Below are 89,091 nucleotides of genomic sequence, written 5' to 3'. Positions count from 1 at the left end.
ACACACCGGTTTTTCGGGGGGATTACCCTCTTATTGACTGACATCCTGTGACTTGTTACTTAAATAGTCCGAAAAAAGAATTCTTAAGAAAACCTTAAGAACATCGCATTCATTGCTAATAGGCAACCATTCACAGGGGTTATGATCGGTACACAGTAACATTACAGAACATCTTGCTTATGAAATTGAACACCCAGCTTACATTACCCACACTCATTCTTGGATTGGTCATCGTCGCGATCCCGTTCACTGCAAACTGGAATCTTCCTCTGTTAAACGGCACCGTTGTCAGATGGATTGAAAATGGGCAGGCGCTGTGGCTACTGTTTGGTGCGATATTTACTCTCAGCTATATTCGGCCTTTATCTCGTCCTGAAGGTGAGAAGCAATTTTGGCTGTGGGCGGCAGTGTGGTGGCTGGTTTTACTGGGCAGAAGCACCAGTTGGGGGCGTGATTATTTCCCTGAGCATCCTAAACTTCTGTTCAGAACCATTTCAGTCGTGTTAATTGCCATGATTATTCTGCCAGTGTTATTGTCGAAGCGCTTACGGCAGGATATTGCACGTCGTGTACGCAATGAACCGCTGCCGATTTGGCTGCTGGCAATCACCACCTGTGCATTTTTGATATCTGACACCGTAGAACATCATCGCCTGCTGTCGCCATTGTTTCTGCATAATGCCCATTACGGCGATCTTATTGAAGAGCTGTATGAACTGCCGTTTATGGTGGGATTATTTCTGATGAACCTTGGTTTTATGCGGCGAGATAAGAAGGAAGAATACGCATCTGTTCGTGTAGGCAAGCAACTGCTGGCTAAGTGATCGAAATAACAGCCTGAGCCTTGAACAAAAGACTCAGGCTGTGTGTACTGTTATTTACGCAATAGCCTCACATAAACGTGACTTCATCTCGCTATATGATTGCGCAGCATACTTCTCTGCCCAATGTTGATCGATGATGTGTTCGATATTCACCGCGCAATACTTGGTTTCCGGCGTTTTCGAGATAGGATCAAGATTATCCTGGGTTAACTCGTTACATGCGCCAATCCACCACTGATACGTCATATACACCGTTCCGCTATTGATGCGCTCGGAGACATCGGCACGGCTAATGACTTTCCCACGACGGGAACTCACCCACACCAGGTCACGATGACGGATCCCCTGTTTGGCGGCATCCTGAGTATTGATTTGCACATAGCCCGGTTCATCTGCCAGCGCCTGCAGTGCCGCGCAATTGCCGGTCATGGAACGACAGGAGTAATGCCCCACTTCGCGCACGGTACAGAGCACCATCGGGTATTTTTCATCCGGTACTTCGGCAGGGGCTCGCCACTGAGCGGCAAACAGCTTGCCCTTACCGTTGGCGGTATCAAACCGACTATTCTGATAGAGATACGGGGTGCCAGGGTGATCGAGATCCGGGCAAGGCCACTGAATATGGCCCATATCGCCCATTTTCTCATACGTTACCCCATAGAATAGCGGACAGAGTTCGCGCATCTCATCCCAGATTTGCTGGTTGTTTTGATACTGCATTGGGTAACCCATTTCGGTCGCCAACAGACTGATAATTTCCCAGTCGCGCTTCACATCCCCGGTGGGTTCGATCGCCTTCTCAAAACGCTGAAAACCACGATCGGCGCAGGTAAAGACGCCACCGTGTTCGCCCCATGAGGTTGCGGGCAGGATAACGTCGGCCATTTCCGCCGTCTTGGTCATGAAGATATCCTGCACCACGATAAAATCAAGCGCGTTGAAGCCTTCTCGAACCAGGCCCAAATCGGCTTCGGTTTGCAGCGGATCTTCCCCCATGATGTAGTAGGCTTTAACTTTGCCTTCCATCGCCAGATGCGGGACTTCGGTGATCCGTGTGCCCACCTTGTCATCCATCAGGTTGACGTCAATCCCCCAGGCTTGAGCAAATTTCGCTCTCACTGCGGGATCGGTAACGTCCTGATAGCCAGGAAATTGATTGGGAAGCACGCCCATGTCGCATGCGCCCTGAACGTTATTCTGCCCGCGTACCGGGCCGACGCCGACGTTAGGTCGACCCAGATTGCCGGTCAGCAAGGCCAGACTCGACAACCCACGCACGACGTCGACAGCCTGGCCGAACTGCGTCACGCCCATTCCCCACATCACCGTCGCTGACGGTGCGGCGGCAAAGGTGCGCATCGCCTGGCGTACCTGTTGAGCTGGCACCCCGGTGAGGTGTTCAACGGTTTCAGGCGCATAGTCCTTTACGGTTTCCCAATAGCTTTCCAGGCCTTCGGCATGCTTTTGTACGTATTCACGATCGTAGAGCTGCTCTTCAATCAGCACGTGTCCAAAGGCGTTGACCAGCGCCATGTTACAGCCATTTTTCAACTGCAGGTGCTGGTCTGCAATACGCGCGGTTTCAATGCGGCGAGGATCGCAGACAATGATTTTCGCCCCGTTCTGACGGGCTTTGATGACCCGGCGGGCGACAATCGGATGAGAGTCTGCGCAGTTATAGCCAAAGATGAGCAGGCATTTGGAATTTTCAATGTCGCTGATGGAATTGCTCATCGCGCCATTGCCTAAGGTTTCCTGTAATCCGGCAACGGAAGGGCCATGACATACGCGAGCACAGCAGTCGACATTGTTGGTGTTGAGCACGCCGCGCGCGAACTTTTGCATCACATAGTTGGTCTCATTTCCTGTTCCACGGGAAGAGCCAGTAGTCATGATGGCGCGGGGACCATGAGCATTTTTGATGTCGGATAAGCGTTTTGCGGTGTAGCGAATGGCTTCATCCCAGCTGACGGGCGTGAACTTTCCCCCTTTTTCATAACGGATCAGCGGGCGAGTTAGACGGGGAGTCAGAAGGCGCGTGTCGTTAAGAAAATCCCAACCGTAGTAGCCTTTCAGACATAGCTGGTTTTGGTTGGTCACCCCTTCAGCGGCTTCGGCGCGGATGATTTTGTTATTTTCAACAACAAGCTTGAGCTTGCACCCGGCCCCGCAGTATGGGCATACACTGGTGATTTTTTTCATCAATAACAGACCTGTTAAATGCTGAAATAGCGCGAATTGTAGACGCAGCCACGTGAATAGGTCACGGGCTACGATGTATCGTAGTGACGGGCTGTTAAAGCATTAAGTGTGCCAGAATTGAAAACGTAGTCACGGTAGGGTTGGGCTGCGAAATTAAACGTAAAGTCACTGACGAAACGACATTAATGACGATAAACGTCAGAAAAGATCGCCATTTGCGGTGATCTAAGATCATGAAACATCGGAATAAGATGAAAATCCATGGTGATGGTGATCACAAATTTTAATTTTTCGGCGCTATGCTATGCTTTTAAATAACGAGTCAATCGTTCACGTAAAAACATAAGCGAGGAAAAAAATGGGTATACTTTCATGGATTATTTTCGGTCTTATCGCTGGGATATTGGCAAAATGGATTATGCCAGGCAAGGACGGCGGCGGATTCTTTATGACTATTATTTTAGGGGTTATCGGTGCAGTCGTTGGCGGTTGGATCAGTACATTGCTTGGCTTTGGCAAAGTGGATGGTTTCAACTTTGGCAGCTTTGCCGTGGCGATTATCGGCGCGCTCGTTGTTCTGTTTATCTACAGAAAAGTCAAAAGCTAAATCAAAACAGATATTGAAATAGAGGCCACTTCGTGTGGCCTTTATTTTTTTACCACCAGCCCAATTCGGTGCCGAGTACCACAATAATGGCGACACCAATCATGATGAGCGTTGTTTTTTTCATGGTTATGCTCCCGGTGCGGCGTAGCCGCCAATAAAGAACCAGGATAAAAAAACAACGGCGGAAATGAAGATAATGACAGGAAAAATAATACCAATCCGCATGGTTTCACCAGCCAACGTTATGTGAAGATGAGCCAGAATAACAGGGCTTAATGCGTGACAAAAGCAGTTTTGCCCTCGCGTTTTTTATCCAGGTACATCGCGCTATCAGCGTTATGAAGCGCACAGTTTAAGTCGGTTTCTCGCGGATCGACTTCAATCACGCCTAGGCTGGCGCCAGGATAAAACAGGCTGATAGCGCCAAGCTGATAGTCGCCGCAGAGTTGTTGTTGCAACTGGTCTTTAACCCTTTGCATGCGCGTGTGTTGATCTTCTTCACTTTTTTGTGACAGACCCGCGACGAGAAATTCGTCGCCGCCCAGTCGGCCAAGAATATCGTTTTCACTACACACATGGCGTAAACGTTGCCCAACCTGGATCAAAAATTGGTCACCAACTTCATGGCCAAAACGGTCATTGATCAGCTTGAAATCATCTAAATCAATATAGGCGACGATAATTTTTTGCTGCAAATGGCGAGCCAGCGAAAAGAGGGTTTCCATATTTTCGAAAATGGCCCGACGATTAGGTAATCCGGTGAGCGCGTCGGTGTAGGAGTGTGCAATGAGTGCCGCATTCGCTTCACGTAATTGCGCCACCAGTGACTCTTTTTGAATCGACTGGGCAATCAGACTCGCAAACAGATGCAGGACCTGCTCTCCGCGTTGGCTCAACGTTTGTTGCTGCCGGCTGGTGGCGCAAAGTGTGCCGTAAAATGTCCCATCCGGAAGGTGGACAGGCGTGCTCAAAAAGGTGGTAATTTCCAGCGCGCGTGCGGCGGCACAGTCTGGCCAGCGAGCGGGGACGTTATCACTGTACAGGCAATTTTCTTCGATTGCGCGCTTGCACAACGTTTCATCCCACGGCACCGACAAACCCTCGGGTATATGCATCTGTCGGCTGTTACGTGCATACAGAATATGCTGCAGGCGTGCATCTAAATCGACTTTGGTTAAATAGGTCGACTCCATGTCAGTCACCATTTCCAGCATCTCCAGAAGTTGCCGAACCAGACCCTCAACAGACTGCTCGGTGGCTAATGATTGTGAGACTCTGGCAAGGATCATGTCAGACATGAGAGGTAAATACTCCTGAGTAGTAACAACGACGGTGATGCCTGCATGATAAAACAACACTGTGAAAGATGAAACAAGCCGAACTGTATGAAATGTAAGCGGAGAATGAAAACGCATCAGTAAAACATGGAGGTAGGCGGGCAGTCAGGGTAATCTGCCGCAATAACATTATTTGCAGGAGCGGTCATGAAATCTTTGTTTATTGTGTTGCCAGGTATGCTGATGTTAGCGGGATGTTCGACGCAACCCGATGCACCAATGCCACCGAAAGTGGGTATGGCGAATCCGGCATCCGTCTATTGCCAGCAAAAAGGAGGTTCGCTGACTGCGGTACAAACGCCGCAAGGGGTACGTTCTGACTGCAAGCTCCCCGGTGGAGAAGTGATCGACGAATGGGCGCTTTGGCGCAGAGATCACCCGGCTAAAACGCAGTGAGAGCCTGCTACCATTGACGTAGCCACTCGGCCAGCACGAGAGCGTGGTTTTGATGCGTATTTTTTGCCGCATACAGTAGCGTGACGGTCTGTTGACGCGCGATGTCAGCAAGCCGTTTCCCTTCCTGCTGCTGTTGAGCAAGCTCGGCGCGGTATTGTTCTGCGAAATGTTTAAAATCAATAAGTTCAGCATGAAATGCTTTGCGTAATTCAGTCGAGGGCGTGAGCGCTTTATTCCACTCATCGCAGGCCAGGTCGGTTTTTTTTAACCCCCGTGGCCACAGTCTGTCGACCAGAACGCGATAACCATCATTTTGTTCAGCCGGGTCATACACGCGTTTACATTGAATATTCATTTCTCAATCCGCTCCGTTATGTCACCGAATGGAGACGTTTTATTATCGTCTTTACGGTACATTAAGATCGTAAAACGTGACCATTATAGCATTTTGTCGCGACTGACTCCCAATTTAAGGGATTGTGAAAACAACAAAATATCGGTAGGGTGAGGCTCCTTATGTTGTCCCTTATTGTCTGGACACAAGGAAACTCTCATGGACATTTCCCCTGTAAAAAATACACTTCGCATTGCGCTGGTCGGTGACTACAACCCTGACATTGTCGCGCATCAGGCGATTCCCCTTGCTATTGATGACGCTGCCGCGGTGCTGGAATTAATGGCGGATTACGACTGGCTAACCACATCGGATATTAATAGCGGTGAGGACCTGGTCGGCTATGACGCTATTTGGGTGGTGCCCGGTAGCCCGTATCAGCATCCAGAAGGTGCGCTGACGGCTATTCGTTACGCCCGTGAAAACAGTATTCCCTTTCTCGGCACCTGCGGTGGTTTTCAGCATGCCATCCTCGAATATGCCCGCAACGTGCTGGGTTGGCACGATGCCGCACACGCAGAAACGGATACCGAAGGTCGCATGGTAATTGCCCCGTTGAGCTGCTCGCTGGTCGAAAAAACGGATGATATCGAACTGCGGGCGAATACGCTGATCGCCAGAGCCTACAATCAGGAGGTGATCTCCGAAGGTTATCACTGCAACTACGGCGTATCGCAAGCCTTTGCCGACGAACTGGAGCGTGGGGATTTACGCGTAACGGGCTGGGATGAGGCGGGAGATATTCGGGCCATTGAACTGGTGACGCATCCTTTTTATGTTGGCACGCTCTTTCAACATGAACGGGGTGCCTTGGCGGGGAAACCCGTGCCGCTGGTTCAGGCGATGTTACGCGCGGCGCGCGGATAAAAAGTCGGGCAGGTCTGCAATGAGCCTGCCCCATGCGTTATGGCGAGGTTATCTCACGGCTGCGTCCAGCATACAGGCCAAACACAGCCATCAGCGTCGCTAGCAGGGCGACGCCAATCAACGGTATCTGCCAGTTACCGTTGAGGTCGTGAATTTTGCCCATTAACGGCGGTCCACACGCCGCCAGCAAGTACCCCACAGACTGCGCCATACCGGATAGCGCAGCCGCCTGGTGCGCAGAACTGGCACGAAGTCCGATGAACGTCAGTCCGAGGATCATCGTCGCGCCCGAGCCAAAGCCAAATAAAATCGTCCACAACACGGCCTGGTTGGGTAGCAGCCAGAATCCTGCGGCTGCAATCGCACACATTAATGAGACCAAAGCGGCAATGGCGCGTTGATCCTTCAATTTAAACAAGATTAAAGGGATCAGTAAGCCGGGTGCGGCAGTAGCGAGTTGCAGCAAACCGTGCAGCGAACCCGCCTGCGCCTCGCTGTAGCCATGGCTAATCAAAATAGCGGGCAACCAGCCGATAATCACGTAATAGACGAGTGAGTTGATCCCCAAAAACAGCGTCACCTGCCAGGCGAGGCTGGAGCGCCAGATCCCTCGGGAATGCAACGCGCGCGAGTTACTCATCTTGGCATGGCTCGTCTGGCGATACTGCGGTAGCCAGATAAACAGCGCCAGCAGCGGAAAGACCATCAACATCATCAGCGCACCGCGCCAGCCGAATCCGTTAAGCGCCAGCGGCACCACGATGGCTGAGCCAATGGCGGCCGCAGCTCCCATCGTCAACGAGTACGCCCCGGTAAGTTTTGCGACATGTTGTGAAAAATCACGCTTAATCAGCCCCGGAAGCAGCACGTTGCCTAATGCTATCCCACAGCCAATGAGGGTGGTTCCACCAAATAAGAATGGCGGTGAGGGCAATGAACGTATGGCAATACCGGCGCAAATCAGCAGCATGGCGGCAAACAGACTGCGCTCAATACCCCATCGACGGGCAACGCCCGCCGCCAGGGGGGAAACTAACGCAAAGGCCAGCAGCGGCAGAGTAGTCAGAAGCCCCGTCTGGGCGGTCGTCAGCGCGTAATCTGCGCGAATGGCATCCAGCAGTGGCGCAGCACCGGTAAAGGTAACGCGAAGCGTGGTGGCGATCATCAGGATACCCGCAATCAGCAACGCACCTTGTTTGCCGCGGGGGGAAGGGGAATAGGTCATCTTTTTCTCTTATCGTCAGGCGAGGCGATACCTTACCGTTTTTACACCATGGATGAATCAAGCTAAAATGACAGATTATCGCTAAAATCGGACAACGTTATGCTGGGACTGAGGCTGGACGGGTATGAACCGGATCGCTATCACGATGCCGCTGTGGCTTTTTGTATTCAGGCTCAGGAAGATGAACTCTTCAGCCCGCTGCATCAGCACCGTAAAGGCCAGTTGATCCTGGCATTGCATGGCGCGATTACCTGTGAAGTTGAACACGCCATGTGGATGGTGCCACCCCAGTACGCGGTGTGGATCCCAGGTGAGATCCCTCACAGTAATCACGTCACCGTTGGCGCTGAGCTGTGTTTTTTGTTTATTGAACCGCAGGCGGTGGTGATGCCTGAACGTTGCTGCACGCTGAAAATATCACCACTCTGCCGGGAACTGATTCTTTCGCTGGCGACCAGAACCGATGCCCAGCGGCTGGAGCCGTCAACGCAGCGGCTGACGCAGGTCTTGTTTGATGAACTTCCGCAGCAACCGCAGGAGCAAATGCAGCTGCCGGTTTCCGATCATCCGAAAATTCGCAGGATGGTCGCAACGATGGCGCAGGAGCCCGCGCAATGGCAGACCTTGGGCCAGTGGGCTAGCGTGTTTGCGATGAGCGAACGCAATCTTGCCCGGCTGGTGGTGAAAGAAACCGGGCTGAGTTTTCGCCGCTGGCGTCAGCAACTACAGTTGATTCTGGCATTACAGGCGCTGGTTGATGGTCGTAACGTCCAGCAGGTCGCCCACATGCTGGGTTACGATTCAACAACCGCCTTTATCACCATGTTCAAAAAAGGCCTGGGTCAAACTCCAGGCCGTTATCTGACGGGGCTGGCTACTGTTTCCCCACAATCAGCGAAACCAGACCCGCGGCGATGAGCGGCCCCACAGGGACGCCGCGAAAAAGCGCAACGCCCAGTACCGTACCGACCAGCAACCCGGCGACTAACTGCGGCTGACTGCCCATCAGCGTGACGCCACGTCCACCCAGCCAGGAGACGAATACGCCGATAGCAATGGCGACCAGTGACTTCCAGTTTACGAAGGAGTGAATGAGCGTGGAGGGCGGTAGCGTTCCGCTGGCGATCGGTGCCATCACGCCAATCGTCAGGATAATAATCCCGACAGTCAGGCCCTGTTTTTCAATCCACGGGAAAAAGGTGTTCAGCGGGGTGACACGGACAATAATCAGCACCAGGATTGAAACGGCGACAGTGGTGTTGTGGCTGACAAAGCCCAGAGCTGCCAGTCCGAGTAGGATCAGCAGAGTGACATCAAACATCGTAGTTTCCTTGCCAAAAAAGATAAGCCTGCTTACTGTACGCGCAAATGCGTGGTGGAACAGGCTTTTTTAGTGATGTATACGCTATTTGGGCGAACGCATAACCGTGCGTTTCTGTGCCAGTAACGGGGCGTTATAGCATGTTATTGCGTGCGGCGAAACGTGACTAACTCCGGTTGCGCAATGCGCAGGTAATCTTGGGTGTCCATAATGACCGATTTTTCCAGCACCCCGGCGTTAAAGGCAATCTCATCAAAACGCTCGAACAAGAGTGGATCGGCGACCAGCTTGAGCTGAGGATGGAAGCTGAAGGGAGGAATGGCGCCAAAGACGCATCCCGTCAGTTCATCCACTTCAGCAGGGCTTGCCAGGGAGGCCCTCAAGCCGCCAAGATGGCTGGCGAGCTGGCTCAGATCAGCCTGTTGATCGGCAGAAAGAATAGCAAGCACATGCTGATTGACGCCATTGCCTTTCACTTTACACACCAGGGCTTTTGCACCCTGACCCAAGGCTGTGCCACGAATCTCTGATACCGCCTCGCATTTGCCGACGGCGTCGTGGCTGACCACGCGGTACGTTGCGCCGTGTTCCGACAATAACGCGACCAAACGTTGATGGGTTACATTACCTGTATTTACTTCCGTCATGTCTTACTCCTGATACCACAATAAAAATCCTGCGCAGAAAAAGTATCACGAACGAGGGTGCTTTTTCTGTTTGTTGAGATACAGCTGGGCGTCAGAGGCTTTGTAAGCATCGTTAATGGTGTCACCCGGCTGCATATTATAAATGCCGGCGGAAAAGCTAACGGAGGTCCCCGGCGCAATAATGTGTAAGTTCTCGTCGATCCGTTCCAGCAACTGAGGAGTGAGCTCGGCAGGATAATCGATCAGAATCATGCAGAACTCATCGCCCCCGAGGCGAATAGCATAATCACTTTTGCGGATCGCGTTTTGAATCGCTTTGGCCAGAATAGTGATAATACGATCGCCTTCCTGGTGTCCCAGCGTGTCATTAATGGTTTTTAGCTTGTCACAATCAATAGCGATAAATGTCACCCGCGTTCCGGCGTTGACCAGTTGCTGCAAACGTTGCTCAAGCGTTGGCGTTAAGATTTTACGGTTGTACAACCCGGTCATCGCATCGCTGATATTTTCGCGCCGGACGTTATGATACAAACGAAAGTGGGTTCTGACCAAATTCAGCAGTAGCGCGGTTGCCAGCAGGTAAAAAGCGAAAATTTTCCAGGAAGAGACAATAAAGTACATTAAATCAAGGGAGAGTGTGATCCGTATTCCGCCGGGAATATCATTAACATATTGCACATACTGGAACAGGTTTGATTCACTCTGGTTGATGACGATCTCTTTTCCTGAACTGACGTCAGACAACGTGACGTTCAGATAACGCCAGACGAGGGGACGATCGCTGGTATAAAAAATATGCCGCAGATTGTCCTTGTTCACATCGACCATCACGACGCCTTTGAGTTTACCGGCGTAATAGACCGGGGTGATAAAGCTCATGACTTTTTCTTGCGTCAGATCATCCTCATAAATACTGGAAATGACGGTGCGGCCGGTAAAAACATCATCGATATCGTTCTGGTGAATTCCCAGCGTGCCTTTTTGCAAAAAAGACCAATGATTCATCGTGAACTGATTAGAGTTAATCAGGTTGTAGAAATAGATATAGTTATTATTTAAATCAATGTAATAACGAAATTTATACTCCAGTGTGGCTAATCCGTGGCCGTAATCGACCAGTTCACGATTGACGTTGACCGCCTGGTCGAAAGCGGGCAACAAGAATATGTCATCAAGTTGTTCAATACAGTTTGCTGAGTGGGTCTGTAAAGTACCGCGTAACGGCAGGTAGCTATGTGAGGTGAGATTCAGCCCGTACGTGCCGTTAACGTGCTCAAATGCCTGGCACAGTGCTTTTCGTTGTTCAGCAGAAACAGGGGCTTTGGGCGATGAAAAACGGCGCATTAAATGGGCGGCAATACTCTGATTAGTGTATTTATCATACAGGAAAGAAGAGTCGGCTTTCTCAATGACATAACGCATATAGGCGTTCATTGCCCGATCGCTGGCAATCAGTTCGTACACCAGAAAAGAAGAGGTCAAAACAATAACGCTTACGGAGATAAAGTGCCGGAGCGCTTTATGATGAAATTTCATAATGTTTTTCAGCCCTGTAAGTCCGATACTTCAGTTTATCACACGCTAAACGTCCACTCTAACGGTATGGGAATGACCCATTGTTGGCTATTTTTGTAATAAAAATCATTCGTACTCTTCACCTTTAATCTTTAATGTTGTATTTATAATGCAACTTATAGAAAAGGAGACAGGCCGATGAGTACGATGGAAAAAGCAGGCCATACATTTCTGGCCAGCCTGGGGAAAACCCGCCTGCGCCCGGGGGGGATAGAAGCCACAGAATGGCTGTTCAGCCAGTCGCAATTGACGTCAGACAGTCAGGTGCTTGAAGTGGCGTGTAACATGGCGACCACGGCGATTGAACTGGTGCAACGCTTTGGCTGCACTGTATACGCCATTGATATGGATAAAAATGCGCTGGTTAAGGCGAGAAATAACGTCGCTGTCCATGGGCTGGAAAATCACATTCATGTCATGGCCGCTAATGCGAATACTATTCCTTTCGCCGACAACAGTTTTGAGGTGGTGATTAATGAAGCCATGCTCACGATGTACGGTGATAAGGCTAAGACGAAGTTGATCGCGGAATACCATCGGGTACTGAAACCTGGTGGACGCTTGTTAACCCATGACATTATGTTTACGGCGCAAAAACTGGGAGAGGGCGATCAAAACCAGCTTCAGCAGGTTGTGAAGTCAAATGTGAGTCCACTGACGCAGCAAGGCTGGCGCGATCTATTTCTGGGCGCGGGATTTGAACAGGTGCTACAGCAAAATGGTGAAATGTCGCTAATGTCGCCGCAGGGGTTAATTCGTGATGAGGGATTTAACGGTGCCCTTAAAATTGCTTATAACGGACTACGCACGCATGAGAATCGCCAGCGTTTTCTTAAGATGTTCCGTTTTTTCCGCGCACAGCGTCACCAACTCAACTATATCGCCTGCTGTTCCGTAAAGGGTAAATAAAAAGGATAAAGGGATGAATCTGGATAAAATGAAACATCAGCACGTTGATATTCTCGAAAAAATATCTTTTCTACGTACGTTAAGCCAGTCCGGGGTATCATCCAATGCGATGAAAGTATGCGGGATACTTACAACAGCAGGCTGGCAACTATCTTGACACTTACCGCAGGTGCAAAAGGTCATTCCTGAGTTGACTAATTATCACTGGTTCAGCGGTTATGGTGAAGTGATCAATAACCTGGTCACTAAATGCTGGCAGGAAGAGGCGTTCGCAGATCTACAGTTACGGAAAGTGAAACGATAGTCACATTTTTTATGATTTTCGCAGTGTGATGCTTGCGGTATTCAAAAAAATGGTTAATGTTTTCGTAAAAATGAGCTTTGTATATCCAACGTTAATGATCATAAAAATTCTTGTCATAAAGCGGTTTTTTTTATGTAGGATTTAAATAGAGGCTAACGAATAAGTAAGAAATACAGGGAGGAATACGATGGAAGCAAGTACATTTTTAGAACATCAGGAAAACGATACGCTGAATGTACGACGAGTAAAAGCCTTTTACCAGGCTGCAAGGGAAAAGAATAAAGAGGATTTATCGCAGTTACTGACTGATGAAGCGGTTTGGAATGTTTCACCTGGATTTCCCTTTGGGGGAGTTTACTGCGGCATGGCTGAAATTTATGGCATTTTTTATCCAAATTTGTCCGGTAGCCTCAATTCTTTTGGAGCCATCCCGGATGTTTTCATCGATGGTGGGGATGTCGTTACTGTACTAGGATTTTACAAATTTACCAAAAATGAAGAGGACTCTCCAACACTAGCCCGTTTTTCACATACGTGGAGAATAGCTCCCGATGGTCGCATCAACGGGGTATGGCAGGTTGCCGATTCTGCACAGTTTCACCCAGCAGGTTAAGCTACGCAATTCACTATTTCCGACAATGCAAGAGATGGTAGTCCCCCCGAAAAGCAGTGTGATTATAGAACGATTGCCAGTCGTGGCGGATTGCACTTCTCTAGGAGAGCGGCTCAAAGTGTTTAATCTAAATCCAGCCACATGTCTGCTTCTTCAAACATTTCCTGAAAAGTGCGGCTTATTATGTTGAAAAAACATCTCTCTCGATCAGCAGCTTATCCGCAAGCCATCAGCAGCTTATGTCATGTGTGCATCGTGTTCACATTTCAGGGAGGGGGTACTGCTTGTTGTCGAGTCTTCACTATCACCTTGTGATGGTTCGCTGCTGATATGTGCAATGGATGGTGAATTCCGGATCAAGCGCTATCGACTTCACCCGGAACCGCATCTGATCATTCGGGAGAACGGGAGAAGGGAGGATTTGCCAGCAGACGATGATGGCGACAATTCTTCACACCCTGTATTCGGGGTGATCACCTACATTATCAATAATGCCAGGACCGCAGAGTTTGATGATTGCCCGGTGATGTAAGTGCCGAAATTTTGCAATGTAGTTGATGCACTGCGTCGGGTTTTTTCCCCTATAACTCCCCGTGCAGAAAACAGACATAAAAAAACCAGCCGTAAAGGCTGGTTCTTAAACGAGTTTTTGGTAGGCACGAGAGGATTTTAACCTCCGCCCCTCGACACCCTATGATAGAGAATCAAGAAAATAAATTCCCCCCAAAACCAAACTTAACATGTTGATCTCACAAACAAATTTTAATCATATTAAATTGAGAGAATCAGCCAGTAAATGTTGTGTAACTGACGGATTTATATGGTTTAACTGTTAGTGCTTGAAGTCTGCTTATGAAACAGTTCCCGGAACACCGGATAGATATCATCCTGGTCACGGATATGCTGCATGGCAAAGTTATCAAAGGTCGATTGCAGATGCTCGTACTCACGCCATAAGGTCTGGTGCGCGCGGCGGGTGATTTCGATATAGCTATAATATCGCACCACCGGCAGCAGTTTTTTCGCTAGAATCTCATGGCACAACGGTGAGTCATCCGCCCAGTTATCGCCATCTGATGCCTGCGCCGCATAGATATTCCACTGGGCAGGATCGTAACGATCTTTCACCACTTCATCCATCAACTTCAGCGCGCTGGAGACGATGGTGCCCCCGGTTTCCTGAGAGTAGAAGAACTCATGCTCGTCCACCTCTTTTGCCTGGGTATGGTGGCGAATGTAAACCACTTCCACGTTCTTGTAGGTACGGCTTAAGAACAGATACAGCAGAATGTAAAACCGCTTGGCCATATCTTTCGTTGACTGATCCATCGAGCCGGAAACGTCCATCAGACAGAACATCACCGCCTGGCTGGAAGGATCGGGTCGTTTCTCATAATTTTTATAGCGTAAATCAAAGGTATCGATAAACGGGACGCGTTCAATTTTTGCCCGCAGTTCAGCAATCTCTTTGCGTAGGCGTTCTTCCTCCAGCAACTGCGCCGGTTCTGTATTGGCGATGGTCTCCAGGTCAGCTTCAAGCGCGTGCAGCTCCCGACGTTTACCTGCCGTCATCGCCGTGCGGCGCGCCAGTGAGTTTTGTAGGGAACGCACCACGCTGATATTGGCTGGCACCCCGTTGGAGGTGAAGCCCGCACGGTGGGTTTTGTATTCCGTTAACTGACGTTGCTGATTTTGCTTCAGATTCGGCAGTGCCAAATCTTCAAACAGCAGATCCAGATACTCATCTTTAGAAATTTGAAACACGAACTCATCCTGGCCTTCTCCATCCTGGCTGGCCTGGCCTTGCCCGCTTCCCGAACCCCCGCCGCCGCCCTGAGGGCGTTCTATACGGTCGTTCTGCACAAAATGGTCGTTACCCGGATGTACGCGATGGCGCAGGCCTCCACGCCCCTGATGGAACATCGGTTCGCTAATATCATCGGTTGGGATAGAGACAGACTCGCCACTATCGACATCAGTCACCGAACGCTTATTAATGGCTTCGGAGATCGACTGTTTAATTTGTGATTTATAACGGCGCAAGAAGCGCTGGCGGTTAACCGTGCTCTTGTTTTTACCGTTAAGACGTCGGTCTATGAACCAGGTCATATGCCCCCCGTACTGCCAACTGTTCGCCATGTCTGTAAGTGCCGGATGGCGCTGGCGCTTATCCGGCCTACGGAACATTGTTTTGCATGCCCGGTAAGCGCATGCGCCACCGGGCACTTATGTTAAGACGATTTACGTACGCGCAAATACCATTCGCACAGTAAACGCACCTGTTTACGCGTGTAGCCTTTTTCCATCATGCGGTCGACAAAATCGTCGTGCTTTTTCTGCTCGTCAGTTGAGGTTTTAGCGTTAAACGAAATGACCGGCAGCAACTCCTCGGTGTTGGAGAACATTTTCTTCTCAATAACCGTGCGCAGTTTTTCGTAACTGGTCCAGTTTGGATTACGACCGCTGTTATTCGCTCTGGCGCGCAGAACAAAGTTGACGATCTCGTTACGGAAATCTTTCGGGTTGCTGATACCCGCCGGTTTTTCAATTTTTTCCAGTTCTGAATTCAGCGACTCGCGGTCAAACAGCTGACCGGTATCCGGGTCACGGTATTCCTGATCCTGGATCCAAAAATCCGCATAGGTGACATAACGGTCAAAAATGTTCTGTCCATACTCGGAGTAGGATTCCAGATAGGCGGTCTGGATCTCTTTGCCAATAAATTCAGCGTATTTCGGGATCAGATAACCTTTCAGGAACTCGAGATAACGTTCGGACTGCTCCTGCGGGAACTGCTCGCGCTCAATTTGCTGCTCCAGAACATAGAACAGGTGCACCGGGTTGGCCGCCACTTCTACATGGTCAAAGTTAAACACGCGGGAGAGGATCTTAAACGCGAAGCGCGTTGACAGACCGTTCATCCCCTCATCGACTCCGGCGTAATCCCGGTACTCCTGGTAGGATTTCGCTTTCGGATCGGTGTCTTTCAGGCTCTCGCCATCGTAAACGCGCATCTTCGAGTAGATGCTCGAGTTTTCTGGCTCTTTCAGGCGAGAAAGAATGGTAAAGCGAGACAGCGTTTCCAGCGTACCCGGTGCGCACGGCGCGTGGGTCAATTCACTGTGATTAAGCAATTTCTCGTAGATCTTGATCTCTTCGGAAATGCGTAAGCAATACGGAACCTTCACGATGTATACGCGGTCAAGGAAGGCTTCGTTATTTTTGTTGTTACGGAACGTCACCCATTCAGATTCGTTTGAGTGGGCAAGAATGATGCCGTTAAACGGCAGGGCAGAAATACCTTCTGTCCCGTTGTAGTTACCTTCCTGCGTTGCGGTCAGCAGAGGATGTAGCACTTTAATCGGTGCTTTAAACATCTCCACGAACTCCATAATCCCCTGGTTAGCCCGGCACAGTGCGCCGGAATAGCCGTAGGCATCCGGATCGTTCTGGGCGTGGTGTTCGAGTTTACGAATATCCACTTTGCCGACCAGCGCGGAAATGTCCTGGTTGTTCTCATCGCCCGGTTCCGTTTTGGCGATAGCGATTTGTTCCAGAATAGACGGCCACACTTTAACCACGCGGAATTTGGTGATGTCTCCACCAAAATCATGCAGACGCTTCGCGGCCCATGGCGACATAATGGTGCCAAGATAGCGACGTGGGATCCCGTACTCTTTCTCCAGGATTTGTGCATCTTCCTGCGGATTAAACAGGCATAACGGGTGATCGTTAACCGGGCTGCGTTCACCGTTGGCGCTCAGGACATAAATCGGTACCCTCTGCATCAGCGACTTCAGTCGCTCAGCAAGAGAGGATTTTCCTCCCCCTACAGGCCCCAGCAGATACAGGATCTGCTTCTTCTCTTCCAGCCCCTGCGCCGCGTGCTTCAGATAGGAGACAATCTGTTCAATCGCGTCTTCCATGCCGTAAAACTCTTCAAACGCGGGATAACGTGCAATAACCCGGTTAGAGAAGAGTCGAGAAAGTCGAGGTTCATGGGCAGTATCGACCATGACAGGCTCACCAATAGCCATTAATAGCCGCTCTGCCGCGTTGGCATAAGCACTGCGATCTTGCCGACAAGTGGTAAGAAACTCCTGCAGCGTGAACTCTTCGTCCTTGGCAGCTTCATAACGCTGGCGATAGTGATCGAATATATTCATGGTATGCCGTCCTTTCGTTTTTTAGCACATGTTAAGAGCCGTTCATATGAATAGTAGAGGCCCCTGAAGAGGTAAACTGAACGACGTCGCTGCTGGAAAAATAAGCAACTCTCATGCCATTTTGATGGTCAGAAGATCAACGTATTCGGTGATACACCTTCTAAAATTAAGCGTAGATGGCATTTGCAAAACTTGCCTGCGCGCGCAAACGAATTTCAATGGCATATCAATAACTCATCGGCAAAAAATAGACATCTTATGTAAAGAAATAGGGCGGAATTCATGCCTTGTTCATCGGACTGCAAGTAAAATGTCATCACTCGCTGAGAAATTAGAGGGTTACATAACGAGATGAATACGTAAAATAGTTGGGCTGTCACGCAATGACGGTTACACTTTGGGTGCTTTACATTTGAATAAGGAATTATGGACTGTGACCAAACTCAAACTTCTGGCACTTGGCGTGCTTATTGCCACTTCTTCCAGCGTAGCACAAGCAGAAAGCGACCTGTCGCTGGGCGCGGGCGTTGGTGTGGTTGAGAACGCTTATAAACAATACGATAACGACGTTTACCCGGTACCTGTAGTGACCTATGACAGTGAGAACTTCTGGTTCCGTGGGCTGGGGGGCGGTTACTACCTGTGGAATGACAATACCGATAAGTTGTCTGTCATGGCTTACTGGTCACCGATGTACTTTAAACCGGGCGACAGCGATAACAGTCAATTGCGTCGACTGGATAAACGTAAGAGTACCATGATGGCCGGTCTGTCTTACGTCCACAATACGCAATACGGCTTCCTGCGCACCAGCCTTGCGGGAGACGCGCTGGACAACAGTAATGGTATCGTCTGGGATCTGGCGTGGTTATATCGTTACACTAACGGTGGCCTGACGCTGACGCCGGGGATCGGTGTCGAGTGGAACAGCGAAAACCAAAACGAATACTATTATGGTGTATCGCATCATGAATCCTCTCGCAGCGGCCTGCGTAGCTACGATCCAAATAGCAGCTGGAGCCCGTACCTGGAGCTGAGCGCAAATTATAACTTCATCGGCAACTGGAGTGCATACGCGACGGCGCGTTATACCCACCTGTCTGATGAAGTGACCGACAGTCCGATGGTAGACAAATCTTGGACGGGTCTGATCTCTACGGGTATTACCTACAAGTTCTGATAACTGACCATTCTGAACAGAAGCCCGCATTACAGCGGGCTTTTTTTGTCTGCTGGCAGGCCGGGCAACAAATAGCCCAAACGATGATGGTGCAATTTGTGCACCATTACAGGACACATGCGCACTGTTTTGCTTTACTGTGGTGCAAAATACAGGAGAGTGCGATGACAGATAAACAGGTGATGTTTACCGGGCAGGCCACGCTTCCTGCTATCGGGCAGGGGACGTGGTATATGGGTGAAAACGCCCATTGCCGGGGAGCTGAAGTAGCGGCGCTGCGTGCTGGACTGGATCTGGGTTTGCGCCTTATTGATACTGCAGAAATGTACGCTGATGGTGCAGCGGAAGAGATTGTCGGCGAGGCGTTATTGGGGCGACGCGATGACGCTTTTCTGGTATCAAAAGTTTATCCCTGGAATGCTGGGGGCCAGAAAGCCATCGCGGCCTGCGAAGCGAGCCTGCGGCGACTGAAGACCGATTATCTGGATCTCTACTTACTGCATTGGACGGGTAATTTTTCATTTGCAGAGACGGTTGAGGCGATGGAAAAGTTGATCGCGCAAGGGAAAATCCGCCGCTGGGGCGTTTCTAACCTCGACTATGAAGACATGCAGGCGCTATGGCAGGTTACTGGTGGACAGCAGTGTGCCACGAATCAGGTGCTGTATCATCTGGCGTCACGCGGCATTGAGTTTGATTTGCTGCCATGGTGTCAGCAACGGCAGATACCGGTCATGGCCTACAGCCCGTTGGCCCAGGCAGGGCGTTTACGCAGTGATTTGCTCACTAATCCGGTGGTGAGTGAGATTGCGCTCGCGCACAAGGCCAGCGCCGCGCAGATTTTATTGGCGTGGGTTATTCGACAACCGGGAGTGATAGCCATTCCGAAGGCGGCAAATGTCGCACACGTTGAGCAGAATGCCGCAGCGCTAAATATGACGCTTTCTGACGAGGAGTTGATGTTGTTAGACTCGGCTTTTCCTGCCCCAGCAGCTAAAACACCGCTAGATATGGCCTGATAAAACGCCAGTTGCCATCAGGCAACTGGCAAAATCTTAGCGCTTAGCAACACGAATTGTTTGTGCCAGGCGAGAAGGTTTCTCAGCGGTGGTTTTCTGCGGCACGGTCGCGTAAGCGGTTTCTACGCAGACAAATGTTTTGTACCCGTCGTCCGGCATGTCACCCATGCTGACAGACAGGGCCGGCCCTGGGTTCCAGCCGACAACGTTCAGATGGTGATGGTGTACGACGTCGATGTTGCGGTTCAGTGAATCGTCATGGATGACGCTGCACGCTTCCGGGTTCAGATACACGCGGTCGGTGCGGTCCGGGAACGTCTGGATACCGTCAGCCAGGACATCTTCTTTCGCATCGTTAACTTTATCGATCAGACAGTCACCAAGGCCACTCACTTTCACCGCTGCAATGTCACCGACGTTAAAATAGGTGTGCAGCGCGGAGGTGGTTTCAAATTCACCGTGGGCTTCCAGTTCTATTTCACAGGTAGCACCCACTTTGAAACGCGCTAACAGCGTAAACTCATGCGGCCAAAGCTGACGCGTTTCAGCACTGCTTTGCAGTTCAAACGTCAGAACCACACCGCTATCATCTTCGTTGTGCGCTTTCAGCGTCCACGGCAGATTACGGGCAAAACCGTGCGAGGGAAGCCCTGGCTGTGCCGCCGGGCCAAACCATGGCCAGCAAATAGGGACGCCACCACGCAGCGCTACGCCCGTTTTAAACGGCGTATTGTTGCTTAACCACAGGACCTCATCTTCGCCGGTCGGTTTCCATGACAGAAGATGCGCGCCCTGTAGGGCGAAAGAGGCTTTCACCTGCGGGTGATCGACCACCACGACCTCCAGTTCATCCAACTGACGACGGGAGAGGACAGGGGAAATTTGTTCGATTATCGGAAGTGCAAAAATTTTATTAATCATTACGCAATCCTGTTTACCCTAAATAATTCGAGTTGCAGGACAAAACGGTTAACCGTTTTGAACAGCGCTTGCTGCAGCCAACACACCTGTAACTTGAAGTATGACGGGTATATCTTTGAGCAAAAAAAAGAGCGACCTGAGTCGCTCTTACAGATTACCGTTTCATCTCAACTTATTTGGAGATGTGAGCAATCAGATCCAGAACTTTGTTTGAGTAGCCGGTTTCGTTGTCGTACCAGGATACCAGTTTCACGAAGTTGTCGTTCAGTGCGATACCTGCTTTAGCATCGAACACGGAAGTGCAAACTTCACCGTTGAAATCGGTAGATACAACGTCGTCTTCGGTGTAACCCAGAACGCCTTTCATCGGGCCTTCGGAAGCAGCTTTGATTGCTTTCTTAATTTCTTCGTAAGAAGCAGCTTTTTCCAGACGAACGGTCAGGTCAACAACGGATACGTTCGGAGTAGGAACGCGGAACGCCATACCAGTCAGTTTGCCATTCAGTTCTGGCAGTACTTTACCTACTGCTTTAGCAGCACCGGTAGAGGACGGGATGATGTTCTGTGCTGCGCCACGACCGCCGCGCCAGTCTTTGTGAGACGGGCCATCAACGGTTTTCTGAGTCGCGGTGGTCGCGTGAACGGTAGTCATCAGACCTTCGATAATACCGAAGTTGTCGTTGATAACTTTAGCCAGCGGAGCCAGGCAGTTAGTGGTGCAGGAAGCGTTAGAAACGATGTCCTGACCTTCGTATTTGTCAAAGTTAGCGCCTTTAACAAACATCGGAGTGTTGTCTTTGGACGGGCCAGTCAGAACCACTTTTTTCGCGCCAGCAGTGATGTGCTTACGAGCGGTTTCGTCTGTCAGGAACAGGCCAGTAGCTTCAGCAACTACGTCAACACCAACTTCGTCCCATTTCAGGTTAGCCGGATCACGTTCAGCGGTAACACGGATTTTTTTACCGTTTACGATCAGATGACCGTCTTTCACTTCAACGGTACCGTTGAAACGGCCGTGAGTGGAGTCATATTTCAGCATGTAAGCCATGTAGTCAGCGTCTAACAGGTCGTTGATTGCAACGATCTCGATGTCAGAACGTTCTTGAGCAGCACGGAAAACAATGCGACCGATACGGCCAAAACCGTTGATACCTACTTTGATAGTCATATATTCCACCAGCTATTTGTTAGTGAATAAAAGGTTGCCTGTAAAATTACAAAAACCTTACGCAGCGTCAAGCGGAATCGTGTCAATCATTGCGACAAATCAATCTGCTGCCTAAGCTTTGCGCAACTGACTCGCCTCACTCTTCCTTTGGGCTTGAAACCACATGGGGGCGGCGGCCCGAATTTTAAAGGGCAATCAAGATAAAAACGTGATTGCTATCACGATTTATAGGCTGCCATTTCGCAATGATCAAGTTTAGAACAAAAGTTCGCCCTGCGGTGTTAATGTTTTGTTAGAATCTGTCTCGCAATGTGAGTTTAGATAAAGCGAGATGTGAGCAAATGGCTAATCAACCTTCTCCAGAAGACCTAAAGAAAAATTTATCCGAAATGCAGTTCTATGTGACACAAAATCATGGGACAGAACCGCCATTTACCGGGCGTTTGCTGCATAACAAGCGGGACGGTGTTTACCACTGCCTGATCTGTGACAAACCGCTGTTTCGTTCTGATACAAAATACGATTCTGGCTGCGGCTGGCCTAGCTTTTACGAGCCTGTCAGTGAAGAGGCGATTCGTTACATTAAGGATACGTCACACGGCATGCAGCGCATTGAAATTCGTTGCGGCAACTGTGATGCGCATCTGGGACATGTCTTCCCGGACGGTCCAAAACCTACCGGTGAACGCTACTGCGTCAACTCAGCGTCTTTGAACTTTACCGACGATGAAAACGGTGAGCAGACTAAAGGCTGAAGAAACGATTCAGCAAATTATTCTACGGGAGTGGGTTTAAGATGAATCTTGATGAGATGATTAACAGCATGACGCCGGAAGTTTATCAGCGCTTATCGACGGCCGTTGAGCTGGGAAAATGGCCGGATGGCGTCGCGCTGACGGCAGAACAAAAAGAGAACAGCATGCAACTGGTGATGTTATGGCAGGCGCGTAACAATATCGATGCGCAGCATATGACTATCGACACCAACGGTGAGATGGTCATGAAGAGTAAGCAGCAGCTGAAAGTTGAATTTGGGATAACGCCTGAGCCGATTGCGACGTTCAAATCCTGATTGTGGAAACAACATGAATTCGCAGGTCCGGCACGGCTTACCGTAACGGACCTGCAAAGTCTTACTTCTTGTTCATCATCGCCTTAAGGTCGGCAAACGGGTTGTATTTCGCCTCGCCGACGTCTTTCTGCGCATCTTCGCCTGCCACCACGGTAGAACCATACTGATCCACTTCGGTGTATTTCGAGTGCTCATGATCGTGGCAATACAGGCATAACATCTCCCAGTTACTGCCATCTTCCGGGTTATTGGAATGGTCATGATCGATATGGTGTACCGTCAGTTCGCGCAGGTTGGAATACACGAACTCGCGCGAACAGCGCCCGCAGACCCAGGGGAACAGTTTAAGCGCCTTTTCCCGGTATCCGACTTCCAGACGGGCGTAATTTTTAGGGATAAAAGCCATAAAACCTCGTGCTCCTGTAGAACATGAAAAGCTGCGCCAACGTCAGGCGCAGCAGATGGCGATAATCATAACCTATTGTGCATGACGTGGGGATCAGTGTTTATTAGTGACCATGTGTAGGCCGGATAAGCTATTTTCACCGCCATCCGGCAATAAACTTAACGCTGAGTTTCTTCCCAGTCTGCCAGCGTATACAGCGTTGCACCCGCAGCGGCCATTTCCATAAACGCCTGCGTGCTGTCCTGAGGCTGAATATTCACCCCTCGACAACCGTCGATAATGACATTCACCGTATAGCCCAGTTCCAGCGCATCGAAGACGGTAAACTTCACGCAGTAGTCGGTTGCCAGCCCCATGATGATGAGGTCGGTAATACGCTGTTGCACAAGCCACGCATTCAGTTCCGTTGCCTGACGGCGACCGTTATCAAAAAATGCGCTGTAGCTGTCAACCTGCGGGTTTTCGCCCTTATAGAACGTCTTATCAATGCCGTACTGATTCAGCAGAGGGTGCAGGGCCGCTCCCTGCGAGTTCTGTACACAGTGATCCGGCCAGAACGTCTGCGCCAGGCCGTCCAGTTGTCCCTGCGTGTAAGGGGCGACCTGATGCTGGCTGGCAAAGCTGCCGTGATTAGCCGGATGCCAGTCCAGACTGGAAACAACCTTCTCACCGCGCAGCGAACACCAGTCAATCAGGCGATTGGCGACATCCACGGTGCTATCACCTTCTGGAACGGCAAGTGCGCCTCCGGCACAAAAATCGTTTTGTAAATCAACCAGCAGTAATGCTCGTGCCATCGTCACTCCTCCTTCAATCATCCGGCGTCAGTTCACCGCGCAGGTTTTGCGTCATCGCGTCACGGATGGCCTGCGTGTCCAGACCCTGGCTCAGCAAATAATGCAGCTTGGTCAGTGTTGCTTCAACGGTCATATCCGCACCGCCAATCACGCCCGCATGTGCCAGCGCATTCCCCGTCGCATAACCGCCCATGTTGACCTTGCCGGACATGCACTGCGTGAGGTTAATGACCACAATACCGCGTGAGCTGGCATCCTCAAGCTCCTTCAGGAACTCTTTATTCTGCGGGGCATTGCCCACGCCGTAAGAACGCAGAATTAACGCTTTGACTGGCTGGCGCAGGAAGTTACGCACCACGTCTGCGGAAATTCCAGGATAAATCGTGACCACGCCAATCGGCTGCGGGGTGATAGGGTGCACAATCAGCTCGCCCGCACCGTGCGGCGCGGGCGGGGTGCCCAAACGACGGATGTGGATCCCGGCTTCCAGTAAAGGTGCAAGGTTAGGTGAAGCGAAGGCGTCAAAACCGTCGGCGTGCGCTTTGGTAGTGCGATTACCACGATACAGTCGGTTATTGAAGAACAGAGTGACTTCATTGATCGGATAATTGGCCGCAACGTACAACGCATTCAGCAAATTGATTTGTCCGTCTGAACGTAGCTCAGCCAGTGGGATTTGTGACCCTGTCACAATAACCGGCTTGCCCAGATTCTCCAGCATAAACGACAGCGCCGAGGCGGTGAACGCCATGGTGTCGGTGCCGTGCAGGATCACAAAACCGTCGTATTCGTCGTAGTGAGCTTTAATATCTTCCGCAATATGCTGCCAGTCTTCTGGCGTCATATCGGAGGAATCCATCAGCGGGACATATTCGTGAATGGTGAAGTCTGGCATCTCAGGGCGGTGGAATTCAGGCATCAATGCCAGTTGACGCTGAAGATGGCCGGAAACCGGAATGTAACCTTGTTCTGAGCGCTGCATACCGATGGTACCGCCGGTATAGGCAACGTAAATCGATTTCTTCTGCATGACTTTTCTTCTGTCTCAAAGAAAAACCCCTCTTCATCCCGAAGAGGGGTCAAGAGTTAGCGGACGTTGGCGCAGGTCAGGCAGAACGCATAACGGTTCTGCGGGTCGTTAAACGCGGCCAGCTTATCACTTTCGGTTTTTACCACGCTTGCCGCAGAGGCCAGTGGTGCCGGGAGCATGGCCTGAATGGCTTCTGGTAGCATAGCGCGAACGGAACCAGACATGCTGTCCATGACCATATCAACGAACGTGGGCTCGTCCTGATAATACTCAATGTGCCACTGTTTCAGTTTCGCCAGTTCTGCCGCTTTTGCTACAGCGTCGTCGAAATCGCCGAGACTGTCGACCAGACCATTCGCTTTTGCATCCTGACCGGTCCAGACGTGGCCCTGGGCGATTTTATCAATCTGCTCTGGCGTTGTCTTACGTGCATCCGCGACCAGCGTGATGAAGCGCTTATAGCCGTTCTCGATGCTCAGTTGCATCATCTGCTGCACTTCCGGCGGTAACGCTTTGGTGACGGAAATATCGGCCAGCGGCGAGGTCGCCACACCGTCGGTATGTACACCAATGGAATCGAGGCTGTTTTCAACGGTGTTGATCACGCCAAAGATGCCGATGGAGCCGGTCAGGGTGCTGGGGTTCGCCACAATGTAGTTTGCCGGGGTTGAGATCCAGTAACCGCCGGAGGCCGCCATGCCGCCCATGGAAACCACCACCGGTTTACCTGCCGCTTTTGCTGCAGCCAGCTCAGCGCGGATCACTTCCGAGGCGCTGACGCTGCCGCCTGGGCTGTTAACGCGCAGGACAATGGCTTTTACCTTCGGATCGAGACGCGCTTCACGGATTTGTGCCGCAGTGGTGTCGCCGCCGACGTTGCCCGGTGTTTCTTCTCCGTCCATGATCGCGCCATTGGCGAAGATTACGCCAATGCTGTCACCGGTATCCGCCGGGGTTTTTAGCGTGTAATCGTAATAGCTGACGGCACTGTAGTTCTTCTCTGTTTTGCTCCAGCCAAACTGTTTAGTCAGCAGTTTTTCCACTTCAGCGCTGGAGGCGAGAGCATCGACCAGTTTATTGTCGAGGGCGTACTTCGCGGTGTCGCCACCCACTTTCGTCAGGCCGTCAAGCATCGCCTGTGCGCCCGGGAACACTTGCTGCGCCGGGATCTGGCGGTTAGCGGCAACGGTATCGAGATAGTTCTGCCACAGCTCGCCAATCCAGCGACTGTCGGCTTCACGTGCGGCCGGGGACATATCGTCGCGAATAAACGGCTCGACGGCGGACTTATAGGTACCGACGCGGAAAACGTGGGTGGAGACTTTTAGTTTATCCAGCAGAGACTTGTAATACAGACCGTTGGTCGCAAAGCCGTGCAGGTCAACCGAACCCTGCGGGGAGAGCCAAATTTTATTGGCAAAGCTTGCGAGGTAATACTGTCCCTGGCTGAAGTTATCGCCCACGGCAAATACCGGTTTTCCACTGTCGCGGAATTCGCGCAGTGCTTTGCCGATATACTGCATGGACGGCTGATCGGCCCCGGCAAAGTTTTTTAAATCCATCACGATGCCGGTGATGTTGCGATCGTCTTTTGCCTGGCGAATGGTGTTAACGATATCGAACAGTGAGTTTTCTTGCAGGCGATCGGAACTGGCGCCAAACAGCTGACGTCCGATGACACTTAAGCGGCTGGTGCTCGAGGGCTTATCGACAATAACGCCGGAGATATCGAGCAGCAGTGCGCCACGCTCCGCGTGTTCGCTGGAGGTGCTACTGCTGACCTGCATCCAGATCCCCACGCCCACCAGGACCAAAAAGATAAAGAACAGGTTCAGTACACATTCGCGGACGAAATTCAGTATTCGCCACGTCCATTTAAAAATTCCGGCAATAAAACGCCACAGGGTTCGCATGTATTCTCCCTACCGATGAACAACACGCCCCCCGTTTTACCGGAGAAGGCGTTAAGATGTGGCTATCGTAATGACCCGGCAGGCAATTGTCAGCAGGAATCACCGCTGGCGCTGTAACAAAATCCGCTCACGTGTTAATTTTGTGAACAAATTTCATTGTTGGAGTTAAGCAAATGGATGCACTCGAATTACTTCTTACCCGCCGTAGCGCCTCTCGTCTTGTTGAACCCGCTCCCGTGGGTGAGCAACTGCAAAATATCCTGCGGGCGGGGATGCGCGCCCCGGATCACAAATCGCTGCAGCCGTGGCGTTTCTTTGTGATTGAAGGTGCAGGGCGTGAGCGTTTTAGCGCCGTGCTCGAAAAAGGGGCTATTGCCGCAGAGGGCGACGAAAAGGCTGTCGAAAAAGCGCGTACTGCGCCGTTTCGTGCCCCGCTGATTATTGCGGTGGTGGCGAAATGTGAAGAAAGTGACAAGGTTCCACTGTGGGAACAGGAAATGTCAGCGGGTTGTGCGGTAATGGCCATGCAAATGGCGGCGATTGCGCAAGGCTTTGGCGGGATCTGGCGCAGCGGTGCATTAACCGAAAGTGCAGTGGTGCGCGAGGCATTTGACTGTCGTGCGCAGGATAAAATTGTCGGCTTCCTCTATCTGGGCACGCCACAGCTTAAAGCATCCACCACGATTAACCCTGCCGATCCGAGCGCATTCGTCCAGTATTTCTGATTTCAGCGGCTAAACTGTCTGGATTATGAGCAAAGACACCCGAATTCAGACAGTCACTCTTACCACATCATGGAATGAGCGCTACCATAGCCCGATTGCAATGACAGGAGATGTCCATGAGCGAGCACGCTATTCGTTTAACGCAATACAGCCACGGAGCCGGTTGCGGTTGTAAAATTTCCCCCAAAGTGCTGGAAACCATCCTGCACAGCGAGCAGGCGAAATTTGTTGATCCGAATTTACTCGTGGGGAATGAAACCCGCGACGACGCGGCCGTGTACGATCTGGGTAATGGCACCAGCGTTATCAGCACCACCGATTTCTTTATGCCGATAGTCGATAATCCGTTTGATTTTGGCCGCATCGCCGCGACCAACGCCATCAGCGATATCTTCGCGATGGGTGGCAAACCGATTATGGCTATCGCGATTCTGGGCTGGCCGCTCGATAAGCTGGCACCGGAAGTCGCCCGTGAAGTGACAGAAGGCGGGCGTTTCGCTTGTCGCCAGGCCGGCATTGCGCTGGCGGGCGGTCACTCTATTGATGCCCCGGAGCCGATTTTTGGTCTTGCCGTGACGGGCGTGGTCCCGACCGAGCGCGTGAAGAAAAACAGCACCGCAGAAGCGGGATGCAAGCTGTTCCTCACCAAGCCGCTAGGCATTGGCGTGTTGACCACCGCCGAGAAAAAATCGCTGCTTAAGCCTGAGCATGTTGGGCTGGCGACGGAAGTGATGTGCCGCATGAATATTGCGGGCGCAGCGTTTGCGGACATTGAAGGCGTGAAAGCCATGACCGACGTGACCGGTTTTGGCCTGCTGGGACACCTGAGCGAAATGTGTCAGGGCGCGGGCGTTCAGGCGCAAATCGTTTACCAGGATATTCCAAAACTACCTGGTGTTGAAGAGTACATCGCGCAGGGCGCAGTGCCGGGCGGCACGCAGCGTAACTTTGCCAGCTACGGGCATCTGATGGGTGAGATGCCGCAGGCGGTACGAGACCTGCTGTGCGATCCGCAAACCTCCGGCGGCCTGCTGTTGGCGGTAACGCCGGAATCTGAGGCTGAAGTGAAAGCGGTTGCCGCGCAGTTTGGCATTGATCTCACCGCGATTGGTGAGCTGGTTGAAGCACGTGGCGGTCGCGCCATGGTTGAGATTCGTTAATTCGATGCGGTTGTTTATTGCCGAAAAACCGAGTCTGGCGCGCGCGATTGCCGATGTGCTCCCTAAGCCACATCGCAAAGGTGATGGCTTTATTGAATGCGGAAATGGGCAAGTGGTGACCTGGTGTATCGGTCACCTGCTTGAACAGGCGCAGCCAGACGCCTACGACAGTCGCTATGCACGCTGGAGTCTGGTCGACTTGCCGATTGTACCGGAAAAGTGGCAACTGCAGCCGCGTCCCTCCGTCACCAAACAGCTCAACGTCATCAAGCGCTTTCTGCATGAGGCCAGTGAAGTCATTCACGCGGGAGACCCCGATCGTGAAGGACAGCTGCTGGTCGATGAAGTGCTGGATTACCTGCAACTGGCGCCGGAAAAGCGTCATCAGGTACAACGGTGTCTGATTAACGACCTTAACCCACAGGCGGTGGAGCGGGCAATTTCTCGTCTGCGCGCCAACAGCGAGTTCATCCCGCTGTGCGTTTCGGCGCTGGCGCGAGCGCGTGCCGACTGGCTGTACGGCATTAATATGACGCGCGCCTATACCATTCTTGGGCGTAACGCGGGTTATCAGGGCGTGCTGTCCGTGGGGCGTGTGCAGACGCCGGTGCTTGGTCTGGTGGTGCGCCGTGATGAAGAGATTGAAAACTTCGTCGCCAAAGATTTCTTTGAGGTCAAAGCGCATATCGTCACACCTGCCGACGAGCGGTTTACCGCAATCTGGCAGCCGAGCGAGGCGTGTGAACCTTATCAGGATGAAGAAGGGCGCTTACTGAACCGTACGCTGGCGGAGCATGTAGTGAAACGCATCAACGGTCAGCCAGCGATAGTCACCAGCTATAACGATAAACGGGAATCAGAATCCGCACCGTTGCCGTTCTCACTGTCGGCGTTGCAGATTGAAGCCGCTAAACGCTTCGGACTGAGCGCGCAAAACGTGCTCGATATCTGCCAGAAGCTGTATGAAACCCACAAATTGATTACCTATCCGCGTTCTGATAGCCGCTATCTGCCGGAAGAACATTTTGCCGGTCGCCATGCGGTGATGAATGCGATTAGCGTGCACGCTCCGGATTTATCTCCGCAGCCTGCGGTTAATCCCGATACGCGTAATCGCTGCTGGGACGATAAAAAGGTTGATGCGCACCACGCGATTATTCCCACTGCGCGTAGTTCATCCATCAATCTGAATGACAATGAAGCCAAGGTGTACAACCTGATTGCGCGTCAGTATCTGATGCAGTTCTGCCCGGACGCGGTATTCCGCAAGTGCGTCATTGAGCTGGATATTGCGAAAGGCAAATTTGTTGCTAAAGCCCGTTTCCTGGCGGAAGCCGGGTGGCGTACGCTGCTGGGTAACAAAGAGCGCGACGAAGAAAACGACGGCACACCGTTGCCGGTGGTGGCTCGTGATGACGAACTACTGTGTGAAAAGGGCGAAGTGGTGGAACGCCAGACCCAGCCGCCACGCCATTTTACCGACGCGACGCTGTTGTCGGCGATGACCGGGATCGCACGGTTTGTGCAGGATAAAGATCTGAAAAAAATCCTGCGTGCCACCGACGGACTGGGAACGGAGGCTACGCGTGCGGGGATTATTGAACTGCTGTTTAAGCGCGGGTTCCTGGTGAAAAAGGGTCGCTATATACACTCGACGGATCCCGGAAAGGCGCTGTTCCATTCGTTGCCAGAAATGGCAACGCGTCCGGATATGACCGCGCACTGGGAGTCGATCCTGACGCAAATCAGTGAAAAGCAGTGCCGCTATCAGGACTTTATGCAGCCGTTGGTGGACACGCTGTATCAGCTGATTGACCAGGCTAAACGTACGCCAGTACGCCGATTCCGCGGGATAACCGCGCCGGCTGGCGTGGAGAAGAAAAAGAGCGCGCCGCGAAAACGTCCGGCGAAAAAAAGCCCGCCTTCAGAGGAGGCAGGCCTGTAATGCGGTCATGACTGATGATTAAATCACACCCTGGCCCAGCATCGCGTCGGCAACTTTCACGAAGCCAGCAATGTTGGCGCCTTGCACGTAGTTGGTTTGTTTGCTTTCACCACCGTACTCGACGCAGGCGTGGTGAATATCCAGCATGATGTGGTGCAGGCGCGCATCCACTTTCTCCGCTTTCCAACCCAGACGCGCGGCGTTCTGCGCCATTTCCAGGCCTGATGTCGCCACGCCACCGGCGTTGGCGGCTTTACCCGGCGCAAACAGTACGCCCGCTTCGAGGAACAGATCGGTGGCTTCGATGGTGGTCGGCATGTTTGCGCCTTCCGCCACGGCCTTGACGCCGTTGGCAATCAGCATCTGCGCAGCGTCCACATCCAGTTCGTTCTGCGTAGCGCACGGCAGGGCGATATCCACCGGCACTGACCACGGTTGCTTACCTTCCAGATAGGTCAGGCCAAACTCACGGGCGTAATCCGCCACGCGGCCATCGCGGCTGTCTTTAATGGCACACAGACGCGCCAGTTTCTCTTTCGTGAAGCCACTCTCGTCAACCACGGTACCGCTGGAGTCGGAAGCGGTCACCACACGGGCACCAAACTCCATGGCTTTCTCAATGGCGAATTGCGCCACGTTACCGGAGCCGGAAACGGCGACACGCATGCCTTCAAAGCCCAGACCATGGCGCTTAAGCATTGCTTCGGTGAAGTACACCAGGCCGTAGCCGGTCGCTTCCGGGCGGATCAGACTGCCGCCGAACGACAGACCTTTACCGGTAAAGACGCAGGCGCTGTTGTTGGAGAGTTTTTTCATCATCCCGGCCATAAAGCCGACTTCACGACCGCCCACGCCGATATCACCCGCCGGAACGTCAGTGTCTGGTCCTAAATGACGGAACAGTTCGGTCATCAGGGACTGGCAAAAACGCATCACTTCGCCTTCGCTTTTGCCTTTTGGATCGAAATCGCTCCCGCCTTTACCTCCGCCCATCGGCAGCGTGGTGAGGGCGTTTTTAAAAGTCTGCTCGAAGCCAAGGAATTTCAGGATCGACAGGTTTACCGACGGATGGAAACGCATGCCGCCTTTGTAAGGACCAATCGCCGAGCTAAACTGTACACGCCATGCGCGGTTAACCTGTACCTGATTACGATCGTCCAGCCAGACCACGCGGAACTGGATCACGCGCTCAGGTTCAACCAGACGTTCCAGCAATGACATTTGACGATAGCGCGGGTTTTGTTCGAGGAACGGCCACAGCGTCGTCATGACCTCACGAACGGCTTGCGCGAACTCGGTTTGATTCGGGTCGCGCTTTTGCACATGGTTGAGAAATGACGCCAAAGAACATGTCTGATCCATAGATATAAGAACCTCTTATGTATTGATATGGTTATATTTTTGATGTTTATGTTATGTGTTGTGCAGTTTTTGACTATAACATCAGCAGTGTGACGGGACGCAAGAAAAAATTAACCCCGCTAAGGAAATTAATATTGCGGCGTAGGTCATAACCAAAAACGATGCGGGAAGGGACTAAAGTTTCTGCCGGTTTATACCGTTATACTGAGCATAGAGGTCAGTTTAAAAGGAAAGAGTATGCGCCGTTTTATCATGGCAGGTGCGCTGGTTTTGCTCTCCAGCACGGCACTGGCAAATCAACTTTATCGCCCGGATGTGCAGGTTAATGTGCCGCCAGAAGTGTTCAGTTCCAGCGGTCAGCGGGCGCAGCCCTGTAATCAGTGCTGCGTTTATCAGGATCAAAACTATTCGGAAGGCGCGGTAATCAAGGCTGATGGTGTGTTGTTGCAATGCCAGCGCGATGAGAAAACGATCGGCACTAATCCGCTGGTCTGGCGTCGCGTAAAAGAATAAACGCCTGTAAGAGCGGGATGTCGGCAGGCGCCAGCGGATACGTCAGCGCCTCTTCAGGTAGGCACCACACCAGTTGCTGATGCTCATGCGCGTGCAGTTCGCCCTGATAATCTGGCACATGCCATGCATGCAGATGGATAATCCGGCCTGATACTTCGCGTTGATGGCTGGCAACGTACTGCCCAACAACCGCCTCAATGCCGAGTTCTTCGTGCAGTTCACGCCTCAGCGCCTGCGGCTGGCTCTCGCCGGGCTCTACCTTACCGCCGGCAAACTCCCACATACCCGGCTGATCCGCATGCGCCGGGCGCTGAGCGAGTAATATTTTGCCATCACGTTCAAGGATAGCGGCGACCACGTCGAGGGTTTTCATCATATTCATCAAGATCTAACAGCTGAAAGTGACATACTATCGCTATCTTTGTTTTATCTAAAGTATTCAGGAGTCACCGTTGAACGATCCTCAGGCGTGGGTAAAACCGTTGACGCGTATCCCTTCCAGTTTGAAACCGCTTGTCGCGACGCAGAAAAAACATTACGGCGACGTGCTGCATCCCACGCGCTGGTGGGGGCGTATGCCGTTTCTGTTTTGGCTGGTCGCGCTGTTTGTCGGATTTCTGGAGCGTAAACGGGCGCGATTAACCCCGGTGATGCGCGCGCTGTTGATGACGCGGGTGTCGCAGGTGTGTCATTGCGCGTTCTGCGTGGATGCCAACAGCTTACGGCTGGCCGAACGCAGCGGGGCGCTGGATAAAGTGTTACAGGTGGCGAACTGGCAATCGTCTGCACTGTTTAGCGCAGAAGAGCGCGTGGCGCTGGCCTATGCGGATGCGATGACTGCCACGCCGCCGCGCCTTGATGATGCGCTGAAGACGCAAATGCAGCAGCATTTTACCGATGACACGATTACCGAAATGACCGCGCTGATTGCCTTTCAAAATCTCTCGGCACGCTTTAACGCCGCGCTGGATATTCCTTCGCAGGGATTGTGCGACAGTTTCAAAGGACGGCCACATGCTTGACCGCCATCTTCATCCGCGGTTAAAACCGCTGTTACATCAGTGCGCTCGCATGATTGATAAGCCCGGTATTTCGCCGGACGGTCTGACGCTCTTCGGTTTCGCTATTGGCGTGCTGGCCTTGCCGTTTCTGGCATTAGGCTGGTATTCGGCGGCGCTGGTCGCCATTGTGCTTAATCGTCTGTTTGATGGGTTGGACGGCGCGCTGGCGCGGCGCAGGGGACTGACCGATGCCGGCGGATTCCTCGATATTTCACTCGATTTTCTGTTTTACGCGCTGGTGCCGTTTGGCTTTATTCTGGCGGCACCCGAGCAGAATGCGCTGGCGGGCAGCTGGCTATTGTTTGCGTTTATCGGCACCGGCAGTAGTTTCTTGGCCTTTGCCGCGCTGGCGGCGAAGCATCAGATTGATAACCCCGGTTATGCGCATAAATCGTTTTATTATTTAGGTGGGTTGACCGAAGGCACCGAGACGATATTGCTGTTCGTGCTGGGCTGTCTGTTCCCTGATTATTTTGCCGTGCTGGCGTGGATATTTGGTGCGCTGTGCTGGCTGACAACGTTAACGCGGATCTGGAGCGGATACCTGACGCTGAAATCGGTCCAGCGTCAGGAATAATCAGCGATTACTTGCTGGCGTCCGGGCCGCGCTCGCCGCTGGCTACCGGGTTCTTCGGATTGCTGCTCCACTCGAACCAGCCACCGTCGTACACCGAGACGTTTTTCCAGCCCATCGCACGGGCGTACATAAACGTCTCCGAGGCACGCCAGCCGGTACCGCAGTAGAAGGAAACCTGCTGATCTGGCAAGATGTTCCACTGTTTCCACATTGCGGCGATATCGTCTGCGCTGCGCATGGTGCCGTCCGGGTTATGGAAATCTTCCATATGCGTGGAGTCGCTGCCCGCATGACCCCAACGCGCCCCCGCAATTTCACCTTTTGGTTTAATGTAGCTGTAACCGCTGGTGGTGCCGACAAATTCCGGCCACGAACGAATGCTGACCAGCGACGCATCCTGACGATGCAGCAGGCCACGCGCCTGTTCCATATCCAGCATCAGCTGCGGCTGGGCAGGGATCGTCGCGCCAAAATCAGGCTCCGGTTTAACCGTCGGTGCCGTGCCGCGTTCGACCGGTAATCCTGCGTCAGACCACGTCTGCCAGCCGCCGTCGAGCAGGCGAACATCTTTCACGCCCGCGTACAGCATGATCTGTGCGACACGCGCCGCCGCATAGACATCACGGCCATACAAAATCACCGTCGTGTCATGACGAATACCGTGTTTAGCCAGCATCGCTTTGAGCTGCGCGTCGGAGACTTTGTTCCACAGCGGTTCGCTTTCGACTTCGTTGGTATCAATGTATCCGGCACCCGGAATATGACTGAGCAGATAGAGCTTCGGTGCCCCCCAGGCTGCTTCAATGACTTTCCAGTCACCGGCCGGTTTGGCGGTGACGGCTTTGCCTTGTTGCAGGTCGTGTAGCCACTGCGGATAGACCAGCTGTTCGAAGTGCGGTAGGCGCTGCAATCGCGCGGGATCCTGCAGTGCATCGCTGAGCGTGGAAAGCTGGCTAAAGCCCACTTTCTGCAGACGCGCTTTAACGGCCTGCATGTCGCTTTCGCTGCCATACAGCGCTACCGGTGCATCGGTTTTTAACTGATGTTGCTTAACCCAGGCGGTGAGTTGCTCGTCGTTCATGTTGTCGAGCCAGCCGGCAGACAGGTTCAGGGCGGCAGGTTCATGGCCGGAAGGGCCATTAAGCGATTGCGGCCAGCCGTTATAAAACGCACTTTGACGGGTATCGATTGCCGCGCCTTGTTGCTGCTGTAACTGGTGGAGGGTGAGCGTCTGTGCTGTTTCAGCAGCCCAGGAAGAAGCGCAAGCGAGCCCTAAAGCCAGTGCCAGCGCGGTCATTTGAGAAACACGTTTCATCGAATAGCCCGACGTTGAAAAAAAGAAGACGACATTCTGTGCCGCCAGCCCGATAAAATCATTGCGTTAACGCAGCATATCGCCACATTCACGCCCAGTTTGCCATCTGCAAAACGCGGCCCGCGGGCGGAACGTCCTGCGCGTCATGGGTAACCTGCACCACGGGAATACCCAGCTTGCGCACTTCGGCAAAGACCCACTGGCGAAACGCGTCGCGAAGCGAGGTGTCCAGTCGGCTGAAGGGTTCATCCAGCAGCAGCGCCTGTGGCTGTGCCAATAGCGCGCGCAGCAGGGCGATACGCGATCGTTGCCCGCCGGAGAGTGACGCCGGATCGCGATGATAAAACCCCGCCAGCTCGGCACGCTCAAGGGCGCGCTCGACCTTATCTCGTCTGGCCGATCCTTTCAGACTTGCGGGGAGTGCCAGCAGCAAATTTTGCCCCACGCTGAAATGGTCGAACAGCAGGGCATCCTGGAACAAAATGCCAATCTGGCGCTGCGCCGTGGGCAACGAGTCGATGCGCCGGTCGTTAAGCCACAGCTCGCCACTCGCCTGAAACGTTGGAGAAAGTGCGCCAATCATCCACGAGAACAGCGATGATTTGCCGCTGCCGGAGGGACCCATAATAGTGACAATGTCACCTTTGTTGACCTCGAAATTGGCCTCGTTGAGCAGAACGCAAGGCCCCAGATGTAGCGAAACATTTTTCACAATTAGCATTAGCGGAGTCCTTGTCGACAGCGGCCAACCCATGCGGAGAGTAACGCTGACAGTGTGAAAACCAACAGCGGCAGCAGCAGTTGCCAGAGCGCCTGTGACGCAAGCCGTGCCGCGTTGCCGCCGCTGCTCAATGCAACGGCCTCGGTGGTCAGCGTGGGAAAGCGTCCGGCCCCTAACCACAGGGTCGGCATATACTGGGCGATACTGACGGAAAATCCCACCGCGAAAGCAATCAGCGTCGGGCGCAGCAGCAGCGGACATTTCACCTGCCAGAAGATGCGCTCCCGCGACCAGCCCAGCGTCTGCGCAATCAACATTAACCGTGGATCAATTCGCTGCCACGCCGGTTTGAGGATAAACAGCATCCACGGTGTGACCCACAGCAAATGTCCCCAGACAACCGTCAACAACTGACCATCCAGCTGTGCGTGTAGCGCCAGCGTATATTGTCCGGTGACCAGCGGGAGTGCAGGCAGGATAATCGGCAGCCAGACCCAACGATGTCCGCGCTGTGGTCCCCATTCCAGCCATAGCAACAGCGTGATTAATGCCAGTGCGCTGGCAATCATTCCCACTTGCAGGCTGGTGAATAACGTCTGGCTATCGATGAATGAATACTGTGCAACCAGGGCCAGAACCAGCAGGCAGAGTACGCCACTTACGGGCACCAGTTGCGCCAGTGAGCGCCCCAGTGGATAGGATGAAGAACGCTGGCGCTTCCCGCTAATCCCCGGCAGGGTACGCCGCCAGCTGCGCCAGAGCAGATAACCAACCAGCGCATACACACACAGCAGCAGTACCAGCAGCAGGCTGGCGAGCGAGCCTTTTATCTGTTGGTCGGCATCGCCCTGAGTGAGCCATTGCCAGCTCAACACCGCAAGCGTTGGCGGATTGCCCGGACCCAGCACGATCGCCACATCCACCGCCGACAATGACCATGCAGTGGCCGCCAGCATCACTTTTCCCAGTGCCGGTGCGATGGCGGGTAAGACCAACCAGTTGAGGCATTGCAGGCGGCTATATCCCAGCGAGTCCAGCACGGTCACCTGCCGGGCAAGCTGCTTTTCACTGAGCAGGGCCGAGAGTACCCATAACAAAAAAGCGCTCTCTTTGACGGCTAGCGTCAAGCCCAGACCGATCCCGTAGCGGTCAGCCTGTGGGGTAAGAAAAGGCAACACGCGGTACAGCAGACCGCCTTCGGCAAACAGCAACAGGACGCCGGTGGCAAACGCGACGTGCGGAATCGCCAACAGCCACGGCAGCCGGGTGCACAGCCGCGCCCAGCCCGCGCCGGGCCACATGGCGAGGATCGCCAACAGGGCAATGACCAACGCACCGAGGGTCGCCAGCGTCACGGAAACCAGCGTCGCCATCAGCGCCTGCGGCAGCTGGGGATCGGCAAACAGCGCCAGCCAATAAGTGATGGAGAGCGCAGGTGTGAAAAGTGCGATGGCGGCAGGTACCAGCGGCAAATAAATCACCGCCATGACGCCCCATATCAGCAGGATTAATGCGTACCGTAACGGCGTAGCCATTCTTGTTCCAGTACGTTTACCCAGGCCGCATGGGGTTCAGGAAGCACGGTGGGTAATCCTTTAGGGATCCGTGCCTGCAGAGCTTCACGTTGTGCCGCAGGTAATTTTTGCGGGTCGAGAACCGAAGGGTCGCCCCAGTAGGCGGGATCGGCTTTACGCAGTTGCGCCTCCGGAGAGAGCAGGAAGTTGGCGACGACTTTCGCCCCTGCGCTGGCGCTGGCGTTAGCCGGGATCGTGACAAAATGCACGTTGCCAATCATGCCTTGCGTAAAACCAAAGCTGTAGCTGTTTTTGGGCAATTCACCGCTGACCACTTTTTGTTGTGCATGCGCGGGGTTAAAGGTCAGCGACAAGCGCAGTACGCCGTTGTTCAGCAGCGTATCCATTCGTGCGGGCGTAGGCGGGAAGTCTTTACCTTCACGCCATAAAAACGGATGCAGCGTGTCAAGATACTGCCACAGCGGAGCCGTAACATCAGCGAACGTCGCGGTATCGGGCGCCATTTTCAACGCTTGTGGTTGGGTAGTAAGCGCCATCAGCAACTGCTCAAGAAATGCAGTCCCGGTAAAATCCGGGGGGCGCGGGTAGGTCACCGTACCAGGATGCGCTTTGGCAAATGCCAGCAGCGCCTGCGGGGTTTGTGGTGGCTGTTCGGTCACATCACGGTTAGCGATAAAAGTAAGCTGCGCGCCTCCCCACGGTGACTCGGCTCCCTCTGTAGGGATGGAGAAGTCTTCGCTGACAGGCTGCAGGGTATCAACGTAGCGCCAGTTGGGTAGCGTCTGCGCCCACTGCGTTTGCAGCAGGTTTGCCTCTTTCAGCGTACGGAAGTTTTCACCGTTCACCCACAGTAAATCGACAGAGCCGCCGGTTTTACGCCCGGAAGCGGCCTCTGTTTGAATACGCTTAACCGCGTCGGCAGCATCGGCCAGACGCACGATTTTCAGGTTAATGGCGTAATGTGTTTTCATCTCGCCGCTTACCCAGTCGAGATATTGGTTCACTGCGTTATCGCCTCCCCAGGCGTTGAACCACACCGTCTGGCCACGGGCGTCGTTTTTGATCTGCTGCCAGCTGTGATCTTGCGCGAAGGTCGCCAGCGGTGAAAACAGCAAACTCAGGCACAATAAGCAATAACGCATACACTCTCCAGTTGTTAAGGGGGGCCTCAGACGTGTTTTCTGTGCCGTTCAAGATAAATGCTTCTCGCCACGGAGATAACCACAGTCAGCGCAAATAATACAAATAGCCCGGTCACGAACCAGAATGCTCCTCCGGTTAACAGGCTGCCGGCCCAGGAATAGACGAGTGTCGCGGGTAGCTGACCGACGCCGGTGGCGAGGAAAAAATGACGAAAGCGGATCGATGTCAGACCGGCGGCGTAACTGACCGGATCAAAGGGAACGAAAGGTAACAGGCGACAGACCAGAATAGTGTGTTTGCCGTAGCGTGCAAAAAAGGCGTCCATGCTATTCAACACCGTTTTTCCGGTCAGCTTTTCCACCGTGCTACGACCAAAAACACGGGCGATGAAAAAGCATAGCGCCGCGCCAGCCATTGCGCTGGTCCAGGAGAGTACGCCTCCCCAGAATGCGCCGAACAATGACGCATTGGCAAAGGTGATCACAAACGCCGGAAGCGGGGCGATAATGGCTTGTAAGATCATTAAGCAAAACGATACCACCGCAGCCTGAGCACCGTATGACCGAATGAGATTTTCAATGGCGTGCTGGTCAACCGTGGCGAATGCCGCCAGGCTGTGACTGACAAAATCACTGACGCCGGGCACCCATACCCAGGCGATCGGCGCCAGCAATAACAGGAGAATCAGCCCGGTCCGGCAATAGCGTATGACGTGCGGTTTGTTCAGCTTCATGATTTATCGGCTAACTCACGTTGGACAGAGGGATCAATACGCTTCACGCGGGCCCAGGCTTTGGCTGCCTGTACCAGGGTAAATAAAATAATGCCAGCAATACTGAGTTTAACCATAAACGCCAGGGTGATGCCGTCGCTGACGAGTTCATGCGACATGAGCGTATAGATGAACAGGCCGGGGAAGGTGGTGAGTGTAGAAATGACGGTGAATGACCAGAATGGGATGGCGGTCAGCCCGTAGGCATAATTTTGAATGTTGTACGGGAATAACGGCACCAGGCGGGTGAGGATCAGAAAATCGCTACCACTTTGGGCAATGCCTTTTTCTATCGCCTGGAAGGTGGCCGTATGCCCGACATATTTCAGCAGCAGATCGCGACCCAGCCAGCGGGCAAGTAAGAACGACAGCGCCGAGGCCACGGTGGCTGCAAACAGCGATACAATCGTCCCCACCAGCGGGCCAAACAGGATACCGCCGACGATCACCAGCATGCTGCCGGGTATCAGACACAGCGCAGCGACGATAAACAGCAGAATGTACAGCACGTAGCCGTATATGCCGCTCTGGCGGATGAGATCTTGTAAAAGGTGGAAATGGGTTATCAGGCCACTGAGGCCAGAATAATGGAGAACGCCCACCAGGACACAGAGGAGTAGCGCAACGATCAGCAGTCTGTATTCTGCTTTATGCGAACTTCTTTTTCATGGGGGTCTCCTGTAATACCGAGGGTAATAACGCGTTTCGCCAGCGAAAGTGCGCGCGAAGATATAATAAATCCCCGTTGGCAACAATGTATTACCGTGGTTTTTTTGATTTTGCTCAGGCTACACCGACTCTCCAGGCAAGGCCCGGAGAGTGACAACGCTCAGGCGATCAGACGCGGAATTTGGCCCATACCGGCGCATGGTCGGACGGTTTTTCCATACTGCGGATCTCATAGTCGATGCCGGTTTCTTCGCAGCGCTCCGCCAGCGGGTTGCTCGCCAGCAGCAGATCGATACGCAGACCACGGTTATCGTCAAAGCCTTTTGAACGGTAATCAAACCACGAGTACTGGTCGGCGGTGTCCGGATGTGCGTGACGGAACGTGTCCACCAGACCCCATCCCATCAGTCGTTCCATCCACTCACGCTCTTCCGGCAGGAAGGAGCACTTGCCGGTACGCAGCCAGCGTTTGCGATTCTCTTCACCAATACCGATGTCCAGATCGGTTGGGCTGATATTCATATCTCCCATGATCAGCACCGGATTGTCGCGCTTCAGTTCAGTCTCCAGATAGTTTTGCAGGTTCTGATAAAACGCGGCTTTGGCTGGGAACTTCAGCGGGTGGTCACGGCTTTCGCCTTGCGGAAAATAGCCGTTAATCACGGTGATATTCCCCAGTGGAGACGGGATTTCGGCCATGATAATACGGCGCTGAGCTTCTTCGTCATCGTTCGGGAAGCCACGACGCACCGAAATGGGCGTTTCTTTCGTCAGCAGCGCGACGCCGTAATGGCCTTTTTGACCGTGATAGAAAACGTTGTAACCCAGCTTTGCGACCTCTTCGAGAGGGAACATGTCATCGTGGACTTTTGTCTCCTGCAAGCCGATCACATCCGGTTGGTGTTTTTCGACAATGGCTGCCAGTTGATGAGGACGGGCACGCAGGCCGTTGATATTAAAAGAGACAAATTTCATAGTCGCTGCCACTTTGCAAGATGAATAGTGCAAGGATGGTAGCAGAATTTCCGCAGGCTGACTGCTTCTTGTCACCTGATTCCAACAATGATTGCTAATGGCGTTAACGATGGGGCAAAAACTGCACTGTTTTGGCGCGATACGCGTCAGAATGGGGCAGTAATTTCCGAAAAATTTCGTATACGATCACAATTCCAGAATTATATTTGGCGACTGAATAGAATTGCGTTTTTTCCTCTAATTATTCACCCCGCTGGCGAACGTATTCACTTTATATGCACATATGATGAATATTGATGGTTCGTAACTTATTGATATTTCGTTGTCTCATCGTGTTTATGCATATTTTTTGCTGGCTGGCACGAACCCTGCACTCTACATTTACACCGCAAACACTATATTTATTAACATATAAATAACTTTTTATTTACCGTAGGGGTCGCTATGTCTCTGTCAGTTACGCGTGAAAATTTTGATGAATGGATGATGCCCGTATACGCGCCGGCTCCTTTTGTGCCGGTTCGCGGTGAAGGCTCGCGACTGTGGGATCAGCAGGGCAAAGAGTATATCGATTTCGCGGGAGGCATTGCGGTTAACGCGCTGGGTCACGCACACCCGGCTTTGCGCGAAGCATTAAACGATCAGGCCGGTAAATTCTGGCATACCGGAAATGGCTACACTAACGAGCCGGTACTGCGGCTGGCAAAAAAACTGATTGATGCCACCTTTGCCGAGCGTGTCTTCTTCTGTAACTCCGGCGCAGAAGCCAACGAAGCGGCATTAAAACTGGCGCGTAAATATGCTCACGACCGTTTCGGCACGCAGAAAAGCGGCATCGTCGCGTTTAAAAACGCCTTCCACGGCCGCACGCTGTTTACCGTGAGCGCCGGGGGACAGCCGGCCTATTCGCAGGATTTTGCGCCATTGCCGCCGGATATCCGCCATGCGGTGTATAACGATCTTGACTCTGCCAGCCAACTGATTGATGACACCACCTGTGCGGTTATTGTTGAGCCGATTCAGGGGGAAGGTGGCGTGGTGCCTGCGACAAAGGCCTTTTTGCAGGGACTGCGCGAACTCTGCGATCGCCACAATGCGTTGCTGATTTTTGATGAAGTGCAGACTGGCGTGGGACGTACCGGCGAACTGTATGCCTATATGCACTACGGCGTGACGCCGGATCTGCTGACCACGGCCAAAGCGCTGGGCGGTGGGTTCCCTATTGGGGCGCTGCTGGCTACCGAACCATGCGCAAGCGTTATGACGGTGGGTACGCATGGCACCACTTACGGCGGAAACCCGCTGGCTTCTGCGGTGGCCGGAAAACTGCTGGAGATCGTTAACACGCCAGAAATCCTCACTGGCGTAAAACAGCGTCACGACTGGTTTGTGGAGCGTATTAACGCCATTAACGAACGTTTTGGATTGTTTAGTGAGGTTCGTGGACTGGGGCTGCTGATCGGCTGTGTGCTGAATGCGGAGTTTGCCGGTAAAGCGAAGCTTATCTCGCAAGAGGCGGCCAATGTCGGCGTGATGGTGCTGATTGCTGGCGGTAACGTGGTGCGTTTTGCACCTGCGCTGAACGTTAGCGAAGAAGAGGTTGCCAGCGGACTGGATCGCTTTGCGCTGGCCTGCGAACGTATTAAAGCAGGAGGTGCATCATGATGGTGATCCGTCCCATTGAACGCGCCGATATTACGGCGTTGATGCAGTTGGCCAGTAAGACCGGCGGTGGGCTGACCTCGCTTCCGGCTAACGAAGCCACGCTGATGGCGCGTATTGAGCGTTCACTGCAAACCTGGCAGGGCGAACTGCCAAAAAGTGAGCAGGGCTACGTTTTTGTACTCGAGGACAGTGCCACCGGTACCGTGGCCGGGATCTGCGCGATTGAAGTGGCGGTCGGGCTAAACGACCCCTGGTACAACTATCGTGTCGGGACGCTGGTCCATGCCTCGAAGGAGTTGAACGTCTATAACGCGCTGCCGACGCTGTTTCTCAGTAACGATCACACCGGCAGCAGCGAACTTTGCACCCTGTTTCTTGATCCGGACTGGCGTAAAGAGGGCAACGGCTATTTGCTGTCGAAATCGCGCTTTATGTTTATGGCGGCATTCCGCGACCGGTTTAATGAAAAAGTGGTGGCCGAGATGCGTGGCGTGATTGATGAACATGGTTACTCCCCGTTCTGGCAGAGCCTCGGCAAACGCTTCTTTTCGATGGAGTTTAGCCGTGCCGATTTTCTTTGCGGCACCGGGCAAAAAGCCTTTATTGCCGAATTGATGCCCAAGCATCCTATCTATACCCACTTCCTGTCGGATGAAGCGCAAAGCGTGATTGGCGAAGTGCATCCGCAAACGGCACCGGCGCGTGCGGTACTGGAGAAAGAAGGCTTCCGCTATCGCAACTATGTCGACATTTTCGACGGCGGACCGACGCTGGAATGCGATATCGACCGGGTGCGGGCGATTCGGAAAAGCCGGCTGGTGGAGGTGGCTGAAGGCCAGCCCGCGCCGGGCGAGTATCCGGCTTGTCTGGTGGCGAATGAAAACTACCATAACTTCCGCGTCATGCTGGTGCGCGCCGATCCGCATACCCAGCGGCTGGTGCTGACGGCAGCGCAGCTGGATGCCCTGAAGTGCCATGCGGGTGACCACGTCCGTTTCGTTCGTCTATGTGCAGAGGAGAAAACAGCATGACTTTATGGATAAACGGCGACTGGGTAACGGGCCAGGGCGAGCGTCGGGTTAAAACTAATCCGGTGGGCGGCGATGTATTGTGGCAAGGCCATGATGCAGATGCTACGCAGGTGGCGCAGGCATGCCGCGCCGCACGTGCGGCGTTTGCGGGCTGGGCCAGGCAACCCTTTTCCGCGCGCCAGGCGGTGGTGGAAAAATTCGCCACATTGCTGGAGAGCAACAAAGCCGAGCTGACGACCATTATCGCCAGAGAAACCGGAAAACCACGCTGGGAAGCAGCCACCGAACTGACGGCGATGATCAATAAAATCGCCATTTCCGTAAAGGCGTACCACACGCGTACCGGAGAGCAACACAACGAATTACCCGACGGCGCGGCGACGTTACGCCATCGTCCGCACGGTGTGCTGGCGGTGTTTGGTCCGTATAACTTCCCCGGCCATCTCCCCAACGGTCATATCGTTCCGGCGCTGCTGGCGGGCAATACGCTGATTTTTAAACCCAGTGAACTGACGCCGTGGACCGGTGAAGCGGTGACTAAACTGTGGGCGCAGGTGGGACTCCCTGCGGGCGTGCTAAACCTGGTGCAGGGTGGGCGCGAAACCGGGCAGGCGCTAAGCGCGCTGGAAGATCTCGACGGTTTGCTGTTTACCGGTAGCGCCAATACGGGTTATCAACTGCACCGACAGCTCTCCGGTCAGCCGGAAAAAATCCTCGCGCTGGAGATGGGGGGCAACAACCCGTTAATTATTGAGAACCCGGAAGATATTGATGCCGCCGTGCATCTGACTATTCAGTCGGCGTTTGTCACCGCCGGGCAGCGTTGCACCTGCGCCCGCCGTCTGCTGGTAAAAAAAGGCGCGCAGGGCGATGCGTTTCTGGCGCGCCTGGTTGAGGTCAGCCAGCGTTTACTGCCCGGCAAGTGGGATGACGAGCCGCAACCGTTTATCGGCGGACTGATATCTGAGCAGGCGGCGCAACATGTCTGTGATGCCTGGCAGCGTCTTGAGGCGTTAGGTGGCCGTACGCTGCTGGCGCCGCGACGGGTAAAAGCGGGCACGTCACTGCTGGCACCGGGCATTATCGAACTTACCGGTGTGGCCAACGTGCCGGATGAAGAGGTATTTGGTCCGCTGCTCGGCGTCTGGCGTTATGACAGTTTCGACGAGGCAATAAGCCTTGCGAACCACACCCGATTTGGCCTGTCATGCGGATTGGTCTCACCGGATCGCAATCAGTTTGACCAGCTGTTGCTGGAAGCGCGGGCGGGCATCGTTAACTGGAATAAACCGTTGACTGGGGCGGCGAGTACGGCACCGTTTGGCGGAGTGGGGGCTTCAGGAAACCATCGTGCCAGCGCGTGGTATGCCGCAGATTACTGCGCCTGGCCAATGGCGAGTCTGGAGTCACCGGCATTAACGTTGCCGACGACGCTGAGCCCAGGTCTGGATTTTTCTCGTGGAGAAAAGCGATGAAAGCGCGTGAGGTCAATTTCGACGGGCTGGTGGGACTGACCCACCATTATGCGGGGCTGTCGTTTGGCAATGAGGCCTCGACCCGGCACCGTTTTCAGGTGTCGAATCCCCGTCTGGCGGCGAAGCAGGGCTTATTAAAGATGAAAGCGCTGGCAGATGCCGGGTTTCCTCAGGCGGTGATCCCGCCGCATGAACGTCCGTATATTCCGGTTCTGCGTCAGCTCGGCTTCAGCGGTAGCGATGAGCAGATCCTGGAAAAGGTGGCGCGTCAGGCGCCACACTGGCTTTCCAGCGCCAGCTCGGCCTCGCCGATGTGGGTGGCGAATGCGGCCACGGTCTGTCCTTCGGCCGATTCACTGGATGGGAAAGTGCATCTGACGGTGGCGAACCTGAACAACAAATTCCACCGTTCACTGGAAGCGCCGACTACCGAAGCGTTATTACGGGCGATATTCCGTGATGAGCATGCTTTTGCGGTCCACAGCGCGCTACCTCAGGTGGCTCTGCTGGGCGATGAAGGGGCGGCCAACCACAATCGCCTTGGCGGAGATTACGGTGCACCTGGTGTGCAGCTGTTTGTTTACGGTCGCGAGGAGGGGAATGTGTCACAGCCGAGGCGCTACCCGGCCAGACAATCGCGTGAGGCCAGCGAAGCGGTGGCGCGGCTGAACCAGGTTAATCCGCATCAACTTATCTTTGCCCAGCAAAACCCGGACGTTATCGATAGTGGCGTGTTCCATAACGACGTGATCGCGGTATCGAATCGCCAGGTGCTGTTTTGCCATGAACAGGCATTTGTCCGACAGCAGGCGCTGTTGAGCCAGCTACGCGCTCAGGTTGATGGGTTTACGGCGCTGGAAGTGCCTGCTGCGGAGGTGTCGGTGGCGGATGCGGTGGCAACGTATCTGTTTAACAGCCAGTTGTTGAGCCGTGATGATGGCTCAATGATGCTGGTTTTACCACAGGAGTGTCGGGAACACGCGGGCGTGTGGCGCTATCTGAACGGTCTACTGGACGCGGATAATCCGCTCGACGACCTGCGGGTATTCGATCTGCGTGAAAGTATGTCGAACGGCGGCGGTCCGGCATGCCTGCGACTGAGAGTGGTGTTAACACCACAGGAACTGCAGGCGGTGAATCCGGCGGTAATGATGAACGACACGTTGTTCAATACGCTCAATAACTGGGTTGATCGTTACTACCGGGACCGGCTTACCGCTGCAGATCTTGCTGACCCCCAGCTGTTACGTGAAGGGCGCGAAGCGCTGGATTCGCTGACGCAACTGCTCAATCTCGGCTCGGTGTATCCTTTCCAGCAGGAGCGGGCGATCTATGGATAACTTTCTGGCCCTGACCCTCGCGGGAACCTCGCCGGATATCACCCACGGTGAGGCTCATAGTTTTAGCTGGCGGTGGACAGGGCACGGGATGCTGGAGCTGACGCCGGTCGCCGAGGTTGATCGTTCGCTGGTGATCTCTGCAGGTATTCATGGCAATGAAACGGCACCGGTTGAGATGCTGGATGCGCTGCTGTCCGCGCTTTTTCGTGGCGAGTTGACGCTGACATGGCGGTTGCTGGTGATTCTGGGCAATCCGCAGGCGCTGGCGGAGGGGAAGCGCTATTGCCATAGCGACATGAACCGTATGTTTGGCGGGCGCTGGCAGATATTTGTCGAGAGCGGTGAAACGCGGCGCGCCCGCGAACTTGAGCTGTGCCTGGAAGCGTTTTATTCGCGCACCAGGGAGTCCGTGCGCTGGCATCTGGATCTGCACACCGCCATTCGCGGTTCGCATCATCTGCGCTTTGGCGTACTGCCGCAGCGCAACGTGCCCTGGGACGAAGGATTTCTATCGTGGCTGGGGGATGCGGGACTGGAGGCGCTGGTTTTCCATCAGACACCGGGCGGGACATTTACCCATTTCAGTGGCGAGCATTTCGGTGCGCTGGCCTGTACGCTGGAGCTGGGTAAGGCTCTGGCGTTCGGGCAAAACGATTTGACGCAATTTGCTCACACGGCGGAGGCGTTGGCGGCTTTGTTGCAGGGTGAGCGTGCATCATCAACGCAAACCGCGCCGCTGCGCTATCGCGTGGTGTCGCAAATCACGCGACACAGCGACGATTTTATTCTTCATATGGACAATCAGACGCTGAATTTTACCCCTTTTAACGAGGGCACATTGCTGGCGCAGGACGGCGATGCGCGTTTTGTTGTTACTCATGATGTTGAATATGTGCTGTTTCCCAACCCAAACGTGGCCTGTGGTTTACGCGCGGGGCTGATGCTGGAAAGGTTATAATCAATATCTTTCCCTCGGGTTTATCTCCGGGGGGTATTTTTTTGTGTGCGCTTTCGTTATTACGGATTATTCCTGGTGAGTTGCTTTATTAATAATCAGGCTTCATGTATAGTTCTCCACAATCCTTTCAAAATCATCCTGTTGTAATATTTAATTTCAATTCTGCGCAATTAATTCTTTTTTTCTCCATAATTGATGAGAATTTGTTTTTTATACTTTCATTGTTTTACCGTTGCTCTGATTAATTGACGCTTCTACCGGTAAAGTTAATCTCGTCAACACGACATCCGATGAGATAAGCATCGTAAGAATGTCGTCAGAATAACTGAAAGGAAGGATAGAAATTATGCGTAAACTGACTGCTCTGTTTGTTGCCTCTACTCTGGCGCTGGGCGCTGCAAATCTGGCACACGCCGCTGATACCACAACTACCGCTCCGGCTGATGCCAAACCGATGATGCACCATAACGGCAAGTTTGGCCCGCACCACGACATGATGTTTAAAGATCTGAATCTGACTGATGCGCAGAAACAGCAGATCCGCGACATTATGAAAGGCCAGCGCGATCAGATGAAACGTCCGCCGCTGGAAGAACGCCGTGCAATGCACGATATCATCGCCAGCGACAGCTTCGACAAAGCGAAAGCTGAAGCGCAGATTGCGAAGATGGAAGAACAGCGCAAAGCTAATATGCTGGCGCATATGGAAACCCAGAACAAGATTTACAACATCCTGACGCCGGAACAGAAAAAACAGTTTAATGCCAATTTTGAGAAGCGTCTGACAGAACGCGCGGCGCAGAAAGGTAAAATGCCAGAGGCTGCTGAGTAACCGATTAGCGTCTACACTACATTATTCGCGTTGTGTCTGGGCATTGCTCAGGACGGCGCGAATCAAAACTCAAGACCGCCGGTCTTGTCCACAACACGTTTAACGAGGTGGGCAGGATCGGCGGTTTTTTCTTTCCAGCCTATTGCACCCTGCAACCGACACGCTATTCTCCTGAAGCCTGCGAAAATTCTACCTGGATCAGCGCGTTAATCTTTTTTCTTAAAACGTCCTCATCCTCGCTAAGGCAAATCAACTCTGCTGCCGATAACAATAAATGTGCAGAGTGAACTTATGGCGGCCAGGGAGCGTCATGCTGACGTACCGCGCCTTTCTGGAGGGATGATGGAATACTTTGATATCCGCAAAATGCCGGTTAATCTTTGGCGCAATGGTGCGGGTGAAACGCGAGAGATTTGTTGTTTTCCGCCAGCGACCCGCGATTTTCACTGGCGGGCAAGTATCGCGTCCATTGCCGCGAACGGTGAGTTTTCTCTTTTCCCGGGCGTAGAGCGAGTGATTACCCTGCTGGAAGGAGGCGAAGTGACTCTGGAAGGCGCCAATCCCTTCAGCCATACCCTGAAACAGCATCAACCGTTTACCTTTGCGGGCGATCAGGTAGTCAAAGCCAAACTGACAGAAGGTCAGATGTCGATGGATTTCAATATTATGACCCGTCGTGATGTCTGCCAGGCCAAAGTCAGGGTTGCGGATCGAACGTTTACCACCTTTGGTTCGCGCGGCGGTGTGGTGTTTGTGTTAAGCGGAGCCTGGCAGTTGGGCGATAAGTTACTGACGGCGGACCAGGGCGCATGCTGGCACGACGGCAAGCATACGCTGCGGTTGTTAAAAGCGGAAGGGAAGCTGCTGTTTAGTGAGATTAACTGGATGCCGGGGCATTCGCCGGATCCAGTTCAATAATGTCATAGTGACCGGACATTACCGGCCGGCAGAGAATTTTGTAACCATCATGATCGAAGCCGGCGGGCATTCGTGCCAGCGAAGCGGCTTCATCCAGCGATGAAACCGCGCCCAGCCATAGCCAGTTATTGATAATGTGATATTGGGTCATTTCTGCGCAGCTTTCTTTTAGCGCAATCGCATTGCTCCATGGCCAGCAGAGCACACGCAATCTTTCCAGTGCCGTCATCAGACGCAGATGATGCGCCTCGGGACTTTCTTTCCCACAGCAGGCTCCGGCGCAACGTTTAAGCGCTGAGCGAAAGCAGGCGCGACCGCGACTTAGCGGCTCCAGTCCCAGCAAACCGTAGCAAAGCTGGTGCTCGTCGGCGACCGTCTGTAATGCCTGCAGCGCCGCGCGCCGGTGTGCAAACAGGCCAAACAGATTCGGGGTCTGTGAAAAATCCACATCGCGCGCGTAGATAACCTGGAGGCGTTGATCGGTTAATTGCAGAGCACAGAGTTGGCGAGTGCGGCGCAGGCGCTTATTGAATAAAGGTTGTTGCTCTTTAATTAGTCGTGCCTCCAGCAACAGGGCACCCATTTCACCCGCCGTGCAAATCCAGGTAATACGTCGGGATTGATGTAGCATGGCCGCTTCGTCTGCGTTGCGTAGATGCGCCATCACCCGGCTGCGAACATTGATGCTTTTACCGATATAAAGCGGCATGGTGTCACTTTCGCCGTGAAACAGATAAACACCGGGCGTGGCCGGAAGCGCTTGTAAAAAGGGGCGCAGGTGCTCGGGGTACTCATAAATTGCAGCTGCTTCAAAGGTAATACGAGGGGCTGATTGGCGGCGTACCACTGTTTACTCCGGATGCTGGTTATTCATCCAGTATAGCAGGCGATTGTTGATTAAAAAAGCAACATGTGTGAAGTTGTTGACGCCGGACATACGAAGCTTTGTTGCTGTCCGGCGTTATGCAAGAAGGTGGATTACGCTTTTTTCCAGAAATCGTCAAACACCGTAATGGGCGTGCGACGTTTGTGTTCCGTCTTTAAATACCAGCCTTCAATTTTCTTCGCGATAGTATCATCCAGAATTTTGCCTTCCAGATAATCATCAATGTTGTCGTACGTTACGCCTAAGGCGGCTTCATCGGGCAGAGAAGGGCGATCGTCTTCGAGGTCGGCGGTAGGCGCTTTCTTATATAAGTGCTCCGGACAGCCTAGCGCGGCCAGCAGCTGTTTCCCCTGACGCTTGTTGAGGCGGAATAGTGGGTTAATGTCGGTGCCGCCATCGCCATATTTGGTGAAAAAGCCGGTAATCGCTTCCGCAGCGTGATCGGTGCCAACCACTACGCCGCTGGTCATTCCGGCGATGCTGTACTGTGCCTTCATACGTTCACGGGCTTTTTCATTACCGCGCACAAAATCGCTCAGCTCAATACCGGCTTCACGTAATGCCTGTTCGCTAGCCAGCACCGCAGCTTTGATATTGACGGTTAACACGCGATCCGGCTGAATGAAGGTGATGGCGTCCTGGCAGTCCTGTTCATCGGCCTGCACACCGTAAGGGAGGCGCACGGCAATAAACTGCAGCGCGTCGTTCCCGGTCTCGTCGCGCAGCTCTGAAATGGCCATTTGGCATAACTTTCCGGCGAGCGTTGAATCCTGACCGCCGCTAATCCCTAATACCAGTGATTTCAGGAAAGGATAGGTTTTCAGATAGGATTTCAGAAAATCTACGCTACGGCGAATTTCTTCTTCTGCATTAATGTGCGGCTGTGCGCCAAGTGCCTGGATTATCTCTTGCTGCAGAGTCATCTAACCCCTCCGAAAAAAATAATGACAAAAAATATGATCGGTTAAAGCTAACGCGTTGACGTCCAAACGACAAGGGATGCAGCCTGATATCGCAGTATTTTGTTTTAATATACCCGTCATACTTCAAGTTGCATGTGCGTCGGCTGCACTCGTTCTCCCCAGTCACTTACTTTAGTAAGCTCCTGGGGATTCGCTCCCTTGCCACCTTCCTGCAACTCGAATTATTTAGGGTATAGATTTTTCCGAAATGGTCTGAGACTCATCTGTAAGCTTGAAAAATGTGTTGTTGTGCTCCAGGCTTATATAACACGCTGAAAAACAAGAGGACGAGAAAATGAACAAGAATCTAACAGGAATTCTGGGTGCAGCGGCGGTATTGACTATGCTGGCGGGGTGTACGGCCTACGATCGTACAAAAGACCAATTTGTTCAGCCCGTGGTGAAAGATGTGAAGAAAGGGATGAGCCGGGCGCAGGTTGCGCAGATTGCCGGCAAGCCGTCTTCTGAAGTGACAATGGTGCATGCTCGCGGGACGTGTCAGACCTACATCCTGGGTCAACGAGATGGTAAAGCAGAGACCTATTTTGTAGCTTTGGATGATACAGGACACGTGGTTAATTCTGGTTATCAGACCTGTGCGGAGTACGACACCGATCCGCAGGCGGCGAAGCAGTAACGACTGCTTAATGCCTGAGCACTCAACGGAACCGGCCATTGCGCCGGTTTTTTTGTGCCGTACGATCTTATTTAATGTCGCGAATTATTTGCCTGAAATGTGAGGGGTGTCATAACGCCAGGTCAATGAGAGACAATTTAGTTGGTCAAGGAAATACCATCCTCTGGTGCAATCCCGTATACTCATTTCAGCCACCTAAAAAAGTAATTTAGCTGACGCAAGTTACCCAGAGCATGGATGCAGGTTATGGCTTGCGGAGTGTCTGGATGACAGATAATCGCATATGAGGATCGTTTTTATGGAAAAGAAACACATTTATCTGTTTTGTTCTGCGGGCATGTCGACTTCCTTGTTAGTTTCAAAGATGCGTGCGCAGGCTGAAAAATACGAAGTACCGGTTATTATTGAAGCATTCCCTGAAACGCTGGCTGGGGAAAAAGGTCCTGTTGCTGACGTCGTGTTATTAGGCCCGCAAATTGCTTATATGTTACCCGAAATTCAGCGTTTGTTACCTAACAAGCCTGTAGAAGTGATTGACTCGCTGTTATATGGCAAAGTCGATGGTTTAGGCGTGCTTAAGGCTGCAGTTGCAGCAATTAAAAAAGCCGCAGCAAATTAATTATATTTTTTAAATTTCCCGTCAAAGAGTTATTTCATTAACATTCACCGCAATATTATATTGCGGTATTTAAGGGTATTTTTCTATGAGTAACGCTATTGCTTCACTTGAAAAGGTACTCCTTCCTTTTGCTGTAAAAATTGGAAAGCAGCCACACGTTAATGCAATCAAAAACGGTTTTATTCGTTTAATGCCGTTAACCCTCGCAGGGGCCATGTTTGTATTAATCAATAACGTTTTCCTGAGCTTTGGGGAGGGGTCGTTTTTTTATTCAATGGGTATCCGACTTGATGCTTCGACTATTGAGAATCTCAATAGCTTAAAAGGTATCGGTGGGAACGTTTATAACGGTACGCTGGGTATCATGTCATTGATGGCGCCTTTCTTTATCGGCATGGCGATGGCCGATGAACGCAAAGTTGACTCTCTGGCCGCAGGTTTGCTCTCCGTCGCAGCCTTTATGACCGTCACGCCTTATAGTGTGGGTGAAGCCTATGCCGTTGGTGCTAACTGGTTGGGTGGTGCGAACATTATTTCCGGTATTATTATCGGTCTTGTGGTCGCAGAAATGTTCACCTTTGTGGTCCGTCGTAATTGGGTTATCAGATTACCCGATAGTGTTCCTGCCTCGGTCTCGCGCTCCTTCTCAGCACTGATTCCTGGATTTATCATTCTCTCCATTATGGGGATCATTGGCTGGGCACTGGCAATCTGGGGCACCAACTTCCACCAGATCATCATGGATTCTATTTCGACTCCGCTGGCGTCGCTGGGCAGCGTAGTGGGCTGGGCTTACGTGATTTTTGTTCCGCTGCTGTGGTTCTTTGGTATTCACGGTTCACTGGCGCTGACCGCGCTGGACAGCGGTATCATGACGCCTTGGGCACTGGAAAACATCGCTATCTATCAACAGTTTGGTTCTGTAGACGCAGCATTGGAAGCCGGTAAGACGTTCCACGTCTGGGCAAAACCGATGCTGGACTCCTATATCTTCCTCGGCGGTAGCGGTGCAACCCTGGGGCTGATTATTGCTATCTTCCTGGCATCTCGTCGTCCGGATTATCGTCAAGTGGCGAAACTGGCCCTGCCGTCAGGTATCTTCCAGATTAACGAACCGATTCTGTTCGGTCTGCCAATTATCATGAACCCGGTTATGTTCATCCCGTTCATTCTGGTTCAACCGATTCTGGCCGCGATTATGCTGGCAGCCTACTACACTGGCATTATTCCACCGATTACCAATATTGCGCCGTGGACGATGCCAACCGGGTTAGGCGCGTTCTTTAACACCAACGGTAGTGTTGCGGCTCTGCTGGTGGCACTGTTCAACCTTGGGGTCGCCACGCTGGTGTATCTGCCATTCGTCGTCGTCGCCAACAAAGCGCAGAACGTTATTGATAAAGAAGAAAGCGAAGAAGATATCGCTAACGCATTGAAATTCTAAATTTAATCCGGCATGGCCTTTCGGTCATGCCGGACTGAACCAGAGGAAAAGAGTATGTTGGATATCGAAAATATCGTGGATACATCGTCAGAAGCTGAAGAGCTTGAAGAAGTGGTGATGGGGCTTATCATCAATTCGGGGCAGGCGCGTAGCCTGGCCTATGGCGCACTCAAGATGGCCAAACAGGGCGATTTTGAGGCGGCGAAGGCCATGATGGAACAGTCTCGTATGGCGCTGAACGAAGCGCACCTCGTACAAACGAAACTGATTGAAGGCGATCAGGGCGAAGGTAAAATGAAAGTGAGCCTGGTTCTGGTTCACGCACAGGATCACCTGATGACGTCGATGCTGGCACGCGAGCTGGTGACGGAACTGATTGAGCTTCACGAGAAGCCGAAATAGCGAGGAGTGCATGATGCAATTACAGATTAACGCACCGGAAATCAAAACCGTTTACGAGCAGCAGTTGTTTAATGGCAAAAATTTCCATGTGTTTATCTATAACAAAACTGAAAGTATCAGTGGACTGCATCAGCACGATTACTATGAATTTACGCTGGTATTAACCGGTCGCTATTATCAGGAAATCAACGGTAAACGTGTGCTGCTGGAACGTGGTGACTTTGTTTTTATCCCCCTGGGATCGCATCACCAAAGTTTCTATGATTTCGGCGCCACGCGGATCCTTAACGTCGGTATCAGTAAGCGTTTTTTTGAACAGCACTATCATCCTTTATTGCCGTTTTGTTTTGTTGCATCGCAGGTGTATCGGGCGAATAACTCCTTTCTCACCTATATCGAAACGGTCATTGCATCACTGAACTTTCGCGAGAGCGGGCTGGATGAATTTGTCGAAGTGGTCACCTTCTACATTATTAATCGACTCCGGCATCACCGTGAAGAACAAGTGTTGGATGACATTCCACAATGGCTGAGAGCGACCGTGGAAACGATGCACGACAAACGTCAGTTTAGCGAAAATGCGCTGGAAAACATGGTCCAGCTGTCGGCAAAATCTCAGGAATATCTGACTCGTGCCACCCAGCGTTATTACAGTAAAACACCGATGCAGATTATTAATGAAATCCGCATTAACTTTGCTAAAAAACAGCTGGAAATGACCAACTATTCGGTCACGGATATTGCTTATGAGTCTGGTTACAGCAGCCCAAGCCTGTTTATTAAAACGTTTAAAAAACTGACGTCGTTTACGCCCAATAGCTACCGGAAGAAGTTAACTGAGTTTAATCAGTAGCTATTATTTGCCAATAACCCATTTTTATAGCTTGCCCAAAATAGCGTCGGGACAGCCACGCTATATCTGACAAACGGGTTGAGCATAATACACGTCAGTGTTTTGACACTGAAGGGAGAAAGTATGAGCCAGAAATTAAAAGTCGTCACTATCGGTGGCGGGAGCAGCTACACCCCTGAATTACTTGAAGGCTTTATTAAGCGTTATCATGAGTTACCGGTGTCTGAATTGTGGTTGGTTGATGTCGACGGCGGTAAAGAGAAGCTGGATATTATTTTCGACCTGTGCCAACGCATGATCGACAATGCCGGCGTGCCGATGAAGCTGTATAAAACACTGGATCGTCGCGAAGCGCTGAAAGACGCTGACTTTGTGACCACGCAGCTGCGCGTTGGACAACTTAAAGCCCGTGAGCAGGACGAGCGAATCCCGCTGAGCCACGGTTATCTGGGCCAGGAGACAAACGGCGCGGGCGGCCTGTTTAAAGGTTTGCGGACTATTCCGGTTATTTTTGACATCGTGAAAGATGTCGAAGAACTGTGCCCGAATGCGTGGGTGATTAACTTTACTAACCCGGCCGGAATGGTCACTGAAGCCGTCTATCGCCATACAAATTTTAAGAAATTCATCGGGGTATGCAATATTCCGATCGGCATGAAAATGTTTATTACCGACGTGTTGGCGTTAAAAGAGAGCGATGATTTATCTATCGATCTGTTTGGCCTGAACCATATGGTGTTTATTAAAGATGTGCTGGTCAACGGCGAGTCACGTTTTGACGAACTGCTCGACGGCGTGGCCTCGGGGCAGTTAAAAGCGTCTACCGTGAAGAACATTTTCGACCTGCCGTTTAGCGAAGGATTGATTCGCTCGCTGAAACTGCTGCCATGTTCGTATTTGCTTTACTATTTCAAGCCAAAAGAGATGCTGGCGATTGAAATGGGTGAATACTATAAGGGCGGTGCACGCGCGCAGGTTGTGCAAAAAGTGGAGAAACAACTTTTTGAGCTGTATAAAAATCCTGAACTGAATGTGAAACCGAAGGAGCTTGAGCAGCGTGGTGGGGCGTATTACTCCGATGCGGCGTGTGAGGTGATCAACGCCATCTACAATGACAAGCAGACCGAGCACTATGTCAACATTCCTCACCATGGCCATGTAGACAACATTCCTGCGGACTGGGCGGTTGAGATGACCTGTACGCTGGGGCGCAATGGCGCGACCCCGCATCCACGGATCACGCATTTTGATGAGAAAGTGCTTGGCCTTATCTATACCATTAAAGGGTTTGAGGTGGCGGCGAGTAATGCGGCGCTGAGCGGTGAATTTAATGATGTGCTGCTGGCGTTAAATCTGAGCCCACTGGTGCATTCTGACCGTGATGCCGAAATTCTGGCGCGGGAACTGATCCTTGCCCATGAAAAATGGCTGCCAAACTTTGCCGGGTGCATCGAGACGCTCAAAAGCGAACAACACTGATAGAGGTCGGCTATGGAACGCGTACTGATTGTGAATGCGGATGATTTTGGCCTGAGCAAAGGGCAAAACTACGGCATTATTGACGCTTGTCGCCATGGTGTTGTCACCTCGACAACGGCGCTGGTCAACGGCGAGGCCATTGAGCATGCGGTGCAGTTGAGTCGTGAACTTCCTGAACTGTCTGTTGGCATGCACTTTGTGCTGACGCTGGGGAAACCGCTGACGGCAATGCCAGGGCTGACCCGCGACGGACTGCTGGGGAAATGGATCTGGCAGATGGCCGAGGAGGACACCTTGCCGCTGGATGAAATTTCGCACGAGCTGGCCGCACAGTATCAGCGTTTCATCGACCTGTTCGGCCGGGAGCCGACGCATCTGGATAGCCATCACCATGTGCATATGTTCCCGCAGATTTTCCCTGTAGTGGCCAATTTTGCGGCCCAGCACGGTATTGCGCTACGCATCGATCGTCAGACGGTGTTTGAGGCTGCTGACTTACCTGTTGCGTTGCGCACGTCGCAGGGATTTAGCAGCGAGTTTTACGGCGAGGCGATTTCCGAAGAGCTGTTTTTGCAGGTGCTAGACGCCTCAGCAGACAGGGGCGAGTCCTCGCTGGAAGTGATGTGCCACCCGGCCTTTGTCGATAATATCATTCGACAAAGCGCCTACTGTTACCCCCGCTTAACTGAACTTGATGTGCTGACGTCTCCGGTATTGAAATATGCTATTGCGGAGCGCGGTTATCGTCTCGGCAGTTTTCTGAACGTGTAATTCCTGAGTTTGCGGCGCGTCAATGCGCCGCTTTTTTTAGGCCGGAATGGCGTCGACTTTTCCGCTGCGAGACCAGACACGGTGCGCAGTCATGAGCGCCAGCAAGGTATCCATAAACTGCGCATCTGCGCTGTCCGCTTCAACAATCCCTTCTTCACCCTGATTGCTAACCTTCAGCACGGCTTTCAACTGACGCGCATCGCCTGCCAGCGCAATGGGTTTCAAATGTTTGTATGCTTCCAGTAAGTAGTAACGGGTATCGCCGCGCATGTCGATATCCGCAATATTGCCGCAAGGCACAATGACCGCATCCACGGTCAGTGATGGCGAACCGGCAAAGGTACCGGCGATGTTCAGCACCGAGCCATCGTCGGCAACCACGTTCCCCATACGCGAATAGAGCAATTTTGCATGCACACCGCGGGACTGGAGAGCTTGCATGATGGTGAGCATATCGGCCGATTTGACCTCGTCATTCAGCAAAATGGCCACTATCCGGCCTTTGATATCGCCTTGTGCCCCTGCGTACAAACTGAGTGATGGGGCTTCAGTTAACCCGTTGACGTCCGCAGGTGGGGCGATTTGCTGCTGTTCGTCGGTTAGTTCAAAACCGAGGTTGTCGGCAACAGATTGTGCAAGGGTGGTATCAATGTGCGCCAGTTGTTCAACCACTCTCTCGCGGATATACGGGCGGGTGACTTTGCTCAGTTCAAAACTGAATCCGCCAACAATATGCTGCTGCTCAATAGGCGTCTGACTTAGCCAGAACAGGCGAGGGTGCGCATAGTATTCGCCGAAAGAGGGGCTTCTTTCACGTATCTTACTGCCTTCAATACGTTCCTGATATGATTCAAAACCCCCGCGTTTAGGGCCAGGTGGCGTTTCGCGCGGCCAGTTATCATTGATCGAGTTTGGTTCATAGTTGGCCGGGTTGGTATCAATATCCATGCGATGCATGCCGTCGCGCTGGAAATTGTGATACGGGCAGGTCGGGCGGTTAATCGGAATTTCATGAAAGTTAGGTCCGCCCAGACGGCTGATCTGCGTGTCGGTATATGAAAACAGTCGGCCCTGTAGCAGCGGATCGTTGGTGAAATCAATACCGGGGACGATGTGTCCTGGATGAAATGCTACCTGCTCGTTTTCGGCAAAGAAATTATCCGGGTTACGGTTAAGCACCATTTTTCCGACGCGCTGAACCGGAACCAATTCCTCGGGGATCAACTTTGTTGGGTCGAGCAGATCAAAATCGAATTTAAACTCGTCCTCTTCCGCAATTAGTTGCAGTCCCAGCTCATATTCCGGGTAATCACCGGCTTCGATGGCCTCCCACAGATCGCGACGGTGGAAGTCAGGGTCTCGACCGGTAAGTTTTTGCGCTTCATCCCAAACCAGAGAGGCTTTGCCTGCCAGGGGTTTCCAGTGGAAGCGCACAAAGGTGGCTTTGCCTTGCGCGTTAATCAGTCGAAACGTGTGGATGCCAAAGCCTTCCATCGTGCGATAGCTGCGAGGGATCCCACGGTCTGACATGGCCCACATCACGTTATGCAGTGTTTCTGGCTGTAAAGAGACGTAATCCCAGAAGGTATCATGCGCGCTTTGTCCCTGTGGAATAGCCCAGTGCGGCTCTGGTTTAACCGCGTGGACGAAGTCCGGGAATTTATGGGCGTCCTGGATAAAAAACACCGGTGTATTATTTCCTACCAGGTCAAATATCCCCTCTTCGGTATAAAACTTTGTGGCAAATCCGCGAATATCCCGGACCGTGTCTGCTGAACCGGCGCCGCCCTGGACGGTGGAGAAACGCACAAAAACCGGGGTTATCTTATTTGCCTCGCACAGGAAGTCGGCTTTGGTGACGGCACTTAAATCGGCATAGGACTGAAAGTAACCATGCGCGGCGGAGCCACGGGCATGAACGATTCGTTCCGGAATGCGTTCATGATCAAAATGGGTAATCTTCTCACGCAGGATAAAATCCTCGAGCAGCGTCGGCCCACGGTTTCCGGCGCGTAATGAGTTTTGATCGTCTGCAATGCGGACACCCTGATTGGTGGTCAGGGCAAAATCTTCACTGCCTTTACGAAAAGGCTCCAGGGAGTTGAGTTTGTCATTAACGGTGTCGGGGGCCTTTGCACTTCCAGGGGCAGTGGGCTGCATGCCCGGCGGTGTGGGTTTGGCGTCGGGTTTGTGCGAGCCGTCTGCGGGGGCCAGGGAATCGAGCCCTGGTCTGGATTCGCTGGCATCATGAACCGGTGCCGGGTGATTGAGTGGATGCTTGTCATTCTGCGACATGAACTCGTCTCCTGTTTTCATTGCTGAAAGGGTCGTTGTTGCTGTCAAAAACATTAACTATAGACCACGCATCCAGGTGAGCCGGGATCCGTTGAAGGGGAATACTGTAATGAACAAGGCAAACAGCGCACGCAAGGCAGGACGTCAGGGCGCAAAATCGGCTAAGATAGCGTTTTTCTGATTTTTAGAATTTGTCTTTAGTGAAGCAACTGATTATGAAACCTCTTCGCCAACAAAATCGCAAGGTTATCAGCTACGTTCCGCGTGTGGAGCCCGCGCCACCAGAGCATGCGATAAAAATGGATGCGTTTCGTGACGTATGGATACTGCGCGGAAAATATGTCGCTTTTGTCTTAATAGGAGAGGCGTTTCAACGTTCGCCTGCGTTTACGGTTCCGGAGTCGGCGCAACGCTGGGCAAACCAGGTCCGTCAGGAAAACGAACTNAGCATGATACTCCGGCGGTTTTTTACGCTTCAGGAAACCGGTTTAACGGTGTGCCAGTTCGGCGTTATCGTCACTGTCCAGAATCGTTTTGTCGGTTTGCTTCAGCCACTGACTGGTGAGCGTACCGGCAGTCATGGAGCCACTGACGTTCAACGCAGTACGACCCATATCGATCAGCGGTTCTACGGAGATCAGTAGAGCGACCAGCGTAACCGGCAGGCCCATCGCCGGCAGCACGATCAGTGCGGCAAACGTTGCACCCCCACCCACACCCGCGACTCCGGCGGAGCTAACGGTCACAATACCGACCAGCGTTGCAATCCACATTGGGTCGAGCGGGTTAATCCCCACAGTCGGCGCAACCATCACTGCCAGCATTGCCGGGTACAGCCCCGCACAACCGTTTTGACCAATCGTGGCACCAAAAGAGGCGGCAAAGCTGGCAATCGACTCAGGCACACCCAGACGGCGGGTTTGCGCTTCCACATTCAGCGGAATAGACGCAGCACTGGAGCGGCTGGTGAAGGCAAACGTCAGTACCGGCCAGACTTTACGGAAGTACTTCAGCGGGCTCACGCCGTTAATACCCAGCAGAATACCGTGTACCACGAACATGATGCCCAGACCGAGGTACGAAGCCACCACGAAGCTGCCCAGCTTAATAATGTCCTGCAGGTTGGAGCCGGCAACCACTTTGGTCATCAACGCCAGAACACCGTACGGCGTCAGCTGCATCACCAGACGAACCAGCTTCATCACCCAGCTCTGCAGGGTATCAATAGCGGTTAATACGCGTTCGCCTTTCGGGGCATCATCTTTCAGCAGTTTCAGGGCCGCGACACCAAGGAATGCGGCGAAGATAACAACGCTGATAATGGAGGTTGGGTTAGCGCCAGTGAGATCGGCAAACGGGTTTTTCGGGATAAACGACAGCACCAGCTGCGGCACGCTCAGGTCGGCAACTTTACCCACGTAGTTGGTTTCGATGGCGTTCAAACGGGCGGTTTCAGCACCACCCTGTACCAGTCCATCCGCCGTCAGGCCGAACAGGTTAGTGACCAGTACCCCAACTAACGCGGCGATAAGTGTTGTAAACAGCAATGTCCCGATGGTCAGGAAGCTGATTTTCCCCAGCTGAGAGGCGTTGTGCAGACGCGCAACGGCGCTGAGGATAGAGGCAAATACCAGCGGCATGACGATCATTTGCAGAAGTTGAACATAGCCGTTGCCGACAATGTTGAACCACTGTACAGAATCTTTCAGTACCTGGCTGTCTGAGCCGTAAATCGTATGCAGGGCAAGGCCAAATACCACGCCCATAACCAGACCAACCAGTACTTTTTTGGCCAGACTCCACTGTTTGTGACGGGCTTGCGCCAGCACGAACAGCAGTACAACGAACACGATAATGTTCGCGATTAATGGAAAGTTCATCCCCGTTCTCCTGATCTTTTTTTATGTATCACCGAACTACAGTGATTCTGTTGGCGCAAGATTAGCAGAACTGTGACTTGCCTCTTATATTCAAATGGAATTGTTTATGCCAAAAATGACATTTTGGCCGATTTCTTAATCAGCCTGGTGTTTTATAAAACGATTAAACTGCATTTGTAGCGTATTAATCATCTGCGATGACCAGCGTACTGCACTGTTTTCAGGCAAAGTTTGTGGCATCCAGATAGCCCAGGCAAACAGCGCCATGCATAAAAAACGCTCCAGCTGGTTGCCTTTTTGCGGTACGAGGATCGGCAGGCGAAAGCGCCAGCGGCAGGGCCACAGCAGAGGAACGCCGGCTGGGGTCAGCATATCGGCCAGAATATGACTAAGGTAGCCGAGCACCATCCCCTGTAACGCATCCGCCGGGATTATCCAGGTCTCGGGTACTTTCAAATAGAACGTCGCCAGCAGGGCAAACACCGCCAGCAGGCTATGCGTAAACCCGCGATGACCAAATGCCCGGGCTATGGGCTTTGAGACCCACTTCAGACGCTGCCCCAGCAACGATTTGGGATGATCGATATCGGGCAGCAGGCAGGTCAAGATAGCTGAAGGAACAATATGCCACCAGTCACCCTGCGCGAGAACGGGCGTCAGTTCGGCATTCTTGGCAAATACCGCACAGGCAATAGAAAAAAGAAGGTGGCCTTCCGCCGTCATGATAAAACCCAATGAACTGTCAATTCATACAGTATAGGGGTTTTATACAGTAGGCGAAAGAGGTGACGTTGTAACCCTTTGTCACAAATAGGCGATTAACGTGCCAGCCAGCCACCGTCGACGGCCAATGTATAGCCATTAATGTAGTCAGAGGCGCGGCTGGCAAGGAATACCGCCGGGCCTTTCAGGTCGTCAGGCGTTCCCCAGCGTCCGGCCGGAATACGGTCGACAATCTCCTGATTACGGTCGGCATCGTCCCGCAGTTGCTGCGTATTGTTGGTCGCCATGTAGCCCGGCGCAATGGCATTGACGTTAATACCCTGTGCGGCCCATTCATTGGCCAGCAGGCGGGTTATGCCCAGCACGCCGCTTTTTGAAGCGGTGTAGGAAGGTACGCGGATACCGCCCTGGAAGGAGAGCATTGACGCAATGTTGATGATTTTTCCGCCCTGACCCTGGGTCAGGAATTGTCTGGCGACGGCCTGTGACAAAAAGAAAACGGATTTGAGATTCAGGTTCATCACATCATCCCAGTCTTGCTCACTAAAGCTCAGGGCGTCCTCACGGCGAATGGTCCCCGCGTTATTGACCAGAATATCGATCCGACCAAAGGTGGAGACCGTTTGCGTCACGATATCGTTCAGCGAGTCCTGCTGGCTGAGGTCGGCCTGGATAGTCAGAAAGCGTCGCCCGAGTGCATGGATTTTCTCAGCGGTTTGCACAGGAATTTTACGATTGACGCCGACCACATCGCAGCCGGCCTCCGCCAGCGCGACCGCCATACCTTGCCCAAGCCCGGTATCACATCCGGTGACGATTGCTACTTTACCTTCAAGACGAAAAGCATCCAAAATCATATTCACCCCGGCTATCAAATGGTTTTAACGCATGCTGTGAGTGAAAGAATAGGAGATGCTGGCAGGAAATACAATGAAAAATGAAACAACGTTTCAAAAATATGACTGACCTGGCAAAACGGGCAATGCAACCATTGCCCATCAGGGAATTATCCGCGTAGATGCGTGACGGTGAGATCGGCCAGCGAGGTCAATTTAACGTCAGCAAGAACAAAGCGGGCATCGTCCTGGTTCTCATGTGCAGGTACGACGATCGCGCGCATGCGTGCTGCTTTTGATGCAATCATGCCGTTGACAGAATCTTCCAGCGCTACGCAAGATAAGGGCTCCACACCCAATTTTGCCGCGCAGTCGAGGTAGACCTGAGGATGCGGTTTGCTGTAGGGCAATTTTTCTGCCGAGGCCAGCGCGTCGAAGCTGTCGCGAAGATCAAACATCGTCAGCACTTTTTCCAGCATATGCAGCGGGGAGGCCGATGCCAGACCCACTCGTAAGCCCTGGGATTTGCACAGCGCGACGGCTTCACGTACGCCAGGCAGCAGTGGTTTTGTCTCTTCAACCAGGGCGATAGCCCGGGTGATAATGCGATCGGTGACCTCCTGGCGAGATGGGCCGCTCCACGGTTGCTGGGCGAACCATAGATCTACAACCATATCGATACGCAACCCCAGCGTATCGGGCAGTTCATGGCGGCGAGTGATATCTACGCCTAAACTTGCGATCACATCCAGTTCAGCCTGATCCCAAAGGGGTTCAGAGTCGACCAGTAATCCATCCATATCGAAAATTGCAGCAAGAATTTGACGCGGGGTTGACATCACAACCTCTCCTTTGAACATGAAACAGCAGGGATTAAGAGCCTGGGTGAACCGGCTCTCAGCGTTCATTATGGCTAATCCTCGATTATACCGCCTTTAAAGATCAGGCGAAAATGGTTATCAACGGGTAAACTTAGGCCAAAATGACACGTCTTAATCAAGGGGAACTCATGACGTATCAACAAGCTGGACGCATTGCTGTCTTGAAAAGGCTGGTGGGATGGGTGATTTTCATCCCGGCGCTGATTTCAACGCTGGTTTCAGTACTGAAGTTTATGTATGCGCACAGTGAAAAGCAGGAGGGGATTAACGCGGTGATGCTCGACTTTGCCCACGTGATGATTGACATGATGCGGGTAAACACTCCCTTTCTTAACCTGTTTTGGTATAACTCACCGACACCTGATTTTCAAAGCGGACTGAATCTGGTTTTCTGGCTGATTTTTATTCTTATTTTTATCGGGCTGGCGATGCAGGATTCGGGTGCTCGCATGAGCCGTCAGGCTCGTTTTTTACGTGAAGGCGTTGAAGATCAGCTGATTCTGGAGCAGGCGAAGGGCAGTGAAGGGTTATCGCGAGAGCAGATTGAGTCGCGTATTGTCGTGCCGCATCATACGATTTTCTTACAAATATTCCCGCTCTATATTTTGCCGGTTATCGTCATCGTGATTGGCTATTTCTTCTTTTCGCTACTAGGTTTTTTGTAAGCGCGTCACTATCAGGCCCACGCGAAAGCTGCGGGCCTGATTAGCAAAGAACTTCCGCTATATATCTGTTAAGCCGCCAGTATCCTGTCCATCGCTTTCTGCGCCACCACCATATGTTGCCCGCCGAACAGAATCGCTCGATTCAGCAGCGTATAAAGCTGATAGACAGGCTGCCTGTCGAGAAAATCCAGCGGCAGGGGGGAAACCGACTGATAGCCGTCATAAATTTGCGGTGGCTGATCGCTATGTAATGGCAGCATTGCCAGGTCGCACTCTCTGTCGCCCCAATAGCAGGCGGGGTCAAAGATGTAGGGACCATGAGGGCCAAGGGCGCAGTTCCCCGACCACAAATCGCCATGCAGTAGTGAAGGCTGTGGCTGGTGTGATGACAAACGCTGCTGAACATGGTCAACAATGGCGTCAATATTGCCAAATGCGATCCCTTTTTCGGCGGCAAGCTCCAGTTGCCAGCCAATCCGCTGTTCTGCAAAAAAGGTAGACCAGCGACGCTGCCACGTATTGGGTTGTGGCGTGGTAGAGAGTGCATTATCAAAGTCGAGGCCAAACTGCGGCTGATCGCTCCATTCATGAAGATGCGCGAGCTGTTGTCCGAGAATAAAGGCGCTGTGGGCATCCAGTGGACGGGGAGGGAGGAAATCCATCACCAAAAAACTGTAGTCTCTGTCTGCACCGACCGCCCAGACCTTGGGGACTGAAACGGTATTGCTGCGGGAAAGCAGTTCCAGTTGGTCGGCTTCTGCCGTAAAGCCGGTTAATAGCTCCCTTTCATCGCATTTGACGAAAAAATCGCGCCCCGCATAGCGTAAATGCCATGCGGCGTGGATCTCACCGCCGGGCAGTTCATTACGCAGCTCGATTTCGCCTTCACCGAGTTGCTCGCTTAAAAGACGACTGATAGCCTGCCACATGATGTCTCTCCCCATGTTGTCTGCCAGATCATAAGGTTAGCGCAATAATGCGGTAAAAAAACACGAACCAACGCACACCGTGGACGCGTTATCGCTGAAAAAGCACGTAATGTTTGTTGCTATTTCACTCCTTGTCAGAGCGCTGCAGTTATGGGTTCACGTGATCCACTGCTTTGTTATCACGTGATTTTTCAGCATAGACGCATAACACGTATGTCGAAAGTTTTGTCGGTAAATCCCCCTGATGATGAGGGGAAGAGCATTACCGCGAAAGGTATGTGTATATTTTCTGCGTATCGTCCTGCGAGCATAAACGGGTACCCTGATTGAGGGTTGCCGCGCTACCTGCCGCTACGCCAAAACGAACAATATCGTCAAACGAAGCGTTCTGTGCCAGTTTCAGCGTCATCGCGCCGACCATGCTGTCACCCGCGCCGACGGTACTTTGGCTCTTAACCGGCGGGGGTACCACTTGTACGCAGGTTTCACCGTCAACGCCCAGTGCCCCTTGCGGTCCCAACGAAACGACAACACGTTGCGCTTTACCGCTGTGCACAATTTCCTCCGCGGCCTTACGGACGTCATCAGGTTGTGTGAGTTCGCGGTTAACCAACGCGCTGAGTTCTTTGAGGTTGGGTTTGACCAGTTCTATATTGCCGAGCGTTAATGCGGCAGTCAGTGCCTCACCTGAGCTATCAACAATGCAGCGAATGCCCTGCTTTTGTGCCGCAGTAATAAGCTGGGTGAGTTTTTCAAGCTTCACGCCGGGTGGCAGGCTGCCGCTTATCACCAGCAGCGCGCCGGACTCAATTTCCAGCACCTGATCCTGAAGCTGGTGGAACTCGTCATCGGTAAGTGTTGCCCCAGGCATAACAAATCGATACTGCTCGCCGCTGGATTCTACGTGGACGTGAAGATTTTGCCGGGTCCAGTCTTTGGCCTCTATGGTGGCGACCGGGACATTTTCATCGGCAAGCAATGATACCAGGTGTTCCCCGGTAGCGCCGCCAGCAGGAAAGATAGCCGTTGCGTTTCCGCCAAGATGAGCAATGGCGCGGGCCACGTTAATACCACCACCACCGGGTTCAAAAAACGGCGAGGTGCAGCGAAGTTTACCTTCGGGATAGATTTGCGGGGTGATTGTTGCGCTATCGAGAGAGGGCGCAAGTGTTAACGTATAGATACGTACCATCTTTACCTCCTGTTAGGCTGTCCTCAGTCTGGCACTTAATGTGACGAAAGTGAAGTAATTAACAACATGATTTATCGAATCTTTATTTAAAATTATCTCGGCAAAGATATATAAATAAAATTACGGTTTAAGAACGCTCTTATTCAAAAAATGAAATAAGAAATTATTGCTATGTTATTCGAGTCTTTTTATAATTTGTTACCTTTCAAGGGGCTTTTGTCATTGATCCCTATGAAAGTTTCCGAGACCGTAATGGTCTCTTTTTTTGTTGTACGGACTCTTTATAAATGAAGCTTTTGAAGACAGTACCCGCAGCACTCGTGCTGATGGGGGGCGTGTTTGCGTCAATGCATGCCGCCGCCGATGATTCCGTTTTTACTGTCATGGATGATCCCTCCAGCGCGAAAAAAACCTTTGAAGGTAACCTGAACGCGGGGTACCTCGCCCAGTCAGGCAACACAAAAAGTTCTTCTTTAACCGCAGATACCACCATGACCTGGTACGGTGAAACCACGGCGTGGTCTCTGTGGGGCAATGCCAGCAATACCTCGTCGAATGATGAACGCTCTTCGGAGAAATACGCCGTAGGTGGTCGTAGTCGTTTTAATATGACGGATTATGATTACCTGTTCGGACAGGCCAGTTGGTTGACCGACCGATACAACGGCTATCGCGAGCGTGACGTACTGACTGCAGGTTATGGTCGTCAGTTCCTTAATGGGCCGGTACACAGCTTCCGTTTCGAGTTCGGTCCAGGCGTACGCTATGACGAACACACCGATGGCACAACCGAAACGCAGCCGCTGGGTTATGCGTCAGGCGCTTATGCGTGGCAGATGACGGACACCACCAAATTCACACAAGGGGTGTCGGTGTTTGGTGCTGAAGATACGACGCTTAACTCTGAAACAGCGTTAAATGTGGCTATCAACGAACACTTCGGTTTGAAAGTGGCTTATAACGTCACCTGGAACTCAGAACCACCGGCTACGGCACCGGAACATACCGATCGTCGTACGACCGTTTCGCTCGGCTATCGTATGTAGTAAAAAACCGGGTCAAATAAATGGCCCGGCTTTTCCAAATAAAATTTCAGTGTTATTATTATCTGACCGGCATTTTAATTTTTTCGAAAAAAAATTTTCTTCATACTTTCTCCATAATTACTCTTTTGGGTACATATTCAATTTATTTGACACGAATTGATAAATAAATTGACTAGGAAAAAGTGTGAGCCAGATCTACACTCTTACCTACAGGCAATTAATCGCCTTCAGACCTTAGCATTAATTCAAGTAAGAGAAGATACCTATGAAAAATATCAAAGCGACGGCTGCTGTCATCGTGCTTTCTGCGCTGTCCTTCGGTGTGTTTGCAGCCGTTCCGGTCACCAACGCACCGTCTGATAACACGACACAAGTTGGCATCACGCATGCCTCTGATGTGGAAGCAGGTTCAAATATCGCTCCTGGTTCCCAGTCAACTGGCCAAAGTATGAATGATGCGTTTAATGTTCATACCCTGGTTGCTGGCGAATGGTCTTAATATCTTCATCAGTGTCCAGACGTCTATTCAGCCAAATGTCGTAATGAAAAAACCGGATATTGATGTACCGGTTTTTATTTTGTCATAAACAGTAAAGTAATACTGAAATATCTTTTTTAATTTATTGGATGCATCTGTGTACATCGCGAAATAACGCAAAGTACCATTTATTAACGGCGTGACGGTTCAACCCCAAATCATTGCTGCCCACCTTAACATCAGCATTGCCGCGCAAATGACGAGCAGTACCACAACCATTTTCCAGTGTTTTTTGGCAAAGCGATTTTTTGGCATGGTTCTTTCCTGGTCAGTAACAATGATTACCGCATAGTGTAACAAAGACGGCAGGGCGCCAGTGAATTGATTTACATCATAGATGGCGCGTTGATTGTCGCTTTGAACGACCCGTAATGCCGTGTACACTGTCAGGCGGTGTTATCAAAAAGCGGGTGTAGGTTACAGCGTTGCCAGTCAGGTAATGCGTGACATATTTCGCAGAGTGAAGCGGGAATCAGCCCACACCTTTTTGATAAATTTTAAATAGTGAAACTTTGTATGTGCTCTTACGTGTGGGGCACCACTGCAAATAAGGATATAACATGCCTGTTATTACTCTTCCTGATGGCAGCCAACGCCATTACGACCACGCTGTAAGTCCCATGGATGTTGCGCTGGACATCGGTCCAGGTCTGGCGAAAGCCACAATCGCTGGCCGTGTAAACGGTGAGCTGGTTGATGCTTCCGATCTGATTGAACAGGATGCGAAACTCTCCATCATTACCGCTAAGGATGATGAAGGTCTGGAGATCATTCGTCACTCCTGTGCGCACCTGTTAGGGCACGCGATCAAACAACTCTGGCCGCACACCAAAATGGCGATCGGACCGGTTGTTGACAACGGCTTTTACTACGATATCGATCTTGACCGTACGTTAACCCAGGAAGACGTCGACGCGCTCGAAAAGCGGATGCACGAGCTCGCTGAGAAAAACTACGATGTCATTAAGAAGAAAGTCAGCTGGTACGAAGCGCGTGAAACGTTCGTGAAGCGTGGCGAGACCTATAAAGTCTCTATCCTTGATGAAAATATTGCCCATGATGACAAGCCTGGCTTGTATCATCATGAAGAATACGTCGATATGTGCCGTGGCCCGCACGTGCCGAACATGCGTTTCTGTCATCACTTCAAACTGATGAAGACTGCTGGGGCATACTGGCGCGGCGACAGCAACAACAAGATGCTGCAGCGCATTTATGGTACTGCATGGGCCGATAAAAAAGCGCTGAGTGCCTACCTGCAACGTCTGGAAGAAGCGGCTAAACGCGACCACCGTAAAATTGGTAAGCAGCTTGACCTGTATCATATGCAGGAAGAAGCGCCAGGTATGGTGTTCTGGCATAACGATGGCTGGACAATTTTCCGTGAACTGGAAGTTTTCGTTCGTTCGAAACTGAAAGAATACCAGTATCAGGAAGTGAAAGGCCCGTTCATGATGGACCGTGTGCTGTGGGAAAAAACAGGGCACTGGGACAACTACAAGGATGCGATGTTCACCACCTCTTCAGAGAACCGTGAATACTGCATCAAGCCAATGAACTGCCCAGGCCACGTTCAGATCTTTAATCAGGGTCTGAAATCGTATCGCGACCTGCCGCTGCGTATGGCGGAATTTGGTAGCTGTCACCGTAACGAACCGTCAGGTGCGCTGCACGGCCTGATGCGCGTACGTGGCTTCACTCAAGATGATGCGCATATCTTCTGTACCGAAGAGCAGATTCGTGATGAAGTTAACGCCTGCATTCGTATGGTCTACGATATGTACAGCACCTTTGGCTTCGAGAAAATCGTCGTCAAACTCTCCACTCGCCCCGAGAAACGTATCGGTAGCGATGAAATGTGGGACCGTGCTGAAGCGGACTTAGCGGTTGCGCTAGAAGAAAACAACATCCCGTTTGAGTTCCAACTGGGTGAAGGCGCATTCTACGGTCCGAAAATTGAATTTACCCTGTATGACTGCCTCGATCGCGCATGGCAGTGCGGTACTGTACAGCTGGACTTCTCTCTGCCGTCTCGTCTGAGCGCCTCTTATGTTGGCGAAAACAACGAGCGTCAGGTACCGGTAATGATTCACCGCGCGATTCTTGGGTCAATGGAACGTTTCATTGGTATCCTGACCGAAGAGTTCGCTGGCTTCTTCCCGACCTGGCTTGCGCCGGTTCAGGTTGTAGTCATGAATATTACCGATTCGCAGTCTGAATACGTCAACGAATTAACGCAGAAATTACAAAATGCGGGTATTCGTGTAAAAGCAGACTTGAGAAATGAGAAGATTGGCTTTAAAATCCGCGAGCACACTTTACGTCGTGTCCCTTACATGTTGGTCTGTGGCGACAAAGAGGTAGAAGCAGGCAAAGTTGCCGTGCGTACCCGTCGTGGCAAAGACTTGGGCAGCCTGGACGTAAGTGAAGTTATCGAGAAGCTGCAACAAGAGATTCGCAGCCGCAGTCTTCAACAACTGGAGGAATAAGGTATTAAAGGCGGAAAACGAGTTCAAACGGCACGTCCGAATCGTATCAATGGCGAGATTCGCGCCCTGGAAGTTCGCTTAACAGGTCTGGAAGGCGAAGCTTTGGGTATTGTGAGTCTGAGAGAAGCTATCGAAAAAGCTGAAGAAGCTGGAGTAGATTTAGTTGAAATCAGCCCTAACGCCGAACCGCCAGTTTGTCGTATTATGGACTACGGCAAGTTCCTTTATGAAAAGAGTAAATCTTCTAAGGAACAGAAGAAAAAGCAAAAAGTTATCCAGGTTAAGGAAATTAAATTCCGTCCTGGCACCGACGATGGCGATTACCAGGTAAAACTCCGCAGCCTGGTACGCTTTCTGGAAGAGGGTGATAAAGCTAAGATCACGCTGCGTTTCCGCGGCCGTGAGATGGCTCACCAACAGATCGGTATGGAAGTGCTTACGCGCGTCCGTGACGATCTGAGTGAACTGGCAGTGGTCGAATCCTTCCCTACGAAGATCGAAGGCCGCCAGATGATCATGGTGCTCGCTCCTAAGAAGAAACAGTAAGGCCTTCAAGTAGCAATTCCTGTGGAGCCTACGGGCTTCGCAGGTTTTGTTCGCCTATGTTTCGTTTATTAACAATGCGAAGTGGAAGTTATTAAAATGCCAAAAATTAAGACCGTACGCGGTGCTGCTAAGCGCTTCAAAAAAACCGGTGGTGGTGGATTTAAGCGTAAGCACGCAAACCTGCGTCATATTCTGACCAAAAAATCTACTAAGCGTAAACGTCACCTGCGTCCAAAAGGCCTCGTGTCTAAAGGCGATCTGGGTCTGGTTATCGCGTGCCTGCCGTACGCATAAGCCGTTAACGTTTAATTAATTTTTTTACTAAGAATATAGATACAGGAGAGCACATATGGCTCGCGTAAAACGTGGTGTAGTTGCCCGTGCACGTCACAAGAAAATTTTGAAACAAGCTAAAGGCTACTACGGTGCGCGTTCTCGCGTATACCGCGTTGCCTTCCAGGCTGTTATCAAAGCTGGTCAGTACGCTTATCGTGACCGTCGTCAGAAAAAGCGTCAGTTCCGTCAACTGTGGATTGCGCGTATCAACGCAGCAGCACGTCAGAACGGTATTTCTTACAGCAAATTCATCAACGGCCTGAAAAAAGCCTCTGTTGAAATCGACCGTAAGATCCTGGCTGACATCGCAGTATTCGACAAAGTAGCGTTCACCGCTCTGGTTGAAAAAGCGAAAGCAGCTCTGGCATAAGCCGGTGAAAAGAGGGAGCCTGGCTCCCTCTCTTTTATTTGTAGCGTAATCAATTAGTTGACAATTCACCCGTAAGCCTTTTCAATAAAGGTTGTCCGGTTTTTACTACATAAGGTAACGCAAGCATGAATGCTGCTATTTTCCGCTTCTTTTTTTACTTTAGCACCTGAATCCGGGAGGCTAGCGCGTGAAAGAAGAAACGGAAAACAGCGCCTAAGAGCCTCCCTGGTGGAGGCTTTTTTTATACACGTAATCCTTCAAGCGGCCCCTGTATTGGCTGCATTTTGCTCTCTTGCCGCCTGGATGCAACTTGAATGATTTTGTGTATATATGAGCGACATATGAATATCGCCACACAACGAGGAAAACCATGTCACATCTCGCAGAGCTGGTTGCCAGTGCAACGGCCGCCATTAACCAGGCTTCAGATGTTGCCGCGTTAGACAATGTCCGCGTCGAATATTTGGGTAAGAAAGGGCATTTGACCCTGCAAATGACAACCCTGCGCGAACTGCCGCCTGAAGAGCGTCCGGCAGCAGGTGCGGTTATCAATGAAGCCAAAGAGCAGGTACAGCAGGCGCTGAACGCGCGTAAAGCTGATTTAGAAAATGCTGCGCTGAATGCACGTCTGGCAGAAGAAACCATTGATATCTCCCTGCCGGGCCGTCGTATTGAAAACGGCGGGTTGCATCCGGTCACACGTACCATCGACAGGATTGAAAGCTTCTTCGGTGAGCTCGGATTTACCGTGGCGACGGGACCGGAAATCGAAGATGACTACCACAACTTCGATGCGCTGAATATTCCAGGCCATCACCCGGCGCGTGCTGACCACGACACGTTTTGGTTTGACGCCACGCGCCTGCTGCGTACTCAGACCTCTGGCGTGCAGATCCGCACCATGAAAGAAAAACAGCCGCCAATCCGCATTATCGCACCGGGCCGCGTGTATCGTAACGACTACGATCAGACGCACACCCCGATGTTCCATCAGATGGAAGGCTTGATTGTTGATACCAACATCAACTTCACCAACCTGAAAGGCACGCTGCACGATTTCCTGCGTAACTTCTTTGAAGAGGATCTGCAGGTACGTTTCCGTCCTTCCTATTTCCCGTTCACTGAGCCTTCTGCAGAAGTTGACGTAATGGGAAAAAATGGCAAATGGCTGGAAGTGCTGGGCTGCGGTATGGTCCACCCGAACGTGCTGCGTAACGTTGGTATCGACCCAGAAATCTACTCAGGTTTTGCCTTCGGTATGGGTATGGAGCGTCTGACCATGCTGCGTTACGGCGTCACCGATCTGCGTTCTTTCTTCGAAAACGATCTGCGTTTCCTCAAACAGTTTAAATAAAGGCAGGATAAAACAATGAAATTCAGTGAACTGTGGTTACGCGAATGGGTAAACCCGGCAATTGATAGCGATGCGCTGTCAAACCAGATCACCATGGCGGGCCTCGAGGTCGACGGCGTTGAAGCCGTTGCCGGTGAATTTAACGGCGTAGTGGTCGGTGAAGTGGTTGAGTGCGGCCAGCACCCGAACGCAGACAAACTGCGTGTCACCAAAGTTAATGTGGGCGGCGATCGTCTGCTGGATATCGTCTGTGGCGCACCTAACTGCCGTCAGGGATTAAGAGTCGCCGTGGCGACCATCGGTGCCGTTCTGCCGGGCGATTTCAAGATTAAAGCCGCCAAACTGCGCGGTGAGCCGTCAGAAGGGATGCTGTGCTCGTTCTCTGAGCTGGGTATTTCCGATGATCATAACGGGATTATCGAACTGCCGGCGGATGCGCCGATTGGCACCGATATCCGCGAATACCTGAAGCTTGACGATAACACTATCGAAATCAGCGTTACGCCGAACCGCGCCGACTGCTTAGGCATCATCGGTGTTGCACGCGATGTTGCGGTACTGAACAAAGCCCCGCTGGTTGAGCCGGAAATCGTTCCTGTGGCGGCGACAGTTGATGACGTGCTGCCAATCCAGGTTGAAGCCGTTGACGCCTGTCCGCGCTATCTGGGCCGTGTGGTTAAAGGTATCAATGTTAAAGCACCAACGCCGCTGTGGATGAAAGAGAAACTGCGTCGTTGCGGGATCCGTTCCATCGATGCCGTGGTTGATGTGACCAACTATGTACTGCTCGAACTGGGTCAGCCGATGCATGCGTTCGACAAAGACCGCATTGAAGGCGGAATTGTTGTGCGAATGGCAAAAGAGGGTGAGACCCTGGTATTGCTGGACGGCAGCGAAGCAAAACTGAATGCGGATACGCTGGTTATTGCTGACCACAACAAAGCGTTGGCAATGGGCGGCATCTTTGGCGGAGAGCACTCTGGTGTGAATGATGAGACGCAAAACGTCCTGCTGGAATGTGCGTTCTTCAGCCCGCTGTCCATTACGGGTCGCGCGCGTCGTCACGGTCTGCACACCGATGCCTCTCACCGCTATGAGCGTGGCGTCGATCCGGCACTGCAGCACAAAGCTATGGAGCGTGCAACGCGTCTGCTGATTGATATCTGCGGCGGCGAAGCCGGTCCGGTTATCGATGTGACGACCGAAGCCACGCTGCCAAAACGCGCAACCATTACGCTTCGTCGTAGCAAACTGGATCGTCTGATTGGCCATCATATTGCCGATGAGCAGGTGAGCGATATTCTGCGTCGTCTGGGTTGTGACGTGACGGAAGGCCAGGATGAGTGGCTGGCGGTTGCACCGAGCTGGCGTTTCGACATGTCGATTGAAGAAGACCTGGTCGAAGAAATTGCCCGCGTATACGGTTATGACAATATCCCGAATACGCCTATTCAGGCAGGCCTGATCATGGGGACGCATCGCGAAGCAGATTTATCGCTGAAGCGTGTCAAAACCATGCTCAATGATAAAGGCTACCAGGAAGTGATCACCTACAGCTTCGTCGACCCGAAAGTTCAGGCGCTGCTGCATCCGGGTGAAGAAGCGCTGTTGCTGCCAAGCCCAATCTCAATCGACATGTCGGCAATGCGTTTGTCCCTGTGGACCGGCTTGCTGTCTACGGTGGTGTATAACCAGAACCGTCAGCAGAACCGCGTGCGTATTTTCGAAACGGGTTTACGTTTTGTTCCCGATACCCAGGCTAACCTCGGGATCCGTCAGGATCTGATGTTGGCAGGTGCGATCTGCGGCAACCGTCATGATGAACACTGGAACCTGGCAAAAGAGGCCGTTGATTTCTATGATCTGAAAGGCGATCTGGAAGCGGTTCTCGACCTGACCGGTAAACTGGGTGACATTCAGTTCAAAGCTGAAGCCAATCCGGCATTACATCCGGGCCAGTCTGCGGCGATTTATCTGAAAGGTGAACGTATTGGTTTCATTGGGGTTGTTCATCCTGAGCTGGAACGTAAACTGGATCTGAACGGTCGCACTTTAGTGTTTGAACTGGAGTGGAACAAGCTCGCAGACCGCGTGGTGCCTCAGGCTCGTGAAGTTTCTCGCTTCCCAGCGAACCGCCGTGATATCGCCGTGGTGGTGGCAGAAAACGTTCCCGCTGCGGATATTTTATCCGAGTGTAAGAAAGTTGGCGTAAATCAGGTAGTTGGCGTAAACTTATTTGACGTGTACCGCGGTAAGGGTGTTGCGGAGGGTTATAAGAGCCTCGCTATCAGCCTGATCCTTCAGGATACCAGCCGTACACTTGAAGAAGAGGAGATTGCCGCTACCGTCGCCAAATGTGTAGAGGCATTAAAAGAGCGATTCCAGGCATCATTGAGGGATTGAACCTATGGCGCTTACAAAAGCTGAAATGTCAGAATATCTGTTTGATAAGCTTGGGCTTAGCAAGCGGGATGCCAAAGAACTGGTCGAGCTGTTTTTCGAAGAGATCCGTCGTGCTCTGGAAAATGGTGAGCAGGTAAAACTCTCTGGTTTTGGTAACTTCGATCTGCGTGATAAGAATCAACGCCCGGGACGTAACCCGAAAACGGGCGAAGATATTCCCATTACAGCACGGCGCGTGGTGACCTTCAGACCCGGACAGAAGTTAAAAAGTCGGGTCGAAAACGCAACGCCCAAAGAAGAGTGATTTGACGTTCCGCTAAGTCACTTACGCCGCCATCAAAGCGGCAGTGAAAAGCATGACGTATATATACCCTAAATACTTCGAGTTGCAGGAAGGCGGCGACGCAGCGAATCTCCAGGAGCGTACATAAGTACGTGACTGGGGTGAGCGAGTAAAGCCAACGCACATGCGGCTGGAAGTATGACGGGTATAACTAAAAAGGCCGCTCTGCGGCCTTTTTCCTTTCCACTACCGAATCAGCGCCGTAAAATCCCCCCATCTCTTTTCAGCAGAATGGAAAACATGCTGACCTTCGCCCATCAACAACAGCGACGAAATGTACGCTGGATATTGTCTCTGTCAGCGCTGATGCTGCTGGCAACGATCCTCAGCCTGTGCGCAGGCGAACAGTGGATTGCGCCCGGCAACTGGTTTAGCGCCCGTGGCGATCTGTTCGTCTGGCAAATTCGACTTCCTCGTACGCTGGCCGTACTGCTGGTCGGTGCCGCGCTGGCGCTGTCCGGTGCTGTGATGCAGGCGCTGTTCGAAAACCCCTTAGCCGAACCAGGCCTGTTGGGCGTGTCTAACGGCGCAGGCGTTGGACTCATCGCCGCGGTGCTATTGGGGCAGGGCCAGTTACCCGGCTGGGCGCTGGGCCTGTGCGCGATTGCCGGGGCGCTGATCATCACGCTTATCCTTCTGCGTTTTGCCCGCCGCCACCTGTCGACCAGCCGTCTGCTGCTGGCGGGCGTGGCGCTGGGTATTATTTGTAGCGCCTTGATGACGTGGGCTATCTACTTCTCAACCTCTTTTGATCTGCGACAGTTAATGTACTGGATGATGGGCGGCTTTGGCGGTGTTGACTGGCAGCAGGCCTGGCTGATGGTCGCGCTGCTGCCCGTTTTACTGTGGATTTGCTGTCAGTCGCAGCCGATGAATATGCTGGCGCTGGGGGAGACGTCTGCGCGCCAGCTAGGGCTGCCTTTATGGTTCTGGCGGAACCTGCTGGTGGTGGCCACTGGCTGGATGGTGGGGGTCAGCGTGGCGCTTGCTGGCGCCATTGGTTTTATCGGCCTGGTTATCCCGCATATTCTGCGACTGTGTGGATTAACCGATCATCGCGTATTACTGCCTGGCTGTGCGCTGGCGGGGGCTATTGCATTACTGTTAGCGGATGTTGTGGCACGTCTGGTGCTGGCGTCGGCTGAACTGCCTATCGGCGTGGTAACGGCAACCATGGGTGCACCGGTATTTATCTGGTTATTGTTAAAATCCGGGCGCTAGACGTCTGCGGTTCGGACTATGATTAAACACGGAAAATTGATCGCTGACTATCCACCTGGAGATGCTATGCAAGACACTATTTTCAATACCGAAGTGACGACTATCGACGGAGATGTCGTCTCATTACAAGCGTATGCCGGAAAAGTTCTGTTAATTGTTAATGTTGCCTCAAAATGTGGATTAACGCCGCAGTATGAGCAACTGGAGAATCTGCAGAAAACATGGCACGAGCAGGGATTTACCGTGTTGGGGTTCCCCTGCAATCAGTTTCTCGGTCAGGAACCCGGTAGTGAAGAGGAAATTAAAACCTGGTGCAGTACTACCTGGGGCGTTACTTTCCCCATGTTCAGTAAAATAGATGTCAACGGCGAAGCGCGCCATCCGCTGTATCAGAAGCTGATTGCCGCCGCGCCCACCGCCGTAGCGCCAGCCGACAGTGGGTTTTATGCGCGCATGGCGAGCAAAGGGCGCGCGCCGCTCTATCCGGACGATATTCTGTGGAATTTCGAGAAGTTTTTAGTCGGGCGCGATGGTCAGGTTTTACAGCGTTTTTCACCCGATATGACGCCTGAAGACCCCATCCTTGTGGAACATATCAACGCGGCGCTGGCAAAATAATGTCTCCTTTGATGCAGCTCCAGAATGTGGCGGAATCGACCCGGCTTGGCCCGCTTTCCGGTGAGATAAGGGCCGGGGAGATCCTACACCTTGTCGGACCCAACGGCGCAGGAAAAAGCACGCTGCTGGCGAGGATGGCGGGGTTAACGACCGGTGAAGGAACCATCGTGTTGGGTGATGTGCCGCTCGATGACTGGCCTGCGGCAAAACTGGCGCAACATCGCGCTTATCTTGCGCAACAACAAAACCCCCCGTTTGCCATGCCAGTTTGGCATTTTCTGACGCTGCATCAGCCTGATAAAACGCGTACCGATTTGCTGCAGGAGACGGCCGACGCGCTTGGGTTGGGTGATAAACTTGGACGTGGGTCGAATCAGCTTTCTGGCGGCGAATGGCAGCGGGTGCGTCTTGCGGCGGTAATACTGCAAATTTGTCCGCAGGCTAATCCGCACGGCCAACTGTTGCTGTTAGATGAACCGATGAACAGTCTGGATGTTGCGCAACAAAATGCACTGGACCGCCTATTGGGCCGACTCTGTCAGCAGGGAATTGCAATTGTGATGAGCAGTCATGACCTGAACCATACGTTGCGTCATGCGCACAAAGCCTGGTTACTCAAGCGCGGGAAGCTGCTGGCCAGTGGTACACGCGATGCGGTGCTGACGCCGGCTAATCTCTCTCAGGCTTATGGCGTAAACTTCCGTCGTCTGGATATCGAAGGCCACAGAATGCTCATATCAACCACTTAAGTTAAATGGGCTCTTGAAAACCCCATTATTTCCACGCTAAATTGGCGCAAGAATAAAAAATAGAGGATTCGTCCTGCATGCGTTTTTGGCTTCTTTTTATCACAGCTTTGTTTTTGGCAGGGTGCAGTAGCCATCGCGCTCCCGCACCCAATGCCCGGTTATCGGACTCTATCGCCGTGATTGCCGGTCTTAACGACCAGTTACAGCACTGGCGTGGTACACCTTATCGTTATGGAGGAATGAGCCGGAGCGGCGTGGATTGTTCTGGCTTTGTACTGATGACGATGCGCGATAAATTCGACCTGCAATTACCACGCGATACGCGCACGCAGTCAAAGATTGGTACCGAAATTGATAAAGATGAATTGCTGCCAGGCGATCTGGTTTTCTTTAAAACCGGATCGGGTGAAAGCGGGCTACACGTCGGTATTTACGATACCAATAATCAATTTATTCATGCCTCCACCAGTCGTGGCGTGATGCGCTCCTCGCTTGATAATGTCTACTGGCGTAAAAATTTCTGGCAGGCGCGACGTATTTAAATCTCCCGGGTGATGGGGCTGGTCATGTATGAAGCAGCTCCATCATCGCCATTTAAAGTCAACTTTCACTTCAGCTGCTGCACTGACAATAACCCTGTGCATTAAGAGAGTATTTTGCTAAAAATATGATTTATGCCGAGTTATTAAAAAGTACAAAGCTGGATATTAGCTTATAATCAGGATAAGCTAAAAAAAAGGATTCGATTTACTGGCTAAAAAGGGAAAAATGAAAGAGCCTCAATTTGCATCTGATGTGACGTATTTTTCCATCCTTTGCTACAGGATGCCGGATTACACCCATGCAGCGGGGCTGGCACAATGATAGTTTCACTGGATAATCTTTATCATTCTGAGTTCTCTTTTCTTCCTGCGAGAAGTGCAGGAGGCGATCTTAAATACGTAGACATCATCACCCATTTTGTTAGTCCTGACGGCGTAGTGCATATGCCATCAGGGTTGGTCATACCTCGGATGTCGGACGATGAGCAGCGTCGTTTATTTAGCGAAAAACTCGAATTAATCGAAACATGCCAACATTTTTTTATTCAACGCAACATTTCTGCGTGGCTTAATTTAACTCCAGCAGTCGCTAATACTTTATTATTAGATGCAGAATATGCTTCGCGTATTGAACGATTTTCATTTATTGAATTAACCATTAATGAAAGTTTTCCCGAGTTAAACAAGGGTAAAGAAAATCCAATACTGGCGGCATTAGCGGCGCGATTTCCATTAGTCTTGACCAACTTTGGTGCGCCAGGCATATCCACGCGTGCAATTTTTGATGGCCTGTTCAAACGTGTCGTACTGGATAAACACTTTATTCAACAACGTATTACGCAAAATTCGTTTGAGCCTTTTATGCGCGCTATTCAGGCACAAATATCCCCAGACTGCGAATCAATAATCATCAGCGGCATTGATACGCAGGAGATGCTCGAACGGGTATTGCCCCTGGGATTCAGCGCCATGCAGGGTGCGCTATGGCCAGCTGTCTTACCCGCGCAGATAACCTCATTGATGCAAGGATAACCCTTGCATTTGCCGGTGTTTAACCGTTCGTTAACAGTCTACACTAGAGGCAGGAGGCCCTATGACCCTGTCTTTTACCACCCGCTGGCGTGATGAATTGCCAGCAACCTATACGGCACTTTCGCCTACTCCCCTGAAAAATGCGCGCGTAATTTGGCATAACGATATGCTTGCTGAGCAATCAGGGATCCCGGCTACGTTGTTTAATAGTGAAAATAACGCAGGCGTTTGCGGCGGTGAAACGCTGCTTCCCGGCATGTCGCCGTTGGCGCAGGTCTATAGCGGACATCAGTTTGGTGTTTGGGCAGGGCAGTTGGGTGACGGACGCGGGATCCTGCTGGGCGAACAGCTGCTCGCCGATGGCTCGACGCTTGACTGGCATCTGAAAGGCGCGGGACTTACGCCATATTCGCGCATGGGAGACGGGCGTGCGGTACTGCGTTCGACGATCCGCGAAAGTCTGGCCAGCGAAGCCATGCATTATCTCGGGATCCCCACGACGCGAGCGCTGTCGGTGGTCACCAGCGACACGCCGGTCTACCGCGAAACGGTAGAAGCCGGGGCGATGCTGATTCGCGTGGCGCAAAGTCATATGCGCTTTGGTCACTTTGAACACTTCTACTATCGTCGTGAACCCGAAAAAGTACGTCAACTGGCCGATTTTGCGATTCGCTATTATTGGCCGCACTGGCAGGACGAGGCGGATAAATATCAACGGTGGTTTCAGGACGTGGTCACGCGCACCGCGACCTTAATTGCCGACTGGCAGACGGTAGGGTTTGCGCACGGGGTGATGAACACCGACAACATGTCGATTCTGGGGCTGACGATGGACTACGGTCCCTTCGGTTTTCTGGATGACTATGTGCCTGATTTTATCTGTAATCATTCGGATCACCAGGGGCGATACAGTTTCGATAATCAACCGGCTGCCGCGCTGTGGAATTTGCAGCGGCTGGCGCAAACCCTGTCGCCGTTTATTGCGGCCGACGCACTCAATGACGCGCTGGATAACTATCAACTGGCGCTGCTGACCCGTTATGGGCAGCGAATGCGACAAAAGTTGGGCTTCTTTAGCGAGCAAAAAAACGATAACGAATTGCTCAGCGAACTGTTTAGCCTGATGGCACGGGAAAGAAGCGATTTTACGCGAACGTTTCGTATGCTGAGTCAGACGGAGCAACATAGTGTGTCTTCGCCGTTGCGCGATGAGTTTATCGACCGCGCAGCATTTGATGACTGGTTTGCGCGCTATCGTTCACGTTTGCAACAGGATAACGTGGCGGACGAAGTAAGACAGGCGCAAATGAAAGCTGCCAACCCGGCAATAGTGTTACGCAACTGGCTGGCGCAGCGGGCAATTAGCCAGGCAGAGCAGGGGGATTACGCTGAACTGCATCGCTTACACATTGCGTTGCGCACGCCGTATGCCGACAGGGATGATGACTATGTCAGCCGTCCGCCAGACTGGGGTAAGCGGCTGGAAGTCAGTTGTTCAAGCTAACGGGCGAGAAAAACCTGCGGCGAGGCGTTAGTCGGGTGCAGGCCAATGTGAAGCTGAGCGCCGTACCAGCGCATCAGCTCATTGGCCTGTAATACGGCTTCCGGCGTCCCCTGAGAGACAATATGTCCGTCATGGAGCAAGATAATTTTGTCGGCCCACAGCGCGGCAAGATTGAGATCGTGAAGGACTATGCATACGTGTAACTCCCCCGCAGCCGTTAGCGACGTTAACAAACGTAACAGCTGCTGCTGGTGGTAGAGATCTAACGCTGAAGTAGGTTCATCAAGGAATAGCCAGCCGCGCGGCGCGCCGTCGCACCACAACTGCGCCAGCGCACGGGCAAGCTGTACACGTTGCTGCTCGCCGCCGGAAAGCGCGGCGTAGTGCCTGCCAGCTAGCGGTGTACATCCGGTCATCGCCATCACCTGAGCAATAAGCGCCGGTTCGGGTCGTTGGGTCCAGGGCGCTCGCCCCATGGCGATCACGGCTTCGACCTGCCAGTCAAAGCCTATCTGTGTTTGTTGCCGCATGACTGCGCGATGGCGAGACAGACTCTGTATACGCCAGTCATTCAGCGGTTTTCCGTTCAGTAAGCAGCGCCCGGCTGTCGGTGTCAGAAAGCCGGTCAGCAGGCGCAGCAGCGTGGACTTTCCCGCACCATTTGGGCCGATCAACGCCACCAGTTCACCCTTTGTCAGCGTCAGTGACACGTCGCGAATCACCGAACGATCCGCCACATGATAGTACAGATTTTCGGCGATGAAATATTCAGCCATGCGGACCTCGCTGACGAAAAATAAGCCACAAAAACCACGGCGCACCGAGAATACTGGTCAACAGACCCACCGGCATCTCAGCGGGCGAAACCGCTGTTCGCGCGAGGGTGTCGGCGATCAACAGTAAACATGCCCCCGCCAATACAGAACCTGGGATCACCGCCCGATGATCGCTACCAAGCCACATGCGTATCAAATGAGGGATAACCAAACCGATAAAACCAATTACGCCGCAGACCGCGACGGCTGCGGCTACTAACAGTGCGCTGCATAGCAGTAAAATGCACTGCACCCGACGGACATCCACGCCAAGATAGTGCGCGTCTTCCTCTCCGAGCTGCAGCAGATTCAGCGTCGGGGCTAAACGCCAGATGAAAAGCACCGTGGGCAGCATCAGCGAAGTGACCGCCAGCAGTGTTGACCACTGCGCGGTCCCCAGACTGCCCATCCCCCACAGCGACAACTGGCGCAGTTGCGCATCATTGCTGACCCACGACAACACGCCGACCGCAGCTCCACACAATGCATTGATGGCAATACCCACCAGCAACAGGCGTGAAAGCGAACCGTCGCGCTGTTGACTGAGGATAAAAATCACTCCGGTGGTGGCGAGTGCGCCGAGAAATGCCGCCAGCATCGGGGCATACAGCATCAGCAGCGCCGGTAAGGTGACCGGTAATACTACCCACAATGCGACGGCGCAGGCGGCTCCGCTACTGATCCCCAACAGACCCGGATCGGCAAGTGGATTGCGAAACAACCCCTGCATCACACAGCCCGCCAGCGCCAGTGAACCGCCAATCACCAGCGCCAGCAGCACGCGCGGCAGTCGAATAGTGAGCCAGATTTGACGCAGCGCGCCATCTCCCTCGTGCCAGAAAAGGCTTACCGGCAGACGCAATGCGCCAAAACCGGTGGCCACAATCGTCATCACGACCAGCGTAGCGGCCAGCATCCACAAAGAGCAGGTGATACGCCAGGGCATCAGGGCAATTGCTCCGCTTTGGCACGCAGTTGCTGGATGGCCTGCGGCGTACGCACGCTAAAACCCAGCAATGCCATATCGTCAATCTGCAACACCTGCTTATTACGACCAGCGGGCGTTTGCGCCAGTCCCGGCAGCGTCCACAGATTATCTTCACCCCCCATCGCGTTGACGCCGTCTTGGGAAATCACCACCAGATCGGGCTGACTGGCAATCACTCCTTCTTGAGACAAGGGTTGGTAACGGGTAAACCCTTGCATAGCGTTGCGCAAACCTGCGGCACGAATGGCTGCATCGGCTCCGGTTTGCTGTCCGGCCGCCATGGCGGTCATTCCGCCGTGATTGAGAATGAACAGCACGCGTTTGTTGAGTTCCGAGGAGGGCAGTTCAGCCAGCGCCTGGCGTAGGGTTTGGCGTAGCGCCTCGCCTTGAGCCTGACGATGGGTTGCCTGTGCAATCACCCGGACTTTCTCATCAATCACGCTAAGCGCATTACCTGCCGGCACCGTAACAACGTTGACCTGACTTTGCTTGAGCTGTTCAAGCGCCAATGAGGGCTGCGCCTGCGCGCTGGCCAAAACCAGCGTAGGGCGGGTGGCCAGGATCCCTTCGGCATTGAGCTGACGTAAATAGCCCACGTCCGGCAATGCCGTTGCCGCCGCCGGCCACTGGCTGGTGCTATCCCGCGACACAAGGGATGACTGCGCGCCCAGCGCGAAGACAATCTCTGTCACGTCACCGCCGAGGGCGACCACTTTCTCTTCGGGCGCGGCCTGAGCCGTCAGCGGCAGAAACGCCATCAGGACCCACAGTATCTTCATGCGGCCAGCCCTTTCGGTGCTAACGCGTCGATTTGCGTACGCCATTGCTTCTGTTCTGGCTCGCCTTCCGTACGTTGCCCATACAGCTGGGCGATTTGCGTACCGTCTGCTGCAAACAGTTCCAGGCTGGTGACGTGACCGTCAGCGGTCGGCTTACGCGTGACCCACGTCTCGGCGACGGTCTCTTCCAGCAGATGCAGCGTAAAGGTCGGGTTGAAAATATTCAGCCAGCCTTTCATTGGCACCAATTTTTCTACCACGCCGGTAAAAATCTGCACGCAGCCGCGGTTGCCGACAAATACCATAATTTCGTTGCCATCCTGACGTGCAGTTTCCAGCAATTGGGCCACCGCACTGTTCGCCACTTTGCAGGCCAGATCGTCACCCACCAGGCGAAAGGCCTGCTGACGGGTTAGGTTGTGGCATTTCAGCAGGCCAAAAAACTGGTGCACATCGGTCATGGTGCGCCACTCTGCATCTACCGCCGTAGCGTCTGCGTTAACGCCACAAACGGCGGTTTCGAGTGTTTGCAGCATCAGCGGTGGGTTTTCCGCAAAGATGAAACGGGTCAGCAGCGAGCCCCAGGCAGCAATATCGGTATGCTGCGTGGTGTAGACCTTTAGCAACGCGTCGCCCTGACTATCGAAAAACTGGATGCTCTGGCGCTCGCCGTGAGCGGTGTTCTCGCTGATGTGAAATGCGCAGGCCCATTGATTCAAGAACAGGCGCAGATCGAGGGCGCGCGGATTCAGAATGAGCCCAGCATGGCCGTTCAGGTGTTGATTCGTAAACGCACCAATAACTTCATGCACTGCGTATTCATTGCGACAAATGCATTTGGTTTCGCCCACGGCCTCCAGTGCACAGAGGATCTCGCGCACCTCACCGCGCAGGCGCCAGGCGTCATGACCAACGCGCGCAAAGGCTAGTTCAGCTTCGCTGATATGCAGCAGACCTGCGATGTCACGGGCGTACTTGCCAGGATGTTCTTTTTTCAGTTCCAGCCAGCGGGTGTAGTAATTCATTGCCTCTTCCTTTCCGATTGCTGCCCCGGTGTCCGGGGCAAAGTGATTACCACTGATAACTCACGAAAATTTTGCCGTTGCGTCCATCTTGTGGAATGCCCTGCGGCGACCAGTACGCTTTGTCAAAGGCGTTACCCAGCACCAGCGTGGTGGTCATGCCTTTCAGCGCCTGCTGCCCCTGGTAGCTGACATAGAAGTCGTTGACCGCATAGCCGGGCTGTTTAGTGTAGCTGTTGCTGATATGGGTTGAACGGTCGGCAAAGGTACCGAGCCAGCCAACTGAGAAACCGCTGTGCGCGACAGGCACGTTTAGCTTACTGGTGACGGTGTCCGGGTTAATGCTGGAAATATATTCACCGGTGTCGGTGTCTTTGCCGCGCGTGCGGTTATAGGCCAGATCCAGGCTGAACAGATCGGTGGAATAAGTTGTCATCACGTCCCAGCCCCAGATTTTGGCGTTAGCAACGTTGTAGGACATCGTCGTTGCGGCGGCGAAATCGACGCGGGTGGAGATATAGTCTTTCGCTTTCGTGTCAAAATAGCTGGCTTTAAATTCAAGGGCATCGTTCGCCAGCAGCAAATCGTCAAAGCGCAGACCAAAACCATACTCCTGCGTTTCGTTGGTTTCCGGGCGCAGATTCGGATTAGGTACCCAGTAGTTGGTGTAGAAGCGACCGATGGAGAAGTGTTTTGCATCGTTGTACATTTCGCCCATGGTTGGCGCACGGAAGGCCTGGGCGTAAGATCCAAACAGCATCAGCCAGTCGGTTGGGGTTACGGTCATTCCTGCGCGGGACGACCATTTATCGGCATCGACATCTGCGTAACCGTCGCTGCTACCGCGGTAAGAGTCATAACGCGTGCCGCCCAGCAAGGTCACCGGCAGGTCACGCAGGGTGATTTCGTCCTGTAGCCAGCCGGAGCTGAAATCAATTTTCGCCTGTGGGAAACCGGTAGTGGCTCCCGCTGGTTTTTGCTCCTGACGATAGTACTCGCCGCCATATGTCAGCAGATGCGCGGCAAAGGTGTCGCTAAACAGGCGCGTACGGTTGTCAATCTTCCCACCTGTGGTGGTTTGCTTACGAAACTCGCCGGTGGCATCCGGGTTTTGTGCGTTAATGCGCGCTTCAGACCAGTAAATGCGCGCATCGGCATTCAGCCAGTTATTATCCGCCGGGGCTACCGAGTAGGTCAGTTGGGCATCGCGCTGGATCGTCGAACGGTCGGTCATTGGATTGCTGCTGTCAGCGTCACTGGCCTGCGGGTTTTTAGGTTCCCGTGCATCGTTGTTGTAATAGCGCAGTGAGCCGGCCAACGTCTGGGCGTTGTCAATTTTCCAGCTGCCTTTCGCCAGCATATTATTAATCGCTTCGTTGTTCGGCGCGGTGGTGCCGTTACTCTGACGGAGGTCACCCCGGTCACGGCTGGACCAGGACAGCAGTCCGTCCAGCGTATCGGTGCGGCCATACGTGCTGGCACCCATCCCGAGGCTGTGATCCCCCGTGGCAGCGGTACCGAACACGCGATACCCGCTGTTTTTTCCCGCGCCCAGTAGATCGCTGGCATTCGCCGTCTCATAGGCAATGACGCCGCCCAGTGCGCCGCTGCCGTACAGCAGCGCGGACGGGCCGCGCACCACTTCAATACGCTTGATGAGGGCAGGATCGAGGAAGGTGCTGTTGAGGTGTCCGGTGTCAGTGCCTTGACGGACGCCGTCAACCAGTACCAGCACGCCGCGTCGGTCGTAGCCGCGCAGATTGACGTCCTGGCCGTTGGTGCGACCGGTGCCGTCAAGAGTCAGGCCGGGGACCCTGCGCAGCAGGTCTGCGGCGGAGCTGGCGGTTTGATTTTCCGGGGCCGTCGCGTCGATGACGCTGACCATCATCGGTGCTTCAAAGGCGCTGCGAGCATTGCCGGTCGCGGTAACGGTCATGTCTTCAACCGCCGCGTAGGCGGCGCCAGGAAGACTGCAGACGATCGCCAGCGCCAGCAGCGATGGGCGCATCCTCGCGGTGTGCAGGTAAGGCATAGCAACTCTCCATTAGAAACTCGAAAAGCGCTGGCTGCCTGGGGATAACCTGGGTGGCTGGCGAAATGTGTGGGGTTATTTCGTTAAAATTAGTTTTCCGGCATGGGTCTGGCGCAGCAGGTAATGCTGCCCGTCATGCTCAATGATCACACGTCCCTCATTGCCCAGCAGGCTTTTGCTGTCAATTCGACGCTCAGCGACGGGGGCAGGGAGTGGTGTCTTCTTTTTTGCAGGCGTTGCCGTTGTGTTATCCATACGTGACATAGTGTTTAAAAATAACAATCAATGTAACAATGATAATCATTATCATAAAAGTAAAAATTTGCGGCAAGCCTTTTTGTGAAAAAATTGTGACGAGAGCGATTTTTGAGCAAAAAAGAGGAAAAAACAGGAGGAAAACAAGGGATTGTCACCGGGTAACATATGCTACCCGGCGAAAAAGTTAGAAGCGGCTATCCACCGCAGCCGCGAGTTTTTCGACCAGCAGTTCGGTATCTTCCCAATTCAGGCAGGGGTCGGTTATGGACTGACCGTAGACCAGCGGCTGACCGCTGACGATTTTTTGTGTCCCTTCGCGCAGGAAACTTTCTGCCATAATCCCGGCAATGGCCGTTGAGCCATTGCGAATTTGCTGACAGACGTCATCACACACTTCCAGCTGGCGGCGATGCTGCTTCTGGCAATTGCCGTGGCTGAAATCGACGACCAGATGCTCCGGCAGCGAAAATTCATGCAGCGTATCGCAGGCGGCGGCAATATCTTCTGCAAAGTAATTCGGCTTTTTACCACCGCGCATGATGATATGCCCGTACGGGTTGCCGCTGGTCTGATAGATGGTCATCTGACCGGTTTTATCCGGTGAGAGGAACATATGGCTGGCGCGGGAAGCGCGAATCGCATCGACGGCGATACGCGTATTACCATCCGTCCCGTTTTTAAACCCAACCGGGCAGGACAGCGCAGAGGCCATTTCACGGTGGATCTGGCTTTCGGTAGTACGTGCGCCGATAGCGCCCCAGCTGATCAGATCGGCAATAAACTGGCCGGTGACCATATCGAGGAATTCGGTGGCCGTAGGGACCCCCAGCTCGTTGACCTGTAGCAGGAGTTTACGCGCCAGCTCAATGCCGTGGTTAACGCGGTAGCTGCCGTTAAGGTCCGGGTCGGAAATTAAGCCTTTCCAGCCGACGACGGTGCGCGGTTTTTCAAAATAGGTCCGCATCACGATTTCCAGGCGTGCCTGGTGTTGGGTGCGCAGCGTCTGCAAGCGCGTGGCGTACTCCAGGGCCGCATCGAGGTCGTGAATCGAGCAGGGACCCACGATC

General features: G+C 52.6%; 91 protein-coding genes, 3 pseudogenes and 1 other annotated feature (1 of these 95 cut by a window edge). Of the genes and pseudogenes, 51 read left to right on the top strand and 43 right to left on the bottom strand.

Going from position 1 to position 89,091, the window contains the following annotated elements:
- The first annotated feature begins 179 nt into the window (after positions 1-179).
- Positions 180-824, top strand: coding sequence for a hypothetical protein (locus FDW88_RS17315; protein ID WP_137363035.1), 645 nt, complete (start codon positions 180-182; stop codon positions 822-824).
- A gap of 54 nt (positions 825-878) precedes the next feature.
- On the opposite strand, the gene fdhF is transcribed toward FDW88_RS17315, so the two are convergent.
- Positions 879-3,026 carry a formate dehydrogenase subunit alpha gene (gene fdhF, locus FDW88_RS17310; protein WP_137363034.1) on the bottom strand — a complete coding sequence of 716 codons (2,148 nt, stop codon included), beginning with the start codon at positions 3,024-3,026 and terminating at the stop codon, positions 879-881.
- A 358-nt stretch (positions 3,027-3,384) separates the two neighbouring features.
- Between fdhF and FDW88_RS17305 the strand changes: the two genes are divergently transcribed.
- Complete coding sequence (locus FDW88_RS17305) at positions 3,385-3,633, top strand: GlsB/YeaQ/YmgE family stress response membrane protein (protein ID WP_115258707.1); 249 nt, start codon at positions 3,385-3,387, stop codon at positions 3,631-3,633.
- 49 nt (positions 3,634-3,682) lie between these two features.
- On the opposite strand, the gene yoaJ is transcribed toward FDW88_RS17305, so the two are convergent.
- The 3 genes from yoaJ to FDW88_RS17290 are packed head-to-tail and all read right to left on the bottom strand — an operon-like array spanning position 3,683 to position 4,931.
- A complete protein-coding gene (gene yoaJ, locus FDW88_RS17300; protein WP_099530266.1) occupies positions 3,683-3,757 on the bottom strand; it encodes a protein YoaJ in 75 nt (24 codons plus the stop codon).
- A 2-nt stretch (positions 3,758-3,759) separates the two neighbouring features.
- Positions 3,760-3,858 (bottom strand): YoaK family small membrane protein, encoded by a 99-nt coding sequence (locus FDW88_RS17295; RefSeq protein WP_096757327.1) that lies wholly within the window; start codon positions 3,856-3,858, stop codon positions 3,760-3,762.
- 47 nt (positions 3,859-3,905) lie between these two features.
- Positions 3,906-4,931, bottom strand: coding sequence for a sensor domain-containing diguanylate cyclase (locus FDW88_RS17290; protein WP_115258706.1), 1,026 nt, complete (start codon positions 4,929-4,931; stop codon positions 3,906-3,908).
- Positions 4,932-5,117: 186 nt separating this feature from the next.
- Between FDW88_RS17290 and FDW88_RS17285 the strand changes: the two genes are divergently transcribed.
- Positions 5,118-5,366, top strand: coding sequence for a DUF333 domain-containing protein (locus FDW88_RS17285; RefSeq protein WP_137363033.1), 249 nt, complete (start codon positions 5,118-5,120; stop codon positions 5,364-5,366).
- A gap of 7 nt (positions 5,367-5,373) precedes the next feature.
- Here the strand turns inward: FDW88_RS17285 and FDW88_RS17280 are convergent, their stop codons facing one another.
- Entirely contained in the window at positions 5,374-5,721 is a 348-nt protein-coding gene (locus tag FDW88_RS17280; RefSeq protein WP_137363032.1) for a DUF488 domain-containing protein, read from the bottom strand.
- Positions 5,722-5,919: 198 nt separating this feature from the next.
- Here FDW88_RS17280 and FDW88_RS17275 point away from each other — a divergent pair, with 198 nt between their 5' ends.
- A complete protein-coding gene (locus tag FDW88_RS17275) occupies positions 5,920-6,627 on the top strand; it encodes a CTP synthase (protein ID WP_117342964.1) in 708 nt (235 codons plus the stop codon).
- A 37-nt stretch (positions 6,628-6,664) separates the two neighbouring features.
- Here FDW88_RS17275 and FDW88_RS17270 read toward each other — a convergent pair whose 3' ends face one another.
- Positions 6,665-7,852, bottom strand: a complete 1,188-nt coding sequence (locus FDW88_RS17270; RefSeq protein WP_137363031.1) for a CynX/NimT family MFS transporter — start codon at positions 7,850-7,852, stop codon at positions 6,665-6,667.
- Between the two features lie 99 nt (positions 7,853-7,951).
- Between FDW88_RS17270 and FDW88_RS17265 the strand changes: the two are divergent.
- Positions 7,952-8,744, top strand: a pseudogene (locus FDW88_RS17265) (helix-turn-helix transcriptional regulator); the annotation flags it as partial.
- Here the strand turns inward: FDW88_RS17265 and FDW88_RS17260 are convergent.
- The 3 genes from FDW88_RS17260 to dgcJ all read right to left on the bottom strand — a co-directional run bounded on the left by FDW88_RS17260 (position 8,727) and on the right by dgcJ (position 11,356).
- Positions 8,727-9,173 (bottom strand): DUF441 domain-containing protein, encoded by a 447-nt coding sequence (locus tag FDW88_RS17260; protein ID WP_016152803.1) that lies wholly within the window; start codon positions 9,171-9,173, stop codon positions 8,727-8,729. The pseudogene FDW88_RS17265 and the gene FDW88_RS17260 overlap by 18 nt on opposite strands.
- Positions 9,174-9,316: 143 nt before the next feature.
- Entirely contained in the window at positions 9,317-9,820 is a 504-nt protein-coding gene (locus FDW88_RS17255; protein WP_135912163.1) for a YbaK/prolyl-tRNA synthetase associated domain-containing protein, read from the bottom strand.
- A 45-nt stretch (positions 9,821-9,865) separates the two neighbouring features.
- A complete protein-coding gene (dgcJ, locus tag FDW88_RS17250) occupies positions 9,866-11,356 on the bottom strand; it encodes a diguanylate cyclase DgcJ (RefSeq protein WP_096757320.1) in 1,491 nt (496 codons plus the stop codon).
- Positions 11,357-11,533: 177 nt separating this feature from the next.
- Here dgcJ and FDW88_RS17245 point away from each other — a divergent pair, with 177 nt between their 5' ends.
- The 4 genes and pseudogenes from FDW88_RS17245 to FDW88_RS17225 all read left to right on the top strand — a co-directional run bounded on the left by FDW88_RS17245 (position 11,534) and on the right by FDW88_RS17225 (position 13,753).
- On the top strand, positions 11,534-12,304 hold the full coding sequence (locus FDW88_RS17245; RefSeq protein ID WP_137363030.1) for a class I SAM-dependent methyltransferase: 771 nt from the start codon (positions 11,534-11,536) through the stop codon (positions 12,302-12,304).
- A 169-nt stretch (positions 12,305-12,473) separates the two neighbouring features.
- A pseudogene (locus FDW88_RS22725) lies at positions 12,474-12,608 on the top strand (antitermination protein); the annotation flags it as partial.
- Between the two features lie 187 nt (positions 12,609-12,795).
- Positions 12,796-13,221, top strand: coding sequence for a nuclear transport factor 2 family protein (locus FDW88_RS17235; protein WP_137363029.1), 426 nt, complete (start codon positions 12,796-12,798; stop codon positions 13,219-13,221).
- A 196-nt stretch (positions 13,222-13,417) separates the two neighbouring features.
- Entirely contained in the window at positions 13,418-13,753 is a 336-nt protein-coding gene (locus FDW88_RS17225; RefSeq protein ID WP_137363028.1) for a LexA family transcriptional regulator, read from the top strand.
- A 293-nt stretch (positions 13,754-14,046) separates the two neighbouring features.
- Here FDW88_RS17225 and FDW88_RS17220 read toward each other — a convergent pair whose 3' ends face one another.
- Both FDW88_RS17220 and yeaG read right to left on the bottom strand, forming a co-directional pair.
- Positions 14,047-15,330 carry a YeaH/YhbH family protein gene (locus FDW88_RS17220; RefSeq protein ID WP_137363027.1) on the bottom strand — a complete coding sequence of 428 codons (1,284 nt, stop codon included), beginning with the start codon at positions 15,328-15,330 and terminating at the stop codon, positions 14,047-14,049.
- A 122-nt stretch (positions 15,331-15,452) separates the two neighbouring features.
- Positions 15,453-17,387, bottom strand: a complete 1,935-nt coding sequence (gene yeaG, locus FDW88_RS17215; protein WP_096757315.1) for a protein kinase YeaG — start codon at positions 17,385-17,387, stop codon at positions 15,453-15,455.
- A 433-nt stretch (positions 17,388-17,820) separates the two neighbouring features.
- Here yeaG and FDW88_RS17210 point away from each other — a divergent pair, with 433 nt between their 5' ends.
- Both FDW88_RS17210 and FDW88_RS17205 read left to right on the top strand, forming a co-directional pair.
- Positions 17,821-18,567 carry a MipA/OmpV family protein gene (locus tag FDW88_RS17210; RefSeq protein ID WP_115258696.1) on the top strand — a complete coding sequence of 249 codons (747 nt, stop codon included), beginning with the start codon at positions 17,821-17,823 and terminating at the stop codon, positions 18,565-18,567.
- 164 nt (positions 18,568-18,731) lie between these two features.
- Positions 18,732-19,586 (top strand): aldo/keto reductase, encoded by an 855-nt coding sequence (locus FDW88_RS17205; RefSeq protein ID WP_137363026.1) that lies wholly within the window; start codon positions 18,732-18,734, stop codon positions 19,584-19,586.
- Positions 19,587-19,622: 36 nt separating this feature from the next.
- On the opposite strand, the gene FDW88_RS17200 is transcribed toward FDW88_RS17205, so the two are convergent.
- Together FDW88_RS17200 and gapA are read right to left on the bottom strand one after the other, a co-directional pair.
- Positions 19,623-20,507, bottom strand: coding sequence for a D-hexose-6-phosphate mutarotase (locus FDW88_RS17200; RefSeq protein WP_137363025.1), 885 nt, complete (start codon positions 20,505-20,507; stop codon positions 19,623-19,625).
- 172 nt (positions 20,508-20,679) lie between these two features.
- A complete protein-coding gene (gene gapA / locus FDW88_RS17195; RefSeq protein ID WP_096757311.1) occupies positions 20,680-21,675 on the bottom strand; it encodes a glyceraldehyde-3-phosphate dehydrogenase in 996 nt (331 codons plus the stop codon).
- A gap of 341 nt (positions 21,676-22,016) precedes the next feature.
- Between gapA and msrB the strand changes: the two genes are divergently transcribed.
- Both msrB and FDW88_RS17185 read left to right on the top strand, forming a co-directional pair.
- Positions 22,017-22,430: a peptide-methionine (R)-S-oxide reductase MsrB gene (gene msrB / locus FDW88_RS17190; RefSeq protein WP_170974177.1), complete on the top strand. Its 414-nt coding sequence runs from the start codon at positions 22,017-22,019 to the stop codon at positions 22,428-22,430.
- 41 nt (positions 22,431-22,471) lie between these two features.
- Positions 22,472-22,747, top strand: coding sequence for a YeaC family protein (locus FDW88_RS17185; RefSeq protein WP_115258693.1), 276 nt, complete (start codon positions 22,472-22,474; stop codon positions 22,745-22,747).
- A 61-nt stretch (positions 22,748-22,808) separates the two neighbouring features.
- Here FDW88_RS17185 and yajD read toward each other — a convergent pair whose 3' ends face one another.
- The 4 genes from yajD to sppA all read right to left on the bottom strand — a co-directional run bounded on the left by yajD (position 22,809) and on the right by sppA (position 26,893).
- On the bottom strand, positions 22,809-23,153 hold the full coding sequence (yajD, locus tag FDW88_RS17180; RefSeq protein WP_003030690.1) for an HNH nuclease YajD: 345 nt from the start codon (positions 23,151-23,153) through the stop codon (positions 22,809-22,811).
- A gap of 158 nt (positions 23,154-23,311) precedes the next feature.
- Positions 23,312-23,950, bottom strand: a complete 639-nt coding sequence (gene pncA, locus FDW88_RS17175) for a bifunctional nicotinamidase/pyrazinamidase (RefSeq protein ID WP_137363023.1) — start codon at positions 23,948-23,950, stop codon at positions 23,312-23,314.
- Positions 23,951-23,963: 13 nt separating this feature from the next.
- A complete protein-coding gene (gene ansA / locus FDW88_RS17170) occupies positions 23,964-24,980 on the bottom strand; it encodes an asparaginase (protein WP_096757298.1) in 1,017 nt (338 codons plus the stop codon).
- A 56-nt stretch (positions 24,981-25,036) separates the two neighbouring features.
- Positions 25,037-26,893: a signal peptide peptidase SppA gene (gene sppA / locus FDW88_RS17165; protein WP_137363022.1), complete on the bottom strand. Its 1,857-nt coding sequence runs from the start codon at positions 26,891-26,893 to the stop codon at positions 25,037-25,039.
- A gap of 173 nt (positions 26,894-27,066) precedes the next feature.
- Between sppA and FDW88_RS17160 the strand changes: the two genes are divergently transcribed.
- The 3 genes from FDW88_RS17160 (at position 27,067) to FDW88_RS17150 (ending at position 30,723) form a co-directional block, all read left to right on the top strand.
- A complete protein-coding gene (locus FDW88_RS17160; protein ID WP_096757296.1) occupies positions 27,067-27,618 on the top strand; it encodes an NAD(P)H nitroreductase in 552 nt (183 codons plus the stop codon).
- Between the two features lie 116 nt (positions 27,619-27,734).
- Positions 27,735-28,778, top strand: coding sequence for a selenide, water dikinase SelD (gene selD / locus FDW88_RS17155; RefSeq protein ID WP_115258691.1), 1,044 nt, complete (start codon positions 27,735-27,737; stop codon positions 28,776-28,778).
- A 4-nt stretch (positions 28,779-28,782) separates the two neighbouring features.
- Positions 28,783-30,723, top strand: a complete 1,941-nt coding sequence (locus FDW88_RS17150; protein WP_137363021.1) for a DNA topoisomerase III — start codon at positions 28,783-28,785, stop codon at positions 30,721-30,723.
- 18 nt (positions 30,724-30,741) lie between these two features.
- On the opposite strand, the gene gdhA is transcribed toward FDW88_RS17150, so the two are convergent.
- Positions 30,742-32,085 (bottom strand): NADP-specific glutamate dehydrogenase, encoded by a 1,344-nt coding sequence (gene gdhA, locus FDW88_RS17145; protein WP_096757292.1) that lies wholly within the window; start codon positions 32,083-32,085, stop codon positions 30,742-30,744.
- A 237-nt stretch (positions 32,086-32,322) separates the two neighbouring features.
- Here gdhA and FDW88_RS17140 point away from each other — a divergent pair, with 237 nt between their 5' ends.
- Positions 32,323-32,598, top strand: a complete 276-nt coding sequence (locus tag FDW88_RS17140) for a YnjH family protein (protein ID WP_115258689.1) — start codon at positions 32,323-32,325, stop codon at positions 32,596-32,598.
- Here the strand turns inward: FDW88_RS17140 and FDW88_RS17135 are convergent.
- Positions 32,564-32,971, bottom strand: a complete 408-nt coding sequence (locus FDW88_RS17135) for a pyrimidine (deoxy)nucleoside triphosphate diphosphatase (protein ID WP_117343117.1) — start codon at positions 32,969-32,971, stop codon at positions 32,564-32,566. The two genes, FDW88_RS17140 and FDW88_RS17135, sit on opposite strands and share 35 nt — an antisense overlap.
- A 79-nt stretch (positions 32,972-33,050) precedes the next feature.
- Here FDW88_RS17135 and FDW88_RS17130 point away from each other — a divergent pair, with 79 nt between their 5' ends.
- A complete protein-coding gene (locus FDW88_RS17130; RefSeq protein WP_117342976.1) occupies positions 33,051-33,620 on the top strand; it encodes a carboxymuconolactone decarboxylase family protein in 570 nt (189 codons plus the stop codon).
- Entirely contained in the window at positions 33,613-34,236 is a 624-nt protein-coding gene (locus FDW88_RS17125; RefSeq protein WP_137363020.1) for a CDP-alcohol phosphatidyltransferase family protein, read from the top strand. The genes FDW88_RS17130 and FDW88_RS17125 overlap by 8 nt, the downstream gene beginning before the upstream one ends.
- A gap of 7 nt (positions 34,237-34,243) precedes the next feature.
- Here FDW88_RS17125 and FDW88_RS17120 read toward each other — a convergent pair whose 3' ends face one another.
- The 7 genes from FDW88_RS17120 to xthA form a co-directional block, all read right to left on the bottom strand.
- Positions 34,244-35,551, bottom strand: a complete 1,308-nt coding sequence (locus tag FDW88_RS17120; RefSeq protein ID WP_137363019.1) for a sulfurtransferase — start codon at positions 35,549-35,551, stop codon at positions 34,244-34,246.
- An 88-nt stretch (positions 35,552-35,639) separates the two neighbouring features.
- Positions 35,640-36,272 carry an ATP-binding cassette domain-containing protein gene (locus FDW88_RS17115; protein ID WP_137363018.1) on the bottom strand — a complete coding sequence of 211 codons (633 nt, stop codon included), beginning with the start codon at positions 36,270-36,272 and terminating at the stop codon, positions 35,640-35,642.
- On the bottom strand, positions 36,272-37,807 hold the full coding sequence (locus tag FDW88_RS17110) for a thiamine ABC transporter permease (protein ID WP_137363017.1): 1,536 nt from the start codon (positions 37,805-37,807) through the stop codon (positions 36,272-36,274). Before FDW88_RS17110 ends, FDW88_RS17115 begins: the two co-directional genes overlap by 1 nt.
- Positions 37,780-38,949, bottom strand: a complete 1,170-nt coding sequence (locus FDW88_RS17105; RefSeq protein WP_115258683.1) for an ABC transporter substrate-binding protein — start codon at positions 38,947-38,949, stop codon at positions 37,780-37,782. Before FDW88_RS17105 ends, FDW88_RS17110 begins: the two co-directional genes overlap by 28 nt.
- Positions 38,950-38,975: 26 nt before the next feature.
- The gene (locus tag FDW88_RS17100) at positions 38,976-39,683 is read right to left on the bottom strand and encodes a TVP38/TMEM64 family protein (protein ID WP_137363016.1); all 708 of its coding nucleotides are present in this window, start codon (positions 39,681-39,683) and stop codon (positions 38,976-38,978) included.
- Positions 39,680-40,231, bottom strand: a complete 552-nt coding sequence (locus FDW88_RS17095) for a TVP38/TMEM64 family protein (RefSeq protein ID WP_249354898.1) — start codon at positions 40,229-40,231, stop codon at positions 39,680-39,682. Before FDW88_RS17095 ends, FDW88_RS17100 begins: the two co-directional genes overlap by 4 nt.
- A gap of 328 nt (positions 40,232-40,559) precedes the next feature.
- Entirely contained in the window at positions 40,560-41,366 is an 807-nt protein-coding gene (gene xthA / locus FDW88_RS17090) for an exodeoxyribonuclease III (protein WP_115258681.1), read from the bottom strand.
- A gap of 444 nt (positions 41,367-41,810) precedes the next feature.
- On the opposite strand from xthA, the gene FDW88_RS17080 reads away from it, so the two are divergent.
- The 7 genes from FDW88_RS17080 (at position 41,811) to ves (ending at position 49,585) form a co-directional block, all read left to right on the top strand.
- Positions 41,811-43,031, top strand: coding sequence for an aspartate aminotransferase family protein (locus FDW88_RS17080; protein ID WP_137363014.1), 1,221 nt, complete (start codon positions 41,811-41,813; stop codon positions 43,029-43,031).
- A complete protein-coding gene (gene astA, locus FDW88_RS17075; protein WP_096757280.1) occupies positions 43,028-44,062 on the top strand; it encodes an arginine N-succinyltransferase in 1,035 nt (344 codons plus the stop codon). Before FDW88_RS17080 ends, astA begins: the two co-directional genes overlap by 4 nt.
- Positions 44,059-45,537, top strand: a complete 1,479-nt coding sequence (gene astD, locus FDW88_RS17070; protein WP_137363013.1) for a succinylglutamate-semialdehyde dehydrogenase — start codon at positions 44,059-44,061, stop codon at positions 45,535-45,537. Before astA ends, astD begins: the two co-directional genes overlap by 4 nt.
- Positions 45,534-46,877, top strand: a complete 1,344-nt coding sequence (gene astB, locus FDW88_RS17065) for an N-succinylarginine dihydrolase (protein WP_137363012.1) — start codon at positions 45,534-45,536, stop codon at positions 46,875-46,877. The genes astD and astB overlap by 4 nt, the downstream gene beginning before the upstream one ends.
- The gene (gene astE, locus FDW88_RS17060) at positions 46,870-47,835 is read left to right on the top strand and encodes a succinylglutamate desuccinylase (protein ID WP_137363011.1); all 966 of its coding nucleotides are present in this window, start codon (positions 46,870-46,872) and stop codon (positions 47,833-47,835) included. The genes astB and astE overlap by 8 nt, the downstream gene beginning before the upstream one ends.
- Positions 47,836-48,181: 346 nt before the next feature.
- Positions 48,182-48,667 (top strand): ATP-independent periplasmic protein-refolding chaperone Spy, encoded by a 486-nt coding sequence (gene spy / locus FDW88_RS17055; RefSeq protein ID WP_096757276.1) that lies wholly within the window; start codon positions 48,182-48,184, stop codon positions 48,665-48,667.
- A gap of 342 nt (positions 48,668-49,009) precedes the next feature.
- Complete coding sequence (gene ves, locus FDW88_RS17050; RefSeq protein WP_115258676.1) at positions 49,010-49,585, top strand: environmental stress-induced protein Ves; 576 nt, start codon at positions 49,010-49,012, stop codon at positions 49,583-49,585.
- On the opposite strand, the gene cho is transcribed toward ves, so the two are convergent.
- Entirely contained in the window at positions 49,545-50,432 is an 888-nt protein-coding gene (cho, locus tag FDW88_RS17045; protein WP_137363010.1) for an excinuclease Cho, read from the bottom strand. The two genes, ves and cho, sit on opposite strands and share 41 nt — an antisense overlap.
- A gap of 131 nt (positions 50,433-50,563) precedes the next feature.
- Entirely contained in the window at positions 50,564-51,394 is an 831-nt protein-coding gene (gene nadE / locus FDW88_RS17040; protein WP_135912148.1) for an ammonia-dependent NAD(+) synthetase, read from the bottom strand.
- Positions 51,395-51,728: 334 nt separating this feature from the next.
- Here nadE and osmE point away from each other — a divergent pair, with 334 nt between their 5' ends.
- From osmE to chbG, 7 genes are all read left to right on the top strand, one after another.
- The gene (gene osmE / locus FDW88_RS17035) at positions 51,729-52,070 is read left to right on the top strand and encodes an osmotically-inducible lipoprotein OsmE (protein WP_096757272.1); all 342 of its coding nucleotides are present in this window, start codon (positions 51,729-51,731) and stop codon (positions 52,068-52,070) included.
- 298 nt (positions 52,071-52,368) lie between these two features.
- Positions 52,369-52,689 carry a PTS N,N'-diacetylchitobiose transporter subunit IIB gene (chbB, locus tag FDW88_RS17025; RefSeq protein WP_003832547.1) on the top strand — a complete coding sequence of 107 codons (321 nt, stop codon included), beginning with the start codon at positions 52,369-52,371 and terminating at the stop codon, positions 52,687-52,689.
- Between the two features lie 85 nt (positions 52,690-52,774).
- Complete coding sequence (gene chbC / locus FDW88_RS17020; RefSeq protein ID WP_115258672.1) at positions 52,775-54,133, top strand: PTS N,N'-diacetylchitobiose transporter subunit IIC; 1,359 nt, start codon at positions 52,775-52,777, stop codon at positions 54,131-54,133.
- Between the two features lie 54 nt (positions 54,134-54,187).
- Positions 54,188-54,535 (top strand): PTS N,N'-diacetylchitobiose transporter subunit IIA, encoded by a 348-nt coding sequence (chbA, locus tag FDW88_RS17015; RefSeq protein WP_137363009.1) that lies wholly within the window; start codon positions 54,188-54,190, stop codon positions 54,533-54,535.
- A 10-nt stretch (positions 54,536-54,545) separates the two neighbouring features.
- A complete protein-coding gene (gene chbR / locus FDW88_RS17010) occupies positions 54,546-55,388 on the top strand; it encodes a transcriptional regulator ChbR (RefSeq protein WP_117342988.1) in 843 nt (280 codons plus the stop codon).
- Between the two features lie 123 nt (positions 55,389-55,511).
- A complete protein-coding gene (locus FDW88_RS17005; protein WP_117342989.1) occupies positions 55,512-56,867 on the top strand; it encodes a 6-phospho-beta-glucosidase in 1,356 nt (451 codons plus the stop codon).
- A 12-nt stretch (positions 56,868-56,879) separates the two neighbouring features.
- Complete coding sequence (gene chbG / locus FDW88_RS17000) at positions 56,880-57,638, top strand: chitin disaccharide deacetylase (protein WP_137363008.1); 759 nt, start codon at positions 56,880-56,882, stop codon at positions 57,636-57,638.
- Positions 57,639-57,674: 36 nt separating this feature from the next.
- Here chbG and katE read toward each other — a convergent pair whose 3' ends face one another.
- Positions 57,675-59,933 (bottom strand): catalase HPII, encoded by a 2,259-nt coding sequence (katE, locus tag FDW88_RS16995; protein ID WP_137363007.1) that lies wholly within the window; start codon positions 59,931-59,933, stop codon positions 57,675-57,677.
- A 191-nt stretch (positions 59,934-60,124) separates the two neighbouring features.
- Between katE and cedA the strand changes: the two are divergent.
- Positions 60,125-60,376: pseudogene (gene cedA, locus FDW88_RS16990) on the top strand (cell division activator CedA); the annotation flags it as partial.
- 45 nt (positions 60,377-60,421) lie between these two features.
- Here cedA and tcyP read toward each other — a convergent pair.
- The 4 genes from tcyP to hxpB all read right to left on the bottom strand — a co-directional run bounded on the left by tcyP (position 60,422) and on the right by hxpB (position 64,211).
- Positions 60,422-61,813 carry a cystine/sulfocysteine:cation symporter gene (tcyP, locus tag FDW88_RS16985; protein WP_096757263.1) on the bottom strand — a complete coding sequence of 464 codons (1,392 nt, stop codon included), beginning with the start codon at positions 61,811-61,813 and terminating at the stop codon, positions 60,422-60,424.
- A 135-nt stretch (positions 61,814-61,948) separates the two neighbouring features.
- Positions 61,949-62,536, bottom strand: coding sequence for a metal-dependent hydrolase (locus tag FDW88_RS16980; RefSeq protein ID WP_096757262.1), 588 nt, complete (start codon positions 62,534-62,536; stop codon positions 61,949-61,951).
- A gap of 95 nt (positions 62,537-62,631) precedes the next feature.
- Positions 62,632-63,393, bottom strand: a complete 762-nt coding sequence (kduD, locus tag FDW88_RS16975) for a 2-dehydro-3-deoxy-D-gluconate 5-dehydrogenase KduD (protein ID WP_137363006.1) — start codon at positions 63,391-63,393, stop codon at positions 62,632-62,634.
- A 149-nt stretch (positions 63,394-63,542) separates the two neighbouring features.
- The gene (hxpB, locus tag FDW88_RS16970; RefSeq protein ID WP_096757260.1) at positions 63,543-64,211 is read right to left on the bottom strand and encodes a hexitol phosphatase HxpB; all 669 of its coding nucleotides are present in this window, start codon (positions 64,209-64,211) and stop codon (positions 63,543-63,545) included.
- 170 nt (positions 64,212-64,381) lie between these two features.
- Between hxpB and FDW88_RS16965 the strand changes: the two genes are divergently transcribed.
- Positions 64,382-64,918, top strand: a complete 537-nt coding sequence (locus FDW88_RS16965) for a YniB family protein (RefSeq protein ID WP_115258665.1) — start codon at positions 64,382-64,384, stop codon at positions 64,916-64,918.
- 68 nt (positions 64,919-64,986) lie between these two features.
- Here FDW88_RS16965 and FDW88_RS16960 read toward each other — a convergent pair whose 3' ends face one another.
- Entirely contained in the window at positions 64,987-65,847 is an 861-nt protein-coding gene (locus FDW88_RS16960; RefSeq protein WP_137363038.1) for a fructosamine kinase family protein, read from the bottom strand.
- A 262-nt stretch (positions 65,848-66,109) separates the two neighbouring features.
- Positions 66,110-67,039, bottom strand: a complete 930-nt coding sequence (pfkB, locus tag FDW88_RS16955; RefSeq protein ID WP_137363005.1) for a 6-phosphofructokinase II — start codon at positions 67,037-67,039, stop codon at positions 66,110-66,112.
- Between the two features lie 287 nt (positions 67,040-67,326).
- On the opposite strand from pfkB, the gene FDW88_RS16950 reads away from it, so the two are divergent.
- Positions 67,327-68,085, top strand: a complete 759-nt coding sequence (locus FDW88_RS16950; RefSeq protein WP_137363004.1) for a YdiY family protein — start codon at positions 67,327-67,329, stop codon at positions 68,083-68,085.
- Positions 68,086-68,350: 265 nt separating this feature from the next.
- Entirely contained in the window at positions 68,351-68,584 is a 234-nt protein-coding gene (locus FDW88_RS16945) for a hypothetical protein (protein WP_096757255.1), read from the top strand.
- A 186-nt stretch (positions 68,585-68,770) separates the two neighbouring features.
- On the opposite strand, the gene yniD is transcribed toward FDW88_RS16945, so the two are convergent.
- Positions 68,771-68,878, bottom strand: a complete 108-nt coding sequence (gene yniD / locus FDW88_RS16940) for a small membrane protein YniD (protein ID WP_096757254.1) — start codon at positions 68,876-68,878, stop codon at positions 68,771-68,773.
- Positions 68,879-69,183: 305 nt separating this feature from the next.
- Between yniD and thrS the strand changes: the two genes are divergently transcribed.
- From thrS to selO, 14 genes are all read left to right on the top strand, one after another.
- Positions 69,184-71,112 carry a threonine--tRNA ligase gene (thrS, locus tag FDW88_RS16935; protein WP_096757253.1) on the top strand — a complete coding sequence of 643 codons (1,929 nt, stop codon included), beginning with the start codon at positions 69,184-69,186 and terminating at the stop codon, positions 71,110-71,112.
- A gap of 3 nt (positions 71,113-71,115) precedes the next feature.
- Positions 71,116-71,658 (top strand): translation initiation factor IF-3, encoded by a 543-nt coding sequence (gene infC / locus FDW88_RS16930; protein WP_071830666.1) that lies wholly within the window; start codon positions 71,116-71,118, stop codon positions 71,656-71,658.
- Positions 71,659-71,754: 96 nt separating this feature from the next.
- Positions 71,755-71,952: a 50S ribosomal protein L35 gene (gene rpmI / locus FDW88_RS16925; protein WP_003030583.1), complete on the top strand. Its 198-nt coding sequence runs from the start codon at positions 71,755-71,757 to the stop codon at positions 71,950-71,952.
- 55 nt (positions 71,953-72,007) lie between these two features.
- Complete coding sequence (gene rplT / locus FDW88_RS16920; RefSeq protein ID WP_003030578.1) at positions 72,008-72,364, top strand: 50S ribosomal protein L20; 357 nt, start codon at positions 72,008-72,010, stop codon at positions 72,362-72,364.
- Between the two features lie 120 nt (positions 72,365-72,484).
- Positions 72,485-72,609 (top strand) — a sequence feature (Phe leader region).
- Positions 72,490-72,534, top strand: a complete 45-nt coding sequence (gene pheM / locus FDW88_RS16915; protein WP_001386830.1) for a pheST operon leader peptide PheM — start codon at positions 72,490-72,492, stop codon at positions 72,532-72,534. (Overlaps the previous feature by 45 nt.)
- Before the next feature lie 125 nt (positions 72,610-72,734).
- Complete coding sequence (pheS, locus tag FDW88_RS16910) at positions 72,735-73,718, top strand: phenylalanine--tRNA ligase subunit alpha (protein WP_045442121.1); 984 nt, start codon at positions 72,735-72,737, stop codon at positions 73,716-73,718.
- A 15-nt stretch (positions 73,719-73,733) separates the two neighbouring features.
- A complete protein-coding gene (pheT, locus tag FDW88_RS16905; RefSeq protein WP_115258661.1) occupies positions 73,734-76,121 on the top strand; it encodes a phenylalanine--tRNA ligase subunit beta in 2,388 nt (795 codons plus the stop codon).
- A 4-nt stretch (positions 76,122-76,125) separates the two neighbouring features.
- Positions 76,126-76,425: an integration host factor subunit alpha gene (ihfA, locus tag FDW88_RS16900; protein WP_003030571.1), complete on the top strand. Its 300-nt coding sequence runs from the start codon at positions 76,126-76,128 to the stop codon at positions 76,423-76,425.
- Positions 76,426-76,704: 279 nt separating this feature from the next.
- Positions 76,705-77,685: a vitamin B12 ABC transporter permease BtuC gene (btuC, locus tag FDW88_RS16895; protein ID WP_096757251.1), complete on the top strand. Its 981-nt coding sequence runs from the start codon at positions 76,705-76,707 to the stop codon at positions 77,683-77,685.
- A 66-nt stretch (positions 77,686-77,751) separates the two neighbouring features.
- Positions 77,752-78,303 carry a glutathione peroxidase gene (locus tag FDW88_RS16890; protein WP_137363003.1) on the top strand — a complete coding sequence of 184 codons (552 nt, stop codon included), beginning with the start codon at positions 77,752-77,754 and terminating at the stop codon, positions 78,301-78,303.
- Entirely contained in the window at positions 78,303-79,052 is a 750-nt protein-coding gene (btuD, locus tag FDW88_RS16885; protein ID WP_117343000.1) for a vitamin B12 ABC transporter ATP-binding protein BtuD, read from the top strand. Before FDW88_RS16890 ends, btuD begins: the two co-directional genes overlap by 1 nt.
- A gap of 77 nt (positions 79,053-79,129) precedes the next feature.
- A complete protein-coding gene (locus tag FDW88_RS16880; protein ID WP_096757248.1) occupies positions 79,130-79,594 on the top strand; it encodes an NlpC/P60 family protein in 465 nt (154 codons plus the stop codon).
- Between the two features lie 318 nt (positions 79,595-79,912).
- Positions 79,913-80,626 carry an EAL domain-containing protein gene (locus tag FDW88_RS16875; protein WP_115258658.1) on the top strand — a complete coding sequence of 238 codons (714 nt, stop codon included), beginning with the start codon at positions 79,913-79,915 and terminating at the stop codon, positions 80,624-80,626.
- A gap of 61 nt (positions 80,627-80,687) precedes the next feature.
- Positions 80,688-82,130, top strand: coding sequence for a protein adenylyltransferase SelO (selO, locus tag FDW88_RS16870; RefSeq protein WP_137363002.1), 1,443 nt, complete (start codon positions 80,688-80,690; stop codon positions 82,128-82,130).
- On the opposite strand, the gene FDW88_RS16865 is transcribed toward selO, so the two are convergent.
- The 7 genes from FDW88_RS16865 to aroH form a co-directional block, all read right to left on the bottom strand.
- Positions 82,127-82,906: a heme ABC transporter ATP-binding protein gene (locus FDW88_RS16865; RefSeq protein WP_137363001.1), complete on the bottom strand. Its 780-nt coding sequence runs from the start codon at positions 82,904-82,906 to the stop codon at positions 82,127-82,129. The genes selO and FDW88_RS16865 overlap by 4 nt on opposite strands.
- Entirely contained in the window at positions 82,899-83,891 is a 993-nt protein-coding gene (locus tag FDW88_RS16860) for an iron ABC transporter permease (RefSeq protein WP_137363000.1), read from the bottom strand. The genes FDW88_RS16865 and FDW88_RS16860 overlap by 8 nt, the downstream gene beginning before the upstream one ends.
- Positions 83,891-84,712: a hemin ABC transporter substrate-binding protein gene (locus FDW88_RS16855; protein WP_137362999.1), complete on the bottom strand. Its 822-nt coding sequence runs from the start codon at positions 84,710-84,712 to the stop codon at positions 83,891-83,893. The genes FDW88_RS16860 and FDW88_RS16855 overlap by 1 nt, the downstream gene beginning before the upstream one ends.
- Positions 84,709-85,737: a hemin-degrading factor gene (locus FDW88_RS16850; RefSeq protein WP_137362998.1), complete on the bottom strand. Its 1,029-nt coding sequence runs from the start codon at positions 85,735-85,737 to the stop codon at positions 84,709-84,711. Before FDW88_RS16850 ends, FDW88_RS16855 begins: the two co-directional genes overlap by 4 nt.
- Before the next feature lie 46 nt (positions 85,738-85,783).
- On the bottom strand, positions 85,784-87,766 hold the full coding sequence (locus FDW88_RS16845; RefSeq protein ID WP_137362997.1) for a TonB-dependent hemoglobin/transferrin/lactoferrin family receptor: 1,983 nt from the start codon (positions 87,764-87,766) through the stop codon (positions 85,784-85,786).
- A gap of 75 nt (positions 87,767-87,841) precedes the next feature.
- On the bottom strand, positions 87,842-88,030 hold the full coding sequence (gene hemP, locus FDW88_RS16840) for a hemin uptake protein HemP (protein ID WP_135912137.1): 189 nt from the start codon (positions 88,028-88,030) through the stop codon (positions 87,842-87,844).
- A gap of 178 nt (positions 88,031-88,208) precedes the next feature.
- Positions 88,209-89,091, bottom strand: the 3' portion of a protein-coding gene (aroH, locus tag FDW88_RS16835) for a 3-deoxy-7-phosphoheptulonate synthase AroH (RefSeq protein ID WP_096757239.1). The gene runs 164 nt beyond the window's last position; the window shows 883 of its 1,047 coding nt (coding positions 165-1,047); its start codon lies beyond the right edge, outside the window; it ends in the stop codon at positions 88,209-88,211.

Origin of the sequence: Citrobacter sp. wls829 (assembly GCF_005280825.1) — a bacterium.
In the GTDB taxonomy this organism is placed as follows: domain Bacteria; phylum Pseudomonadota; class Gammaproteobacteria; order Enterobacterales; family Enterobacteriaceae; genus Citrobacter; species Citrobacter gillenii.
Note: the sequence above shows the minus strand (reverse complement) of the source record. Positions and strands in the feature narration are given on the sequence as shown.

Coding starts and splice junctions, on each gene's coding strand:
- FDW88_RS17080 (WP_137363014.1), top strand. CDS start 41,811: ATGTCTCTGTCAGTTACGCGTGAAAATTTTGATGAATGGATGATGCCC.
- FDW88_RS17315 (WP_137363035.1), top strand. CDS start 180: ATGAAATTGAACACCCAGCTTACATTACCCACACTCATTCTTGGATTG.
- osmE (WP_096757272.1), top strand. CDS start 51,729: ATGAACAAGAATCTAACAGGAATTCTGGGTGCAGCGGCGGTATTGACT.
- yniD (WP_096757254.1), bottom strand. CDS start 68,878: ATGCCAAAAAATCGCTTTGCCAAAAAACACTGGAAAATGGTTGTGGTA.
- hxpB (WP_096757260.1), bottom strand. CDS start 64,211: ATGTCAACCCCGCGTCAAATTCTTGCTGCAATTTTCGATATGGATGGA.
- pncA (WP_137363023.1), bottom strand. CDS start 23,950: ATGGCACGAGCATTACTGCTGGTTGATTTACAAAACGATTTTTGTGCC.
- selO (WP_137363002.1), top strand. CDS start 80,688: ATGACCCTGTCTTTTACCACCCGCTGGCGTGATGAATTGCCAGCAACC.
- pheT (WP_115258661.1), top strand. CDS start 73,734: ATGAAATTCAGTGAACTGTGGTTACGCGAATGGGTAAACCCGGCAATT.
- tcyP (WP_096757263.1), bottom strand. CDS start 61,813: ATGAACTTTCCATTAATCGCGAACATTATCGTGTTCGTTGTACTGCTG.
- FDW88_RS17285 (WP_137363033.1), top strand. CDS start 5,118: ATGAAATCTTTGTTTATTGTGTTGCCAGGTATGCTGATGTTAGCGGGA.
- astA (WP_096757280.1), top strand. CDS start 43,028: ATGATGGTGATCCGTCCCATTGAACGCGCCGATATTACGGCGTTGATG.
- FDW88_RS16845 (WP_137362997.1), bottom strand. CDS start 87,766: ATGCCTTACCTGCACACCGCGAGGATGCGCCCATCGCTGCTGGCGCTG.
- kduD (WP_137363006.1), bottom strand. CDS start 63,393: ATGATTTTGGATGCTTTTCGTCTTGAAGGTAAAGTAGCAATCGTCACC.
- dgcJ (WP_096757320.1), bottom strand. CDS start 11,356: ATGAAATTTCATCATAAAGCGCTCCGGCACTTTATCTCCGTAAGCGTT.
- FDW88_RS17005 (WP_117342989.1), top strand. CDS start 55,512: ATGAGCCAGAAATTAAAAGTCGTCACTATCGGTGGCGGGAGCAGCTAC.
- FDW88_RS16980 (WP_096757262.1), bottom strand. CDS start 62,536: ATGACGGCGGAAGGCCACCTTCTTTTTTCTATTGCCTGTGCGGTATTT.
- FDW88_RS17275 (WP_117342964.1), top strand. CDS start 5,920: ATGGACATTTCCCCTGTAAAAAATACACTTCGCATTGCGCTGGTCGGT.
- katE (WP_137363007.1), bottom strand. CDS start 59,933: ATGTCGCAGAATGACAAGCATCCACTCAATCACCCGGCACCGGTTCAT.
- FDW88_RS17205 (WP_137363026.1), top strand. CDS start 18,732: ATGACAGATAAACAGGTGATGTTTACCGGGCAGGCCACGCTTCCTGCT.
- FDW88_RS17115 (WP_137363018.1), bottom strand. CDS start 36,272: ATGCTAATTGTGAAAAATGTTTCGCTACATCTGGGGCCTTGCGTTCTG.
- FDW88_RS17150 (WP_137363021.1), top strand. CDS start 28,783: ATGCGGTTGTTTATTGCCGAAAAACCGAGTCTGGCGCGCGCGATTGCC.
- FDW88_RS17100 (WP_137363016.1), bottom strand. CDS start 39,683: ATGAAGCTGAACAAACCGCACGTCATACGCTATTGCCGGACCGGGCTG.
- FDW88_RS17305 (WP_115258707.1), top strand. CDS start 3,385: ATGGGTATACTTTCATGGATTATTTTCGGTCTTATCGCTGGGATATTG.
- FDW88_RS17295 (WP_096757327.1), bottom strand. CDS start 3,858: ATGCGGATTGGTATTATTTTTCCTGTCATTATCTTCATTTCCGCCGTT.
- ves (WP_115258676.1), top strand. CDS start 49,010: ATGGAATACTTTGATATCCGCAAAATGCCGGTTAATCTTTGGCGCAAT.
- btuD (WP_117343000.1), top strand. CDS start 78,303: ATGTCTCCTTTGATGCAGCTCCAGAATGTGGCGGAATCGACCCGGCTT.
- FDW88_RS16965 (WP_115258665.1), top strand. CDS start 64,382: ATGACGTATCAACAAGCTGGACGCATTGCTGTCTTGAAAAGGCTGGTG.
- ansA (WP_096757298.1), bottom strand. CDS start 24,980: ATGCAGAAGAAATCGATTTACGTTGCCTATACCGGCGGTACCATCGGT.
- yajD (WP_003030690.1), bottom strand. CDS start 23,153: ATGGCTTTTATCCCTAAAAATTACGCCCGTCTGGAAGTCGGATACCGG.
- FDW88_RS17160 (WP_096757296.1), top strand. CDS start 27,067: ATGGATGCACTCGAATTACTTCTTACCCGCCGTAGCGCCTCTCGTCTT.
- rplT (WP_003030578.1), top strand. CDS start 72,008: ATGGCTCGCGTAAAACGTGGTGTAGTTGCCCGTGCACGTCACAAGAAA.
- astD (WP_137363013.1), top strand. CDS start 44,059: ATGACTTTATGGATAAACGGCGACTGGGTAACGGGCCAGGGCGAGCGT.
- FDW88_RS16875 (WP_115258658.1), top strand. CDS start 79,913: ATGATAGTTTCACTGGATAATCTTTATCATTCTGAGTTCTCTTTTCTT.
- FDW88_RS16945 (WP_096757255.1), top strand. CDS start 68,351: ATGAAAAATATCAAAGCGACGGCTGCTGTCATCGTGCTTTCTGCGCTG.
- FDW88_RS17185 (WP_115258693.1), top strand. CDS start 22,472: ATGAATCTTGATGAGATGATTAACAGCATGACGCCGGAAGTTTATCAG.
- msrB (WP_170974177.1), top strand. CDS start 22,017: ATGGCTAATCAACCTTCTCCAGAAGACCTAAAGAAAAATTTATCCGAA.
- FDW88_RS17140 (WP_115258689.1), top strand. CDS start 32,323: ATGCGCCGTTTTATCATGGCAGGTGCGCTGGTTTTGCTCTCCAGCACG.
- chbC (WP_115258672.1), top strand. CDS start 52,775: ATGAGTAACGCTATTGCTTCACTTGAAAAGGTACTCCTTCCTTTTGCT.
- FDW88_RS17245 (WP_137363030.1), top strand. CDS start 11,534: ATGAGTACGATGGAAAAAGCAGGCCATACATTTCTGGCCAGCCTGGGG.
- FDW88_RS17255 (WP_135912163.1), bottom strand. CDS start 9,820: ATGACGGAAGTAAATACAGGTAATGTAACCCATCAACGTTTGGTCGCG.
- chbB (WP_003832547.1), top strand. CDS start 52,369: ATGGAAAAGAAACACATTTATCTGTTTTGTTCTGCGGGCATGTCGACT.
- selD (WP_115258691.1), top strand. CDS start 27,735: ATGAGCGAGCACGCTATTCGTTTAACGCAATACAGCCACGGAGCCGGT.
- astB (WP_137363012.1), top strand. CDS start 45,534: ATGAAAGCGCGTGAGGTCAATTTCGACGGGCTGGTGGGACTGACCCAC.
- astE (WP_137363011.1), top strand. CDS start 46,870: ATGGATAACTTTCTGGCCCTGACCCTCGCGGGAACCTCGCCGGATATC.
- nadE (WP_135912148.1), bottom strand. CDS start 51,394: ATGACTCTGCAGCAAGAGATAATCCAGGCACTTGGCGCACAGCCGCAC.
- btuC (WP_096757251.1), top strand. CDS start 76,705: ATGCTGACCTTCGCCCATCAACAACAGCGACGAAATGTACGCTGGATA.
- thrS (WP_096757253.1), top strand. CDS start 69,184: ATGCCTGTTATTACTCTTCCTGATGGCAGCCAACGCCATTACGACCAC.
- FDW88_RS17105 (WP_115258683.1), bottom strand. CDS start 38,949: ATGCGTTATTGCTTATTGTGCCTGAGTTTGCTGTTTTCACCGCTGGCG.
- pfkB (WP_137363005.1), bottom strand. CDS start 67,039: ATGGTACGTATCTATACGTTAACACTTGCGCCCTCTCTCGATAGCGCA.
- chbA (WP_137363009.1), top strand. CDS start 54,188: ATGTTGGATATCGAAAATATCGTGGATACATCGTCAGAAGCTGAAGAG.
- hemP (WP_135912137.1), bottom strand. CDS start 88,030: ATGTCACGTATGGATAACACAACGGCAACGCCTGCAAAAAAGAAGACA.
- gapA (WP_096757311.1), bottom strand. CDS start 21,675: ATGACTATCAAAGTAGGTATCAACGGTTTTGGCCGTATCGGTCGCATT.
- FDW88_RS16960 (WP_137363038.1), bottom strand. CDS start 65,847: ATGTGGCAGGCTATCAGTCGTCTTTTAAGCGAGCAACTCGGTGAAGGC.
- chbG (WP_137363008.1), top strand. CDS start 56,880: ATGGAACGCGTACTGATTGTGAATGCGGATGATTTTGGCCTGAGCAAA.
- FDW88_RS16855 (WP_137362999.1), bottom strand. CDS start 84,712: ATGAAGATACTGTGGGTCCTGATGGCGTTTCTGCCGCTGACGGCTCAG.
- FDW88_RS17200 (WP_137363025.1), bottom strand. CDS start 20,507: ATGATTAATAAAATTTTTGCACTTCCGATAATCGAACAAATTTCCCCT.
- FDW88_RS16890 (WP_137363003.1), top strand. CDS start 77,752: ATGCAAGACACTATTTTCAATACCGAAGTGACGACTATCGACGGAGAT.
- FDW88_RS17120 (WP_137363019.1), bottom strand. CDS start 35,551: ATGAAACGTGTTTCTCAAATGACCGCGCTGGCACTGGCTTTAGGGCTC.
- chbR (WP_117342988.1), top strand. CDS start 54,546: ATGATGCAATTACAGATTAACGCACCGGAAATCAAAACCGTTTACGAG.
- FDW88_RS17135 (WP_117343117.1), bottom strand. CDS start 32,971: ATGAAAACCCTCGACGTGGTCGCCGCTATCCTTGAACGTGATGGCAAA.
- FDW88_RS17125 (WP_137363020.1), top strand. CDS start 33,613: ATGCTTGACCGCCATCTTCATCCGCGGTTAAAACCGCTGTTACATCAG.
- sppA (WP_137363022.1), bottom strand. CDS start 26,893: ATGCGAACCCTGTGGCGTTTTATTGCCGGAATTTTTAAATGGACGTGG.
- FDW88_RS17235 (WP_137363029.1), top strand. CDS start 12,796: ATGGAAGCAAGTACATTTTTAGAACATCAGGAAAACGATACGCTGAAT.
- FDW88_RS16865 (WP_137363001.1), bottom strand. CDS start 82,906: ATGGCTGAATATTTCATCGCCGAAAATCTGTACTATCATGTGGCGGAT.
- FDW88_RS17260 (WP_016152803.1), bottom strand. CDS start 9,173: ATGTTTGATGTCACTCTGCTGATCCTACTCGGACTGGCAGCTCTGGGC.
- FDW88_RS17270 (WP_137363031.1), bottom strand. CDS start 7,852: ATGACCTATTCCCCTTCCCCCCGCGGCAAACAAGGTGCGTTGCTGATT.
- FDW88_RS17290 (WP_115258706.1), bottom strand. CDS start 4,931: ATGTCTGACATGATCCTTGCCAGAGTCTCACAATCATTAGCCACCGAG.
- pheS (WP_045442121.1), top strand. CDS start 72,735: ATGTCACATCTCGCAGAGCTGGTTGCCAGTGCAACGGCCGCCATTAAC.
- FDW88_RS17110 (WP_137363017.1), bottom strand. CDS start 37,807: ATGGCTACGCCGTTACGGTACGCATTAATCCTGCTGATATGGGGCGTC.
- FDW88_RS17280 (WP_137363032.1), bottom strand. CDS start 5,721: ATGAATATTCAATGTAAACGCGTGTATGACCCGGCTGAACAAAATGAT.
- FDW88_RS16860 (WP_137363000.1), bottom strand. CDS start 83,891: ATGCCCTGGCGTATCACCTGCTCTTTGTGGATGCTGGCCGCTACGCTG.
- ihfA (WP_003030571.1), top strand. CDS start 76,126: ATGGCGCTTACAAAAGCTGAAATGTCAGAATATCTGTTTGATAAGCTT.
- fdhF (WP_137363034.1), bottom strand. CDS start 3,026: ATGAAAAAAATCACCAGTGTATGCCCATACTGCGGGGCCGGGTGCAAG.
- spy (WP_096757276.1), top strand. CDS start 48,182: ATGCGTAAACTGACTGCTCTGTTTGTTGCCTCTACTCTGGCGCTGGGC.
- FDW88_RS16850 (WP_137362998.1), bottom strand. CDS start 85,737: ATGAATTACTACACCCGCTGGCTGGAACTGAAAAAAGAACATCCTGGC.
- yeaG (WP_096757315.1), bottom strand. CDS start 17,387: ATGAATATATTCGATCACTATCGCCAGCGTTATGAAGCTGCCAAGGAC.
- rpmI (WP_003030583.1), top strand. CDS start 71,755: ATGCCAAAAATTAAGACCGTACGCGGTGCTGCTAAGCGCTTCAAAAAA.
- FDW88_RS16950 (WP_137363004.1), top strand. CDS start 67,327: ATGAAGCTTTTGAAGACAGTACCCGCAGCACTCGTGCTGATGGGGGGC.
- xthA (WP_115258681.1), bottom strand. CDS start 41,366: ATGAAATTTGTCTCTTTTAATATCAACGGCCTGCGTGCCCGTCCTCAT.
- FDW88_RS16880 (WP_096757248.1), top strand. CDS start 79,130: ATGCGTTTTTGGCTTCTTTTTATCACAGCTTTGTTTTTGGCAGGGTGC.
- gdhA (WP_096757292.1), bottom strand. CDS start 32,085: ATGGATCAGACATGTTCTTTGGCGTCATTTCTCAACCATGTGCAAAAG.
- FDW88_RS17220 (WP_137363027.1), bottom strand. CDS start 15,330: ATGACCTGGTTCATAGACCGACGTCTTAACGGTAAAAACAAGAGCACG.